Consider the following 115,343-nt stretch of genomic DNA (forward strand, 5'->3'; position numbering starts at 1 on the left):
GTCATCATCGGCCGCGCCGGTGATCAGTCCCGGTCCTAGCTTCGCGACCCATGAGTTGACTTCGGTAGGACGCTTTGATAACGGGTCAACATTGGTTTTCATAGCGGCTCGGTAACCTGGAAATGAAAAATGCCGGTGTCACTGTTCGGTCGTCGTGTCCTCTGGTCACTGCCGACATTCGTCCGGTCTCAACGCGTGTTTTGGTACTCACGAATCGTGACGAACGCAAAACCACGGATCCTGATGACACATCCTAATAGGCGTATTCGTATTCTTCATCGTCCGAACGGCAGAAGCGCCTGGTAGCTCCATCATAGACCCTGGCAAAGCCAGTTTGTCGGTGGACGCCGCTGCTATCGCGGTACTGTACGCAGCCGACGAAAAATACTAGATCTCGGTCATCGGTTGTCTCGCGACCGTCAAAATCATCCGGGCGTGTGATCGTCGCAAGGCCCGATTCGCCGGAACCGAGGGAATTTCCGTCGTAATCACATTTAATCAACGAACGATTTTCAAAGGACACATCGTCTCGCCTAGACCGAAATATGTGCGCCTCGATGCATTCAATCTCGGCGTCGGTCTCCCCGGTGTTGATGTAGTTAAATCTAATGCCGAAGGGAGTGCCAATCTCGTATGGGGTATCTAAATAGACATTCTTGACCATAATTTTTGGTCTATGTGTAGAAACAAATTCTCTTTGAGCAATCTCCTTTTGTGTTTCGGAAATTCTCGATTGTCGGTAGGCAATGAAAGCTTGAAAAACAAGAATCACTAAAGTCAACGGAGTAGATAAATCTGGCTCTTTTGAAAACTCAGTGGGGTGTGCCAAGAACGCGAGCATCAACTGACCGATGTTTGCGGAGCTTTACCAAAGATGAAGGAAGGCCCTTCGGAGTCGGCTTGCAGGAGCAGGCTTCAAACCGCCACAAGCTGCGTGGGTAAAGAGCCCTCGTGGTGAGCGTTGTTGGAAAAGGCAGGGATCTACTCTGTCAGGTAGGAATCAAAGAGACGAACGTAAGTGAACCGCTGATGACGTGTCGATAATTTCATGAACTGATGTCAAAACCGGAGAGCCCACTGAGTTATGGTCGAAAGTGGTGTTCGGGTGAGGCAGGGATTTGAAGGCGGTGGCGGTTTAGCTGAGAATGTTGCTTGTCTAGAGTAACAACCAGCCAAACCGAGATCCACCACCAATGAAGAAGGTTACAGAAGAAACAAGCGCGGGTAAATCGGAAGCACGGCCCAACGGACTTGACGATTTGATTCAACAGGGCGCGCGGCAGATCGTCCAGCAAGCAATCGAGGCAGAATTGGCGGCATTGCTAGAAAGATACGACAACGTGAAGACCCTTGATGGAAGGCGAACTGTGATTCGCAATGGCTACCTGCCTGAGCGCGAGGTTGTCACGGCGATTGGCCCGGTCACCGTGAAGGTGCCGAAGGTTCGCGATCGCTCGGGCTCGGGCGTGAAGTTCAATTCGAACATCGTGCCGCCCTACATTCGGAAGTCACCCCGCGTGTCAGCGGCGTTGCCTTGGCTGTATCTACGTGGCGTCTCGACCGGCGACATGGGCGAGGCGCTGAGCGTGCTGCTGGGCGAAGAGGCCAAAGGTCTTTCGCCCAACGTGGTCAGCCGTCTAAAGGCTCAGTGGGCCGACGAGCACGCTCTTTGGAATCAGCGTGATCTGTCAACCGCCCGCTGGGTCTATTGGTGGGCCGATGGCATCCACACGGGGCTGCGCAGCGACGATTCGGACGGCCAGTGCTTGTTGGTCATCATCGGCGTGAAGCCGGACGGAACGAAAGAGCGCGTGGCGATCGGCGATGGTTTCCGCGAGTCGAAGGATGCCTGGTGCGAGCTCTTGCTGGATCTGAAGGCACGAGGCCTACAAAGCGGTCCACTGCTCGCGGCCGGCGATGGGGCAATGGGGCTGTGGGCAGCATTGGCCGAAGTGTTCCCAAAGACTCGACACCAGCGCTGCTGGTTTCACAAGACTGGAAATGTACTCAACGCTTTGCCCAAATCGCAGCATGGTCGGGCCAAAGCTGGCCTGCAGGAGATCTGGCAAGCCGCCACACGCGAAGAAGCGCTCGCGGCCTTCAACCGCTTTATTGACGCTTATGCGGCCAAGTATCCGAAGGCGACGGAGAAACTCACAAAAGACAGTGATGAGTTGCTTGCCTTCTATGACTTTCCTGCCGAACACTGGCAGCACTTGCGAACGACCAATCCCATTGAGTCGACCTTCGCCACAGTTCGGCATCGAACAACTCGCACGCGCAATTGCGTTTCGCGTCCGACCTTCCTTGGCCTCGCATTCAAGCTGATTGAGTCGGCGGAAAAATCGTGGCGGCGCATTCGTGCGCCCGAAAAAGTCGCCTCACTGCTCGAAGGTGTTCCTTTCAAAGACGGACTACCGGTGACCGACAGCACACCGGCTCAGCAACCGCTTGCCGCCTGATCAGACCGAACTTCCCAAACACCACATTTGACTTTATCTCGAGCCCACTGGCTCCGGGACAAGATTGAGCGATGCCTGCTTACGGCCCAATCGGCATCCGGCATAAAGGCGGCGTGACTTTGATTCAGGCTTTGGTAAGGAACTTGGGAACCTGTCGTCCCGATGTGAAGGGAGAAATCCAAGCGGAAGGCCTCCGCAAGGATGAGAGTACCGATGCGGGGCACAGGGGCGGAGACGTCTGTAGTAGGGTTGAAGGTCCTGTAATGGGACTGGACCGAAGGGGCGTCATCGTCCGGCGTTATCACGTCGGCAACTTGAAAGAGGAGGACCGGAGTGAATAACGCAAAGCCGTTTTGCATTTCCAAGCGAGAGGTGTTGGAGGCGTATAAGCAGGTGAAGGCCAACCGCGGGGCGGCGGGTGTGGACAAGCAGTCGATGACGGAATTCGAGGCAGACCTGAAGGATAATCTGTATCGAATCTGGAATCGGATGTCGTCTGGCAGCTACCTTCCGCCTCCGGTCTTGCGGGTTGACATACCAAAAGACGGGGGTGCGGGGACGAGACCGTTGGGAATACCAACGATTTCAGATCGAATCGCCCAGACGGTGGTCAAGCGATATCTGGAACCGCTAGTGGAACCGGTGTTCCACAACGATTCATACGGGTATCGTCCAGGACGGTCAGCGCATCAGGCGCTCGATGTGGCCCGGCAGCGATGCTGGAACCATGACTGGGTGCTGGACCTCGACATCAAGAATTTCTTTGGCAGCATTGATTGGGAACTCATGATGCGGGCGGTGCGCTGCCATACGGACTGTGCGTGGGTGCTGCTGTATATCGAGCGCTGGCTCAAGGCGCCGGTGCACATGCCGGACGGGACCGTAGTGAAACCGGATAAGGGCACCCCGCAGGGTGGTGTCGTTAGTCCGGTGCTGGCGAATCTGTTTCTTCATTATGCGTTCGACCGGTGGATGAAAAAGTCTTATCCGGACGTGCCGTTCGAGCGTTACGCCGATGACGCCATTTGTCACTGCAAGAGCGAAGCGCAGGCTCGGCGGCTCAAGCAGGAACTGGAGGCGCGGCTTGCGGAGTGCAAGCTGGATCTGCATCCAGAAAAGACCAAAATCGTGTACTGCAAGCAGGCCAACAGGCGTGCCGACTATCCGATCTGTCAGTTCGACTTCCTGGGCTATACGTTCAGACCGCGAAGTGTCATGAACCGGATGGGTAAGCTGTCAGTCGGCTTCACTCCGGCCGTAAGCAACAAGGCAGCCCGAGCGATGCGTCAAGAGATGCGCCGCAAGGGGCTGTTGCGTCGATACGATCTGGATTTGAATGACCTGGCGGACCAAACACGCCCGATCCTGCGAGGTTGGATGCAGTACTACGGGCGGTTCACTCGCTCTGCGCTCGCCAAGGCACTGCGTGCGGTTGATGCTGCACTGGTGCACTGGGCGCGCCGGAAATACAAGTCTCTCCAGCGCCGTAAGGCACGGGCATGGGTCTGGCTAGCGGGGGTCAAATCTCGTCAGCCCGGCCTGTTCGTCCACTGGGGTATAGAGGCGACGGTTGGGCGATAGGAGCCGGATGAATCGAGAGATTCACGTCCGGATCTGTGAGAGCGTGAGGGTGCGATTCCCTTGCGCTACTCGACTAATGCGGCTCAGCGGGCATGCGCGTTGAACGCGGCGAAGTTAAGTTTTCCGGCAATGAGAAACAAGACCGTGCGCATGGTTTCAAAGCGTGCATATCCACGAGCCTTGCGCTTTGCTGCCTGAAACAGGCCGTTGATCGCCTCGATGAAACCGTTGGTCTGACGGGTCTGGGTCCAGGCAACGATTCCATCGAAATGTCTGCGAACCAAACGGACGACATCCTTCATGGGCTCGACCTTGGAGCGCATGACGTTGGTGCACCACTGGTGCAGCATCTCGGTGACGACGTTGATTTGTTTGCGCTCGAGAATGTCGCGCAATTGTTCTCGGTAAAGCCAGGCGCGCGCGGTGCGATTGGTTGTGTACTGACTGACCAACGCCTCAAGGTCAGTCAGTTGCGCGAGGTTCAGTTTGTCGGCGTCCTTGAGCAACGTCCAACGCATGCCTTTAAGCTGAGGGTCGAGTTTCTGCTGCTGCCGACGTACTTCGTCGAGCGCCTTGGACGCGTGGGCGACGACGTGGAACTTGTCAAAGGTAACTCGCGCTTCGGGGAGATGTTCATTGACGCCCTTGATGAAAGCCGGCGACATGTCGATGCTGACCGAGCTCACTTGCCCGGGCGAGCCGCCGTGCTCGCTCAGATAGGTGGCCAAGCGCTCTATCGTGCTGGCATCCTTGCCTGTGGTGACGAACACGACCCGCCGCGCCTGCATGTCGGCGACCAGCGTCAGATACTCATGACCGCGACGGTACGAGGTTTCGTCAATCGCCACCGCAGTCACATCCGACAGGTCGGGCGCCGAGAGTGCCAGCTCCACATACCGCGAACAGATGGCATGTACTCGATGCCACGACAGATTGACCGCGCGTGCAACGGCAGCGAACGGCATCTGCTGCGCGAGCATCAGCACGAGCGCCTCGAACAACAATGTGAAGCCGCTGAGCTGGCCCACCCAACCTGGCTCAACCAAACGCACTGAACCATCGGGCAGGCGCACCCTGGGCACCCGCACTTCGAGGAAGCACTCGTGCTGGAAGAAATTCAGATGCCGCAGGCGCTTGACTTGCGTGTCGTGCACGGGATGCTCGCCGGCAACTCCGGCATAGCCAAATCGGCTGCCTGCAACGAAGTCAACGGCGATGTTGAGCTGCCGCTGAGCAGCATCGAAGTCAACACTTCGGACATACCAAGGAGCCGTGATACCGAGGGCGGATTCGAACAATTGATTCGTCATAGCAGATTGGCTTTACATGGGTGATTCCCGCATTCTGCCGCAATCACCCATGACTCATCTTACAGGGTGACCGCGCCTCAAGGGTTCGCTGCGCCGGGCTCGCGCCCGCCCTTGACCCGCCAAACCCACCCACTCCAAATTCAAAAGAGGCATAAATCTTTTATATCCAATTTTTGCCTTCATTTTAATCGGTGTACAAAAAACCCTTCGAACGCAGATCGCTTGCGCGGGGGATGACAACGTGTTTTTACTTTCACGCAGAACGGCGAGGACAAATCCGGACTCGGACAAGGACCTTCATCGCTTGGCGCAGCGTAGAGACAAATGACGGTGCGCTCCCTGTCCGCAATGTACCGGGCACTCGCTGCATCTTTACTATTAGCCTGGCTCGAGATCCAACGACTGGAAGGTGAACCCACTGGACGCAATATTGCTGCCGGCTACCCTATAGCTTGCGATTAATGTCGCCGAAGGTCCGCTTTCCCTTCCGCATGATAAATGCGGCCGAACGGGTGCCTCGCGTCGCCTCCAAATGTTAGCCGCGAATCAGGCGCGATCGCTCAGCTCCGTGTCACCTTTATCGCGCCTGCCTTGGCCCAACGCAATGGTGCCGCTTGCCTGGGGACGCATCATCCTGGAGGGCGGTGCTCGCTATCAATCGCTTCTTCTTTCTGGCGAAACGTAACGGACGAAGAGGGTGTGGTGCACTATTTCGGGAGTAGATTGAGCAGCGCGCCCCCGATTCCCTTTATGGTTTCACCGGCACCTTTCGCGCCCCGCTGCGCGCCGACGCCAAGTGCTTTCGCGAAGCCCGCGCCGAGTTTTTCGCTCAGACTTTCGTTCAATGAAAACTTCGGATCACGCAGGTCGCCGTCCAGTTGAAACTTCAATTTGATTTCACCGTGGTGGTCTTTTAACGCCGCGACCGCAGCGTTGGTCGGTATCGAAAGGAATGTGTCGAGGGGATTGCCGTCTTCGCTTTCTTTGAGCTGCAGATGATGTAACGTGAATGTGCCGGGTGCACGGATGCGGTAGTTGCGTACCGTGGCGTCTAGCGAGAGATCGATCGTGCCACTTTTTACCGCTGCTTTCGTACCCGCTTGCTTCAGCAGATACGGATCGAGTTTAGAGATATCGACATTGCGCAGCGTCGTGTGCGTCTGCGAATCGCTGCTCGCGATTTTGATCCAGCCACCGAATGAAACGGTCCCCGTGTGCGACGGGCCCTTGATCGAGCCGGTCATATTCAGCGTCGTGGCGTCGGTAAGCTCAGGGAGGTTAAGGTGATCAACGGTCGCGCCCACATCCGTGATCAGGAGTCGGTAGGCCGGCTTCTGCACCGATTGATCGAAGAACTCGATTGTGCCGCGGGTCAACGTGACGTGATCAATGAACTTTTTGTCATTGGCTCGTTTGGCGGCTGCCGGGGCCTGCCCTTCGGCTTCGCGCGTTGCTTGGTTGAGATTGGGCAGCAGATGCATCCGACCATCGACCGAGCGCACAACGGAAAGGTAGTAGCTATCCACGGTGACGTTGCGAAAATGGACCTGCTTCGCCAACAGCGAGCGCAGGTCGAACTCGAGGGCGACTCGTTCGGCCCGGAAGGTGTCGCCCGCTGGCCAGTCTCGGGGAGCCCGCATACGCACATGCGTAAGCGTGACGTTGGAAAAGCCAATATCGATTTGCTCCACCATGCCGAGCGGCCCGAGCATTTCGAGCACACGCTGCTTCATTTCAGCGACGACGAGCCGCCAGCCGCCCAAACTCGCCAGCACGACTACCGCGACTATCACTCCGGCTAGGAGCGCCACGCGCTGCCCCGTCGATGCTGGCATTCACTCGTCTCCTCATCTGCGCCGCAAGGGGTAGCCATATGAGAGGATCTGCGCAATTTATACGCCTGCCGCCGTCGGCGAGCGGTGAGAGTGACGAACCATTGGTATTGGATGCAGATTGCGACGAGTCCCCGACAGAGACACCGCGCCGACCATGTCGCGTTCCCGAGCGGTTGTTTTTGCGAAGCCGACTGAGATGGCCGACGACCATGACCGGCCCTTGGGCGACTGGCGTCTCCCAGCCGGCCCGACCCCACCTGCGTTAGTCATCGGTCTGCTCCGCCGTGTCGAGCGCTTCATCAACTTCAACAGCCCGCTTATGACTGTCTCTGAGTACCGCGCGCGCCAGGAAGACAACGCGAAAACACGCTGAGGTAGGTGATCGGTTCGCAAATGCTGACAATCTAATTCGAGGACGTGCGCCGAATTGGTCACTTCCTATCGCGTTGGGGCAACAAACCATCCAACATTTGCGCGATCTCAACGGCACTGCCCACGAACGTGACCGGGCCGCCGAAGTCGATCGCGTTCTGTTGCATTCCTACTGGCTTCTGATACGGATCTAAAACCATCGTCAAACCACCAGCCGCATGTATCGCTGCGAGGCCACGGGAGCCATCATCGAGAGATCCCGATAGAACGATGCCTGCTGTTCTCTCTCCGATGTTCCGAGCCATCGACGCGAAAAGCGCATCGACGGTCCGGTTTCTCAACCGATCCTTTGTCCCGTCCACCAAAAACGCCGATCGATCACCGAGCAGCGTCAAAGGCCAGTCAGGACGCCCGATATAACAGCAGCCAGGAACGAGCACTTGTCCTTGGCGGGCTATTTCAACGCGCATTCTAGGACAGCGGGTCAATAGAACCTCTCGCAAACTGCTCCGCTCTTCGCTCGACCGATGAAGCACCACCATCAACACTGCGTGGGCGCGCTCTGGCCATGCGTTTAGCAGTTCAATGATATCTGCAAGACCCTCAGGTCCAGACGCACCCACGCCTACGCAGTACGGATGGTTGTTAGCGGTCAAAGCTTCCTTCATCGAGGTGAATGATCGTCTTTTTTACCGGCTCTCATATGTTCCAGCAGTTCTCTTTGAACACTGTCGAGCGAGGTGATAGAGCACCGATCCCCAATCTACCAGTGGAAGAAAGTGGTCGACGCGACATAGCATGTTCGCGCCTCTTCGTTTCTACATGGCGAGTAAATTGTCATTTCAAAATAGTGAACTTTTTAAGTCATCCAAAACGTCTGGACGACGTGTTGCGTCGCAGCATTTATCGGCCTATGCTTGGAGCAACGCGAGGTCGGCGAGACAGGCGAGACAGAATTCGGTCGCGCGCCTTTCACTGAGGCGAACATGAACGCACCATATGAATTTTGCGGCTTGACCCTTCACGTTTTTGAACAGGATGGTGGCTGGAACTGGGGACTCACAATCGAACGATTGCGAGGAACCGGAGAAAAGGTCGTTGCGTATAGCGATGCACCGTTCTTTTCAGAAGCGCTAGCACGTACGGACGGAATGCGGGCGTACGATGCTGCGCGCTCTGACGTTGAGGGCGTGTAAGAGCGCTCTATCTGAAGAAGCCGTTACGTCTTACCTGTGGACTGGCTCAGCAACCGATCTGTGCTTTGAAGCCGACGGTGTCGGGAACTGAGACCAGAAAACGAAGAAAAAACAGCACGACACGCTGCAGCGGGTCCCGAAATTGCGCTCTCACGAATCGGCATGAGGAAGCCGAGCCAAATTCGGCTCCCTTCTTCCTCTTTGCGATGCAACACTCCCATTGCTGAGTGGCAGCCTTTTCTAGATCAGACATATTTCCGACGTACAGCATTGATTCGGTACGTTCCATTCAGTGTGACGGGATATCTCTGTTAGATATCCAAATCAGGTAGTTAACCACGGAGTGCTTCATGACTTCCTCAGCTTTCTCCCCACCCCTCGCCGAACTTTCAAGGAACTGGTTGCGCGTCTTTACCGAAATTTGCGAAATGCTAAACGCGACCAGTCAGGTCGTTAAAGCTCGCACGGCCCGCATGGCAATGGCCGGGCCGCTACCGAATGAGCAAGACCGCATCGAATTCAGTCTGATGAGTCGCGAAAAAAGCGAGGCAGCGTCCGAATCGATCCAGGCGATGGGCTCGGGGTTCATAAACTTAGGGTTGGCGCTCGCGATGGAAACCAGTAAATATATCTGGGCTACCTCCACCGCGGCTTCGGCGTTGGCGTCAAGTCAATCGACCGCGCAATGGCTTGAACGCCAGGCGGCGCTTTTAAAGATTGCGGCACACTCCCCTGCAAACCCTTTGCAATTGGCCAGTTCGACGGCGTGCGTAGTGCAGGAAAGCCTTGCGCCCATTCACGGCCGCGCGACCGCAAATGCCGAACGTCTGGGTGCGATTTGACGGCCGCCGTGCTGGCGCCGCCGCTTCGCCGAGATGTTCTGCCGGTGAGCAATCACAACGGTGACGGATTGGCGAAGGTCACGTCCAAATTGGACGGCGTGTCGGAAACGATGCTGTGGACGCTCTACGATCGGGCATGCGAAGCGCGTCGTCCCGACGGCGTTCTAGTTGACCCCGACAGCGTGCGCATCTGCGATGCAATCGACTATGACTTCACGGGCCATTTCGGCGACTCCGTCGGTTCGTTCGCCGCACGGGCTGCAGAGATCGACCAGCTCTTGAGGCGCTGGCTCAAGCAGCATCCGGACGGCTTGATCGTGTCCCTGGGTGAAGGCCTGGAAACGCAGGCCCACCGCGTAGACAATGGTCGGATGCGTTGGCTCACGGTCGATCTGCCGGCTGCGATCGAACTGCGCAAGCACTTCCTTCCTTCGTCCAAGCGCTTTCGTCACGTGGCTGCAAGTGTGTTCGAGCCAGGCTGGATGGACGAGATTGAACCGTCCCCCGATGTATTCATCGTCATTCAAGGCCTCTTTATGTATCTTGAGCCTGAAGCGGTGAAACGCCTGTTTGTTCAGATCATCGAGCGCTTTCCAGGGGCCGAAATTGCATTCGACGTGATCCCGCGATGGTTCTCCCGATTGACCATGTGGGGCGTCATGCAAACGCCGCACTATCGCTTGCCGCCTATGCCATGGGGCATCGACGGCGATGAGATAACCACTCGCCTACACAGTTGGTCATCAGGCATCGCAGCGGTAAGCATGCTTGAGTACCGCATACCTCGTGGTTGGCCGAAAATAATGGAAGACCTTTTTCGTATGAACCCGCTGACAAAAAGTCATTTACCTTGCCTGGTGCATCTCAAGGTTAAGAAACGTTGACCGCCGAGTATGGCCATTGATCGCCAGCAATTTCGAACCTCTGCATTTGCGGGACCGCGGAACCCATACGGTTTGATTTCGTAACTGACAGCTGCACGGCCCGCTCTGCGTGAACGATACCGTCGAGTGCATTGTGTCCTTTGACCTCGTAGTTCCGTCCACCCGCAGTTTGACGTTCGCCATCCAAGAGGCCTGCGTATCGAATACTCCTCGGTCTGCTGCGGTCAACACGGTTCGGATTCGCTCACGTCTTGAACGTTCCTGGGGCGCTCCATCCACTCACTGCGTAACCGTGTGTCTATGCGGCAACGACCTTCGCATCTCTGCTTTGCTCGCATTGCCCCTACGCGAGTTCCTTTGTTCGCAGCAGTGGGTGCGCCGGCCATAAATTAACCTTTTCATCGAGTTCCGCGCTATGAAAGACAAGATTGTCACCGCTGACGAAGCGGTCGCGCTGATTCGCGACGGCGACAGCGTCTGCTGCTCGGGCTTTGTCGGCATCGGTACTCCAGACGAATTGATCATGGCACTGGAGCGGCGCTTCACCGGCGCGGGTGAACCGCGCAATCTGACTCTGGTGTTCGCCGCCGCGCCCGGTGACGGGCGGGACCGGGGGCTCAACCGCTTGGCACTGCCGGGACTGGTCAAGCGTGCGATCGGCGGGCATTGGGCGCTGTTGCCGAAGCTCGCTCGCATGGCGACTGACAATCTGATCGAGGCGTACAACCTTCCGTTGGGGACGATGTCGCATCTGTATCGGGACATCGCGGCGCATAGGCCCGGCACGCTTACGCAGGTCGGATTGGGCACCTTTGTCGATCCGCGTCACGGAGGCGGAAAGATCAATGCCAGCACGACCGAAGACCTGGTGAGCACAATCGACATCGACGGCAAGACCTGGCTTTTCTACAAGGTCTTTCCGCTTAACGTGACCCTGATTCGCGGCACCACGGCCGACCCCGAAGGCAACGTCACGATGGAACGCGAGGCGCTCGTGCTCGACGCCATGGAGGCCGCCATGGCCGCCCACAATTCAAACGGACTGGTGATCGTCCAGGTGGAACGGATCGCCGCGAGCGGGACACTCGATCCGCGGGCAGTGGTAGTACCGGGAATTTTTGTTGACCGTGTTGTAGTCGCCCGCCCTGAGACTCACGCCCAAACGTACGGTACGACATACAACCCTGCGTTCTCCGGCGAAATGAAGGTCCCGTTGGGGACGATGGAAAGCCCGGTGCTCGACGAACGAAAAGTGATCGCACGTCGATGTGCCTTCGAGCTACCGCTCGGTGGCGTAATTAATCTTGGTATCGGGGTTCCTGAAGTCGTCGCAGCCGTGGCCGCGGAAGAACGGCTGCTCAGCCACCTGACGTTGACCGCCGAACCCGGCTTGATCGGCGGCACGCCCCAGGGCGGCTTGAACTTCGGCGCCGCAATCAATATCGATGCCCTGCTTCATCAGAACCAGCAGTTCGACTTCTACGATGGTGGAGGGCTGGACCTCGCGTGTCTCGGCATGGCGGAGATCGATCGGTGTGGCAACGTCAACGTCAGCCGTTTTGGACCGCGCCTGGCCGGTGCCGGCGGGTTTATCAACATCAGTCAGAACGCCCGTAGCGTGGTATTCGCGGGAACATTCACGGCCGGCGGCCTCGATGTGATGGTCGAGAATGGACGTCTGCGTATCCTCTCGGAGGGTTCGAAGAAGAAACTCGTCGAGTCTGTCGAGCAGATCACATTTAATGGTTCGCTTGCGGCGGAACGCGGTCAGTCCGTGTTGTATGTGACCGAGCGGTGCGTCTTCCGGCGCGTGCCCGAAGGACTCGAACTGACGGAAATTGCACCCGGCATCGATATAGACCGCGACATTCTTGCCCACATGGACTTCGCTCCCATCGCGCGAAACGTGCGCTTGATGGACCCTCGAATTTTCTTGCCACAGATCATGGGCCTGGCGACGGTGCTACTCGATCTGCAGATGAGCGAGCGGCTCAGCTACGACGCCGGGCGGAACACGATGTTCGCGAATTTCGAAGGCATGGCGATCCGCTCGAACAACGACATCGAAAGCGTTCGGCGTGTGCTCGAGGCGTTCTGCGATCGCATCGGCCACAAGGTTTCGCTGCTGGTCAACTATGACGGATTTCGGCTGGACGAGTCGGAGGCCGATGCGTACTTCGAGATGGAGAGGCAGATGCAACTCAAGTACTACAGCTCGGCGACTCGCTTCACCGCCAGCGCGTTCATGCGCATGAAGCTGGGGGCCGCGTTTTGCGAACTCAATTCTGCATCACATGTTTGCGAAACACATTCCGAGGGAATCACTTTTGTGGAAAGCCAACGCTAGGACGTCGCTTATGGCCCGACTTTCGAGTTACTTCTGCGTCGCCGGCAGCCGTTCGCGAGACTTTCATGAGTTAAGCCGCGGCTGTGCCCTAAGTTGTCAGTTACATCGAGCCATAGCGACCAGCATCGTCAACCAAACCAACACCTTTTCACCGTCGATTCCGACCCACGTGCCGGCCGCCTTATTGCCTTCCATGGTCACATCGCCGCTGCCTCCAGGGACCCGCTTCGCCGGAACGGCAATCACAGACGAAGTCCGGGCAGGTGACAACTTGATGATTCAAACCACGATGGCAAGAGCCCGGCACATTCATTGACGCTATTCCAATCACCATCGACTGCGAATTGAAGAAACAAGGACACTATTTATGAAAGCTTCCGACTTGTTCGTCAAGGCACTGGAGAACGAAGGTGTCGATCGCATCTTCGCCGTGCCGGGCGAAGAAAATCTCGACGTCGTCGAGTCGCTGCGGCGCTCCAGCATCCAGCTGATTGTGACCCGCCATGAACAGTCTGCGGCCTTCATGGCAGCGACCCACGGTCGCCTGACGGGAAGGCCCGGCGTCTGCATGGCCACGCTCGGTCCCGGCGCGCTAAATCTGGTCACCGGCGCCGCCTACGCGCATCTTGGCGCCATGCCGATGGTGCTCATTACCGGGCAGAAACCCATCATGACGGCGCACCAGGCGCGCTTTCAGATAGTCGACATTGTCGCCACGATGAAACCACTGACCAAGGCGTCCCGGCAAATAGTCAGCGGGACCAGTATTCCGACTGTGGTGCGCGAAGCGTTCCGGCTCGCCGCGGACGAGCGGCCCGGCCCGGTTCATCTCGAGTTGCCTGAAGACGTGGCCGCCCAAGAGGTAAGCGATGACGTGACGCTCGTTCCGCTGCATCCCGTTGAACTCCCGGTGGCGCAAGAGGCTGCCATCGAACGGGCTGCGGCTTTGCTGATGAAGGCCGAGCGTCCGTTGGTCATGTTCGGTGCCGCCAGCAACCGGCCGCGACTCGCGGGTCAATCGACCGAGTTCATTCGGCGCACCGGTATCCCGTTCTTCAACACCCAGATGGGCAAGGGTACCGTTGCCGCCGTCGCCCACGACGAGGCCGCAGAGCTGTGGATGGGAACGACTGCACTCAGCGCGCGCGACTACTTGCACGAGGCGATCGACCGCGCCGATCTGATCCTCGCGATCGGGCATGACACCGTCGAAAAGCCGCCGTTCATCATGGGGCCCAAGGGACCTAAGGTCGTTCACGTGGGTTACACGCCGGCCAATGTCGAACAGGTGTTCTTCCCGCATGCCGAAGTAGTGGGCGACCTCGGCCTGAGTCTGGCGAGGCTTGCCGATCACGTTCAAGGCAAGCTTCCGAACGCGGCTGCGCTGGCGCCGCTGCGCGAAGGCATCTTGAGACGCACGCTGGACCGCGCACAGGAATCACGCTTCCCGCTGACGCCGCAGCGCATCGTCCACGACGTGCGCGAAGTCATGCCGGCCGACGGCATCGTCGCACTCGATAACGGCATGTACAAGATCTGGTTCGCGCGATGTTATCGGACACGCAGCGCCAACACGCTGCTGCTCGACAACGCATTGGCGACGATGGGGGCGGGCTTGCCGTCGGCCATGATGGCAGCGCTGCTCTACCCTGCCCGACGCGTGATGGCGGTATGCGGCGACGGTGGCTTCATGATGAACTCGCAGGAACTCGAGACTGCCGTCCGGCTGAAGCTGAACCTCGTCGTATTGATCATCCAGGACGATGCCTACGGCATGATCCGATGGAAACAGGCCGTCGACAACTTCCCGGACTGGGGTCTCACGTTCGGCAACCCCGATTTCGTCAAGTACGCGGATGCCTATGGCGCTAAAGGACGGCGCGTTGAGTCGGCCGACGCGCTGGCGCCGACGCTGGAAGCGGCGTTCCGCGAAGGCGGCGTGCAGTTGGTCATCGTTCCGGTCGACTACTCGGAGAACACCCGCGTACTCGTCGAGGAACTCAAAAACCGGGTTATGGAGGTCGCACAATGAAGATCAAGGCAGCAGTCCTGCAGGCGATGGGCGCAACGCCGCCCTACGCCGTCTCCCGCCCTTTGCATATCGAAGAGATTGACTTGGCACCGCCTGGCGCCGATGAAGTGCTGATCAAGATCGCCGCCGCCGGCCTGTGTCACTCCGACCTGTCCGTGATCAACGGCGACCGGCCACGTCCAATGCCTATGGCGCTCGGTCACGAAGCCGCGGGTGTTGTCGAGGAACTGGGGGCAGGCGTGACCGACCTCCAGGTTGGCGACCATGTTGTCGTGGTGTTCGTGCCGAGCTGTGGCCACTGTGCGCCCTGTGCCGAAGGCCGCCCGGCCTTGTGTGAGCCGGGCGCCGCGGCAAACGGTGCCGGTACGTTGCTGTCCGGTGCGCGTCGTCTCACGCGCGGTGGTGAGGCCTTGAACCATCATCTGGGTTGTTCGGTGTTTGCCGAATACGCGACCGTGTCGCGCCGCTCTGTCGTCAAGATAGATCCCAGGGTTCCGCTCGACGAAGCCGCGCTGTTCGGGTGCGCCGTGCTGACGGGTGTCGGCGCGGTAGTCAACACGGCGCAGGTCAGGGTCGGCGCATCCGTTGCGGTGGTCGGTCTCGGCGGTGTTGGCCTGGCGGCGCTCATTGGCGCGCAGGCGGCTGGCGCCCGGCAGATTGTCGCAATCGACTTGTCCGATGCCAAGCTCGAGCAGGCGCGCGCGCTGGGCGCCACGCACACGGTCAACGCCGGTCGGGCCGATGCGATCGAGCACGTCCGCGCGCTCAGTTCCGGTGGTGTCGAGTTCGCCTTTGAGTTCGCGGGCTCGATCAACGCGCTGGACCTGGCTTACCGCATTACGCGCCGAGGCGGTTCGACCGTCACAGCCGGGCTGCCCCCGTCAACCGCGCTTTGGCCGCTTCCCGCGGTCAGCCTTGTAGCAGAAGAACGCACCCTCAAGGGCAGCTATATCGGCACATGCGTGCCTTCGCGCGACATCCCGCGCTACATCGATTTGTATTTGCAGGGGCGTCTGCCGGTGAACAAGCTGCTCACGGGCCGCCTTAAACTCGATGAGATCAATCATGGCTTTGACATGCTGCACGAAGGCAAGGCGATTCGCCAAGTGGTGGTATTCGCATGAGGCGGTTCGTGGATCTGCAGCACCGACTACCAGGAGATCGGCGGGGACGGCCATGTCGAGGTTTTCGTCAGTGCCAAGTCTCAGGGTGTGCTCGGCGAGGGTATCGCCGACTGGCTGCGCAAGCGCCACTGATGTGCCCTCTTGACCAGGACGCGACGCGATGCAACCACAACTGAAGCACCTGTCCGTGCTCGGCCACGGTGGCTTTCGCAGGCTTGCCTATGCCGAATGGGGACCGCCAAGGGCGGCCCAAACGATAGTCTGTGTGCACGGGGTTTCTCGCACGGGACATGACTTTGACATGCTGGCAGCTGCGCTGGCTGCAGCAGGAGCGCGCGTCGTCGTGCCTGACCTTCCCGGGCGTGGGCGTAGCGAATGGCTCGAATCGCCTGCACACTACACCGACCGGGCCTATACCAGCGCGATGTCGACGTTGATTGCCCGGCTCGATGTCGATCAAGTGGAATGGGTAGGCACTTCACTTGGCGGTCATATCGGCATGCTGATAGCGTCAGAGTACGCGACGCCGGTGCGCCGGCTTGTGCTCAATGACTTCGGTGCGCGCATCTCGGCGGCGGCATTGCGCCGGATCGGCGGTTATTTGACTCGCTCCTGGCGGTTCGCCTCGATCGACGAGGTCGAAGCGCATCTGCGCGACGTTCACGCGCCGTTTGGCAAGCTAAGCGACGCGCAATGGCGTCATCTTGCTCAGCACAGCGCAGTGCCGGACGACGCGGGTGGCTTCCGTTTCCATTTCGATCCAGGCATTGGCCTGCGGTTCGCAATCCCCATCTGGCTGGACGTGGTTCTGTGGCACATCTGGGACAAAATAGACTGCCCGGTGCTCATTTTGCGCGGAGAAGACTCCGACTTGCTGACACGGAGCAGTCTGGACGCCATGCTCAAGCGCGGCCTGGCCTCTAGGGCCGGCAAGGTCACCACCTTCGAATTTCCCGACTGCGGCCACGCACCGGCACTGATGGATGATGCGCAAATCACTGTCATCAAAGACTACCTCTTAGCGGATTCATCTGACTTGCGCGACCGGAAAACGGCCCCAAGGTCACGCGCGACGCCGGTCGGAAGGCCCAACACGAGATCGCCATGATCGAAGACACGATCGTTACAGGCGACAAGGCCGTCGCGTATATCCCATGGCGATGCCGTCAGTTGCTCAGGCTTCGTCGGCATCGGCACGGCCGAGGAACTGATCACCGCTTTCGAGCAGCGTTTCATTGAAACTAAGGAGCGATGGAACCTGAGAAACCCATGGGCCTGGTTGCCGCGCTGCACGATCTGCAACTGACCGATCGTCAGCTATGAAGAAGACCGCAACGTCTTCTTTGCGGACCTCGACGGGATGGCGCCCAACCAAGTCAATCAATTAATTTATCGTGTAGGAGTCCTATAGACTCTCGGCGGAGCTATCAATTTCCATCTACGCCGTTACCGGAACTCATGTCGATACCTGACTGGCCGCGTGACATATGTCCCTGGGCGCTGGTGGATACGCTAAAGATTAGGTGGGTGGCCGACCCGAAGATCGCACCTGCAATTGATGTCTTGAAGGCCATATCCTCCGGCGATGAGGTTTTTTGTCTTTTGGCCGCGGTGACCCAAGATATCAACAAAGAAAGGTTATCTGTAAAGCTAGCCAGTAAAACCGCTTGCGATTCTTGCGCGGGCCTCACGCTCGCCATAATCGAGCGCCGCGTCGAGCGTCAAATGCACGTGTGCCTGAGCAATAACGTCGCAGAGGAAATGACCAACGACACCGCCGCCGTCCTTTCGACTGATAACTGCGGTGACTCGGTAACCCTCTATGGCCGTACTGGACGGCAACGGGCTGAGTACCTCAGACGCGGTGATAAGTATCTCGTACCCATCAACTTCCATTTTTCGCAGCATGAGCGTCTCCCTACAGCAGGAATCCTAGCATGAAGAAACCCCCTATTTTGCCAGTGACGCGATCGTGTGCTCACTACCCGACGCTCGCAACACGCAGACTGCCGCGCTAGGTTTCTGCGACCTATCGGTGCAGACGCGCAATTGCTTCCGCCACCGGCGCGTCCTACTCCAGCATGGTCGATTTCATGACGGCTGACCGTTTGTCTTGAGCACGCCGAACATTCACCGGTCGTGAGTCGCGGCCCCTCAAGAAATTACGGATTTTCCCATACTGTAAGGCCCCCTTCGCGCGTCGAACGCGTCAGGCCTCTGTCGACCCTTGCGCGGCCAGCAAGGCTCGCTGGTTTTACATGTGAGCTTAGCCGGCACTGCTAGCAGAGTTAGCGAACTTCAACAGTAGGACACGGCTGACCCAAACAGCAAAACCCTTATCCATCGACCCCGCAATCGCGGGCGAACCCCTACTTCAAGGGGTGGTACGGGCATTGCGCGGAGTTGAACGCTAACTACTTCCATCAGGAGATCGCCGTGACGAACGCCCCCATCGATGAAACGGAAAATTCAGAACAGACTCCGGAAAAATCACCCACCGACACTTCAAAACCTATCGGCTCCGCCATTCCCGCGCCAATTGAGCCTGGCTTGGATCAGCCACTTCCCGAGAAAAATCGAACGCAATCAAATGAGGACGAGTCCGCTGGCGACGAATCGAGCGAAAACCCCATAGGCGAAACAGAACCTCCGCCAGGCGTGCCGCCGCCCGGACCATCCGACTTCGCTTAGCTTTTGCCTGTCGTCCGCATCTACAGAGGCTGAAAAGCGGTCGATCAATGAAGTAAGGCGTTCCGGCACAGCTTCGTGGCTGCGGCTTTGTCGTATCGCCGGTCGATCCCCAACTCGCTGTCAGCGGCAACCGCGACCTTCTTTATTCAGCGCTCGGCAACCTTTTGCAAAACGCCTTCAAGTTCGCTCAACCTAATACCGATGTCTCACCGAACGCTTATGCCGTCGCATGAAGACCTGCTGATCTACCGGCGGTTTCTGGCCGACCCGCAGCCGGCATCGCGCTGGGTCATGACCGGTCGCAAAGTGGCGCGCGCGGATCCGCACTGGCGGCCGTTCGCGGGACAGCTCTCCCCCGCGAGCGAGCGACAGGCGTTTGTGATTCTGAAAACACTCTTCGCCTGGCTAGTCAACGCGGGCTATCTGGCGGGCAACCCCCTGTCCTTGTCGCGCCAACGGGCACGCAAGGCCAAGCCACGGGTAACGCGCTTTCTGGAGGACGATCTCTGGCAGGCCGTCAAAACGTCGATCGACTCGATGCCCCGTGACACTGCGCGTGAACAGGAACACTACGCACGCGTGCGCTGGCTCATATCGCTGTTGTATCTGATGGGTCTGCGCATCTCGGAAGTCGTGAGCAATCCGATGGGCGGCTTCTTCAGACGACGCGATCGCGAAGGCCAGGACCGATGGTGGCTAGCGATCACCGGCAAAGGCGACAAGGAACGTTTGCTGCCGGCGACGACCGAACTGATGGCGGAGCTGACCCGCTATCGCCGCCACTACGGTCTCGCGGCCCTCCCCTATGGTGGCGAAACGACACCGCTCTTGTTACCGATCGGTGGCACGCACCGGACGTTGACCCGCGGTGGTGTGCACCTGATCATCAAGCAGGTGTTCGACAATGCGATCGACCATCTGCAATCAACCGGCGAAGCGCACGAGCGCGCAACCGAGCGGTTGCGTCAGGCGTCTGCCCATTGGCTGCGGCACACAGCGGGTTCACACATGATGGATGGGCAAGTTGACCTGCGATACGTACGGGACAACCTGGGGCATGAATCGATCTCGACGACCAGCCGATACCTGCACGCGGACGACGACGATCGGCATCGGGCAACAGAGGTCGGGCTGAGACTGAATTGGTAGCAAGATGACTACCGGTCAAAGGTCGGCATAGCAGGTCTGTGACTGGTAGGCAACAAGCGGCCGCTGTTGAGCGCACGGAACGCCTCAAGTCGACCCGTTGGAGTCGGTCGTGATCGGCTGCTTTGGAAAACTCTAGCAGGCTGGTCTAAGTTGGCACCTACTCTTCGTCTTTGACATCGCCCTGTGCCGCCAACGTCCCTGCGGCGGTCGCTTTGCCTTTCAGAACCCACTCAAAGCCTACAGCGATGAGTGCGCCCGCCACGGGACCCACGACATAGATCCAGGTGGTACTGAAGTCGCCGCGGATCAGGTCGGGGGCGAACGAGCGCACCGGATTCATCGACGCGCCGCTGACCGGCGCCGCCCAAAGGCCGGCCAAAGCAATATAGCCGCCCACTGCGAGAGCTCCATTAGAACCGATATTGCGGGCGCCCGACGCGGTGCCAAGGATCGTGCTGACCAAACCGGTCGTCAACAAGACTTCCATCGCAAGCGCCTTAAAATCGCTCACGCCTTGACCGGGCGTCGTAGCGCCTAGCAGTCCTATAGTGCCGAACATCGCTCGCAGGAAGGATGCCGCTGCGATGCCCCCGATGAACTGCGCCCCGATATAGCCCGGCACCCGGCTCCATGGGAAATTGCGACGCACCGCGAAGGCGAACGTGACCGCCGGGTTTAAATGGGCCCCCCCGACAGCGCCCATGAAATAGATGATCGCCATGACCATCATGCCCGGTGCGACAACCTTCATACTCAGGGTTATCACGCCGCCACTCTGAGCACCAACAGCCCCGGCGCCCGCGGCAACGACGACAAGGAGGAATGTGCCCCAGGCTTCTGCGAACAGGCGCCGCCATTCATGGGCGGATTCCAAAAAATCGGGCGTTGCAGAACCGTGCAGCATAAGCTGCTCTTGCGTCGATTCAGTTCGGTCAGCGTGAGCGGACGTCATGATTGCTCCAATGGAAACAGCGTCTATCCGATCAGACAATCTTGCAGGGAATCATCGCGTCCTCATCGAATGAGTAGACCGCACATAGTCGGTGATAGCCGTCGGCAATAATCAGCTTGGCGCGATTTGTGTCCCGGAAGAGCAAGAGAGGGGACAGCTTTTCTCTAAGGATGATTCGTGCTCGATCTTTTTCTACGTGGCTATTGCTGACACCAAGCAGCGATACCCCGGACGCTCTGAAAATGTCCTTCGCTGGAATTAGCGTGATCTCGGCACTTTCCAATTTTTCGGCAGCGGTCCCTGCTGTCTGTGGCTCAAAAATCAGACTCAGGTAGGATTCAGCTGCTGGATAATCATGTTTCTGAGGATTTTTGAGCCATTTAACATTTGCCTTCTTCATGGCCGCACCTTCGCAGGTAATTTAAGTTTTTACACCACATAGCGTAGTTTGTTCTGCTTCGAATCATTTCTCGGGTACGGGTACGCCACCCCTAAAACGATTCCCGGAACCTCCTCGAAATGGTATTTCGGAAATCTGCTCAGCCTCTCGTCCTTCATTGTTCACGAGCGGCAGCTTTCGGGCAAGCATTTGCGACTCGCCGATGACGGATCTTGGCCGGCTGCTGCCTCATACGATCGCTCCGGCCTTTCCCTCATTGAAGCCACTTCCTCACGTCTTTCTCCCACTCAGGATCGCCGCAACCTTTCGGGTTCTCCGGTCCAAGTACGGTAATGTAGCCTTTGCTTTTCATACACGACTCGTACGCACGAACTCTCGAGCATTGATCCGGACCCGCCTTCTTCGAAACCGCTTTGCATTGTGCGATCGTCCTGTCCATCGGACCGAAGTCCATATCGCTCGCCTGATTAAGCATCGGCGCATCGGCATCCGACGCGGAAAACTCGACGGGGCTGGTCTGCGCGCAAGCGCTCAACAATAGACCAGCGAATGCGGTAATGAAGATAGGATGAACACGCGGTCCCATGGATTGGGCTCCTGCTCGAAAGAGGTTGACGAAGCATACCCCTAGGCGGATGCATATCGTGGGGACGGTTGCCATCCGACCCGCGCTCAACTGATACCGAGCAACGCATCGCAACGGCGGACCCCGGTGCTGATCGCCACGCGATGCGCGCCAATTGTGCGCGGCAACCCCACGAACATCGCGTACGCGCACATTTCCAACGCCCAGTTCGGCCGCTGCGCAATTGCCGGCGGGCTGTCTGGGTTCGACCCTCAACCGCCGTTCGATCCGATACGTCCTCAACGACGGCTTCCAAGGTCCAACGGCCATCCGTGTGCTCGCGGAGGCCGGCACAATCTCCGCCAAAGCAGTTAGCCGCACGACAAGCCTGCGATTTGTCGATTGAAAGCTACCCAGCGGACGCAGGCAGCCCTCAAGACCCGAACGTCAGTTACTTCGTCCGGTGTACGCGGACACCTTGGAGAGATAAGGCCAGCCATCAGGGAATCGACGTGCAGCTGTGCAATGCGCTACGTCTACCATGGGTTATGCAGTTGGCTAACCACCGCTGCGATAGCCGACGGTTCAAGTGTGAGCTGAATGTGCCCGACGTTCGGGATCAACGTGACCCGCCAATCCTGCCCTGCTTTGCGAACGATACGTTCGATCTGCTCGCTCCTAAATACTTCGTCGGCTAATCCAGCCATGACCGCGCAAGGTTGCCGTGCGCGTCGGATCGTGTCGATGTAGTCGCGCGGTGGGCGAAAGTTGCTCGCAAGGTTGAAGTCGTATTGCGGGGTGAGCGAGGCGCTGGCCTCGTCGCTTAGCGCGAAGCGGACGACGGTCATTGCGTTGGCGAGGCGAAATCCCAATGCGTTCAGCAGCATGATGGCGAAGATGCGCGGCAGACCTACTTCAGTCCATCCACCGTTGCGCGGGCGCTGCGTAGGCGCCTGATCGCCGATGAACGGCGCCAGCAGCAAGTAACGGTCGAAGAGCTTCTGATCGGCGCTGCCCGCGACGCGCAGTGCGAAACCAGCGCCCGCCGAAAAGCCGACGAGCATCGATGGCCGGAGCGGGCGTACCTCGCGCACGAATCCCTCCAGATCCAATTCCAGGCGGCCGATGCGGTCGATGTGCCCCCTTCGCCCGGATGCGCCATGTCCGCGCATGTCCAGCGCGTAGACCGCGAAACCGGCCGCGGCCATCGCTTTCGCGAGCAGGTGCATGCTGGCGCTGCCCGCCGATGAACCGTGGACGAGCAGGACACTGCCGCTGCCCGTATCCGAGCAGGGTCGATATTGCCGGTACGCCAGCGCCTGACCGTCCTCGGCCCGGAACGTCGACAGCTCCGGCAGATCGGAAAAGTCGACCTGCGCAAACGGCGCACTGATGCTGGACATCGGCGCCGGGCGCCGTGGACCGCCGAATACAAGCGCCAGCGCGATAGTGGCGAGAACAACGAGTAGGGCGACCGCGATGATGATCATGTCAGCGTCGCCTTGTCACGCAAGGGGCACGTAGATGTCGGTCTGCCATTGATCCTGCGGCGTGTCCGGATAGACGCTGAGGTAGTGGAAGAACAAGGGGTGATCGCGCAGTTCCTCCCCACTTGCGGGAAGCGAGTCGCTGTAGATCGGGTAGATCGTTTCGCCGATATGGTCGGTCGATCCCACGTGCCGGACCACCGCGCATCGGCCGCCCGGGATCACGAGTTCGCGAACCCAATCGGCATTCGACGCGACGGGCCCGTCGATCTCGCCGCAGATGTCGAAACGGAATTCGTCGGGCGGCGTTGTGTCTGGGTTGCTGCGCGGGATGCCGAAGGTCCGGCTCGACGACACTGGAGATTGCTCGCTTTGCATGCGCCAGCCGATGAACTTGCGCACGCTTGCGTTGATATGTCCGACCGGCCCACGGTGTTCGAGCGCGGCGACACGGGTTTCGGGAAAGGCGACGATTCTCAACTGCATGGTCAGTGTCCTTGAAAGGTACGGGGTGACGAACGAAGCGCTCCAGACTTGCCAGTTTGGCTGCCGTCGGAATGAACTCGGAGCTATGCCGAAGACGCGCTTGAACGCTCGGCTAAAAGCTTCCGGGCTGTCAAAGCCGGCGTCGAGCGCGGCGTCGAAGACCGAGCAGCCATTGCGTGACGCAAGGCGTCGGGCAGCCAGTCGCAGGCGCATCAGTTGCACATAACGAGCTACCGGAACGCCGGTGTAGGCAGCAAACTGCCGATGAAAATGGAACTTCGAGAAATGCGCGATGCGGCTCAGTAAGTCCACAGACAGATCGCCATCGAGGTTGGCATCGATGTAGGCGAGAACAGCGTCGAATCGCCTTGCGTAGGCGGCCGGAGCAACAGCGTCAGTTTGCATGGTCTGGATCGTGCGGATTTCCGTCATGGTCGCCCATCGTTGGACGGCATACCTAGCCGCGCTTGCTCGATTCTGCCATTGGAGCTTTCTATCGCCCTCTCTCGATTAACAATGCCTTCTGGCTTTTTTCAACAACAACAGCGGCCGGCCTGGGCCGGCCGCTAGGGTCAGACCGCATTGTGAGCGCGGCGTGATATGCGAAGATCGGAGTATTGCTATATCCGAATAGAGGTGGACGATGAATGCTCAGCCCGTCAGTCTCAGCGCAGCATTCATTTCTCGCGATGCTTCGTTGTGGTTTTCCGCCTATGGATTCGGCTGGGGCTACTGCGCCTTCACCATACCAATTGAGGCAGTTTGCGAATACCTCGGCGCGGCGAACGTTTCGACAAAGCAACTCATGCTCGCTTTTGAGTTGAACAGGAACCGGATCTCGAGGGTCGTCAAGCAATTTGAAATCCCCTTGATGGGCGAACGGGTCATCTTGGGCCATCTGGAGGCATAGACCGGCCATCCAGCGCCGATTGGCGCAATCGCACAAGCGCTTCGCCACTGCCGGCCGAAGTGGAACATGTCAACGATCACATCGCTGTCAAAAATAGGTGCCATGCTTGGGACTTCGCTCGCCCGAACGTATCGTATGAGTGCAGCCGGATGTGCTGCAGTCCGACAAAGTTCGGGTGTGCGCTCCCAAACTATTCGTCCCACATACGAAGATTTATCCGCTCCATCGAGCGTAATGCTGGACGATCCCCGTAATAAAAACGTCATGATGGCGATTTACGATCGACTGTTCGCATTCACGGCGCAGTTGCCCGACATCCGCGATTTTCGCTCCAAACCTATGGGAGCGCGGATGCTCGTTCACTTCACTCCGTCTTCGGCTATTGTCGTCGGCATGCTTGTGGTGTGCCTTGTCATGGTGCTCGTATTCGAAGCGACGAACGGGTTTCACGACACATCGAATGCCGTCGCCACGGTTATCTACGCGCAATCGCTCAAACCCGGGCAAGCCGTGGTCTGGTCTGCCTCCTAAACTTCGTCGGCGTGATGGTCGGCGGCATTGCAGTCGCCTAGCACCGTCAATCCGGCGGTCGTCATTCCCACGCACTTGGCGCGCACGTCCGAATCGTGGACTGTCGAACCACCAGGCCCTTGGTTTCCAAGGTCTTTAGCATGTGCGACACCTGCATCGGATGGACGTTGCCGAATCGCGCAAGTTCCGATTGAGTCACCGGCTCGCCAAAGCGACAAAGCCAGGCGGTCATCCCCAGCGTCATGAATTGGAGGTGGGTCAGATCAAGCGGAGCGCGCGCGGTCATCCGCCGCACCTTTCCAATCATTGTCATCGAGATCATCCGCAAACACCCTGCCTGAAAAACCAGCAGAATAGGTTGATTACCCGGCTCGATTTTCAGTCGGCACAATCCCTACAAGGGGCTCAGATTTCGGTCGGCGTAAACACATGTCAAGTTGTCATTTCGGTTCGGACAGCCGCTTAAACTCGCTCCATAGAGTCTTGAGCTTGCCATAGTCCTCTGCCATACGCGATGCTAAAAAGCCTCTTGCATATGCCGCGCCAACTGCTGCATCGGGTGCCGTCACAGCCAAGTCTCGAAGTAAGCCGTCGGCGACCGCCAAGTCATTGCGCCACCCTAAATCATCCTGCAGCTGCGTAAGCGTTGCGGCGTAATTCTGAAGCGTTTTTTTTTCATAAAGCGTGGCGAAAAATTCCATCGCGTACCGGAGCTTTTTCGCAGCTATCCGTGCGCGATGGCGTGTGTCGGGGTCAAGGTCCGGAAGATGCCGTCCCCGCTTCATTAGCTTACGGTGCCGTTCATGTAGTGCTTCGGCAGCGAACTCGCTTACCGGCATGCTCAGGGCATCGCGTCGCTCATCATCCAAGCCTTCGCGCCATTGGGATTGTTCAAACCAGCGCGTCAGTTCAATGACGAGACAGGCGTATCGGGTGGAATCCACCGAGGCTGCAGCCTCGGTACGATGTTGACGGGCGGTTTCTCCGGCAACCCGTAGCATCGCTTGCGCATCAAAGTCGCGGTGCGCATCGCCAAACGTTCCAGACAACGTTGAAGTGGCCAGGACTTCCCAATCACGTGCAGCACCCAGCTTGCCAGCTATCCATTTAAGCTCCGCTTCAAGGGAAACGGGAAAGACTAGAAGGGGTTCGACAAGGTCAATTGCTGAGCGCAGACGTCGAATGCCCACGCGCATTTGATGAACCGGTTCAGCGTCATCGCTTTTTATGACGCCGAGTTCGTTGCCCTGAATTTGAGTGAGGCAGTTCTGTACGATGCATTCAAACGCAGCCTCGACCGTATCTTTCTTTCTCAGCGTTAGTGGCTCCGCCCTCGTTGCGGAATAGGACATTGGGCGGATTAAGTTATAGCCGCGCTCGCCTTTGCTCAAACTACTGATGCGCATCGGGACCACTCTTAACAGGTCCAATGCGAGGTGATAAAGACGGTCTGGCTTGCCAGTCTTGAGCTCCAATTCGACTTCTTGAAAAACCTCGGTCAAGGAGCCACCTTCAATGACGCCATCATCAAGCGCGACCTCCACCTCATCTCCTTCCGGGAATTGGAGCGACAAGACGGTACGCTTGACCCGAGTCGTGAATTGCGGAGCGAGAGCCGTAGCTACGTCTGTCATCGCCAAGAGCTTGGCAACAGATGATTTTTTGGGCATGCAATCCCGGAGCGCACCAATGTCCGGCACGTTCGCCTCCACAGGCGTCTCATACTCTTCTCGGACATACATGCCTGCTTCGGTCGAGCCCTCGGTCTTGAGCGTTTGCACAAACGAATCGCCGACGGCTCTTACGCGTAGGGCGATACCTTCTTCGTGGAAGATTAGGTCGCGGGTATCGAAGTAAGTGCTGATTAGGCGTTCAGTTCTAGGTGGCCCGGCGAGCAACGGGACCAATACCGGCAGCGAGAGAATCTGCTTGAGTTGCTCTTTGTTTGCCTGAAGCTTGATTTCGCGTTCCATGTACGACGCTCCGTTTGTCGAGGCCCGCTGTGTTGTCGGTGGAATGTGAGGCATTTGCAACCGTCCGAGGTTTCCTGTAACGCCGAGCTTTGCGAACAGAATAACCGTTGGCCACCGTCTCGAACGAAAAGAAAAAACCGCACGTCCCATGCACGCTGGTAACTGCAGCGGCCGCGATTCCGGCGGTAACACAGGCGGAGCAACCCGGCCAATGGGTCGCTGCAACGGCTATGGCGGAAACGCCCTAAGCAGCATCCTGCTGCTTTCCGCAAGCTGACACCGATGGTACAGAGTTCGTATCGGTCGACGCGTTGTCAGCCCAATCGCGTCAAGGTCACCCTGATGTAGAGCTTTGATGCACCGAGGGGAGTCGACGCAGCAGCCCCGGCTGTATGGCGCAAGATTTGAGTCGCTAGTAGATCGTTTCACCAAAGACGTTACATATTAAGCGACGCCGAGGTCGACCTTGTTCCAGCGGAAGACAACGGGTGAGGCATTGAATTCCTCGATGCCCCTCAGAATGCGTTCCTTCAGTTCATCGATCGATTTGACTCGGATGTGGCGCAGGAAAGTGCGGGCCATCTTGGAGAAGACGCACTCGATCAGATTGAGCCAGGAGCCATGCTTGGGTGTGTGAACGTACTCGAAGCGCCCGGGGCGCGCGGCGAGATAGGCCATGGTCTCCTTGGAGATGTGGGCCGAATGGTTGTCCAGCACCACGCGAATGATGGCCTCGCTCGGATAGTACTCGTCCAGGCGCTTGAGCAGCGCGATGAACTCCACACTGCGGTGGCGCTCCTCGACGTTGGCGAATATCTGACCCGAGTGCAAGTCGATTCCGGCGAGGATCGATACAGTGCCCCGACGGACATACTCATAGTCTCGCCCGACGGTTGATGCCTTGCCCGGTACCGGAGGCAGATCCGGTGCGGTCAATCCGATCGCCTGAACACCCGGCTTCTCATCGACGCTGACGGTGTAGATGGGGTTGGGTCGCGCATCATGAACGGCGCTCTCCTGGTAGATCGAGACATCCCGGTAGACCATCAGGACTTCCTGCATCTTGCGGTCGAACTCGGGGTCCCGTTTTTCCAGGTAGTAGCGAATCTTGTGGGGCTTGATCTCGTTCTCGTTGAGGATGCGCCACACGGTGCTTTTGCCAGCGTTGGCCAGGCGAGCGAAGCCAGCGGCCTCGGCTCCTTCAGACACAAACCTCGCCAGTGCGGAGATGCTCCACAACTCGGCCGCCAAGCCATGATCCTTGGGCTTGGTGCACGCGATGCTCACCACCCAGGCTTTGGCTTCATCGGTAATCTCGGGTTCATGCGGGCGGTGGTACTTGTCTTTCAAACCCGTCTGCACACCTGCTGCCAGCGCCTTGTCAACGCTGCGATAGATCGTCGGACGACTGATCCCGAGCTGGCGTTGCAGCTCCGTGATCGAAGTGCCCGCGGCGTAGCCCAACAGCACCTTCGCCCGTTCGACTTCGCGCGCGGGCGCTGTCCTCGAGCCCGCAAGTTCCTTGAGCGTCGTCGTCTGCTCCGATGTAAGCACCAGCGCCGCACGTTCGGACTTCCTCGCCATCGTCACCTCCATCAAGAGTTGCGAACGAAACGAGACTATTATCGCTCATTTAGTAACTGTATTGATGGAACGAACTACTAGGTGAATGCACCAGGCGATGGCGGAAGTCAACGCTACTGTAGTCGGCGTCTTGCTCGCGGCGATGTATGTCCCTGTTGGGACAAACGCAGTTTTTGGAGTCGGTGACGTCCCGCTCGCATCCACGGCACTGTTGCGTTTGACTCAGTGGCACCTACCGTCTCGGGGGTAGTGATTCCCACTTCAGCGCCAACGTTGGCGCTGTTATGAAGAATAGAAATCATCAGACGACCGATTTAAATTAACAGAGCAGCCCAAAAATCGGATACCGAAAAAGTCGTCGTACGAGGGGGCGCAACAACCCGTAATCTTGGCGATGGGAGCCATGGGAACGTCTTCAATGCATGACCTCGCTCAGCGATGACGCCTCCAACGGATGCCCTCCTTATGAGGGATTGCCTTTCGGCAAGCGTTCGCTTTACTGTAGGTCATGCGCGCTTCTCGTCGCGCTTTCGGACTAACCCGTCCCCTGAGCAAAATTTGGTGCGGCGCTCCCGCATCGCTTTGCCGCCGCACGGTTTCCGCCATGCGTTTAGTTGAACGCCTTCAAAAAGCTCGGTACATAGCGCCAACCTGCGCGCTACGAGCCGACAACTACTCGCTCTACCTTGACGGACGGAATTTCGGTCTCGAGCTGCACGTCTCGATACCGTCATGGCCAGCCATTGGCAGCGCGATATTTCCAACCTTGCAAGTAACCGTAGACATCGTCACTTCGGTGTCTTGTGCAACAGTTAAGGAGTTTGAGATGAACTTGAAATTGACAATCGCAGTCAGCGTCGCAAGCCTGTTCGCCGCCGTAGGAACGACGTACGCACAAGACACTCCCGAAAGCACCCAGCAAAAGGCGCAGCAGAAAGCGGAAGCACCCCTGCCGGTGCCGTCGAGCGACGATGCTACATATGGCGGTGTGCCTTCGGGACGAAGCATGTCAGCCAGCGGGACTCGCCAAGCACGATGCAGCACTGGCCCCAACTGCGACATATTCTTCGGGCAGTAGGGAAAGACCTTCGAGGGCGGCGGCGCCAAGGTGTGTATTCGGCGCGCCACCTTTCATCCGGGACTGATGCATTCCGCACATAGCGGAACGGTCGACGTCGGAAAACGAGCTTTCACAGGGAGGGCACGATGTTGAACAAGCCAATCCGCGCAAGCACATGCATTGACGGAATATCGATGTCGGCCGAGTTCCATCGGGACACGGGGCGCCTCCGAATATTTGACGGTGCCGTCGTCATCGCAGAATGGTTTCCCCCTCACTCTTGGTTTGCTATAGCGTCCGTCGCCGGATACAGCACATGGGGAACGCGTCCTAATGAGCAGGACCTCGCTTTGGTGCTTGACGATTTTATCCTGCAACGAACGGGCACCCGGGGTCTCGTCCTCCGGTAGTTGGCGAACGCTTGAACATTGACCTAGCGCAAGGCATTTTTATGAAAGTCTGGAGCCGCTTTCGTGTTCGCAAAGAACGATTGACTTCCAAACTTCCCGTCATAGAATGGGTTACGCTGCATCGCAACAACGTCCCTTTTCTGCGGTGCGTGCTTACTTGGAGTGAGCAATGAATCTATTCGCACCCGGACAAAAGACCACCGCTCAGACAGAGCAGATTGATGGCGTTTTTGGCTTGGCCGCGAGCGCCTTCGCGAGCTGGGAGAAAATCGCCGAACTCAATATGCAGGCCCTTAAGTCGCTGGTCGGAGAAAGTCAGGAAGCGGCAACGAAATATCTTGCCGTCAAAGACCTGCAAGGCCTCTTGTCGCTCCAGGCAAGCTATGCACAACCGGCTTCGGAGAAAGCACAATCGTACTGGCGCCATGTTCACGAAATCGCAGTAACCACTCAGGAAGAAATGACGTCGGCATCACGACCGCTTTTCCAGCAGGCACAGTCGGACGCACAAGGGTCATTCGACCGATTTCTTCAAAGCGCGTTGCCCGGTGGTGAAGCCGCGCTGTTCGGATGGAAGTCAGTGTTTGGGATGAATAGCGCGACCATAGACGCGGCGTCGGAGGTAGTTCGAACGTCGGCCACTGAGGTGATAAGCGCGGCCCGGGTCGATGTCGATACCGTCGCAAGTCAGTCTGACGCGGCCACCCAACCGTTGGTCGTTGTCGAGAAGTCTGCACGCATCGAGACAAAGTAGGCTCGCGCCGGATCACGATTGTCCAGCTGCTAAGCACCGGAATGACCTCTTCACCGAGCAACCGTGCAGCAGACGACAAGCAAAACAGACCTACCGGAAATGGCCGGTAGCACGGGCCATTTCCACGCTCCGTCAAACGAACTGCGATAGGTTAGCCGCGAGAAAGCGCCGCTATTTGTAGACATAGCAACGTGACGTGTCCTTCGCATGACAGGGTCCCTTGCCAACGCTCACCTCGCAAGTATTCCTACACACTGTCCCCTGCCGAACTACTGAACGACTGGCTTTCCCGCAGCGTCTTTTACTTTCACGCGCCATTGCGCGCGGATTTCGCTTTCAACCGGTTCAGGCAGGGAAATGTAGTCAAGCTGCTGAGCAGCCTGGTCGCCATTTTTGAACGCCCAGTCGAAGAACTTAAGGGTCTCAGCGCCCTGGGAAGGTTTCGCCTGGACGGTATGGAGCAGCACGAAGGTCGCCCCAACTATTGGCCACGCGTCTTTTCCAGGTTCGTTGGTTAGAATTTGATAAAACGATTTTGACCATTCAGCGCCGGCCGCTGCAGCTTTAAAGGTTTCGGTTGAGGGTTTGACCACCGTACCCGCTGCGTTCTTCATCGCGGTGTACGTCATGTTGTTTTGCTTTGCATACGCCCATTCGACATAACGTACCGCCCCCGGCACGCGCTGAACAAAAGCTGCCACGCCATCGTTGCCCTTTCCACCGATGCCGAGAGGCCAGCTTACCGTCGCGCCTTCTCCGACCTTGCTCTTCCATTCCGGATTGACCTGAGACAAGTAGTGCGTCCAGATGAAGCTGGTGCCGGACCCATCGGCACGACGTACCACCGCGATGTCCGTATCCGGTAGTTTCAGGTTGGGATTTAATCCAGCAATTGCCGGGTCGTTCCACGTCTTAATCTTGCCAAGGTAGATGCTGCCGAGCACTTCGCCGGAGAGCGTCAAATCACCGGCCTTGATACCGGGGAGGTTGACAACCGGAATAACGCCGCCGACAACGGTCGGGAATTGGAACAACCCATCCTTCGCCACTTTGTCGTCTTTCATCGGTGCGTCTGAGCCTGCGAAGTCGACTGTATTCGCAATAATTTGCTTAATACCACCCGACGAACCGATACCTTGATAGTTCACCTTTACACCGCCCGACTTTTGGTAGGCATCGGCCCATTTGGTGTAGATGGGCGCCGCGAACGTACTTCCCGCCCCGGTGATATTGGCCGATTGAACGGCGAAAGGCATGAGCGTTCCCGCCACCCCAATCGCCACTAATTGTATGAATTTCATACGAGCTCCGATGTTGGCGAATTGTTGGGAAATTCAAACCCAACGTAGGCGCAGCTCATGACAACAGTGTGACCGATTGGTCGAACTACCGGTGGAAAGGCCTGGCCGAAAAGATAAGAGATGGTTCGTGGGCCCACCTCGACCTAATGCGTCGTCTGGTTGAAAATGGACGCCTCTCGCTTGCGTGCATGCCGTGACTCTGTCCCGCAAACGACGCAGCTATAAAGCTATTGTTCGATGATTCTATTGGGTACACACACCGCGCTCGTCGTTTCATTGGCCCCAATTTCTTCGAGCGACTGCGTCACATAACCGTCGCCGGATGCGCGTAGCTTCGCTTCATGTTGTAACTTCATTGCGCTGTCTATGCACTCCCTTTCCCAGCACGACACTCAGTTGCAAAACTCGCTCGCGCGCGAGACATGCAGGCGAACTTTCGCTGTTCGCCTCGACATGACCCTCAAACGCTCCAAGGTAACGTCAAGTCGAATCGCTCGGTCTCTAGGCGTGACAGAAGGCGTCGTTACCATGTGGCGCGCAGGTATCACTGTCCCCTGCGGGTTCCAATGTCGGCGGCTCGCTGAGTTGCTGAAGGTGGAAGCGGATTGGCTCTGCGTTGTGCGGGCATAGCCGATGTTGCAGCGGCAAGACCTGGTGGCGCAGTCGTGAATATCTTGGCTTATCGGGATACCTCAATAAGACCTGTCACATGCTCTCCATAAATTTTCTGCAATCCTACAAGGAGGGAAAACCGTGGCTATCGATATTCGCGCTTACTTGTCGCCGACGCTAGTGCTTCTGGCATTCAATTGGAACGAAGGGAAATCAAATCCTGATTTTCTGGGATTCGCGATTAAGCGCTCGCCGGGGTTCTGGTCCGCGGACGGCAAAACCCGGGATACGGAAAGCTGGCTGCCAAACCGCCTGACGTTCGACGGCCCAGTTCCCCCGAACAAGCCCGATGCTCCATCCAACATTGCGCCCATTCAAAAATTCATGTGGTGGGACGCAAAAATCGATGAACCGGACCGTGGGCAGACGTTCACATACACCGCCTACCCTGTCCTTGGGACTGCACACTCGCCAGTGTTGTCAGAGGCTGATGGCTCCACGCTGCAAGTGACACTTCCCGCACATGTCGAGGACGGTATTGGTACCTGGTTCAATCGTGCGGTCCTCAGTTCCCAGGCATTCTCCCGCAAGCTCGCTGCGATGGGTCTTGACCCGACTAAGGCACCACCGGCGGCCCAGGCGCTAGAGCTTCGCGCCTGGCTCGCAAACGACCTTGAGGACAGTTTCGAGTTCGTCTTTGATGGCGCCACACACGCGGCCTCGGCCGTCTATCACCTGACAGACGAACTGTGGGTCATTCCAAAGTTCGCTCAGTTCGCCAAAGCTAACGGGCCGACATCCTTAGCCGTCGTGTACGACGCGCACGCCGGCGTCGCTACCAAGTCCCATGCCAATACGCCGTCACCGAATCAACAGGCGGTCGATGAACTCGGAGCGATTGCCGAGTTGTTTCCGCGCAAGGCGACGAACATCATGCATGACAAGTTCATTGCTACCGATGCGCCGAGCGGAAAGCACGCACCTTCGCGGCTGCTCACCGGTTCAGCCAATTTCACGACTGAAGGCATCACACAGCAAGCGAACTTACTCCACTCATTTGATTCCGCCGAACTCGCGAAACTGTACAGCGAGCGTGCCGCCGCTATTTCCTCCGACCCGTCAATTGCTGCAACAGCAAAGTTACCGCACGGCTGGACAGACCCGGTCGCAGTCGGCGACGCATTGGTGCGCGTCTCTTTTTCTCCGGAACCTGCAACGGAACACACTCAAATCGACGCTATCGTCGACGCGGTGGCGAAAACCAAGCACTCGGTGCTCTTCTGTCTATTTTCCCCAACGGATGAAGCGTTACTCGATGCATGCTTCAAAGCCGGCGACAAAGGGCTGATGATGTTCGGCCTCGTCAACGCTATATCAGAACACGCGGCGCAAACCGCGGAGAATCAACAATCGCAAGGAGGGCATCTCAGCACGTCGGAGCTCGCGAGTATCGAGCTATACCATCGGAATCAACAAAACCGTGATGTAGTCGACGGTAAATATTTTTCGAGTGCGACAGTGCCTGACGGCTTCGACGTCGAAGTTCAACTGTTTCCGGGCGATAAGCGGCCACCCTATCCGCCTGTCATCATTCACCACAAGTTCGTGGTTGTCGACGCCGAAGGAGCCGACCCTGTAGTCTTCTCGGGTTCGGCAAACATGAGCAACAACTCAGAGCACAAAAACGACGAAAATTTGCTCGAAATCAGAGACAAACGAATTGCAGCCATCTATATCGCCGAGTTCCTGCGGCTGTACGAACACTATCGTGCCCGTGCCCTCGCGATAGCGAGCAAAACGAACCCAGGAAAGAAAGTCCACCTCGCCCTCCAGCCGACGCGCCGCTGGGCCGACAAATACTACGTTGACGGAAGTCCGGAAGCCAAGGCACGCGTCGCTCTTGCCGCGCCACCTGCTCAGTAGCCTTGCCTTGGTTGCGAGCTGCCGTTGTGAAGGTCGCGCGGTCGCCGACACGCCCGCTGCGGGATTCGCTTGGTGCATTGCGGACATCGGCGCCTGGGTTGCGGGCGGGAGCCAAGCTGGCGCTTTGCATTTGCAACGCACGATTCCGCGCAGACGCGAACACAACGAGTCCACGGCATTAGATTTGCTGGCATGACTGTGGAAAAGCCAAACCACCTGTCATGTCCGTACGTCCTCAACGCTAACGGAAGAGGTCACGAATGAACAACCGCGATGGTAGTCAAGCGCATTTGAATGCGTCGCTTCGGTCTGTCCCATCGTTGGCCGAGGGTTCAGCCGTTCCCTTGACGAAGCAAATGACAGTTCCACGCGCATTCTTCGCGCTGGCGGACCCTCTCGTCGAGCAAGTTACCGCTCGAGCGCGCGAGCTGGAGTCGGAAGGAGATGCTGAAACACTGCACAAACTTCGAGTGGCGCTGCGCCAACTGCGCGCATTGTGGTGGGCATTCGCGCCTCTTATGGACAGCGCACTACACTTGACCGAGACGAGTTCAAGCGATTCGCGGGAGCGGCAGGAGACACTCGGGACTGGGACGTTTTAGGTGGACTTCTCTCATCAGAAGACCAAGTTCGCGCTATGGTCCCAAGCGTCGCTCCAGCGATCGCCGTGCAGCGTCAGCTTGCCCTTTCGTCCAGTCGCGCCACCTTGAAGTGCACAGATATCGAGATCCTTATGCGAGGCGCACTTTTTGGAAGGCTGCGGCAGTTCGAGGAGCATGGCGACGAGCCCATTATCGGCCTTGTTGAGGCACGGGTGCGTAAAGCCGAGAAAGCGTTGAAGTCTCGCATTAAGCATGCAAATCGCCACAAGCGACCCGATTATGATGCGCTGCATGAAGTGCGAATCGCCGGCAAAAAGCTCAGGTATTTACTTGAGTTTTTTGCCCCTGTATTAAAAGGCCGTCACGAAAATGTCATCAAACGGCTGACGACGTTCCAGACCAAACCGGGCAATCTAAACGATTTGGTTGTCAGTGAGGTGAACTGCGTGAACGCCGCTCTCTGGAGTAGCCGAGAACCATTTGAAGCAAATGCTGAACTGGATGGTCGAACAGAAAAACGACATTTGCGCTCCGTACAGAGCATCTAGCCCGTATCAGGTGAGCGTTGAGACCTGTTGTACAGTGGCTTGCACGACGGCCTGTCGCACTGTCTGCCACCAACTCATTGCCGGGTCGGATGGACCAGTCAGGTTGTACAAGGGCTTAAACCGTATATACTCTTTTCAGACCATTTTTTGAGGAGAGTTTTTATGGTTGAGCCAACCACGAAAACACCGAGCAAGAAAGCGTTTTACTTCCCCAAGGCTGACAAGGGTGAAGCCCCGACAAAGGCCAGTAAGCGCAAGGCTGCGTCCGCAGCCGTCGAGGATGCGACCGAAGCGCCGGCGAGCACGGTCGAAACGCGCGCTCGTACAAAGGCCAATCTTGCCGCGCCCTCTACTGCGCCAGGAAAAAAATCAAAACAGGCAAAGAAAGAGAAAGTTGTCCGTGACAGCTTCACGATGCCAAAGTCTGACTACGAGAAAATCGCCGCCCTGAAGCTGAAGTGCGCTGACAGTGGCGTTGCCGTCAAAAAAAGCGAATTGCTGAGAGCGGGCCTGTTGATACTGGCGACGGCCACGGACGAACAATTGATAGCTGCCGTGGGCGCTGTTGAAACGGTCAAAACAGGACGACCTGAAAAGACTTAGTTTGTTAGGAGCACGACCGAGTTACCGCGCTCCCACGTATCCCTTTCGCCGCACGGTTCAGGCTTCAACAACCGGTCAGCCCAGCCCGTTTATTTTGCTCAGCGGAAAGCCACTGTATTGTTTGTCGAAAGCGTCCTGCATACGGGATAACAGAGCGATGTAGGCGCTTCCGACATCGGTACCGAGCGTTCGCACGGCCGCTGCGTTCACCTCGTCCCAAAACACCTCAAAGCGATCTCTTGCGGTTTCCCGTTCCCAATGATGAACGAGCATGCCGTCGAATTCCCTCTCAATCTGCTCGACCGCTCGAGGCTGTCCCGACGAGGCGCCGTGCATGGAAACCTCTGTTCTTAAGATTAGCTAGTCTAGAGCGACAATTGAAGCCGCTAGATTCTCCATCCAATCAACTCGTCGATCACGAAGCGTCGCTAATCGCGCTCCCAAGCCCATCCTTAATTTTAGCAAACTGCCAAGGAAAGCCGGTCGCGAAGAGCTGGCGTCGAGACCTCGTCGTCGGAACTCAAAGATACGGTCGGAACGTTGGGCCGAATTCACCAGCAATACACAACCCCACGGTTGACGTCAGGTATCCCTTTAGCGCCTTACCGGCCTTCGTTTTTGTGAGCGTTGCCGCCGCACTAAATCTGAAAGCACCCATCTTGCTACCGTCTCGGGACGGTTCATTTCGTAGTCAACAAATTTGATTTCTGATTCGAAGTAGACGATGACCGAGTGACCGACCACTCGGAACCGCCCTTGGTACCGCACACCATCCAATTCCACGTCGACGCTCTGCAACTCCTCGTAGCCGTCGGTCATTTCACTACTTCCTCGTGACTGTTCCATCTATCGGGACCGCGTCGATACGGCTTCCCAGGCATCAGCGCCCGAGTGTGAGCACCTTTGCCGCGGCTCTGCAGAGCGCGCGTGAAAGCCATGCCGGAACAAGCGGATTGAAGAGCGCGGCAGACAGTAGTGCGCTCGCAAATCGTCTCTGCAATCTCATATTAAACCCGCGACGCTTCCGATAGAGGCTTGCTCCACCGGTGTCAAAAGCGTGGGGCGACCTTGACCGCAGCTACTTGACGTACGTTTGGGAGCCCTCGCCAGCCAACGAAATCGTCCTGGGCACGATGTTTCGTGCGACAGTTTTCAGCGGCCAAAGGCAATCGCTCCGACCATGACGTTTCCACACTCCCGTCAGCGTTCATCATGCAAAACTGATTCATTATAGACAACCACTTCGGCAAAAAAACGAAAGCTCCTTGAGGCACGCTTCCCGTTTCTTGTTCGTTGCGCGCTTTGACTCAACCAACAGAGTTGCCGAAGTGCCTGCATGGTGAAGTTCTGGCACGTGCGGTGACAGGAAAGAAATGGAACAGATACTTCGTTTAAGGGGCTCAAATCAGGGAGGACGCACTTCCGCGCAACGCCGCAGCTGCGGTCCTCAGTCGTAATTTGGAAGGCCGCTCTTCGCTCGCATCGAACCCCACGCAGTCGCCCGTATCGAACCTGACATCTGTCGCATGAACCTGACTACGGACTGGCTCCACAACCCACGTGTACAGCGACTGGCCGTCGCCGGTCTTCGACTCCGCCGCCGGCGGTTACGCGAGCGCGTCGGACCAGCAGAATCTCACCACTTCGGTAGCCTGCGCCAGTCGAGACCAAAAGCGCGAAAAATTTGCGACGCTGTCGTGCATGCCAATCAACTTGGAAAACACATATGCTCCATGCGGTCGTGGCAACCCATGGGCAAGTTGATTCCATTCGTAGAAGACGCCGAGTCGATTGAGATTTTCGCAGTCACCTTCGTAGAAACAGCCTTATGCGATGGTCCACGACATCGTAACAAACGGGCGGACGGCGCGCGACTATCAACGCGTGACGTCCGCAGGGCGAACACCAGCAAAGCGCTCTCGTTACCGGATAGATTGATGTAGACAGAACGAGAACAACTTAGACGGTGAACATCTGCACGGCACTTCGCAGTTGCTCGGTTTGCGCCTCAAGCGCGCTCGCCGTGGCCGCGCCATCCTGAACGAGCGACGCGTTCTGCTGCGTCATACGGCCCATCATGGTCACCGCAGTGTTTATCTGGTCGATGCCGGCGCTCTGCTCTCGAGAAGCCGTTGCAATCGCATCGACAAGGTCGGCCACGCCTGTCACCGAAGCAAGGAGTTCCACAATTGTCCGGCCTGCGACTTGCACCGTCGCGCCGCTTGAATCCACTTCGCTTGTCACATCCTTAATCAAAGTAGCGATTTCTTTTGCAGCCGTGGAGCTACGCTCCGCGAGCGCTCGCACTTCCTGCGCTACCACTGCAAAACCTCGCCCTTGTGCACCCGCGCGCGCCGCTTCAACGGCGGCGTTCAACGCTAGCAAGTTCGTCTGAAACGCTATCCCCTCAATGACCGACGTTATCTCGCGGATTTGGGTTGAGCGCTGTGCCAGGTTGCGCATTCTCTGGACCGCGTCGGCAACTGCGCGGTCACCACACGCGCCTTATCTGAGGCAGACATGGCAAGCTCGCGCGCCTGCTGCGCATGGTCCGCATTTGCCTTAACGGTCGACGCCAGTTGTTCCATGCTGGCCGATGTTTGCTCAATGCTGGCCGCGTGTTCTTCGGTACGGCTAGACAGCGCGTTATTGCTAGCGGTGATGTCAAAGGTGGTGTGGGCAATAGTGTTAGATGTAGTCTGAATTCCACCAATCATTGACGCCAACCGTGTTTGCATCGCGCTCATCGCGTACATCATGCTTTCGGTGTCGTTACCCTTGAGCGGCACCATCACCGACAAATCGCCGTCCGAGACCCGACGAGCGATTGCGGCAGCGACAGAAGGCTCCCCACCCAACTGAGCAAACAATACGCGAGCCATCGAAGCGCATAACAGCGCAACCAAGGCAATGCCGGCCGCGATGCATGCGGCAACAAGCCATTGGACAAGATGGCTGATGCTCCTCGCATGGTCATATTCTTGTTGTGCTGCCACCAGTTGAAGTTGCCTAAGCTCCGTACCTTCGGCCTTGACCGCCTTGACCGCGGGCTCGATTTGCTGCGTCACAATCCATTGAGCTTCGGACAGGTTGTTTGCTTCGAGCAACTTGTATGCAGGTACGAACCCCTTGTCACGCAACGAGCGCCAATCAGACTCAAATCTTGTGGAAAGTTTGCGCTCTGCGCCATCGGATGGGTACCGCAGATAGTCCTGAAGCAGCGTGTCGATTTTGCCGATGCGCTGTCGCGTTGCATCCGTCACCGCCTGCGTCTTCTGCGCAGAAGGGTCGAGCACCGCGTCACTGACCGCGAAATGAGTTTCAGCGACTAGCTCATCAATCGTCGAGATATTTTGCAGCGCCTTCGCTCTCCCTTCATATATGTCACGTAACGCTTCGTTGCTTTGCGCCACGCCGAATAACCCAACCCCGCCAACGGAAACGAGCACACCAGCGACTGCGGCGGTGACGACTATTAGTCGGCTCTTGATCGTAAGTGTCGACATATTGATTCCAAAATCAAGTGAAACTCTCGGAGGCTGCGTGCAGGGACGCCCTCTAATTGAAGGGATGCCGTGCGGACTTCAACCGCGAATAAACAACGCCGCTTTCAAGCTCATTCGACGTCACAAGCCTCTGTTAACGGCCAGCCAGTCTCGCCATTCAATGAAGTTTTTGTGGCGATACGCACCGCCTGAGTGCAAGAGCCGATGCTGCACGCGCGTCGCGGGCTACTAGTACAACATCCCTTAAATAAGTTGAATATTTAACGGTCTGTTTTTATCATGGCGGGATGAGCCGAGGCCGTCATGCAACGCCAGTGAAGCTGGCGAAGAAAGAAAGACAGGAACTGCTATCACTGATCGGGCGCAAGACGGCCGCACAGCGAGATGTGATGCGGGCGCGCATCGCGTTACTGGCTCATGAGGGCCACTCTAATACGATGATTGCGCAGGAACTGGGCGTGTCCGTGCAAACGGTCAGCCTGTGGCGCAAGCGCATTGCGCGGCAAGGTGTGCAAGGTATTCGGGAAGGCGAGCGCAGTGGTCGTCCTGCGCGCATCACGCAGGAAACGCGGCTGCAATTGATCGCGCTGGCGTGTGAAGCGCAGGAAGCTGAGGGACGGGTCACGCCGACGCTCGATGAGATTGTGGTGCGCGCCGTGGAGCGTGGCGTTGTCGGGCATATCAGCCGCAGCCATGTGCAGCGTATTTTGCAGGCCGGCGATATTCGCCCGCACCGGGTCCAACAATGGCTGCACAGTCCGGATCCGGCCTTTCGCGAGAAGGTCAATGTAATTTGCAAACTGTATCGCCGCGCACCCAGGAACGCGGTAGTGCTGAGTATCGACGAGAAAACCGGCATTCAGGCCATCGAGCGCAAGTATCCGGGACGCGCGCCCGGGCCGCGACGGCTGCGTCGTCGTGAGTTTGAATATATCCGTCATGGCACCCAGGCGTTGATTGCCGCGCTCGATGTTCATACTGGACAGGTGCTGGGGAGCTGCCGAGAGCGGCGCACGCAGGACGATCTGGTGGCCTTCATGGAGAGCGTGGCGCACGCGTACCCTGGCAAACAGGTGCATGTCATCTGGGACAATCTGAATACGCATCGCGCACACGCCGTGTGGCAAGCGTTCAACGCGAGGCATGGTAAGCGGTTTCACTTCCACTTCACCCCTTTGCATGCGAGCTGGGTCAATCAGATCGAACTATGGTTTGCCCTCTACACCCGCCGGGTGCTGCGCCATGCCAGCCACACCAGCACCGCGCATCTGCGCGAGCGCAATCAGGCAGCGCGCCCCTTCAAATGGACCTTCCGGGGCTATCCGTTGCAAACTGGCGCATCTTGAACTGGAACTTGCCATGCCTACCTTAACCGCGAAACATCATGCAAGCGAACCCCTGCGTGCCAATATGAGATGCGACACCTGCCTTGGACCAATTAGAGTACAAAGGCAGGATGCAATTCATGGCCAATCCGATGAAATCTGTAGTGAAGCCCGTACCCCAGTGCGCTGAGCTGGAAGTCGCGTTGAAGGGAGCCCGCAGGGCGAGCGCAGACGCGACTTCCAGCGCGGCTCCGGCGCAGCCCGAGGTGGTGGCGATCGCCCGACGTCGGCAATTCTCTGCCAGCGAGAAACGACGCATCCTGGCCGAGGCTGACCGCTGTAGCGAGCCGGGGCAGATCGGCGCACTGCTGCGGCGCGAAGGCATCTATTCGTCCAATCTGGCAGCGTGGCGCAAACGTCGTGCCGCTGAGGGCAAGACCGGTCTCGATCCGCGCAAGCGGGGACACAAGGCCGATCCTGTGATCGCCGAGACCCGTCGAACGGCCGCGCTGACACGCGAGAACGATCGTCTGCGGCGACAGCTTATGCAGGCGCGGTTGATCATCGACGTTCAAAAAAAAGTTTCCTCCTTAATAGCCCTGCAAAACGAAGAGGACACGGATGGCAACTCCGCCTGGACGGAGTGAACCTCCTGGTGCCGGATGTCGGGGTGGCTCGTGCGTGCCGGGTCATGAACATCGATCGCTCACTCGTGTACCGACAGCGCGCCGCGGCGCGTCATCTGGTCGCGCAACCCGTTGCGCCCAGAGTTCGTCCCCGGCCTCCTCTGGCATTGAGCGACATCGAGCGCTGGTGCGTGCTCGATGCACTCAACAGCGAGCGCTTCGCCAATTGCTCACCGCGGCAAACCTACGCCACTCTGCTCGATGAGGGCGTCTATCTCAGTTCGGTACGGACCATGTACCGGTTGCTCGCCGGCGCCGACCAGGTACGTGAACGGCGCCGACAATTGACTCATCCGTCCTACACCCGGCCGGAGCTGTTAGCGGTGCAGCCCAATGAAGTGTGGTCCTGGGATATCACCAAGTTACGGGGTCCGGGCAAGTGGACGTACTTCCATCTGTACGTGATCCTCGATATCTTTAGCCGCTACGTGGTCGGCTGGATGATCGCTCCCCGCGAGACTGCTGAACTGGCCGAAATGCTGATTGCCGATACCGTCGCAGGACAAAACATCGAACCGGGTTGCCTCACACTGCACGCCGATCGCGGCACCAGCATGCGCTCGAAGACCGTCGCTGCCTTGCTCGTCGATCTGGAAGTGATCAAGACTCATAGTCGGCCTTATGTTTCCAATGACAACCCGTTCTCCGAATCGCACTTCAAGACGTTTAAATATCGTCCTGACTTCCTGGATCGCTTCGGCTGCATCGAGGACGCCCGGGCGCACTGCCAGACATTCTTTGCCTGGTACAACACCGAGCATCGTCATTCAGGGATCGCGCTCATGACCCCGCACACCGTTCATTACGGCCGCGCTCAAGAGCTCACCAGAACGCGCTGCGCCACCCTGGACGCCGCCTTTCTGGCCCACCCCGAGCGTTTCAAGCGTGTCGCGCCGCGACCACCTGAATTGCCCGTTGCCGCATGGATCAACCCACCCAAACAGAAGGAATCCCAAACCAGCATAAAACTTGACGCTTGCTCATTGAATGTAAACACCCAGGTGTCGCAAACTCATTGACACGCTCCGCTTCCAGCTCAGCGGACTGGGGTACGGGCTTCACTACAGATTTCATCGGATTGGCCATGAATTGCATCCTGCCTTTGTACTCTAATTGGTCCAAGGCAGGTGTCGCATCTCATATTGGCACGCAGGGCTGTCGGCGAGCCAGTTACGCGTCCTGTCTGTACAAGCGGGGCTTAAGGTACCAATCGAACTCGTCCAGGAGCTTCTCGAATCGTTCGATGACTGCCATCCGAGTGTCCCGGTCGGCGAGTATGCTGTGACACTCGCCCGGAAGCTGCACGCTCCACCACGAAGTGTGCTCGCGTTCTTGAGGGACGCTGGCCTCGTAGTTGAAGGCCCACCAGGGCCCGCCTCTGCGGCGCAGGAGACCTTGTTCTGACACGGCATAGTGCGCCCCCAATCAAACGAATTGAGGAGTCGACGACGGCTACCCTGGAACACCGCAAGCCGAATCGATAGTCGCGAAGCGCGCGCACGCTGTACTTGATGACATTCGTTCGCTAATGGAACAGCACGGGCTGCGACCACGGATATCGACGCTCACGCGAAAGGCAGACGGCTACCAACAAGGCAGTGGTAAAACCGGCGGCAAAGGGAGAAGCGAAAGCGGTAAGCGCGAGGGGCAAGTTACCGCCAAAGTACTGCGTCCGAAGGACTGGCGTCACATCGAGCGACCATGCCCGGCCCCTGCCTCGATTGCAAGCGTGAAGGACCGTTCTAAGGTTTTTGTTGATGACGTCGGCATGGCAAACAACGCGGGTGTTGCGAGCAAGGCGAAGCCTCCTGTATAGGTTGTTGCGTCTCGTTGAACGCCGACGGCACCATCTGCGCGACCGGGCGCACTGCGGTCAACTTCCGCCTGTCGGAAGTAGGCGGAAACACGTACCAACTGCCGTCATCGTGCCGAAAGAAGAACAACGCGCGCGACCCGACTGATAACGACGTTTCGACGCAAACATAGCGTCTCCGGCTAAAACCCGTGCGACTAAATTCCGTCACGTGAACCGGTGTCGCGGGGGCCGGTGCGAGCCATTTTTCGACCTGACAACGCAGGGACTGCTCACTCGTGCTTTTCATGTTCAGCTCCAGTAAGTTCGGAAAGAACCGGCGTTGGAACGAGCGCAGGTCGCGACGGAAGACGGATGGTTTCCGCCACCGGACCGTACCTTCCCGACCAGAAACATTGACGCGAGTCAGTCATGGGGCACTGCATCAGCACGTTATGTTCGCGTCGCATGTGCCAGCACCGGCTCATCATGAGCACGGCGCGGATGCGTCGCGTTCCAACTGGTTTGCGCCGACGCGGTGCCGGCGAATGGCATGGCCAGTGCTGCAATAGCGGCGAGTTTGTAGGCAACGTTTTGCATGTTCGTCTCCTATTCAGTTGAGGGGACGGCATCTCGCCGTTCATCTCCTCAACGTCGCGGACGACCACGATGTTGACCTTAGTTTTGTGAGTTCTGAAACCGGATATTTCGAGTTGGATGAATTTCGGAATTACGCAGAGATGGGTACGCAACGGCGTTGGTATGAGTCTCACGACCACGTGAATCGAGTGATGCCAAGGCAGTCCGGGACGGTAACGGCGTGTTACCAATCTCGCAGGCCGGTCTCACTTGTGAGCGCGAGCCACACATAGACTCCATTGACTGGACGACATCCGAGTTCGAACATCTTGTTGGCGCTGCGAATGAACACACGGATTGTGGTCGCTGCAGTATCGTCGCTGACGTTGCGCATGTCCTTCGGCTCGGCACACGCAGCGGGATGTCTAAAGGGCGCAGTGGTCGGCGGTGTGGCCAGTCATGTCCGCAGGCCACCATGCCGTAATCGGGGCGGTCGGCGATTGCATCATGGAAATCACGATGCCAAGGAAAAGGAGAAAGAGCTGGCGGTCGCCGCGAGCCAACGCTCTGTTGTCGCGCCGTCCTAATGACTGGAAGCAGGTAGAGCGCATCGAGCGCGCAGAAGAGCGCGTGGGACTTGGTCCAACAGAGGGGTTGCTTCGCTCCGACGTGCCTTGAATTGCGAGCGGTAGTGTCAGGCGTCGAGGCGGGCAACACCTCACTTCACTGGAGAGACCAATGTTGCGAACCTGTAGCCTTCGAGTTAACGCGCAGTTGGCTGACACGGAGATGTGCGCCGACTGCTGCGAGCAAACTGGTCGTCTTCGCATCCTTCAAGAGGGAGTTCTCGTGTGCGAGTGGTTTCCGCCAAATTCGTGGATGGCCATCGCGTCGGTCGCCGGTGCTCGCAACTGGGGAACACGACTCGACTCGGGCGAGCTTCGCGCATTGCTGGAGAACCAGATGTCGTCAATGCGTGCCGACTAGCCGGCACGAGTGCGAGTCATCGCACGGCCTAGCGCACGAGCAACCAGCCCCCGACGACGCACCGTGGGTTGACGAGCACAGGAGTCATCCCGTCGGTCGGCAGTCACTTTCCGACCTGAGTATGTAAAGACGTCGGGCCCGATGATCTGACGGAGCGCGTCACCGGAACCGCTCAACGGGACGCTTTTTGTCAGTCACGTCAACGTGAACCGGCGACGCCTTTCGTTTTTTTCTAAATGCTCTTCCGATTCAGAGCCACCAGTCGCGGCCGCGCGGAGCGCACTGCAGCGAGTGGCATGCTTGATTCTGGATAAGTGATGAACGAGTTGTCGCACCGTCATGCGCTTCATAATTTCCTCCAGCACCGCAACGAAAATCTAAGAAAGCGCTTTAACTTTAGGCCGTGAAAACGCGGAAGTGAAGGTTGTTGGAAAAATTGCGACATTGCGCTTGTGCATGACTGAATCGGTTCATGCCACGGCACATTTCGCGTGTTTCTAGCATTCACGGTAATCATATAGCCGGCCTCCTTCCGGTCGACTATATGATTATCAGAACGGATATCAACACCGTACGAGCGTGGCTCGGTCACGTCTCTATTGACACCACCAACATTTCCGCCGAAATTGATTTGGAGACAAAGGCAAACGCTCTGGCGAGGCTCAATATATCGAGCGATCGAAAAGCGAACAAGCGGTGGACCAAAGACCCCGTACTGATGGCGTTTCTCCGGTCCTTGTAGCGGGCTTTTATGTGGCGTTCAGCCGGTCTGATCCTGTCAGGATCCCGGCTCGGGCGCCGCAAGCCCACATTTGAGCCAACGCCACATATCGCAAAATGTGATCGAGCACATTTAGTAGGGGAAAACCGCACACCGGGTTCGGAGGGAGCCTCCAGTTTCTTGCAAAAACCGCACACGGACCATGAACCGGGGATCGTCTATCCTCAGATAACGCGTAGCGGTTCCTGGCAGCGTAGCTGAGGCCCCTCTGGTGCATCGGACAACTGTCCGATTGCCCGTGCGGGAGAATAGCTCCGGTCGCGCTCAGTCGCACATTCTGGTGAGCACTGCTTCCCGCTGGAGAGATTTGTTTTTCCTATGACGTGACCGGGCCAGGGCCACCGCGCGCATTGTGGTACCCAAATGCGGAGGTTCACCATGCTCGATCCGTTAGCCGCGTTCGTCGACATCGGCAGTGAGCACATGCATGTTTCGGTGGGCGGCAACCGGCCGGAAGTGTTCGGTACCGTTACGTCGCAGCTGCACGCGTTGCGCGACTGGCTGCTCGCACAAGGCGTGCATTCGGTGGCCATGGAAGCGACCGGCGTTTACTGGCTACCGTTGTTTGGTGTGCTGGAAAGCGCCGGTCTGGACGTGCGCATGGTCAATGGCAGACAGACTCGCAACCTGCCAGGCAGGAAAACCGATATGGCTGACAGCCAGTGGGGGGCCACGCTGCACATGCATGGTCTGCTGCACGCCGGCTTCGTGCCACCGGCTGACATCCGCCGGCTGCAGGACTACCTGCGCCTGCGCGCCGATCATGTGGCGGCGGCAGCGGGTTGTGTGCAACTGATGCAAAAGGCTTTCGAGCGCATGAACATCAAGCTGCATGATGTCATCTTGTCACTGGCCGGCGTCAGCGGCATGGCAGTGACGCGCGCGATCGTGGCCGGCGAGCGTTCCCCCGAAGCACTGGTCGCGCTGTGCGACGTGTAGATCCGGCGCAAAAAGGAACAGGCCGTCATCGAGGCCCTGCGGGGCACCTGGGCCGACGAGCACATCTTCGCGCTCGGCCAGGCACTGCAATCCTGGGACCACTACCACAGACTCATCGCCGATTGCGACGGGCGCATCGCCGCAGTGCTGCCGCCGCACGATGAGGCACAGCCGCCGCTGCCCAGGTCCACCCGACAGACCGGCGTCAACGCGCCGGAAATTTCCAGGCTGCGCGAGACCCTGGCCCAAATGTGCGGCGGACGGGATCTGACGAAGCTGCCCGCGCTGTCGTCCTATGGCGTGCTGCAACTGATCGGTGAGGTGGGTACCGACCTGAGCGTCTGGCCCACTGAAAAACACTTCACCGCCTGGACGGGACTCGCACCGGGCAGCAGCGATAGCGGCAAACGCAGGAAAGGCGTAAAGCGCGGTCGCAACCGGACCGGACAGCTGTTCTGCATGATGGCGCAAAGCCTGGTACGCAGCAGGGATATTGCGCTTGGTGGTTTCTACCGCCGTCTCGCGGCACGCCGCGGCGGCCTGGTGGCCACCAAGGCGCTCGCGCGCAAGCTCGCCGCCTGGTTCTGGCGCGTGATGGTCAAGGGCGACGACTACGTTGAAAAGGGACTCGCGCGCTATGAGGAACAGGTCCGTAAAAACAGGGAACACGCCCTCAACCGCTTAGCCAGGGAGTTGGGGCGCCAGCTTGTTCCCGTCCCCGCCGTCTCTCAGACAGCTTGAAAACGGCCCAACGCGGGAGGTTCATGGAGAGAGGGGACGGCTATCGCCGTTTCCTACCCCTATCCAATTGGCCTGTTCTTGCCCGTCGCGACATAATGAAATCGAGCCAAAGGCGACACCAGTGCGCCCGCAACTTGATACAACTGGTGAGGGGCCTGGCGGTTGAGCTCGCTTCCATCTCTGGATTCGCGGAGTCCGGCGAAAGCCAACGTCCACTGCGAATTCGAGCGACGCCTGCCACGCAGACGGCCTATGATGAAATCATCGAGGGGCGTCACTCGCACCTCCTAACCCGAAGGAGCGAGGACATGGCCAAGAAGAAGACCGAATCCGTATATCGTGTCACGGAAATCATCGGCACGAGCCCGGTTTCCTGGGAGGATGCGGCAAAAATGGCTGTGGAAACGGCCGCCAAGTCGCTGCGTGATTTGCGCGTCGCCGAAGTCAGCAAGCTCGACATGAAGGTCGATAGCGGCAAGGTCGTTGAATACCGAGCGCGAGTGTCTTTGTCGTTCAAGTACGAAGCCTGAACCGGTGACTCAGCGGGGTAAAGCGCCGCAGAATGGCTTGAGCATGCCGACAAGCGCGATGGGCGTCTGCTTCCGGCCCGTTGTACTGCTTGTGCACAGCGATCTTGCCTTGCTAATCCAAAGCGGTGCACTTTGACCGCGCTCTCGTTCAGACGCCGTACCTTGCTGGCGGTGCAGACGAGGCATTGCTCGGAACCCTGAGAACCGTGAGCGGCGACCTTTGCTGAAGGCATTCCCTTCGCACCGTCGCCTCGAAAGCAGCCACGTGCGTCTACATCGGACAAACCGAGCAAGATAGCAAAGCACAAAATGTCTCGTCGAAAATCAAATCGAGGAGACGCTCGACGCTATCAAAGCCGGCACGCATGTCAACGAACTTGCCGTCAAGCTCAACGAATATATGCAGTGCAGCATACTATTGCTGCGGAACCGGAGCCGTTCGCGAGTTACCCGGAACGCCTGGAGTAATACCTAGCAAGTCGTTGGGGGCGCCGGGGAGGTCCATAAGCGGGTCGCACCGGGCCGCCCTTAACGCGGGGCTCGCCAGGCCACGCATCGCTTCGTAGGCTTCACAAAGTGCATCGTTGAGCGCGCCGCGTCGCTGCGACTCCTCGGCTTCCTTAACGTGCGCGACAAAAATGTTAAAGGCAGCGGGGTCAGGATTGAAGCAGATGCCGTTTTTGTTGTACGAGTCAAGCCATTGAGAATATTCCGCTACCTTCCCGGCGAACGAGCCGGCAGCAGCTCCGTCAAGAAGTTCCAAGACCTTTTGAAGCCGGGCGAGAGCGTGTTCGAACGACCGGAGGCTCATGCTGCGCTCCTTGCTAGTGCAACAACATCCCGCGGGGCGGCCCTCGAGGCCGCCAATACGGATTATCTAAAAGTCTACGCGGTAGCCCGGCCGGCGGCAAGGAGTGCCCGCCTAGTCCCCGGGATGTCCATTATCAGCGGCATGCGCTCCGCCAGCGCGGACTGAATTGAATCGGCGCGTGCGGTGCTTTCCTTTCCGAGGTAGCCGACCTCGCTCGCCGGGCACAACTCGACAAGCACGGTCTTCTGGCCCTAGCCGGCGCCAATGTCTTGAGCTCGCTAGCAGGCCATCGTCGAGATGCGCTGTTGGGTGCGGCTGCAGCCGCACCCAACAAGCACCTGCTTCATGTCACGCAAAATATTTCCAACTATCCTTCGACTCTACCTTCGCGGAACCGGTCTTGCACAACGAAGAGTGAAACCTCCCCTGCAGAGGCCGGTTCGAACCCTCAAGCCAAAGCGTCAATCGCGTCGGACTAGCGTTCGAGGGTGAACAGTCGTCGAATTTCGCCAACCGGGTAGGCGGTCATCATAAGCGCCTTGGCGAGGAACGGAACGGTCTCGATCCTGCCAGGCTAAAGCGTGCTACAAGGGCTGATGGAGAAACTCTCTTCTAGCCCCTAGCGGCAGTTCGAACGGCTTTGCTGCCCTCAGCTCACCACACGCGTATTTAGGGTCTCCGTTGGCAACGATCGAGCGCAACTCAGCAAGATGGCGCTGGCAGCAAGGGCTGCGATGGGAAAACCGCAACTGACGGTGACTTCAGCGGTCCGGAGATTCTAGCCTGTGATACAGAGGGCATCGCGGCTTACGCGCCAAAACCATCGACCTCCGTGTCGAAAAAAAAGCTCTTCATGAAAGACGACTTCGTCTACATCGCGAAAGACGACTAAAACAAATGCCCAGCGGGCGAGCGGGCGATCTATCGGTTCCCAACTGTCGATCACAAATTGAATCTACGGGTGTACTGGACCAGCGCGTGTCCACGTTGTCCGCTGAAAGAGCAACGTTCGCCAAGTCCATATCGTCGCATTCGTCGATGGGAGCACGAGAATGTACTGGAAGTCATGCAACGCCACCTCGACCGTCGGCCCGACGCCATGACGGTCCGACGACGCACGGTTGACCACGAATTCGGTACGCTAAAGTACTGGATGGGATCGACCCACTTCTTGACTCGCACGCTAGAGCGGGTGAGCACCGAAATGAGCCTTCACGTACTTGCGTACAACCTGAAGAGAGTCATCAGGATACTCGGCGTCACCAAGATGCTAAAAGCAATGAGACTGGCCAGTGCTTGAAGCAGCGGAATGTGTTTTTATTTGATTCTGACGGGGCCCACCAATACGGCGCCTTAGGCCTGGTGAATTGCGCTAACCTGCCGCGATCGATGCGCAGTGCTGCAATGCACCCAAAGAACGCGTCTCCACACGCCCTCGGCAAGTCGCGGCCATCGATACACCTCCCGCATCGGCTCTTCAACGTCAGACATGAGCACCGCTGTCGCGACATCGCGTGGCTGCAACGGAGTTACTCTGAATGAGACCGCGCCGCGGGGAAAGCCATGATAAATCTTGCCCCCAGAACCACCTTCCGGGGGTTGCCCCTCACCGCAGAGCAGGCGTGCGCGGAAGTGAGACACGACATCAAGGTGCAGACGCAACGTGATGTGTCGTGGAACACACCGGAGCTAAGCGCGATGCTCAAGGACATGCTGCAGCCCCCAAGTGACGACATCGACGGATTCGACGCCCCGGCAGACGAAACTAAAGCGGCCGCCGAGCATGCAAAGGGTTCCGTTGACGAAGAGATGGATGCCATCGAGGTGAGCGAGTAGTGGAATGCTGCGATGGAGTCGGAAATTATGAAAGGGCCCAAGCTTTAGGGCATGCCGTACCGATTACGAAACCGACCTCATCGGTGCCATGCCCCGATAGCTACGCTTGAACGCTAGTCGTCGGCCCATCGAGACACGGGGCCGCGATATTTCCATTGAACACACGAGGGACTGAAGATGCGACTGATCGAACCGGATGAACACAAGGAGTTTCTCGCGACCTTGCAGCGCATTGGTCTGGCAAGAGATGATTTCGGTCTTCAGGAGACGGATACGACGGATCCAAAAGGCGACGAGAATTTCGGTCTACGGGGCTATGCCACCATTACCAAACTATCAACGCAGGTGACGAGGGAATACACGATCGGCGACGAAAGCGATTGGCTGCAGCATTTCAGGAAAGATCTCGAAGCGGGCGCTTTCGATAAACCGGAATGAAATCCCGCTTGCCATTGGAGCGAAGGTGAAAAATAGTTACCCGGGCGCGCCGGCGCTCAGCTCGCGCTTTGCTGGCTGCGGCGCTTCAGCTGAGCGGCCGAAGTTGCCGCCTACCGTCGTTCGCGGCGAGGAGCCGGCGACGTCGCATTCTGAACTCCGCAATTGGCATATCCCTTCAGTTCGAGCAACTGGTGACATTCATATTGTCGCAACGGTGACGTTTTTATCGCGGCCTACGGCGACGGGTAGCAAACTACGTGAGGCAACAGGTCAGCACGACTTGCAATTCTGATGAGTCAATGCGCGCGGGACTTAATTGACGTCTTGGCGCCATACTGCATGCGCCGCCTCGGATTTGTCGATTTTTCGTTAAGACAACGAGGCAAGCAGGATCGACAGCCTTCTGACATGAGCCCTGAACGCCTCGCTTGTTTCGCGGTCGCTTGTCGAACTCAAGTGTGACGTCTCGGCGATTTCGACCTGCTCATGGAAGTCGTTGGCGACCTTGCTCCTTATGTCCGGTGGCAACGATCGAACGATGGAGACTAGTAAAGCCTCCTCAGCGTGAATCATGCCCAGTATGGAATGGGTATCCATGCGAAGCTCCGTTGAAAGCGTGGTAGGAGCAATCTAGCACAATCCGCTGGTCCGTTTAGGTCGCCTTATCTGCCTTTATCTGGATCCGATGGCTCTGATGCGGTGGACGACTCGCTCGCCACGGCAAAAGGTATGTGCCAAAGGCAGTGGAGAAGTCGTGACTTCCACGACAGCCGCACGCGGATGGCCCATATCTCTTTCAGCTTCAACGGGACCTTCTGCCTGGTCAGCTTCCCCTTGTTCCAGGGCCCTCGGTGTGTGCTGTGTTCGATGAATTCCATGACCGTCCGATCCGTGAATGGAGATCCAGTCTGCGCTTTGAGAGCCGCACTCCCCGTCCCAACCCGGACATTCGCCCGCAGAATCCGATCGTCCGCTTGTCGGCCTTATAAAAAGCTTCTCATAAGGCCGAACTTCCGACATTCGCGACGCCTGTGCGATTGGTCGCGTCGGTTTGCGAAGGACGTTAGAGCATTGCTCGCGTTTCACAAATCGCTGTCAACGGGGTGAAGAAATTCGCAACTCTAAAGGCCGCCGCCGTCGGGTATATTTAACATTATTAGGCTTCTTAATTATTGAAGAAAAGAGAGTTTTGTCGAAAGACGAAGCATCCAACCACGGGTCAATACACAACGCGCTCCACCGTTCGCCATCGCGAAATCGGTATTTATATGGACAAGTCGGATTTTTGGTCAATCAATCATCGTTACAGTTGGTCAACTCAGCTTTGTCCCGGATCTTCTGCTGCCTCTCCAAGCTCGATCAGAAGCCGCCTGGCAGGCGTGGACCAACCGTCGCTCATAGCCAGCGCATCGCCTGGCCGATGCTGCTGGCCGACAGTTGCGGAATCATGCGCCCGCATTCGGCGGCCGTCAGGCTGGTGCCGTGGGCGAGGATTCCGCCGTAGACCATCAACAGCGTATTGGCGGAAGCAGCGGCAAGCTGATTGATCATGCAGCCGGGGTCGCGTGTCCGCTGTCGCCCTTAGTCCGCGCGTCGTCGTATTCCCGCGAGATGTCCTTGTTCGTGTAATCGCCTAGCCGCGAAGCGGCAATCAGGCTGACCACCGCGCACGCCAGGATATAACCCGCGATTGCATAGCCCGAGTGGTAGTAAGCGAAGAGCGCGGTCGCAATCAGCGGCGCAGGGCCGCCGGCAATGACCGAAGCCAACTGGTAGCCCAAGGACGCACCGCTGTAACGCAGCCGCCCCGTGAAGGATTCAGCGATCAAAGCGGCCTGGGGACCGTACATCATCGAATGCGGTACCAGCGAAAGCACAATGGCCGCGAAGATCCACATCGGATCCTTGGTGTCGACCATCGCAAAATAGAGGAAACCGAATACGCCGACGGCGGCGGCACCCATCATGTACATCCGCCGCCGCCCGATCAGATCGGACACATGGCCAAAGAGCGGGATGGTACCGAATTCCAGCACTGAAGCCGCCAGCACCGCCGTCAGCAAAAGGTTGCGTGTCACGCCCAGTGTCGAAACGCCATAGGTGAAGACAAAGGCCGTGAAAATATAGAAAGGTGCCTGTTCGGCCATGCGTGCAAAGGCCGAGAGAAGGATGTCTTTCGGCTGGCGGCGCAATACCTCGAGCATCGGCGTCTTCTCGATCTTGCGCTCAGCCAGGAGCCGCGCGAAGATTGGCGTCTCGAGAATATTCAAGCGGATGTAGAGGCCGATCGCGACCAGTACGATACTGAGGAAGAAAGGTACTCGCCAGCCCCATGTGAGGAAACCGCTGCCAGATATCTGACTCATGGCCAGCACTGCCAGGTTGGCCAGGAACAGTCCCGCCGGCACCCCGAACTGCGGCCAGGAGGCGACGAAGCCGCGATGCGCGTTGGTGCGTGCCCATTCCATCGACATCAAGACCGAGCCACCCCATTCGCCACCGACGCCCACACCCTGGATGAAGCGAAGCACCGTGAGCAAGACGGCGCCCCAGATGCCGATCACCGCGTAGGTAGGAACAAAGGCTACGGCAAACGTGGCGATTCCCATCAGCAATAGCGTTACGATCAGCGTGGCCTTGCGTCCTATGCGATCGCCGTAATGGCCGAAAATGGCCGCGCCAACTGGCCGTGCTATGAAGCCGACGGCATAGATCAGAAAAGCCTGCAATGTGCCGACTAGCGGGGCCGACTGCGGAAAATACAGCTTCGCGAAAACCAGGCCTGTCACCGTACTGTAGAGGAAGAAGTCGTACCATTCGATCGTGGTGCCGATCGTGCTTGCGATGACGGCGCGGTGCAACTGGCGCCGAGCGTCCTCATCGGAGAGGGGCATCGCCCCTGATTGCGTGGCGGCCATTTGGAAGCCTCCCCAAAAACAGCACGACATTACGTATAGACAATTTACGTGATGAGAGGTTCCAGTGGCGCCCGGTGCGACTGGCAAGCACGCGTCACGATCATTAGCATGGCGACTGACCTGGCAAACCGGGGTCCTCGCGGCGCGCTCATGCCCTTCGAGCATGTCGTTTCCATATTCATACGCAATGGTTAGCCGTCCAAGCCTGAAACTCGCGCGCCGCCTCGTCATGCATCCAAGGACCAAATCGTGCCCGATCCCTAACCAGGTGGCGCGCTCAAGTGGTTATTCGCAGGGAACAAAATCAGTTTCAAAGAGAACGCCGCTTTCTCGGGTGACGGGTAATGAAAGCCAGCCGTCTCTTGCGGTCGGCTGATGCCGACCCACATCTGCCGTTGGATGTCCCATCAGGTGATCGGCAGCTTTCGAGGTGCAACCGTCAGTCATTTGTCTGCGGCGACAGCCGGCAAGTCCCTAGACGTCCCGTACTTTCACTCGCACTAGAGTACTGCTTCGCCTGAATCAGGTAGACGCATTTGCGAAACGACGAGCGCTGCGATCGCCACATCTGAAGCGTGAGTTTCGTCGCCTGGCGCAGCTGGGACTGTGCGGCAAATTCCCTTGTGCTGGTGATGGGCAAAGGACCCTTGCTTGCCGACCCTCCCCGCGTTACTTTGGCAACCATCCGGCCTACCGATAGGAGATGGTGCGATGCAAAACCTCGTCCAGATCGCGTGCTCAGCCTGCCTCGTCGTGGCAACCGCTGCGACAGCGCAAACCCTACCCCCACAACCCTCTGCGGGCGGGACACCCGACAAGATGCCATTCGACATTCCCTATGTCTGGACACCGCGAAGAGGCTGCTCGCGATTGCGGAAGCCGAAGCGAAGAAACACGACTGGAAAATGAACATTGCTGTCGTCGACACGCATGGCGAACTCATCGCGTTCGAACGAATGGACGGTGCGCAGTTCGCGTCGATCGCGATATCGCCGAACAAAGCGCGCACGTCAGCAAGATTTCGTCGGGAAACCCGGGTCTTCTACAACCAGTTTGAGACCGGACACGCATACGTGAACACGCTGGATGCGCGGCTGGTCGCATCGCCGGGAGGGTTTCCGCTCGTAGAAGGAGGAAAGCTTGTCGGCGCCATCGGCTGTAGTGGCGGCACAGGCGATCAGGACGCGTCTGTGTGTAAGGCCGCCGCCGATACGATCAAATAGTGCGACGCCACTGTACGCAGCAGCCGACGACGACGCAAATGGCCGAACCCGGTCCGATGTCGAACAGCCGAAGTCGACCCTGTATAGATGGTCCGCTCGCTTTTCTCCGAACCGGTCATTACCCGTGAGCATCGTCCCCTCTGTGACTCCACGCTACGGGTCGCCTTCGAGCAGTAAAGCGCGAGACTATCTCGCCCTCCTGCCGTCTATCTCGGGGCCGCGACAATCAACGCACCGAACTCCACGTTGGCACATTGATGCCGTTCGGTTCTGGAGGCCCTCTCATGCCCACCTCCCCGAATATAGATAGTCCGTCCGATCTCGGCCACCTTCGTCCGATGATGTACTTCCGAGCTCGGCCAACAGCGAACCACGCATTCCGATTTCCTGCAAATAGACGTTGCCATTCGACGGATACCACATCGACGCGAAGCCCGGATTGGCCGGCGCGTGGACGGCATTGAGAAAGCGGATCGTCAGCCATCTGATGTCGCCGATGCGAGAGCGTCCGAACACGCGAGCACGGCTACTGTGCCATCTGCAGATCCGCAATCGTCGCAGCGAGAAAACGCGCCGCCTCACCGCCCGTGACGACCCGATGGTCGAATGTCAGACTCAGCGGCAAGATCCGATGCACGGCAGGAACGCCTGCTGCCGCCACGACCTGCTCGTGAATGCGCCCGGCTCCGAGAATCGCAACAGTGGGCGGCACAACCACGGGAGCCGCATATTTACCGGCGATCATGCCGAAGTTCGACAGTGTGATCGTATTGCCGCGCAGTTCTTCCGGGGGAATCTTGCGTGCCCGTATGTCGACACGCATCCGGTCGAGCCCGCCGCGCAGATCCGCTGGGTCGCGGAGCGCGACGTTGCGTAGCACCGGCACGAAGAGGCCATCCGGCAGATCGACGGCGATGCCAACATCGATCTTCGCCAGCACGTGGCGCCGTCCCGTATGTCCGTCGAACCATGTGTTGAGTCCCGGTTCGGCGCGGCATCCTGCCACCAGCGCGCGGATCAGCCGGATCGTGACATCGGTATGCGGCTCCCACGCATGAATGTCGGCGTCGTCGATGACGGTCGCCGCCGCCACTTCGCTGTGTGCGCGCGCCATGTTCTGCGCCATCGCGCGCCGCACGCCGCGCAGCACTTCAGGCGGCCCGAGCTCGGCGAGTATCTTCGCGGCGCGCTGCACGTCTGCCGCCGTGATGACACCCTCCGGCCCCGATGGCGTCACCATCGCCAGATCGACATCCAGCTTGCGCGCGAGCGCCCGCGCCGCCGGGATCGCCTTGATGACGCCGACACCCGCACCCATGCTGCCGCCAAGCGCCGCCGGCGCTTCCCGCACAACATGCTGGCCAACCTCCATATGGCCGACCACGGTGCCGGCGTCGGCTTCGTCGCCCGCTCCCTCGAATGCGACGAGCGGCTCACCCAGATGCACGATGTCGCCCGGCTGACCGAACAGCTTCGCGATGCGGCCGGATTGAGGCGACGGAATATCGACGATCGCCTTCGCCGTTTCGACCGACAACAGCGGTTGATCCGCGCGAATGTCTTCGCCGCTTTTGACGTGCCACTCGACGATCTCTGCTTCCTGCAAGCCTTCGCCGAGATCAGGCAGTTTAAAGATGTTCATGGCTTCACGACGCCTCCAGAGCCTGCCTGACCGCGGCAACGATGCGCTCCGTGCCCGGCATATATTGATTCTCAAGTCTGTACAGTGGCGCCACCACGTCATATCCGGTGACGCGCTGCACCGGCGCGAGCAGCGAGTAAAGTCCGCGCTCGCCGATGTTGGCGGCAATCTCCGCACCCACCCCTCCGGTACGCGAGCCCTCGTGCACGATCACGCAGCGTCCGGTTTTCGCCACCGACGCGAGAATGGTGTTCATGTCGAGCGGCTTGAGCGTCGCCACGTCGATCACCTCGGCCATCACGCCTTCCTGCGCGAGCAGATCGGCCGCGGCCTGCACGTCCTGCAATGCTCCCCCCCAGCTCACCAGGGTAACGTCTGACCCATCGCGCAACGTAAAGCAACTGTCGAGCGGCAGCGCTTCGCCGATATCCTCCACCGGCTGCCTGAAGAGCCGGTACAGTCGCGTCGGCTCGAAGAAGATCACCGGGTCCGGGTCGCGGATCGCCGCTAGCAGCAAGCCGTATGCGCGTGCAGGGGACGACGGCGTCACGACACGCAGTCCGGGGATGTGGGTGAACAACGCTTCGGGGCTCTCGGAATGATGCTCCGGTGCGTGAATACCTGCGCCACACGGCGCACGAATCACAAGCGGGCACGTCAGCCGTCCGCGCGTTCGATGCCGCAGACGCGACGCATGATTCAGAATGTGGTCGATGGTCGGATAGATGAACCCGCTGAATTGGATCTCCGCGACCGGCTTCAGGCCCATCGCCGCCATGCCGATCGCGGTGCCGGCGATCGCTGTTTCGGCTAACGGCGTGTCGATCACCCGCTGCGCTCCGAATCGAGCCTGTAACCCGACCGTCGCGCGAAACACGCCGCCGTTCACGCCGATATCCTCGCCGAGCAGCAGAACGGCTGGGTCGTGCGCCAGTTCGTAGGCGAGCGCGTGATTGAGCGCTTCGACCATGTTGAGCTCAGCCATGGCGGTTCCCCGTGGCAGGCGCGAAACGCTGTGCCATCGCCAGTTGCTCACGCATTGCCAACGGCAAAGTCTCGTACAGGTGATCGAACATGGCGGACGTGTCCGGCGGCGGTACCGCCAGATACGCGTCGACGGCCTGCTCGACCTGCGCAAGACACGCCTTGCCCAGTTGCTCGTCCTGCGCCTTGTCCCAGACGTTCATGCGCATCAGGTAAGTGCGCAAGCGCAGCAACGGTTCGTATTCCCATTGTTTGCTGAGAACCTCGGAGTCGCGATAGCGCGTCGCGTCATCGGCCGTCGTGTGATCGCCAAGGCGATAGCTGAGCGCTTCGATCAGCGTCGGGCCGTCGCCGCGGCGAGCCTTGGCGAGCGCTGCGTGGACAACCTGATGCACGGCGATCACGTCGTTGCCGTCAACCTGCAGCCCGTCGATTCCCGCAGCGATCGCTTTTTGCGCGAGCGTTTGCGCAGCGCTCTGGCGGCTGCGTGGCACCGAAATCGCCCACTGGTTGTTATTGACCACGAGGACAAGCGGCGCCTGCCAGACGCCTGCCATGTTCATCGCCTCGTAGAAGTCGCCCTTGGACGTGCCGCCGTCGCCGAAGATCGCCACCGCGACGCGCAGCTCGTGACGCAGAAGGAACGCGTAGGCCGCGCCGGCGGCATGACATACCTGTGTGCCAATCGGCACACAGTTCGGAAAATCGTGGCGGGGCACGCTGAAGTCGCTGCCGCGTTCGTCGCCGCCCCAATACAGCAGACTTTCCGTCATCGTGACGCCGCGCAGCAATTGCGCGGCGTGATCGCGATACGAAGGAAACAGCACGTCGTGGGGCTGCATCGCGCTGGCGACGCCGACGCCAATCGCCTCCTGGCCGACCGACGACGCGAAGGTGCCGAGCTTGCCAGTACGCTGCAGCGCGACCGCCTTCGTATCGAACGCCCGTGTCAGCACCATCGCGCGATAGAGCGGAATCAGCGCCATCGGGTCCTGTGCAAAGGCAGGTAACGGCTGAGCAGGCTCGCCGTCGGGGCCAAGGTATTGCGTGTAGCCGATATGAAAACTGGCAGCCGTGGTCATGACCGCTCTCCATGTTCATTCAGATATCGTATACGTGCAGGAGTTCACGCGCACGCGCGCTACCGCACTAACACTGCTGCGCTTGCGCACTCAAACCGCAGCGCGTGCAGAGTAGACTTTGGACAACGGAAGCGCGCACAAGGGACCAGTTCCCCGCTTCACCAATAACACGCAGCGAGGTAGCCGGGAATACGGATCGACCGCCCGATTGTCGCGATGCAGCAGCGGGTCGGCGGTTGCGCGGCATCGGATGTAGACTGAATTCGGACCTGCATTCCGACGGCCGTATTGAGTGCTCCGGCAATCTGTGGGTTCGCGCGATTCACCCTCATTGGAGACGCACATGGCGACTGCAATCATCACTCCACGCAACGATGGCCCCTATCACGTCAAGGGCGAGTTCAAGATTGCCACGCAAGGCGGCAAGCCTATCGACGTGGATAAGGACGAGGTCTGGCTATGTCGATGCGGTCACTCGAACAACAAACCGTTCTGCGACGGTTCGCATAAGAAAGCGGCGTTTGCCAGCGACCTCGACGAGAAGCCGCTGGGAGGCCAGACGCCTTGACGCGCCGGGCACGGCTACAGCATCGGCACGAGGTCCTGCAAGTAGGAGCGCAAATCCTCCATCAGCACGGTTTCGCATAGCCAGCATAAATGGCGATATGCAGCATCTGCATCAGGGACCACCCCGTCGCAGAGTCATCACGACGACTGTGATACAAAGTCCGCTGCCCACGCCGGGGCAATGCGGTGGGATAAGGCTGACAGGATTGGGGACTGTTAAAAAGCGTGGGGTTCCGCTTCTGCCGCACGCTGCAGGAACTCGCGAAAGCGGCTCACGTCCTCCGGTACTTCGTCGATGTGCGCTCTATAGGCCGCAAGCTTGGTTGCCAGATCACCATTGATCACCGCGCATCGCACCTGGGCAAGCAGATGGGCGCCACGTGGTGTCCAGCGCATTTGCTGACATTTGCACATGCGTGCATTGACCACTTGGTTCACCGCCGATTCCGCCATGGCCGTCGAAATCGGCTTGTGCTCACGATGGCGCTTCCCGTAGGCGATCGTCGAGCCGTGGTTGCTTTCCAGGTAAGCGAACAACTCGCCGAGGCGATAGTCGAGTTGCTCGAGGCTCCGCGCGAATCGCGGCGTCTGTGGCACAACGATGCGACAGAGCAGCGAGATCTGTCGCATTCGTTGCTCCGCTTTTGCAGCGTTCGCATGCCAGAAGCGCCAGCGTAATTTGTTGACGTAAGTTTGCAGCGCTTCCTTCGTGTACTGCTCGGTCTCGGACCGTGGCAGCAGACCCCTGACGATCTGCTCGAGATACCGCACCCGCATCGAGATGTGAAACCAGTCAAGGATCGGCGTGGCGCTAAACGGGAGCGGGCGATAGATGCTTTGGATCCCGCTGGCACCGTCTGTGATTACCGAGAGTCGTGGGTGAGAGGTCCCGGCGTGCGTCTGGACAATCGAAGCGAGCCGTTCGGTCAGATCCGGCAACTCGCTTCGCACACACGCGAAGACGCGCGGCTTCTTCCCCGGCACGGCAAGACGTCCGGTGAGAATTTCGAAGTTCCTGGTTCCTGGTTTCTGCCTTTCCCTTTCCGCGGACGAACCCTCCGTCGATCGCCAAGGTCCATTCGGTAGTGGGATTCCGCGGTTGCGCACCCGGCAGTTCGATGGCGTCAATGCGTGTGCCAACCCGCAACGTCCTGTTTCGCACCGTCACATGATTGATCTTTTCACTAACCGGGAGAAATTCGCGCATTATCTCGACCACGCGTCGATAGGTCATTTGCGCCGCGAGTTTCGCCTGCAGGGCCGACAGCTCAGGCGTTGCCCACTCCGGCACGATCGGCCATAGCGGGCAGAACGCTGTCTCCGAATACCAAGGCGGCTCACAGGCGCACGACACGACGCGTGGGCTGCGGAAGCTGACGGTCCCAAACACGGTATCGACTTTGCGTCGCCGGTAGTCCTTCAACGCCGTCCACTGATGGCATCGTCGACAGATCCACCGCAAGCAGCAGATGTCGTCCGCCTGGGCAGGGATCACCGCCTGTTGCAAGTTATGCAGCAGTTGCTTTCCGTCTGCCAATAACAGCCCGACAGATTTGGGATCGAGTGTTTGGCTTGGCCGGTCGATGCGGCCCACCTCGATCGTATTTACATCACCCCAGTCGGTAATCAGTTCGACGCGAACGACGATTTTCATCGCGGACCTCAACGTAGGCACTGGCGAGGTTTAATGCTAGCGCTGCCGCAAACCCCACGCTTTTTAACAGTCCCTGTGACGAGACCGCTGGCGAGGTTTGCGCTGCTGTTACTTTGCCTGCAGATCTCGCTCCGCGAGCTGCACAGTCACACCGTCGATGTTCCCAGCCAGACGGCAAGTGCGCGGCAGGGCATTGTAGGCGGGCATCGCAAGTCTCCTGACTACATGCGACAACGCAGGCGCGCGGTGCCCATGACCGCCCTCCGTGACGGTCCGCACCCGCGAGCGGTACTCTCATGCCCCAATCAGCACTCTCTCCGGGATTTCCCTCCTATACATCCACTCACAATCCCTATTAAATAAATCATGTTGATTTAATAATTATTCAGCAGATCCTTAGGAGGAGACCCGTGAGAAGCCCCCACATCGGACGTGGCAGCAATTCGGCAAACTTGCGCCTCTATCACGAGCGGCTTTTGCTACAGGCTCTGCGTCGCTCGCAACCTACTGCCAAGGCGGATCTCGCGCGCCAGGCCAACCTGACCAGCACGGCGGTCGGGAGCATTATTACGTCGCTGGACGAGGCCGGTCTGATTGAACACATTGGACGTCGGCTCGAAGGCCAGCGCGGCCAGCCCGCTTCGCTGATCCAGCTGAACCCGCGCGGCGCGTTTGGCATTGGCGTGAGAATCGACCGGACCAGCATCGAAACCGTGCTTGTGAATTTTTCTGGCGATGTCCTGGCGCGCAGCACGCTCGACCGCGTGCTCCCCCACCCCGACGAAGTCCTGAAAATCCTTCAACGCGACATCCAAAACATGCTGGCATTGCTTACCCCTAGCGAGCGCCAACGGCTGACAGGTATAGGTATCGCCCAGCCATTCCACCTGGGCAGTTGGGCACGCGAGCTTGGGCTTTCAGCTGAACGCTTTCGGGCGTGGGACGAGATCGATTTCTCCGCCGAGTTAAGCAAGCTGATGGACCTTCCCGTCTTTAGCGAAAACGATGGCAACGCGGCCGCTATCGCTGAACTGTTTTACGGTTGCGGACGCCAGTGTCATGACTTCGTCTATCTCTTCCTCGGTTCGGCGATCGGGGGCGGCATCGCGATCGATGGCGATTGCCTGCGCGGTGGCACTGGCAACGCGGGGGATATTGGCATCATGCCGGTGCCGCCAAGCCGCCTCGCTTCCGCCCCGCTACCCGCCGGGCAATGGGACATCCTGTTGTCGCGCGCGTCGCTGAATGCGCTCGCGCGCCATCTGCGATATAGCGGCGAGTCAATTCAAAATCGCTTCGATCTCAGCACCTGCATCCAGCGCAAACTGCCTGCGGTGGACGAGTGGATCAACGATTGCGTGGAGGCACTGGCCCCGGCGCTGCACGCAACGTTGTGCGTGGTGGACGTGCCGACAATCGTGCTCGACGCGGATGTTGACAGCGGACTCCTCGACACGCTGCTCGAACGCTTGCAGACCGCAATGACGGCCACGGTGCCGGAAGCGCGCAGCGTTCCGGCACTTCTTCGGGGGTCGTTTGGATCGGATGCGGGCGCCATCGGTGCGGCCACGCTACCTATGTTCTTCAACTTTTCGCCTAACGCCGGGTTGCTCCAGAGCGCCAGCGCGAAATCGAAAGAGGTCAATCATGCCCATGCCTGAGTTCATTTCTGAATCCAAGCCCCCCATCCTCGCCATGCGCGGCATCAGTAAAACCTTTCCCGGTGTACGCGCGCTCGACAACGTGTCGCTGACCGTCTATCCGGGTGAAGTGCACTCGCTGATGGGCGAAAACGGCGCCGGCAAATCCACGTTGATGAAGGTGCTCTCGGGCGCCTACCAGGCGGATCCCGGCGGAGAGATTCTGGTCGATGGAAAAGTGACCAGCATCGACGGCCCGCTCGCAGCGAAAGCAATCGGCATTGCCGTGATCTATCAGGAGTTAAGCCTCGCGCCCAATCTTTCAGTTGCCGAGAATATCCATGCCGGCCGCGAATTGCGCAAGGGCGGCCGCTTCGGGCTGGTGGACCGGGCGGGCATGGAGCGCGGCTGCGAGGACGTGCTCAAGAGGCTGGGCGCGAGCTTTCGGCCGCAGACGCTCGTCGGCGATCTGTCGATAGCGGAGCAACAACTGGTCGAGATCGCGCGGGCGGTTCACGCCAACGCGCGGATCCTTGTGATGGATGAGCCGACCACGCCCCTGTCATCGCGTGAAACCGACCGGCTGTTCGAGTTGATCCGGACATTGCGTGCCGAAGGACTGGCGATCATCTACATCAGCCACCGGATGGCCGAGATCTACGAATTGTCGGATCGTGTGTCCGTACTGCGCGATGGCGCCTACGTCGGCACGCTCGATCGCGCGGATCTGTCCGCCGAGAGCCTCGTCAAAATGATGGTCGGCCGAGATATTTCCGGCTTCTATAAAAAGCAGCATGCTCCCTACGACCCGGGCAAGGTCGTGCTTTCGGTCCGCGATGTCGCCGATGGCCGCCGCGTCAAAGGTTGCAGCTTCGAACTTCACGCGGGCGAAGTGCTTGGAATTGCAGGGCTGGTCGGCGCGGGCCGCACCGAACTGGCCCGGCTGATCTTCGGCGCCGAGCCGCGTATTCGAGGAGATATTACCGTCAATGGCAAGACGCTCGCCATGCGCTCGCCGCGCGACGCGATCGATGCAGGCGTGGTCTATCTGACTGAAGACCGCAAGCGCCAAGGCCTGTTCCTCGACATGAGCGTGCGGGACAACATCAATGTTGCCGTGTGCGGTCGCGATGCCCGTCTTGGGGTGCTCGACCTTGCCCGAGGTGCGGTGCGAGCGCGCGACGCGATCTCCGCGCTCTCCATTCGCGTGGCAAGCGCGAAAGTCAACGCGGGCTCCTTATCCGGTGGCAACCAGCAGAAGGTGCTGCTGTCCCGCCTGCTGGAAACGAAACCGCGCGTCCTCATCCTCGATGAACCCACGCGCGGCGTCGACATCGGCGCCAAGTCCGAGATCTATCGAATCATCAACGAGCTGGCTCGATCCGGCGTTGGCATCATCGTCATTTCGAGCGAATTACCGGAAGTCATCGGCGTCGCCGACCGCGTGCTCGTCATGCGCGAAGGCGAACTCGCCGGCCAGCTCGGCGGCCATACCGGCACGCCGATCACACAGGAAGCCATCATCGAACTGGCAACGGGCTCCCGCCCGCCGGTCGACCAGGCAGCTTGATCCGTACACCGAACCAATCAGACGTCACGAATATCTGGAGGACGACATGAGCAATTCACTCAAGCCGCAGGAAGCCGGCACAACCCCTGTAGAGGGCGCGACCAATCCGGTCCAGCGACAAGCGAAAATCTTGCGGCACGAGCGCATGCAGGCGCTGATGCGAACTGCGGGCATGCTGCCAATCCTGATTCTGCTTTGCATCGGCTTCGGGATTACGACGGGCAATTTCTTCAGCCTGCAAAACCTGTCGATCGTCACGCAGCAGGCGTCGATCAACGTGGTGCTGGCTGCGGGCATGACCTTCGTGATCCTGACCGGAGGTATCGACCTGTCGGTGGGATCCGTGCTGTCGGCCGCGGCGGTGGCGGCCTTGCTGGCATCGAACATTCCGGGCTTCGGCGGCCTCGCCGTGCCGGTCGCGCTCGCGGTCGGAGCGGGCTTCGGACTGATCAACGGCGCACTGATTTCTCTCCTCAGACTGCCGCCGTTCATTGTGACGCTGGGCTCGCTGACGGCGGTGCGCGGCATCGCCCGGTTGATGGGACATGACACCACGATCTTCAACCCGCAACTGTCGTTTGCGTTCATCGGCAACGAATCGCTCTTTGGCATTCCCTGGCTGGTCATCATCGCCATCGCGGTCGTGGCAATCTCGTGGTTCATCCTGCGCCGGACGGTCCTGGGATTGCGGATCTATTCCGTCGGCGGTAACCCTGAAGCGGCACGCCTTTCAGGTATCCGGGTGTGGGGCATCGAGATGTTCGTGTACGTCATCTCCGGCTTGCTCGCAGGTCTCGGCGCGGTGATGTCGGCGGCCCGCTTGTATGCAGCGAATGGTTTGCAGATGGGGCAATCGTACGAACTCGACGCCATAGCCGCAGTGATCCTGGGCGGCACTAGTTTCGTGGGCGGCGTGGGATCGATCATCGGTACGCTGGTGGGCGCGCTGATCATCGCGGTCCTGACCAACGGTCTCGTGCTGCTCGGCGTGTCGGACGTGTGGCAGTACATCATCAAAGGTCTGGTGATCATCGGCGCAGTTACGCTCGACCGATTCCGCCAGCGTGGTTCAGCGCGCACTTGACGTATCGATCGAATCTTGCCTTATAGAAGGTAGAGGACGGACGCGAAAACGGTCCCTTCGCGCCCGAAAAATACACCGGACCCCCTTGGAGACAACGAAATGTTGAAACAAAAAATCGCGGCCGCGAGCATTGCATTGGCGCTCGGCTTCAGCCTCACTGCCTCGGCACACGCTGCCGACAAGCAACTCAAGTCGATCGGCATCACGGTCGGATCGCTCGGCAACCCCTACTTCGTCACGATCGTGAAAGGTGCGGAGGCCAAGGCCAAGCAGATCAACCCAGCCGCGACCGTGACGGCTGTATCGGCCGACTACGACATGAGCAAACAGTTCACGCAGATCGATAACTTCATCGCCGCGCACGTCGACATGATCCTGTTGAACGCAGCGGACCCGAAGGCCATCGAGCCGGCAGTGAAGAAAGCGCAGGCCGCAGGGATTGTGGTTATTGCAGTCGACGTGGCCGCCGCCGGCGCCGATGCCACCGTTCAGACGAATAACGTCCAGGCCGGCGAACTGTCGTGCGGGTTTATCGTGAAGAAGCTCAACGGCAAGGGCGACGTCGTGATTGAAAATGGACCGCCTGTTTCGGCTGTGCTAGATCGCGTGAAGGGCTGTAAATCGGTGCTGGCCAAGAGCCCGGGCATCAAGATCCTGTCCGATGACCAGGACGCCAAGGGATCGCGCGAAGGCGGAATGGCTGCGATGCAGGGCTATCTGACGCGCTTCCCGAAGGTGGATGCAGTATTCGCGATCAACGACCCGCAGGCGGTCGGCAGCGATCTTGCCGCGAAGCAGTTGCATCGGAAGGAACTCTTCATTACGTCAGTGGATGGCGCGCCGGACATTGAGACGGCGCTCAAGAGTGACACGCTGGTTCAGGCATCGGCCAGCCAGGATCCCTGGACGATGGCACAGAACGCCGTGACCATTGGCTACGACATCATGAACGGCAAGAAGCCGGCCAACCCGCTTATTTTGATGCCGTCGACGCTCGTGACGCGCGACAACATAGCCAGTTACAAGGGCTGGACCGCGCCCCATTGAACGTAGCCGGGCGAGCGGTGTTGGCGCGGCCGCTCGCCGGTTTTCTGTCGTTGAACTCAATTCACGACCCGGCAATATAAGCAATCGTTCGCAGAGCGATCTAAGTTTCTCCCTGGCTCCTTGCCTCGACAAACCCTTCGCAAGCCTTTGTATCGATTGCTATCACTGAATGCCATGACGAAAACTTCCACCAGCAGGCCGGATCATCCTGCATTCGCCTTCGTCCTGTTCGGCGGAACGGGTGATCTGGCGATGCGCAAGATTTTGCCCGCACTGTGTGCGGCGCACCGCGACGGTATGCTCGCGCCAGATGGCAAAATCGTTGCAGTCGCGCTGACATCACTAGACACCAGCAGCTACCTGCGATGGGTCGACGAGCACGTGAAGCCACACGTCCCGGCAACAGCGATCGACGATTCAGCGTGGCAAAGTTTTCTCGAGCGCATTGCATACGTCGCGCTCGACGCCAGTCAGCCCGAAGCATTCTCCTTGCTGGCTGATACGCTAGCTGCAATACGCGGCAGACGCATTTTTTATCTGGCAACCGGGCCTGCGCTGTTCGTGCCGATCTGCCGCGCCCTGGCGTCGGCCGGGCTCACCGAAGGCTCCCGCGTCGTTCTGGAGAAACCGCTCGGCTATGATCTGGAATCGTCCAATGCGATCAACGATGCAGTCGGCCAGATATTCAAGGAAGACCAGATCTACCGGATCGACCACTACCTCGGCAAGGAAGCGGTTCAGAACCTGCTCGCGCTGCGCTTCGGCAATTCGTTGTTCGAACCGTTGTGGCGCCGAGAATGGGTCGAGAGCGTTCAGATCACCGTAGCCGAGGAATTGGGTGTTGAAGGCCGCGGCAACTTCTACGACCAGACGGGTGCGTTGCGCGATATGGTGCAGAACCACCTGCTGCAACTGCTGTCCATCATTGCGATGGAACCGCCGCAGTCGATGGACGCGGATGCGGTGCGCGACGAGAAGCTGCGCGTACTGCGCGCGCTCAAACCGTTGCTTAGCGACGAGATCGGACGGAGTGTGGTCCGCGGCCAATATCACGCCGGCGCAATCAAGGACAAAACGGTATCCGCTTATCACGAGGAGCCCGGTGTCAGCCAGGGCAGCCCGACCGAGACTTTCGTCGCGTTGAAAGTCGAGGTGGAAAACTGGCGTTGGGCGGGTGTACCGTTTTTTCTGCGCACCGGCAAGCGCCTCGCGGGCCGCATTGCCGAGATTGTCGTCAACTTCCGGCCGGTGCCGCACTCCGCGTTGGGGCCGGTGGCCTTGCGTCCTGGTTCGAATCGGCTGACGATCCGTTTGCAGCCGAACGAATCGATCCGGCTCAGTGCGCTCGCCAAGCAGCCGGGCATGGGAATGACCTTGCAAGGCGTGCACCTCGATCTGGCCTTCGATCAATTCTTTAAGCAGAACCGGATGGAGGCTTATCAGCGTCTGTTGCTCGACGTGATCGCGGGGCGGCTCGCGCTCTTCGTGCGGCGCGACGAACAGGAGGCTGCATGGCGCTGGGTCGCGCCGATCATCGAAGATTGGGCCACGCAGGGAAGCCTTCCGAAACCCTACGCGTCCGGTACATGGGGGCCGGCGGCAGCCAGCGCTCTGCTCGCGCGGCACAACACCTGCTGGCAGGAAGAAGAAAACTGAGTGCGGGGCGGACGTTTCGTGGCCGAAGCCGCTCGAGCGCACTCAGGCTACCGTCACTCAATCGACCTGATCATGGCGTGCTTTTCCGGTAGCACGCGCTATACGGAATCACCCGGCTCTCTCACTCTAACAACGAAGTACGGCTGGCCCTACGGGGACGCTTCGTCCCCAAGCGAGTCCAGACCTATACGCTCAATGCAATTCCATCTCGTGCAAGCCAACGTCTGCCGAGGAAATCAAGTTGTCGATGTCCACGAGGATGAGCATCCGTTCATGCCCGTCGCCGGGTACCGAACCGATACCCGTGATGAAGCTAACATCGGCTGCGGAGCTAAGTTCCGGAACGGGGCTGATCTGGCCGCTATCCAGCGCCAGTACGTCGCTGACTGAATCCACCACGACCCCAACGACACGCTTGCCGATATTCACCACAATGACGACGGTGAGCTCGTCGTATTTCACCGACTTGAGGCTAAATTTGATCCTCAGATCCAGGATCGGTGTAATAACGCCCCGTAGATTGATCACCCCTTTGATAAAAGCAGGCGCGTTTGCGATGCTGGTCGGGCGATCATACGAGCGAATTTCCTGAACGTGCTGGATATCGATGCCGTATTCTTCGGCCCCCAAGTTAAAAATCAGGAACTCGCCACCCGCTTGCGACACAACCACCCGCGGTTGTTCCCCCGCTTGCGCGGAGGACGCTGGCAACACGGTTGCGGCGCGAGCGCCCTCTTGAATCGGTTCCATGATCAAATCCTCCGTGTGCGCAATGTGAACCGGGTTCAAAACGTTTCCCACGCGGCCGTCTCAGGCGCGGTTTGCCCGGCAAGAGCGAGGCCAGCAGGTGCCGTGGGCCGCTTGGTTGCGATCGAGCTGCGCTTGCCGCACCGCGGGGTTGGGCGCTTGGCTGACGCGGTGCGTGCCGGTGCGCTCACGACGCGATCCGTCCCGTGCCCGAGCGACGCTGCGTCAAGACGAAAGAACGCAATCGATTCGTTTAACTGCCGACCCTGATCTTCCAGGGATTGCGAGGCGGCCGCCGCTTCTTCCACGAGCGCCGCATTTTGTTGCGTCACTTCGTCCATCTGCGTGATGGCCTGATTGACCTGCTCGATCCCGCGACTTTGTTCTCCGGAAGCGGCTGCGATCTCTTGCATGATGTCGGTCACACGTGCGACTGCCTGCGTGACTTCGGCCATCGTCTTGCCGGCGTCCTCGGCCAGCACCGAGCCATCCCGAACCTTTTGCCCCGACGTCGCGATCAAGTCCTTGATTTCTTTGGCGGCACTCGACGAACGTTGTGCGAGGCTGCGTACTTCGCTCGCCACGACAGCGAAACCCCGTCCCTGCTCGCCGGCGCGTGCCGCTTCTACCGCCGCGTTCAATGCCAGGATGTTGGTTTGAAAGGCGATCCCTTCGATGAGCCCGGTGATATCCGCAATCTTGGTCGAGCTTTGGCTAATGTCTTGCATCGTAGCAACCACCTGGCTGACGACCGCGTTGCCTTTCTGCGCCACGCTCGATGCGGTAGCGGCCAGTCCACTCGCCTGTTGCGCGCTTGCGGAATTCTGCTTCACAGTTGAAGTAAGCTCTTCCATGCTGGCTGCCGTTTCTTCCAGCGACGCCGCTTGTTCTTCGGTGCGCGAGGACAAATCCACGTTGCCTGCCGCGATCTGGCTCGACCCGCTTGCAATGCTCTCAGCGGCACTGCGAACCTGACCGATCAGCTTGACCAAACTGCCTTGCATCTCGCCCATGGACGCCAGCACGCTGCCTGAAGGTGCTTGATGCGCGCCCGGCACCGGACTCAAGTCGCCGCTGGCGACGCGTTTCGTCACCTCACTCAACACATCGGGCTCGGCTCCCAACGCACGCATCAACGTGCGCAGAAGCAGTACGCCCAAGAAACCACTCAGCACTACCGCGATCGCAATGCATGAAACCATCAGCCAGACAGCGTTTGAGCTGGCTGCATTGTTTGCTTCGCGGATATCGTGGCTGAGCTTGTCGTTGTACTCATTGTGAAGAGCGAAGCCTGCCGTGAGGGTTTGGGCTGCCGTGTCCAATGCGCCGCCGTTGAACAATATAGCCTTGGCGCCGTCCTGATCGTCCGCCCTGGATTTCTCCAAAAAGCTTTGTCGAGCCGACCGGTAGGCCACAGTATTTGCCTTGTCAGCCTCCAGGAACTTGCGATCTGTGTCGTCCGCGATATCCTCCCGCTCGTACGTCGCAAGATGCCGGTCCACACTCTTGTCCAGGTCAGCGATATCTTTCTCGACCAAGGCTTTGGCACCGCTATCGGTACTAAGCAGGTGTCGATAAGATAACCGTCGGAGGTTGCTGACATCATTCTTGGCGTCGTCAAGCTCTTTGATGCTGGGGATAATATTGACTTGGACAAAATCGAAGCGCTGCTGCGCCTGACTGAGCCGCCAAAGACCGAAGCCCCCCACCACAATCAAAGCGAGCAGCGCGACACCCAGCGTGAAGATGAGCCGTTTTCTGATAGTCATAAGTAATCCGAAATTGTGAATATTTTAATAGTAGCCATCATCTGAACATGTTTTCTAGCCAGTGGCGGCTGCAATGGCCCTGGACGCAAGCGACGCAATTAAGTGACCCCCGGCAAAGCCCTCAGGATTACCCACAAATCTGCGTTGAAGCGCAGGGAATTCGCTTGTAAACGAGGAACAGCAATGTTAACTTTGGTGCGTCCTGTTTGTAACGACATTCGACATTGGCGAGCGAAGACGATATCGACGATTGGGCAAGCACCGAGTTCAGCGGAGCCAATCTGGGTGACGCGCGCTTGGTGCGGCGTCTTGTAGCCTTGGCGCGTCGGCTCGCCTGCAGCCCGCAGGGCTCGTTTCCGCAATCGCTCAAATCCGCTGAACTCAAGGCTGCGTATCGATTCTTCGACAATACGCGGATCGATACGGACGGAGTCCTGGCGCCACACATTGAACAAACGTTGGATCGCATGAGGCAGGTACCTGTTGTGCTGGCTGTGCAGGACACGACCGAATTCAACCTGTCGCATCTGCTTGCGACCACAGGCTTGGGTTACGGTTCGGGCCGCCACGAGCGCGGTTTCCTGATGCACAGTTTGCTGGCCGTTACGCCTGAAGGTTTGCCATTGGGTGTGCTGGGCATGAAGACCTGGGCGCGTCCGGTGGAGGCATTCGGCAAGAAGCATCAACGCAAAGCTCGCCCGATCACCGAGAAAGAAAGCATCAAATGGATTGAAGGCATCGAGCATCTTGGCGCACTGAAGGCACGTTGTGCCGAAACCCGACTTGTAGGCGTGGGCGACCGTGAGAGCGACCTCTACGAACTGTTTGCCACCGAACGCCCTGATGGCGTGGATTGGCTGATTCGTGCGGCTCGCAATCGCTGTGTCCGTCATCCTCAGGAGTACCTTTGGGAAACTGTGCAAGCCACCGCACCTCTGGGCAATACTGACCTGCTGGTGCCCGCCAGAGGTAACATGCCGCAGCGTACGGCACGCCTGACATTGCGTTGCTCGGCGGTGCGACTGCGGCCACCGAGGGCGCGCGCGAGCCGCCTGACCGAAATCGACGTGTTTGCGGTTCACGCAATCGAAGATGCGCCCCCGGACGGGGTTGAACCTCTCGAGTGGATGCTGCTGAGTTCCGTGCCAACGACTACGCTTGAAGAGGTCCTTGAGCGACTGGCCTGGTATGCACGACGATGGACGATTGAATCGTGGCATCGGGTCCTGAAGAGCGGTTGCCAGATCGAGGCACGCCAGTTCGGCACACTCGAACGCTTCGTGAGGGCCACAGCCCTGTTTGCAGTCATCGCCTGGCGGATTCTGTACGCGACCTTGCTGGCACGAATCGACACGGATCTCTCCTGCGAAGTATTGCTGCAACCCGTCGAATGGCAAGCGCTGTATTGCCACACGCACCGCACCACCCAGTTGCCAAAGCACACACCCTCGCTCCAGCAGACGGTATTGTGGATCGCGATGCTGGGCGGCTATCTGAATCGCAAGCATGACCGGCCACCGGGCCCAACCGTCATGTGGCGTGGGTTCCTTGTATTGCACGAAGTCACAAAGATGTATCGGCTCTTCAGGCAGAACGAATAGCATGATCAGTCAACTTGTGGGTAATCCTGAGGGCAGAGCCGGGGGCTTACCTCACTGAGTTAAAATTCGAAAAATGCAAGTAATCGTTGAATTTGTCCTTGAAAAAAACGTAGGCTTTTACTTCCCAGACAAGGTTTCATCTCAACTTGATAGATATTAGCTTGCTGTTCTCGTGAGTGCCGAGTTCTCGCTTGTTTTTCTTGGACCCGGGCTTGCTCTGGTCTCGGTGCTCCCCATCCTGAACGCTGATCCATTTTCCGGTGATGCGATCCGGCATGGCCGGTTCCCTTCGTGCACCAGATTCATCGTCAGGCGGAGTGATCACACTCACGTCGCTCCACTCCTCACTCAATGCCTTGATGCTCTCGTAGTTGACTATCTGGGGCTCACATCGCTCAGCACGTCGCTCGCGATGGACTCAGTTCGGATCTTCCTGTCCCGCGTATCGCTCATCGGTCAGTATGCCTTGAACTGGTTCGTGGGGCCCTGTACTGGCGAGTGAGTGAACCCACGCGCATTTCATCTATCGCGGCGAGCATCACGTTGATCGTCTTGATTGGTCTTTCAATTTGAAGAAGCCGTTTGTGCCTTCAAACCGCATATTTATGCAATACTTTGGAGTACAAAGTAATATAAGGGATAATGATGACGCTCTGGACGGCCTGGTGGGACGCGATCTGGCTGCTGCGCCCCGCGTTCTCTCGCCTGCGCAGCTTCATGTGGTTCGCAACTGTCGTGGCTGGCTTGACGGTACGCACCGAGTTGCTGGGCGTGACCAGCATCGTGCGTGCGCTCAAACTGCGACCGGCTCTGTACAACAAGCTGCGTGACAGCCTGCACAGCGACGCCGTGCAGCTCGATCGGCTCTCGGTGCTGTGGACTCAGGCGGTGCTGCGCCTGTTCCCCGACCCGCTACGCGTCAATGGCCGGCGTGTCCTGGTCGGAGACGGCATCAAGGTGGCCAAGAGCGGCAGGAAGATGCCCGGCGTCAAGCTGCTCCATCAACAGTCGGACTCCAACACCAAGCCCGAGTACATCATGGGACACTCCATGCAGGCCGTCAGCATACTCGTACGGGCTGCTCAGAGCGTCTTCGCCGTCCCGCTGGCCGTGCGCATTCACGAAGGCCTGGTGTGGTCGAACCGCGATCGGCGTACCTTGCTCGACAAGATGATCTCGTTGCTGGGGATCGTCTCGGTCAACGAGCGGTTCTACTTCGTCGCCGATGCCTACTACGCTGCTGGCAAAATCGTCAAAGGCCTGCGGGATCAGGACAACCACCTGGTCACACGCGTGAAGTCCAATGCAGTCGCCTATGCCCCGTACGTGCAGCAAGGAGCCCGCAAACGGGGCCGCCCCAGGCTCTACGGTGCCAAGATCAAACTCAAATCGCTGCTGTCTGATCCACAGTCCTCACAATCAGCTCCCAGTCCAGTCTATGGTGAGCATAACGTCACCATCCAATACCGTGTCTGCGATCTACTGTGGCTGGCGGGTGGACGGCTCGTTCGCTTCGTGGCAGTGACTCACCCCAGCAGGGGTTCGTGCCTGCTCATGTGCACCGACCTCGGTCTGGATGCCGTCGAGATCATTCGCCTGTATGGATTGCGCTTCAAGATCGAGTACAGCTTCAAACAGGCGGTGCATCGGATCGGCACATTCGCGTACCACTTCTGGATGCAGGACATGAAGCCGCTCGCCCGCCGAAATGGCGATCAATACCTTCATCGCGAGTCACTCGAGTACCGTAACGCCGTCAAGCGCAAGATCCACGCCTACCACGTTTTTATGCATGCTGGCATCGTCTGTCAGGGACTGCTTCACTACCTGGCAGCGGTGTTCCCGTCTCAGGTCTGGAGTTCCTTTGGATCCTGGCTGCGCACCATCCGCCCCGGCATCCCGCCATCGGAGTTGGTCGTCGCCAACGCATTACGCCAATGCTTGCCCGAATTTCTCGTGAATAGCGCCAAAACCCATTTCTTCGCAAAATTCATCGCAGAAAGGCAGGACCCCGACACCTTCGAGATGTTCCGCCTCGGCACATAGCCGAAAAACCGCGCCTGAAGTCGGCACTCTCGAGAATTCAATTTCTTCATTGTTTTTTCAAGCCGATAGCTCAGATGAGAGCTTTTGGAAGTACTTGAGCGGATTGCCTGGTATGCGCGTCGATGGACCATCGTATCGTGGCATCGCGTTCTGAAAGGCGGTTGCCGTATCGACGCTCGTCAGTTTGGAAACCTCAATCGGTTCGAGTGCGCCACAGCCCTGTTTGCCGTCATCAGTTGGCGCATCCTGTGCGTGACCCTTCTGGCTCGAATTTACATGGATTTGCCTTGCGACGTCCTGTTGCAGCCGCTCGAATGGCAGGCGTTGCATCGCCACGCGAACAAAACGACCAAACTGCCGAAGCGTACGCCGTCGTTGCAACGATCTGTCTTGTGGATCGCAATGCTAGGCGGATACCAGAATCGCAAGCACGACTGGCCACCTGGTCTAACAGTCATCTGGCGCAGATTTCTTCTTTTGCACGATATTGTGACGATATATCGACTCTGCAGGCAAACGAATAGCTTGACCGGGCAATTAGTTTGTAATCCTACGTATTACGTGATAGGACAGCCCACATCTCAAGGTATTTCAGAGATCTAACGAAGACCCACACGCACGTGAACAATGCGCGGAGGCAAATCCGGCACGTTTGCGCAGCAACGCTCAGGCAACATCCCCAACCATGGACTGGCGGCAGCCTGTCGCACCGCAGCGGCAGGCATGCAACCGGTGGTCGTTCAGCAGCCCCGATACATTGATGCCGCAGCGACCTGCACTAATAATGCGTGCGGCGCCGTGAACGTTCATGCCGCCTTCTTCCGCGCAAGTGTGCGGGGCGGAGATCGGCCGTATGTCGAAGGTGTGCCTCAGCGCCGCCGTCGGTACTTGAAGACATGACCTTCCCGGCGTCGTTTCGGTCCGGGAAATTACCGCCCGGATTGATCCCAATTATTACGGACAGAAGCTTCTTCATCATGGCATTGATTACTCCCCATTCAGAGCTTGGCAAGATCAATCGGGCGTTGTGTCGCGTTCGTACGATGCTGCAGGTTTGTGGTCGATTCAGACGCTGCTTAACCGCGCCAGTTCGGTGTCGACCAGCAGCTTCTTCAGTTCCGGCACGCAGGACCCGCAGTTTCCGCCGGCTTTCACGCACGCGGTAATCTCCGCAGCGGTCTTTAGCCCCTGCTCGCGAATCGCCGCGCAGATCGTGTTGCGCCCGACACCGAAGCACGAGCAGACTATGGGTCCCGTATCGGCGCCCTTGCCGATCGGCTGGCCGAGCAACAGACCGACGCGGTCCTCCTCGTCGAGCTTGTACTTTGCAAACAGGCTCGCGAGCCACGCACGCGCCGGCAACTCTGGACGCGCTGATACGAAGACGCAGTTTTCGATACGATCGCCGACCAAGTGCACGGCGCGATAGATACCCGCCGTGCGGTCCTCATACTCGAGCCAGTCGGCGTGCGGATCATCAATGCTGAACAGCGCGCGCGCCCAACTGCCATGATCCTCGTCTGCGTTGAGCGGGTTGCGACCCGCGAGCTCGTAGCGCACGAACTGCGCGCCATAAACACGGGTCCAGTACGTGACACCGTCCAGTACCGGGGCGTGGCGGCTCAGCGAGAACCCGTGCCAGGAGACGTGAAACTTGTCAACGCGAACCGGCGTATGTTTGAACTCGGGCTCCCCGGAGACCGGATCGACCGCCGGATTCACCACTGCACCGACGCGAGCGTCGGAGGCGACCTGATCGTTCCAGTGAATCGGCACAAACACGCTGCCGCGCGACATGCCGCCACCATGCTGCACGCGTGCGACCATCGCACCCCAGCGGCTCGATACGCATGCCAGTTCACCTTCACGCACACCGCACGACAGTGCATCCTGTGGATGCATGTCGACAAACGCTTCCGTCACATGACCTGCCAGCTTTTCCGACTTACCCGTGCGGGTCATTGTGTGCCATTGGTCACGTATCCGGCCAGTGTTCAACGTCAGCGGATATTCGTCATCCGGTGCGTTGGCCGGAGTGCGTGGCGGCGTCGCGACGAAACGCGCCTTGCCATCAGCGTGGCTATAGCGGCGATCGCCGAACAGCCGCGCTGTGCCATGCACGGCCGCGTCTTTCGTCGCGAGAACTGGCCACTGGACGGGCTGCAACGCGTCGTAACGTTCGCGACCGAGGCCGACGAGGCCAGCCAAGTTGAACGCGCGGCGCACGCTGCCCTCGATCAGCTCGTCGCCAATTCCGTTAGCGATCTGGCCACCCTCGTTGCGCCAGGCGCTCAGCCGCGCGTGCTCATCGAAAATCTCGTGCGGGCCAGAGAAATCGAAGCCCGCATAGCCCATCCGCTGCGCAACGTCGCAGATGATCCTCCAGTCAGCGCGTGCTTCTCCGGGCGCCGGAAGGAACGAACGCTGGCGCGAGATCCTGCGCTCGGAGTTGGTGACGGTGCCGTCCTTTTCTCCCCAGCCGAGCGCCGGCAGCAGGATATGGGCAAACGCATTGGTGTCGGTGTTCTCAACAATGTCGGAACTGACAACGAGTTCGCAGCGCGCGAGCGCGCGCTTTGCCTGGTCGCCGTCGGGCAGGCTCACGACTGGGTTCGTGCCCATGATCCAGACCGCCTTGATCCTGCCTTGCTCGATCGCCTCGAAGAGTTCGACTGCCTTGAGTCCCGGCCGCGAGGCGATGGCAGGTGCTCCCCAGAATATCTGGACCAGTTCGCGATGCCCAGGGTTGTCGAGTTCCAGATGTGCGGCCAGCATGTTCGCGAGACCGCCAACCTCACGCCCACCCATCGCGTTTGGCTGTCCGGTGACCGAGAACGGCCCCATCCCTGGTTTGCCGATACGGCCGGTCAGCAGATGGCAATTGATAATGCTGTTGACCTTGTCTGTGCCAGAGGTGGACTGGTTCACGCCTTGTGAATACACCGTCACCACCCGCTCGGTCCGCGCGAAGAGTCGATAGAACTCGAGGAGATCGTGCGTGTCGACTTTGCAGGCCTTGGCGCACTGCCCAAGGTCAAAGCCATTCGCTGCGCCGGCTGACGCGGCATCGAGCGCCTGCGCATAGCCGGTCGTGTGTGCGTCGACGAAACCGGCAGCGCTCGCGCCATGTTCCGCGAGAAAACTGAGCAAGCCGTTGAACAGCCAGACGTCGGTGCCCGCCTTCAGCGGCAGGTGCAGGTCAGCCATTTCACAGGTCGCGGTATAGCGCGGGTCGATCACGACCACCTTCATATTGGGCCGCGTTTCCTTCATCTTGATGATTCGCTGGAAGAGGATCGGATGGCACCACGCCGTATTCGACCCGACCAGCACAACGAGGTCCGCCAGTTCGAGGTCCTCGTAGCACACCGGCACCAGGTCCTCACCGAACGCTCGCTTGTGCCCAGCGACCGACGATGACATGCACAAGCGCGAATTGGTATCGATGTTCGCGCTGCCGACATAGCCCTTCATCAGCTTGTTTGCGACGTAGTAGTCCTCGGTCAACAACTGCCCTGAGACGTAGAGCGCGACGGCATCCGGGCCGTGCTGATCGATGACCCGGCGAAAGCCGCCAGCGACCGCATCGAGCGCATCGCTCCAAGACACGTCGCGCAATGCGCCGCTGGCCGGCTCGCGCAGCTTCGGATGCAGCAGGCGTCCGTCGAGCCCGATTGTTTCGCCGAGCGCCGAGCCTTTCACACACAGCCGGCCGTAGTTCGCTGGGTGGAGTTCGTCGCCGGCAATGTCAAGCTGGCCATCCGGGCGCGCAGTCGCGCGAACGCCGCAGCCGACGCCGCAGTACGGACAGGTGGTGCGCACAGCGTCGCGGTTCCCTTCTGGCGCCCTGGAAATGACAATGGGGAAATTCACGTTCGGTTCCGGTTCATGCGGGCTGAGCCTCGCATAGTGCCTTGCCGAACAGCAGCTGGCTGCGCAGTGCAGAAATGTCGGTCCGGTTCTGGATCAGCTCGAAGTACCATGCTCCGTCCTTGACATCCCCGTAAAGGACTGCGCCGATCACGCGGCTACCCTCGATCACCAGACGCTTGTAGACGCCGCGGCGCGGATCTCGCAGCACCAGGTCTTCACTACCTGGGCCACCGATGAAGTCGCCAGCGGAGTACAGGTCGACCCCGGTGACCTTCAGCTTGGTCGCGGTAGCGCTCTGCACGAAACGGCGGTGGCCCGCGCCCGCCAAGTGCGCCCCGCACACGCGTGCCTGGTCCCAGATCGGTGCTACCAGGCCGAAAGTCGCCATCCGGTGTTGCACGCATTCGCCGACAGCGTAGATGCGCGGATCGTAGGTCTGCATCGTGTCATCGACGACAACCGCACGCTCGCAGTGCAGACCAGCCTGTTGAGCGAGCTCAATGTTCGGGCGCACCCCGGCCGTCATCACAACGAGGTCAGCAGGAATCTCAGTGCCATCGTCAAAGCGCACCGCGGTGACGCGATCCGACCCGACGATCTCCGTCGTGCGGGCGCTCAGCAGGAAACGTAGCCCCTTGCGCTCCAGCGCCTGTTGCAGCAGGGCCGAAGCGCTCCTGTCGAGCTGCCGCTCCATCAGGCTGTCCATGACGTGTACAACGGTCACTGACATGCCTTGGCGCAGGAGTCCGTTCGCCGCCTCCAGGCCGAGCAGGCCGCCGCCGATGATCACCGCATGACGATGATGACGCGCCGCGGTGAGCATCGTTTCGACATCCTGGATATCGCGAAAGGCGATCACCCCGGGCAATTCATGACCCGGCACCGGAATCAGGAACGGCTTCGAGCCGGTCGCGAGCAGCAGCCGGTCATAGCCCACCTCGACGCCGCCTCGCGAGCGTACGACTCGGCGCGTGCGGTCGATCGCGACCACAGGATCGCCCGCATGCAGTCGGATACCGTTATCTTCGTACCAGTCACGCGTGTTGAGGATAATGTCATCGACACTCTTCTCGCCCGCGAGCACTGGCGAAAGCAGGATGCGGTTGTAGTTGCCGTACGGCTCGGCGCCGAATACGGTGATGTCATAGAGGTCCGGCGCAAGCTCGAGCAGTTCCTCGACAGTGCGCATGCCAGCCATGCCATTGCCGACGACAACGAGACGCGGGCGCGGGTGGGAAGGCGCGGTGAACGATGCGCCTCCTGAGGTCTGCGCGGCGTATTCGCGCCTCATGCAGCGACCCATACCTTGCCGCTCTCGACGCGCACCGGATAGGCGCTGACCGAATGCTCGGGCGCCTCGAGGCACTCGCCGGTGCGCAGATCGAAATGTTGCTTGTAGATTGGCGAGGCAACCACGATGCGCTCACCGAGGTTGCCGATCAACCCGCGCGAAAGCACCGCTGCCTGCGAACACGGATCGTAGTTCTGGATCGCGTACACGCTGCCCTCGCCGCCCGCGACATGGAACACCGCCACCTGTGCGCCGTTCACGAGCGCGCACACGCCGGTATTGGGCACGATGTCGCCGAGCGCGCACACCTTCACCCAGGATTGCGTGATTCGATCGTTGTTCATGATGAGTTCCTCGAGGTAAGTGGCTGGATGTTCAAACGGTCTCGACGACCACGGGAACGGGGAACTGTTTCGCTTGCCGCTCGGAAGGCGTGGCGGGACGGATCTGGCCGCGCTCCTCGACAAAGGTCACGTTCTCGTCGACCTTGTCGCTGTTGACGAAATGGCGGAAGCGCTTGCGGGTCTCGGGATCGGTCACGGCTTTCTTCCACTCGCACTCGTAGGTACTGACCACGTGCTGCATCTCCACTTCCAACTCCGCGGCGAGTCCCAGCTTGTCGTGCACCACGACGTCGATCAGATATTCGAGGCCGCCCTCGAGATTGTCGCGCCAGACGCTCGTGCGCTGCAGACGGTCGGCCGTGCGTACATAGAACATCAGAAAGCGGTCGATGTAGCGCACCAGCGTCTCGCGATCAAGATCCGCTGCGAGCATTTCGGCGTGGCGCGGCTTCATCCCGCCGTTGCCGCACACATAAAGATTCCAGCCCTTTTCGGTGGCGATGATGCCGACGTCCTTGCCTTGGGCTTCAGCGCATTCGCGGGTGCAGCCTGACACGCCGAACTTGAGCTTGTGCGGCGAACGCAGGCCCTTGTAGCGGTTTTCCAGGACCACGGCGAGCCCAACCGAGTCACCGACGCCGTAGCGGCACCACGTCGAGCCTACACACGACTTCACGGTGCGCAGCGATTTGCCGTACGCATGACCCGATTCGAAGCCGGCCGCGATCAGTTCTTCCCAGATCAGCGGCAACTGATCCACCCGCGCGCCGAACAGGTCGACGCGCTGGCCGCCGGTGATCTTTGTATAGAGCCCGTATTTCTTCGCCACCTGGCCGACTGCGATGAGGCCTTCGGGCGTGACCTCGCCGCCGGGCATGCGTGGCACGACCGAGTAGGTGCCGTCGCGCTGGATGTTGGCGAGGTAGTAGTCGTTCGAGTCCTGCAAGCCTGCATGTTCCTTCTTCAGCACGAACTCGTTCCAGCACGAAGCGAGAATCCCGGCGACGGCGGGCTTGCAGACGTCGCAGCCCAGGCCGTGCCCATGCTTTTCCAGAAGCGCGCTAAAGGCCTTGATACGCTCGACGCGCACAATGTGATACAGCTCCTGGCGCGAGTACGGAAAGTGCTCGCACAGGTGGTTGTTGACCGCGAGCCCCTGCTTCTTCATCTCGGCCTTCATCACCTGCGTGACGAGCGGCACGCAGCCGCCGCACGAAGTGCCGGCGCACGTCGCGCTCTTCACTGCACCGATACTGGTCGCGCCCGTACATACCGCTGCGCAGATTTCGCCTTTGGAGACGTTGTTGCATGAGCAGATCTGCGCGGTCTCGGGCAGCGCATCGACCCCGAGCCCCGGCTTGGCCTTGCCGTCGCTTTGCGGCAGGATCAGGAATTCAGGCGCGTCGGGCAACTCGATGCGGTTGAGCATCATCTGCAGCAGCGTGCCGTATTCGGCCGCGTCGCCCACCATCACGGCGCCGAGCAGTTGCTTGCCGCACTCCGACACCACCAGCTTCTTGTAGACCTGTTTGCGCTCGTCACTGAACTGGTATGTGCGGCTGCCCGGCGTCTTGCCGTGCGCATCACCGATGCTCGCGACATCCACGCCCATCAGCTTGAGCTTGGTGCTCATGTCCGCACCGCCAAAACCGGCCTGATCGCCCAGCAAGTGCTTCGCTGTGACGCGGGCCATCTCATAGCCAGGCGCGACGAGCCCATACACCATGCCGTTCCAGGCCGCGCATTCGCCGATTGCGTAGATGTCGGAGTCGCTCGTGCGGCAGGTATCGTCGATCGCGATGCCGCCGCGCGGACCCAGTTCGAGGCCGCAGGTGCGCGCGATCTCATCGCGTGGACGAATGCCCGCGGAGAACACGATCATGTCGGTGTCGAGGTGCGTGCCGTCGGCGAACTGCATGCGGTGCGTGCCCGACTCGCCGTCGACAATCTCGAGCGTCTGCTTGCTGGTGTGGACCTGCACACCCAGTTCCTCGATCTTGCCGCGCAGCACCCGTGCGCCGCCATCGTCGACCTGCACCGCCATCAGGCGCGGCGCAAACTCGACGACGTGCGCCGTGAGTCCCATGTCGTGCAGCGCCTTCGCGCATTCGAGCCCAAGCAAGCCGCCGCCCACCACCACGCCCGTCTTGGCCCGCACACCGCAAGCCTGCATCGCTTCGAGATCTTCGATGGTACGGTAGACGAAGCAGTCCTTACGGTCGTTGCCCGTGATGGGCGGCACGAATGGCGAGGAGCCGGTGGCGAGTACCAGTTTGTCGTAGGAAAGCGTCTCGCCGCTTGAGATCCTCACGGTGCGAGCCGCGCGGTCGATCGACACGGCCTTCGCGTTGAGCTTGAGCAGCACGTTCTCGCGCTCGAAGAAGCCGGGCTTGACGAGCGACAGATCCTGCGCAGACTTGCCCGCGAAGAATTCGGACAGGTGCACGCGGTCATACGCGGGTCGGGGCTCCTCGCACAGCACAGTAACGTGCAGCGTCGACCTCGCGTCGTCGACAAGGCATTCAAGAAGCTTGTGACCCACCATCCCGTGGCCAATGACGACAACGTTCACGAGAGGGGTTTCATTCATTTCCAACGCGGTTCGCGACATGATTTTCGTCCGGCAAATAAAAAACGTCCCGCGGATCCAGTCGTCAAGCGACTGAATTCGGGGGACGTCATTGTCCAAAAGCCCGTTAGCTAAAGAGGTGACTTTTGCTGCATGCTGGCCGGACCGTCGTTGGTCTGCCACGCATAATTATGCAAAGGGCGTGCCATGCGGCTCAGCGGCCCTAACCACGGGCGTTGCACGATATTGGCGCACGTTAGGACGCTGCAGGACGATGCATTTTGATGCGGCCGGGCACAAGGGCGGTGCAGTGCAGCACATGATCCGTGCAACATGTCCAATGAAGGTGGCTGGTTTTGGCCGTGATCCTGAGCAAACCTTAGTGAGCGGCCTGGAGTCTTCTTGCATGAGGCGTCGCGGGTCGTTGTGGCGACTTCCTCGCAAGTGCGCGGTCTGGTGGAGACCGCCGCGCCCTGCGCGCGTTCGTGCCGTCGTGTCGAGTCATTGCATTACGTCCTGGTCAGACGCAATCTGGCGTGGATATTGCCTCCGTCTGCATGCGCGGCAACGATGCCGGCGCACAGAAGCAAGCTGCATGTGGCGCGTGATTCGCCCACGCGCAGCACAAGCAGACAAGTTCAGGACAACGGCGTCCCCTCGTTCAACGCGACGAGCGGACGCCTTTTTCATTGGGCGGTGCGCTCGTCTAACAAGCCGCATCAGGACGTATATGGACATCACCACAGCCACGGGCAAGGTCACTTTACTTAGCGCGGGTCCGGGCGACCTCGATTTGCTCACGATCCGGGCAGCGAAGCTGCTGGCAACCGCCGATGTGGTGCTGCTCGACGATCTCGTCAATCCCGAGATCGTTTCGCTGGCACCGCAGGCACGCGTCATCAAGGTCGGCAAGCGCGGCGGATGCAAGTCGACCCCGCAGGCGTTCATTCAGCGCCTGATGTTGCGCTACGCGCGCGCGGGCCGTCACGTGGTGCGTGTGAAAGGCGGAGACGCCCTGCTGTTTGGACGCGCTGGCGAAGAGCTGGCGGAATTGCGGCGCGCACAGATTCCGTACGAAATCGTCAATGGAATTTCGTCTGGGTTTGCCGCGGCGGCAGGCCTCGGTATTTCGCTGACGCATCGCGATCACTGTCAGGGTGTGACGTTCATCACCGCGCATCTGCGCGACGGCAGCGAACCCGACTGGGCCGTGCTTGCCGCCGCCGGCACGACGCTCGCAATTTATATGGGCATGAGCCGCATCGAGAGCCTGTGTGCTTCACTCATGTCGACCCTGCCGGGCAGCACGCCCGCTGCGGTGGTTCAATCGGCGGGCGGCACCGCCGAGCGGCGCGCGCTCGCGACACTCGACTCTCTTGCCGCGAGCGCGCGTGCCGCCGGTCTTGGCAGCCCGGCCGTTATCCTTGTTGGCAACGCGATCGGCGCGGCGATGGCGTGCACTCTACACGAGTCAAGCGCGGGCCAGATCGATGCATTGCCGCTCTCTTCCCATGCGCGGTGCGGCGCGCACGATGCGGCTTTGCGCAGCGCCTGATCTAAACGCTAAAAGCACCAAACGTTAGACGGCTTTGGCCCGCGTCGTCTGACGCGCGCCATTGTTCATTCAACCTGTGCGGTCCTTCTTGCAAATGCAGGTGCAGAGGATTCCGACCAAGCCTGTTCGAAGTGCGCGCTGAATGCACGCGCCGGCCTGAAACCAGCGCGCACGACCACACACCTCCCTCCAGATCACGCACCGCTATCAGCGCGCGCCCCCGCAGCCTGAATCGGGTTCGCAACGACCAGGCTCTCTGCAGGCAACGCCCACGTGAGCCAGCGTGCGCGATGCAAGGCGACCAGCGCGAAGGCAAGCGCCGAGATGACGCCAAAGGTCGCAAAACCCATCTGATAGCTGCCGGTGCTTTCCTTGGCCATCCCCATGACGACTGGCAGATAGAATCCCCCGATCCCGCCTGCTGCGCCGATGATGCCGGACATCAACCCGGTCTTACCCTTCCAGCGTTGCGGCACCAGTTGGAACGTCGCACCATTGCCGAGCCCGAAACACAGGTAGGTGACCACCAGCAGCACAATCCCGGCCGGCAGCGGTGGCATCCACGCGGCGAACGTAAAGTCGCACGCAGAGATTCCGGCGAGCAGCAGGACAAGCGCGCGCACACCCGAAATCCGGTCCGCGATTAGACCGCCGATCGGGCGCACGAGCGCACCAGTGAAAGCGAGCAGCGACATGAACAGACCCGCCTCCAGCTTCGGCAATTGATACAGCGACACCAGCAGCGTGGTCACGTAGGACGACATGCCGACGAAGCCGCCAAACGTGATGCTATAGACCAGCATCACCACCCACGTATCCCCTTCTACCAGCACGCTGCGGTAATGCTTCGGCAATACCCCGATGGCCAGTAGCGCACCCAGCACCGGCAGCAGCAACACGCCCGTTTTGCCCGCGCCGAAGACACCCGCGTGTACAGCCAGCACGAGCGCGATCAGTCCGGCGAGCGTAATGCAGAAACTGCCGAACGCGCGCGACGCGCTACCCGACTTGGGTCCCAGATCCTTCGCCCAAACGAATAGCGCTGACGCTGCCAATGCCAACAACGGCAACGCAGCGCCCGTCGCTTTCGCCCAGCCGAAATGCTCTGCGAGGTCCGGGAACATGAATCCGTCGAGCACCGCGCCGATGTTGCCCGCGGCGGCGAGCCCGAGCACGAGGCCCTGCACCTTGGGTGGATAGTTGCTTCCGGCCATCGGCAGCGCGACGGCGAAGCTTGCACCACCGACGCCGAGAAACACGCCGAGCACGAGCAGCAACGTATAGGACGGAGCAGACGGCGACAGCAGCAGGATGACAGAAGGCAAAGCCGACAGCGCGATACCCATCAACGCAATGCGCCGGCCGTTGTGGGCCTGATACAGGTTGCCGAGCGTCACTCGCAGGATGGCCGCGCCAAGCACCGGAACCGCAACCAGGAAGCCCAGTTCGGCGGGAGACATCGCTATATCTTTGTGGATGAACGGCGCGAGTGGCCCGAACATCACCCACACGGTGAAACCGGTATCGAAGTAGAGGAAACACGCAAGCAACGCGCGCCAGTTACCGCTCGATAGCGAATTCAGCAGGTTTTTCATGGGTCTCTCTCTGGGGGCGAAGGCTATTGAAAAGCGCGATCAGCACGGATGTGCTGATCTTGCGGACGAACGCTGCTTCGAGGCGACGCCTCGTCGGCGCTATGCGTGTTGACGACGCTATGGATCAACTGGTCCATCTCCTTGATGATGTCGGCGAGTACCGTGGTGATCACCGCGAATTCCCGGCCGAATTGCCCCGCACGCGCGGCGGCGATGCGCGCATTGAGGGCCACGATATTGGACTGCGTGGAGATGTTTCCGAGCCGCTCTGCGATGTCGCTCTGACGCTTGAGCGAAGCGGTCTCGACGCTGCGCATCTTCTGTTGATAGGCGAGCGTTATTTCCTGCAGGAGTTCGAGCAGCGGCGTCGCTTGAACAACGAGTGCATCAGTCTTCTCGCGACCGTCGGTCGTGCCCGACTCGAGACACGACACAGCGTGATGCGCTTGCGCGATAAATCGCTGGATCCTTTCGTCTGCGCCTTGAGTGCCGAAATAGAGCTGATGCAGGGCTTCCGAAAATACGCCCGTCAACGGACCATCGCCGCTTACGAGGTCGGCGTGCGTTTGCGCAAACGTGGTCAGGCAGTCCTTGACCACTGTCAGTGCGGCGCCATCGCCGTGTGATGCGAGCAGCACATGCAGAACGATGCGCTGCGAGAGCATCCGCTGCCTTCCTGACAGATTGATGAGCTGTCCGATGGTCCGCGCTGAGATTTCTTCGCGGCTTGATTTTGTCCACTGCTTCATGAGTGAGGCCGATATTCCGAGACCGTTGACCCGATCACAAAGCGTGAACCAGGACGAGACTCGTGATGGTTGATCGAGCGCACAAAAAAAAGCGTCCCGAGCAGCAACCGCGCCCCGATTGCTCGGTCGCACAGTTGACGCTCGGGACGCCGTTGTCCCTGGTGGCCGCTCTACATGAGCGGCCGGAGAAGATTCGATACGCTGAGGCCTCCGTTGGCCCCGGTCCGAATCAATGCAATAGCCGTGCCAAAATCCGCGTGGCGCGGATCATCCGTACTCTCATCGGCACGTTCCAACGTTGCGCCAATCGGCTATTGGTAAGCCCAGCGGGGCTCGGCAATTCAATGATGTATCACCCGATCGTCGAATTTAATGAAAATCGGCAGGTTCATCGCACTGCACGTGATAGTTTGTCGCTCACTGCGAAACACGGATTTGCGACCTGAGTTGGTGCGATGCGATGATGCACCGCACTATGACTGTGCGCCACGTGGACCCAGGCTGCAACGTCACAGTCAGCCGGTGGACCATCGAGCAGCGTGACGACGTGCAGTCGCACACCACTAGCGCATCGCGCTCCAGTCACGGCCCATCATCCGGACCGATAGCGCTGTCGGCAGTGAACGCGACGCCTGAGGTTCGCCTCATGTTCTTGGCTCGGGGGGATGCATCGACCTAGTCGGCACACAAAAAAAAGCACCCCGAGGGTGCCTTAAATGAACCTTATTATTGTTGTTGGTCTCTCTCGCACGGATCCCAAATGCCGAAGGCGCCTCAGTAAGTGAATTGAAACCACTACAGTGGTGACTTGGAGATGCTCCGATACGTGAGGGTACTAACGGCACGAATCGGTCAAACTTGAGGGATTTGGGAAATCTACTAATCGCAACGAAATAGGCAAAAATCGAAATTAACCCCTCCCATCCGTGAGTAGTGCGAGAAACATGAAGGGCGAACCCTCACATACCGGCGATATTAATGTGTCTGGACAAAGCAGTCCTGATCATCGATCAATGGAGCCAACAATCTCTTCAGGCCACCTCGAAGAGAACCCCGCACGACACGCGGTCCAGCAGCAAGGCATGGTTTTCCCCGGTCCACCAGCGCGCAAAAAAACCTTCCGGATGATGCCCGATGACAATCAAGTCGATCTTCAAAGAATTGGCGAGGCGCGGAATCTGATCGACGGGATTGCCCGTCGCAAAATGGCCCGTTGCAATGACGTCCCACTCGCGGAGCTTGTCCACGCCCTCCTGGAGAATCTCACGGGCAGCCTGTTCGTCGAGGTCGAAGTCGACCGCGGACAAGACATCAAACCCGCGTGACCAATACGAGCAGTCGAGAATCGAAAGCAGGTGGGTCTCGGCGTGCAGTTGCTTCGCAAGCATTGCGCCGTAGCGTAACGCAGTCCTGCCCTCCGGCGATGCGTCGTAACACAGCAGAATCCGATTGAACGGGGACATCATCGTTTCCTTTACGGAAGCGCCGGCAGGTATCCAGCCAAAGCTTGCCCGTCTCGACGGCGATGTTGATCAGCCCCGGCCGGGCGTCCAGCGTGGTTCCGTGTGACTCTCCGGAAGCTCTCCTCCGGAAGCTCTCCTCCGGAAGCTCTCCTCCGGAAGCTCTCCTCCGGAAGCTCTCCTCCGGCAACCACCCCTCCGGATCCTGCCTTCCTCAGTTTAATTATATGTCATACTGTGAGATATAAAAAGCGGCAATTTACGCGGTAACCTGGGAGGCGCGTTCCAGCCTTGCACCGAGCATAGGAGAGTGCCATGTCGATTCAACACAAAATGCTGTACTCCGACAATAGCGTTGTGAGCGCTTTGTGGCGACCCGTTTGCGATCTCCTGGGTTGCACGTGGCCGATCGTGCTGGCTGGGATGGGTGGGGTTGCGCGCGCAGACCTTGTGACCGCAGTCACGCTGGCCGGAGGCTTTGGCTTTCTTGGGATGGTGCGTGAACCGACAGAATTGATCCGCGACGAGGTCCGGCAAATACGCACACGCACCGATCGCAAGTTCGGCGTCAACTTGATCCCGGCCGCCACTGCCGCCGACCTGCTAGACGCGCAAATCACCACCTGCATTGAACTCGGCGTCCCAGTCGTCGGGTTGTTCTGGGACGTCGTACCTGCTGTCATCCGGCGGCTACGCGATGCGGGGATCCTGGTGATCTACCAGGTCGGTTCGATCGAGGACGCGCGGGCCGCTGAAGCGGCCGGCGCGCAGGTACTGATTGCCCAAGGACAAGAGGCTGGCGGCCATGTCCGCGGCGACCGACCGCTCGGACTGCTGCTGCGCGAGATCGTGGCGGCCACGAGCCTTCCCGTCCTCGCGGCAGGCGGCATCGCAGACGGGGTCGATGTTGCGACCGCCCTCTCCTTCGGTGCCCAGGGAGTCGTGCTCGGCACCGCATTCATCGCCACCGACGAATCCTTCGCTCATACGTATCACAAACAACGCATCGTCGATGCCGCCGAAGATGAAACGCTTCTGACGAACGCGTTCCACATCAACTGGCCGGAAGGCGCACGGGTACGCGTGCTCCCCAACAGCGTCACGCGTGGTCATCGGGGCAATCCATTCTGCACTGTCAAAACCGTAATCGGAGAAGAACAAGGTCGGCCGATCTATCTGTTCAGCACCGACTCACCGCTGTGTTCGATGACGGGCGATTTCGAGGCGATGGCCCTCTACGCCGGTACAGGAGCAGGAAGAGTCAACGCGATTACCGGAGCGGCTGAGCGTCTGCATCGCATCGTGACGGATGCAGCCGCGCTGGTTGGAAGCGGCTCCGAACCTGCGCACGAATCTGTGGCACTGGCCTCCCCCGTGTGCTTTGCCGACGAGATGGACGAGGTACAGATGGGATACGCGAGCCGGGATGAGCTACTCGCGGCCCTGAACGAATTGTTGGAGGCCGAGCGCGCGGGCGCGCAGGTGACGTCGCAAACGGCGGCGGCGATGACCGATTCGCCTGTCAAAGCACTCGTGACGAGCATTTGCCGAGACGAAGCGCGTTGGTGCAATGTACTGACAAGAGCAATTCTGTCGCTACATGGCACGCCCACCCGGCGTACCGGCGCGTTCTATGAAAAGGCGATGGCCATCGGAGATTTGCCGCAACGCATGGCGTTTCTTAATCGCGGGCAGGAGTGGGTGGTGCGCAAGCTACAAACGCTGCTGCCGGGAATCCGCGACGAACATATCCAGAACGATTTTGCCGCCATGCTTGCTTCGCATGAGGCGAACATCAGGCGCGTCCAATCGAATCTTTCCGCACCGGGCGACCGTGAACCGCCGAAGGGCTGACAATCACAATAAGAAAACAACCCTATTCTTCACCCACCGACCTGGACATATCGATGCGCTGGGAAAAAAACTGGCGCAGTGGGCCGCCAACATACGTGCACGTGCGGACACGCCTGCACGCCTCGCCCTGTGGGACTGACATTCTATGAGCTTGGAACGTTCGAACAGCCCGCTGTCATGCTCCGCGTGAAATAGGTCGCAGCCAATCGGCTGTTGCTGGACCCAAGCCTCGACAATCTCGGCAAGGCCTGCGTCCAGGAATCGATCTGGAAGGCGAGCCGACCGATATCATCGATATCGGCTACGCCCTCCCTCGCGCGTCAATGGGCGCCTCGACAACTGTAATTGAGTAATTCTTATCAAGTCGCCGCTCCACGAAACTGGCAAGACGGCGACGATGTGATCATCCGGTTCGCGTTTGATGGTCAATCGAGCATACCCGAACCAAACACTTCCGTATGAACGCGCGGCGCATCGACCTCAAGACGCTCGAGCGCTTGCTTCTGCGCAAGCATGAACGGCATCGGTCCGCATACATAAAAGTCCGCGGTCGCGACAAGTTCATCGTCGACAAGCAAGGACAGGTCGACCCTCCCTGCTGCATCGTAGTCGACGTCGCGAACATCGCCTTCGCCAACCGCTTCGTAATAGATATGCTTCGTTAGATTGCCGTGCGTCGCAACGCGTTGATTGACCCAATCCTTGAACGCATGAACGCTGGCGTCGCGGCACGCGTGTACGAAGACAATTCGGCGCGCTTGCTGGTTCTGGGTGAGCGAGGCTAGCATCGAAATCATCGGCGTGATCCCGACACCGCCGCTGACCAATACCACGGGCGTGCGTTTATCCATTTCGAGCGTAAACACCCCCGCCGGTGCACTGACCTCGACTAGATCGCCGACGCTGACACCGTCATGCAGTACGTTGGAGATGACACCGGGCGAAGCGTCCGCGTTGCCTGATTCGCGTTTCACCGAGATGCGCAGATAGTCGCCGTGCGGCGCATCCGACATGCTGTATTGGCGCGGTTGATCGTAGCCGAGTGCATCAATGTAACGCTTCACACTCACATACTGACCCGGTTTGAAGCTGCCAAGCGGCTCGCCGTCGGCCGGCTGTAGGTAAAACGATGTGATCTCGTCGCTCTCGTGAACCTTGCGGGCGACGTTGAAACGACGAAACCCTTTCCAGTCGGCGCCGTCGTACAGTTTCTTTTCAGCACCGATCATCAGACCTGCCAATTGTGCATACGCAGCCGTCCAGGCATCGACAGTCTCGGTATCCAACGCATCGCCGAGCACTTCGACGATCGACGCCAGCAGATGCTCGCCAACGATGTCATATTGAGCTGGCTCAATATTCAGGCTGACATGCTTGTTCGTGATGTGTGCGACAGCGGGCCCGAGCGCGCCGAGGTCGTCGATATGCGCCGCATAGGCCCATACGGCGCGCGCCAGCGTTTCGGCCTGGTTACCGCTTTTTTGATTCGTTTGATTGAAAACATTCTTCAATTCAGGATGATGCTTAAACATCCGCTGATAGAAATGTCTTGTGATCGTCGCGCCGTGCTGAGCCAGGACGGGAGCCGTGGATTTAACCTTCTGTACCTGTGTCGGGGTGAGTTGCATTAGAAATCCTGTTGTTTAAAGATTCATTTATAGTACATCAATAAGTCTGAAAACGAGGCAGGCGATTTGTCGCAGTAGATGGAAACGGTTGATCAATCAGCGAGCAAACGCCATGAGATCAATGATCGTAGAGCGTGGATCACTACCGTTTTGGGAACAACGATTGATCGCACAAAGATATAATCTGCAGACAAGTTATTGGATCCCCATGCGCCTCACAGACTTTACAGACTACAGCTTGCGGGTGTTGATCTACGCCGCAGTGCACACGGACGAACTCGTCACGATTCAGGAAATCTCGGACGCATTCGGTATTCCGCGCAACCATTTAATGAAGATCGTTCACTTGCTCGGACGGGCTGGATATCTCACCACGTCGAGAGGTCGTAGAGGCGGCCTGCGACTAGGCCGGCCTGCGACGAAGATCATCATCGGTGAAGTGGTGCGCACGATGGAGCCCGACTTTCAGATGGTTGAATGCTTCAATACCGAGGGCAACGGCTGCGTGATCACCGCGGCGTGCGGGCTGCGAGGCGTGCTTGGCAGTGCGCTGCGTGCGTACTTCGACGTGCTCGACAAGTACACGTTGGCAGACCTCGTAGCCGAACGAAGCATGTTGACGCGGTTGCTCAAAGGCGGCCCCGCGGTTCACCCGCTCGTGCACCACCACCGTAAATGAACCGCGATCGTGCATGCGGGTGCATGCACCACCCGATACCAGTGCCGCAACGCCATATCAGACGGCATGACGCGGCCCAGGGAGGGCATTACGACCTAGCGCTTACGAAACCATCGATAAGCGGAGATCGGCGAAAACTCAACGATGTGGTCCAGAATGTTTTGCGCTTAACGACGGATTCCTTGGCGCAAACTTGGCGCAAACCTGTCACCAACGCCAGCGAGCGCAACCGACCCATATACGGTCCAAAACGTTTGTCGAACGGTCAACGCTGCCGGCTTGCATTGTCGCTCGACGAGCGAAAACGATTGACGATCGTCATCAAGTGTTGCCGACGCCATCTGGCACCAATCGAACCTGAAGCGCGAAGGATTTTTCCCCTTCGCAATCAAATACACACTAAGATGTATTATCAAAGAATGTTTTACAGGGGCTTCAATGAAAGTCACCGAACCGGTCGCCGATCCACCACGCCAAGAAGCATCTGACTTGCCAGTCCTTCGACTCGGATTTCGACCATTCTATCTTGGCGGTGCCTTCTTCGGCTCGCTTGCTATCGCGTTCTGGCTGTTCGCCCTTCAGGGCTATCCCGTCGCAGGTCGCTCTGCAGCCCTGAGTGGTCTCCTCTGGCATGCTCACGAAATGATCTTCGGCTTTGTCGCCGCGATCGTGGTGGGTTTTCTGCTCACAGCCGTGCGCGCGTGGACTTTGCTCGACACTCCACGAGGCTTATCGCTCGCGTGGCTCTGGCTCCTTTGGGCGGCTGGGCGTGTACTTGTCTGGACCGGCCCGGAGCCCGTCGCAGCAGTCGTGGATTCCGCCTTCCTGCCGATTGTTGCCGTCGTGTTGTTGCGGGTGCTGATCGCCGCGAACAATCGTCGCAACTTATTCTTGCCTGTAGCGTTGGCGCTCTTCGGGGCACTAAACGCGCTTTTCCATTGGTGGGCGTGGCAAGGCCATGGCGACCTCGCATTGCGCGACGCATACGCCGCGATCGGACTCGTAGTTATGTTCGTGACGGTGATCGCGGGGCGCGTGGTACCGATGTTCACGGTGAATGCCATTCCCGGTTTTTCAATAAAACGCTGGAAACTGATCGAGACCCTCTCCGCACCGGTTGTCATAGTCACCTTTCTCGCGGATGCGCTCCAGACGCCACCCTTGCTGATCGCGGCATGCGCTTGCGCTGCGGCGGTGGTTCATGGCGTCAGGGTTGCGGGATGGCGCTCGTGGCGAGTCGGAATGCGGCCCATTCTCTTGATTCTGCATGTCGCCTATGCGTGGATCCCGGCAGGATTCGTCATGCTCGCGCTGGCAGCCATGGGCGCCGTGCCGCACACGCTTGCGCTCCACGCGTTCAGCGTCGGTGCAATTGGCTGCGCCATCATCGCGATGATCACCCGCACCGCGCTCGGACATACCGGCCGTCCGCTTGTTGCGGGCTGGATGGAGATCGGGAGCTACGGATTAATCATCGCGGCAGGTCTTCTGCGCGTCTTCGGACCGTGGCTAGGGGGCGGTGCGTCGCAAGTCTGGCTCGATGCAGCGGGGCTATGCTGGTTCGCGGCACTGGTTATTTATTTGCTGAAATATGCGCCCTATCTAACTGCGCCAAGGGCAGACGGCAAGCCTGGTTAGCAAAAACCACTAGCCAGAAAGAACTATTTTACGTTGAATCACGTTGTGACATATTCTAATCTATAGTAGATTTCCGGCATTTTCGGCGCATAGACGAGCCAGTCCTGTTCGCCCGGGACGATTGACGACAGCGTGTCCGCCAAACGCTGACGGGTTTCGGTGACGTTTGTTTAAAACCACCAGCCAAGGGAGGCATCGTCCTCACCGACCGGAACGTCAGCACCATGAGCGTATCCATCCCGATGCCGTATGACCACCACGGCTGGCGTCGCTGGCAGCTTGCGACCCATCACAGGGATATCGGCACGCTGCACATATTGGTCGCATTCATCAGTTTCCTTTTCAAGGGCGTTACGCGGATGATGCTCAGAGCAGAACTGTTTGAACCGGGACTGCAGATAATGCGGTCCGAGTTTTTCAATCAACACTTGTCGTTGAACACACCTTCGACAACGGATCAGCACCGACTTGACTTAGGTCAAACGAACATGCCCGGTGTGGCGCGAAGCTACGACCATCGATGAGACACAACCCGCTTCGCGAGGCAAGGAGACACATCCATGGAAGCGAAGCAGAGGCAACTCATATTGGAGATCATCGAATCAGGCCGTGATCTCTCTCTGGCAACACTGCGTGAGGACGGCTACCCTCAAGCCAACGCGATAGGCTACGCCAGCGATGGGCTGACTCTCTTCTTCGGCACGGCACGCACCAGTCAAAAAATCAAAAATATTCTGCGATGCAGCAAAGTATCGCTGACCATCAACATGGCATACAACGATTGGGAACAGATCAGAGGTCTTTCCATGGCTGCGACCGCACACGTGCTGGCAGATGATTCGCCAGAACGTGCGCATGCGATGGACCGGTTGCTCGTGCGTTTCCCAACAGCATGGGACATGTCACCTCCCGCCGAGCCAGGCCAGGTTGTCTTCGTCAAGCTCGTGCCAATCGTCGTCAGTGTGATCGACTACGCGCGAGGTTTTGGTTACAGCGAACTTGTCGAAATATGCGCAGGTGACCTGCCTGGCAAAGCGCCCGAATCTGGAGCGTGCGTGAACTGAAGCAGGATCCTTTTCGCAATACGAACCAAAAATGCATTACTGAAGAAGCACAAAACGTCACCCTCCTTTTTAGGCACCTTTTCCCGTAGTCCCTTCAAACGGGGCTATTGGCACCATAAAGATTCACAAGATATGCATATTTTCTGCATAAACGTCACGCAAATCGAACGTTAGGAGTAGATCGGATGAGCCATTTTGTTGATCGCCTGAAATACTTCTCCACGTCGAGGCCGACCTTCTCAGAAGGTCATGGAATGACGACCCAGGAAGATCGCGGGTGGGAAGACGCCTACCGGCAGCGCTGGCAGCATGACAAGATCGTTCGCTCCACCCACGGCGTTAATTGCACAGGTTCGTGTTCCTGGAAGATCTATGTCAAAAGCGGGATCGTCACCTGGGAAACCCAGCAAACCGATTATCCGCGCACCCGCCCTGATATGCCGAATCACGAACCGCGTGGCTGTGCGCGCGGCGCGTCGTATTCCTGGTACCTCTACAGCGCGAACCGCCTTAAATATCCGCTGATTCGCAGCGCACTGCTCAGGCAGTGGCGCGAAAAACGACTAACGCTAGAACCGGTACAAGCATGGAGCGCCATTGTCGATGACCAGCAAGCCCGTGCCTCGTATACACGTCGCCGTGGCCTGGGTGGCTTCGTCCGTTCAAACTGGGATGAAGTCAACGAGATCATCGCGGCGGCGAACATCCACACGATTAAACGGCATGGTCCGGACCGGATAGTTGGCTTTTCGCCGATACCGGCCATGTCGATGGTGTCCTACGCCGCAGGCAGTCGCTATCTCTCACTGATTGGGGGCGTCAACCTGAGCTTCTACGATTGGTACTGCGACTTGCCGCCCGCCTCGCCGCAAACCTGGGGCGAGCAGACCGACGTTCCCGAATCAGCCGACTGGTACAACTCGACCTTCATCATGATGTGGGGGTCCAACGTACCGCAAACACGTACCCCCGACGCGCACTTCATGACCGAAGTGCGGTATCGCGGCACCAAAGTGGTGTCGATCTTCCCGGACTATGCCGAAGGCGCCAAGTTTGGCGACATCTGGCTGCACCCGAAGCAAGGCACCGATGCCGCGCTTGGTCTTGCCATGGGCCATGTCGTGCTCACCGAGTTCCACGTTGCGGGCAAGAGTGCCTATTTCGCGGACTACTGCCGACGCTTTACCGACATGCCGCTCCTCGTGCGCATCGTTAAACAGGGCGAGCACTTTGTGCCGGAGCGCCTGCTGAGATCAGACGAGTTCGAAGACGCATTGGGTCAAGATAGCAACGCCGCATGGAAAACAGTGGCCATCGACGAATTGAGCGGAAAGCTCGTGACACCAGTGGGATCGATCGGGTTTCGCTGGGGCCAAAAGGAAGGTGGCGATGCCGGCAAATGGAATCTGAAAGAAGAGGACGCACAAGGCGCACCAATTCGCCCGGTGATGTCGTTTGTCGAGGATCACCATGAGGTGATCGAGGTCGCCTTCCCGTATTTCGGCAATGTAGAACATACGCACTTTACGCATACAGGCCATGCCAGCGTATTGCCGCGCCGCGTCGGTGTACGTAAGGTTGCGACCCGCGACGGCGACGTGCTCGTCGCCACGGTATATGACCTGTTCATCGCCAACTATGGTGTGGACCAGGGCCTGGGCGGCGCCAATGTGGCGGCCAGTTTCGACGACGACGTACCCTATACCCCAGCCTGGCAGGAGAAAATTACGGGCGTCAAGCGCAATGAGGTCATCGCCGTTGCGCGCGAATTCGCCGACAACGCCCACAAGACCGAGGGCAAATCGATGGTGATCCTCGGCGCTGGCTTGAACCACTGGTTCAACATGGACATGAGCTACCGTTCGATCATTAACCTGCTCGTCATGTGCGGGTGCGTCGGCAAATCGGGTGGTGGCTGGTCTCACTATGTTGGCCAGGAAAAGCTTCGTCCGCAAACGGGATGGTTGCCGCTTGCGTTCGCCACCGACTGGCACCGACCGCCGCGCTTTATGAACGGGACCTCATTTTTCTACGCGCATACGGACCAGTGGCGCTATGAAACCATGAGGGTTACCGAGTTGCTGTCGCCGCTGGTCGATGGCAGCCAGTTTGCCGAGAGTCCGATCGATTACAACGTCCGTGCCGAGCGCATGGGCTGGTTGCCTTCCGCGCCGCAGTTCAAGACCAATCCGCTTAAAGTCGGCCGGGCGGCAGCCGGATCGGATGCCGCTGCCTACGTCGCGAAGGGACTCAAGGACGGCTCGCTTGAGATGTCATGCGTGGACCCCGACGCACCGGAAAACTTCCCGAGAAACCTGTTTGTCTGGCGCTCGAACCTGCTCGGCTCGTCGGGTAAAGGGCACGAGTATTTCCTCAAACATTTGCTCGGCGCCGAGCACGGCGTGCAGGGAAAAGACCTGGGAGCCACCGCCGGCATCTTGCCCAAAGAAGTGAAATGGCACGATCAAGCGCCGCAGGGCAAGCTTGACCTGGTCGTGACACTCGATTTCAGAATGTCGACCACGTGCCTCTATTCGGACATCGTTCTGCCGACTGCGACCTGGTACGAAAAGGACGACATGAACACGTCAGACATGCATCCGTTCATCCATCCGCTGTCCGCTGCCGTCGATCCTGCGTGGCAGTCCAAGAGCGATTGGGAAATCTACAAGGGCATCGCGCAGAAATTCTCTGAATTGACCGTTGGTCATCTGGGCATAGAACACGATGTGGTGCTCTCGCCGCTTCAGCATGACAGCCCTGGGGAAATCGCACAAACCGATGGGGTCGCCGACTGGGGTCACAACGAATGCGAGCCCATTCCAGGCAAGACCATGGCGAGCGTCGTGACCGTCGAGCGGGATTATCCCAATACCTATCGAAAATTCACGTCGGTCGGGCCGCTGCTTGATTCACTCGGCAACGGCGGCAAGGGCATCACATGGCAAACCGGCGAAGAGATCGAACAGCTTCGCGCACTGAATTATCCTGTCACTGACGAAGGCGTGTCACACGGACGTCCCCAGATTCTTTCGGCCATCAATGCTGCTGAGGTGATCCTGTCGCTCGCTCCCGAAACCAATGGCGCGGTCGCGGTCAAGGCCTGGCAGGCTCTGTCGGCACTCACCGGCACCGACCACACTCATCTCGCGCGCGCACGCGAAGACGAGAAAATTCGCTTTCGTGATATTCAGGCGCAGCCGCGCAAAATCATTTCGTCGCCGACGTGGAGCGGGATCGAATCCGAGCATGTCTCATACAGCGCAAGCTATACGAACGTGCATGAACTGATTCCTTGGCGCACCCTTTCGGGACGTCAACAGCTCTATCAGGATCACGTGTGGATGCGCGATTTTGGTGAGTCGCTGTGCGTGTACAAACCACCGATCGATACACGCAGTACGGTGGGGATGGAGGGTAGCCGATCGAACGGGAACCTCGAAATTGCACTCAACTTTCTGACACCTCATCAGAAATGGGGCATTCATAGCACCTACACCGACAATCTGTTGATGCTGACGCTCTCGCGCGGTGGCCCCATCGTCTGGATCTCCGAGATCGATGCCAGAAAAATTGGCGTGGTCGATAACGACTGGATCGAAGCCTTCAATTTGAACGGAGCGCTGACAGCCCGCGCAGTCGTGAGCCAGCGTATTCCCGTGGGCGCCGTCATGATGTATCACGCGCAGGAAAAGATCATCAACACGCCTGGGTCCGAAGTCACCGGCGTACGCGGGATTCACAATTCGGTCACGCGCATCATGCCGAAGCCGACCCATATGATCGGCGGTTATGCGCAGCTTTCCTACGGTTTCAATTATTACGGCACGGTCGGCTCCAATCGCGACGAATTTGTGATCGTACGCAAAATGAACACAGTCGACTGGAAGGATGAGTCGACGCCGTCGTCGGTGCTGTCGTCGGCAGAGGCTGCCCGTCACCAACACACGCTCGCCCATGGCGCCCCCACGCTTGCGATGGCCGACGATGAGTCAGGAGATAAAAAATGAAAATCCGCGCTCAGATCGGCATGGTCATGAATCTGGACAAATGCATCGGCTGCCATACGTGTTCGGTCACTTGCAAAAACGTCTGGACCTCGCGCGAGGGGATGGAATATGCCTGGTTCAACAATGTCGAGACCAAGCCCGGCATTGGTTACCCCAAGGATTGGGAAAACCAGGATCGCTGGAACGGTGGATGGAAGCGCAAGACGAACGGCAAGATCGAGCTTCGCGCCGGTAGCAAGTGGCGTGTGCTCGCGACTATTTTCGGCAACCCGAACCTGCCGGAAATAGACGACTACTATGAGCCGTTCACCTTCGACTACGCGCATTTGCACGACGCGCCGGACGTCAAGGTTGGACCGGTTGCCCGGCCCCGATCGCTGATCACCGGCGAGCGGATGGAGAAAATCGAGTGGGGCCCGAACTGGGAAGAAATCCTCGGTGGTGAATTCGAAAAGCGTAAGCAGGACTACAACTTTGACCAGGTGCAAACGGACATCTACGGGGAGTTCGAGAACACCTTCATGATGTATCTGCCGCGACTCTGCGAGCACTGCCTGAACCCTGCCTGCGTCGCGTCCTGCCCTTCCGGCGCGATTTACAAGCGCGAGGAAGACGGCATCGTCCTGATCGATCAGGACAAGTGCCGAGGCTGGCGCATGTGCGTGTCGGGATGTCCATACAAGAAAATCTACTACAACTGGCAAAGCGGCAAGTCAGAGAAGTGCATCTTCTGCTATCCGCGCATTGAGGCAGGCCAGCCAACGGTATGCTCGGAAACCTGCGTCGGGCGAATTCGCTATCTTGGCGTCTTGCTGTACGACGCCGACCGGATCCAGGAAGCTGCGTCGGTCGAAGACCCACAGGATCTGTACGAAGCACAGCTTTCCATCTTCCTCGATCCAAACGATCCGGCAGTGCGTGAGCAGGCCGCTCGGGATGGCGTGCCGGACAACTGGCTTGAAGCAGCGCGTCATTCACCGGTGTACAAAATGGCGATGGAGTGGAAGATCGCCTTCCCGCTGCACCCCGAATACCGGACCTTGCCGATGGTCTGGTATGTCCCTCCCCTGTCGCCCATCAACTCAGCGACCAACGACGGCCGCCTCGGCATGAAGGGACTGCTCCCCGATGTCGATTCGTTGCGCATCCCCCTGCGTTACCTGGCCAACTTGCTGACGGCGGGACGCGAAGCGCCCGTGCGCCTCGCACTCAAGCGAATGCTCGCCATGCGCGCATTCATGCGCGAGCGCCACGTAGAGCGTCGTGAAAGTCCGGAACTGCTCGCTGAGGTCGATCTGAGCACCGCGCAAGTTGACGAGATGTATCGCTATCTTGCGATCGCCAATTACGAGGACCGCTTTGTCATTCCGACGGCACATCGTGAATATGCTGAAGATGCTTTCGACCTGCGCGCATCGTGCGGTTTCTCGTTCGGCAATGGGTGTTCAGATGGCACGACTGAAACCAGCCTGTTTGGCGGCCGCAAGGGCATCGGCAAGGACCGAAAGACGATTCCGATCCGCGCGGCGGGTGAGTAATGGACAACAACGGACCGATTTTTAGCATGTTGAGCGCGCTGCTCGACTATCCGGATGAATCTCTCGTTGAGGGACTGGCCGAGATTCGTACGTCAATGGCACGGCATCGGGCCTTTGCACCCGCCACACGTGACGCTTTGATCGCGCTGGTCGACCAGTTGGCGTCGCGACCCCTGCTGGACCTGCAGGAAGACTATGTTGAAACGTTTGATCGAGGCCGGGCAATGTCCCTTTACTTGTTCGAGCATGTCCATGGCGAGTCACGCGAGCGGGGACAAGCCATGGTCGATTTGCTTGCGATGTACGAAGCAAAAGGGCTGTTTCTCGGCGGAGGCGAGTTGCCTGACTATCTGCCCGTCTTCCTGGAATTTCTCGCACACGAAACACCCGCAAAGGCGCGGTCGCTGCTAGCTGAAATCGCCGACATCAACCGGCAAATTGCGACGAAGCTCGCCGAGCGCGGTAGCGCTTACTTCGCGGTAGTGGCCGCCTTGCTGCCGCTGGCAGGCGAGGCGCCGCTGGACGTCACGGCGCCCGCGCACGTAGCGGACTCGGAGATCGATGGCGAAGCGCTCGATCGCGAGTGGCAGGACACACCCGTCAGTTTCCTGGGCGCGCAAGCCCCTGTTTCAACGCAACCTCAGCCTATCCAGTTTCATGAAAAACGACCACCGCGGTAGTCCCGCAAAGCGGGACACCGTGTTCAAAAGCATGTTTCTCGTTGGAGATGCCTCATGAGTCAGCACTTCATCAATTCGCTTTTGTTTGGCATTTATCCCTATGTCTGTCTCGCGATCTGGCTGCTTGGCAGCCTGATCCGCTTCGATCGGGAACAGTACACCTGGAAGAGCGATTCCTCGCAACTGCTCAGACGCCGGCAACTACGCCTGGGGAGCAATCTGTTTCACATCGGTGTACTGATCGTCATTGCCGGCCACTTCGCAGGCTTTCTGGCGCCGCACTGGATGGTGTCGCCATTTCTGAACGCCTCACAACATCAATTCATTGCAATGGCTGGAGGCGGTAGTGCCGGCATTGTTGCAATCATCGGCTTAACGATTCTGCTGTATCGACGGCTATCGGACCCGCGAATTCGCATCAATAGCGCGCACGCGGATATTCTGGTCCTGGTCATATTGTGGTTGCAGCTTGCGCTCGGACTTTCCACCGTCCCGCTTTCATTGGCCCACATGGACGGGGTCATGTTCGAAACGCTGAGCACCTATGTCAAGGGAATCGTCACGTTCCAATCCGTCGCCGATCTCATTGCCCCGGTGCCGCTCGTCTACAAAATTCATATTGTGCTGGGCTTCACGATCTTCCTCATTTCTCCATTCACGCGTCTTGTTCATATATGGAGTGGCATGGCAACCGTAGCCTATTTGTTTCGGCCGCACCAGATCGTGCGTAAGCGCTAACGCGAGGAAAATCACATGTCTTCAAACACGATTGACACATCGGCGGTATCAGACCTGGTTGAGCTCAGTGTCAACGGCGTCCTGATCGATGCAGCCGCAATTGATACCGAATCTGCGTCCCACCTGAATGAAGCCGATCCAGACAGGGCCGCACGTCTGGCATTGGTGGTGCGTGAGTTGCTCACACAGCGAGCCGTGACGATGGGTTTGCTTGTGGCGCACGCCGAACTCGATGATCAGGTCACTGACCGCCTGCTGGAACTGGAATGTGCGACTCCCGTGCCATCCGATGAGGAATGTCTGCGCTACTACGCGGCAAATTCGCAGAAGTTTCGCAGTCCCGACCTGGTCTTTGCGCGCCACATCCTCTTTGCGCTGACAGACAAGTCCGCCATGACCCAGGTTCGCGCCCGCGCGGAAGAGGCGCATCGAGAACTCGTTCAGCATCCCGATCGGTTCGAGGCGCTCGCCAACACCCTGTCAAACTGCCCGTCCGGTCAGGTCGGTGGAAATCTCGGCCAGTTGACCCGCGGTGAGAGCGTGCCCGAATTCGAGAAGGCAATTTTCGACAGCAAACAGGTCGGCCTGCTGACGGGGCTCGTCAACACGCGCTATGGCTTTCATATCGTGTTGGTGGAGCGCCGGATCGAGGGACTCGCGCTGCCATACGAAGCAGTACGAGAAACCATCGGACGCTATCTTCTTGAGCATGTTCGGCATAAGTCGATTCAGCAATATTTGACGCTGCTGGCCGCAAACGCCGATCTGCGTGGCATCACATTGGATGTACGCCCCGGTTTGTTGTTGCAATAGTGATTTGCGGTGGGGTTTACAGCGAATCAGCATCCGCATTTGATACGCGCCCATCGCCCCTACCTTGATCGATGACGTCCACTTGTAGCCATCATCGTTATCGTCCTGCTCTGGAGCAGTTATGAGTTCACGAAAAAGTCCAATGTTGGTGTTAAGTGTCACGACTTTGGCATTTTTGGTCTGCTTCGTCGTCTGGATGATGTTCGGCGTGCTCGGCATCGAGCTACGAACCGAGCTTGAGCTGAACAGCACGGAGTTCGGATTGCTCACGGCCACGCCGGTTCTGACCGGCGCACTATTGCGCGTGCCGTTGGGGATTTGGACGGACCGTTTTGGCGGTCGCGTGGTGATGACGCTATTGCTGGTCCTCTGCGCCGTCCCTGTGTTCCTGATCGCATACGCGACGGCGTTCTGGCAATTCCTTGCAATCGGCCTGTGTCTTGGCGCGGTCGGCGCATCGTTTGCGGTAGGGACGCCCTATGTCGCGCGGTTCTTCCCGCCCGAAAAACGTGGCTTTGCGATGGGATTCTTTGGCGCCGGCACGGCCGGCGCCGCGGTAAATTTATTCATCACGCCTTCGCTGCAGGCGGCCTACGGCTGGCGCGCTGTCCCGAAGATCTATGCGCTCGCGCTCCTCGTCACGGCGCTGATCTTCTGGCTGGGCTCCGCGACCGACCCGGGCGCAGGGAAATCGTCCGGGCCATGGTACAAGCAGTTCGAGGTTCTGAAGAATCCAAAGATATGGAAGTACTGCCAGTACTACTCGATCTGCTTCGGTGGGTTCACCGCGCTGTCACTGTGGGTCCCGCAATATCTGAAGGGTGAATTCGGCTTTTCGGTTGTCACCGCCGCGGCGTTAGCCGCCGGTTTTTCGCTGCCGGGATCGGTATTGCGCGCGCTGGGTGGCACCTTGTCCGACCGCTTTGGTGCGCATCAGGTGACGTGGTGGGGCTTGTGGGTCGCGTGGGTATGTCTGTTCCTGTTGTCGTACCCGGATACCTCTTTCGTGGTGAGCACGCTCGGCGGCCCGCGCAGCTTTCATATCCATCTGGGTGTCCCGGTCTTCATCGGACTTCTTTTCATTCTTGGCGCGGTCTTCGCGTTCGGTATGGCCTCGACGTTCAAGTACGTCGCCGACGACTTTCCGGAGCAAATGGGTGTCGTCACCGGCATCGTTGGACTGGCTGGTGGATTGGGTGGCTTCCTGCTGCCAATCCTTTTCGGTGTGGTTCTTGATTGGCTCGGCGTTCGCTCGAGTTGCTTCATGTTTCTGTACGGCATCGTCTGGGTGTCGCTGATTCTGCTGTATCAATCCAGCGTCCGACAGGTCCGCATCGACGGAACAGTTCCGCAGTGACTGTAAAAGAGCCAACGTACTGCGCCCTACCGACACGACACCACATGGACCACTGATGATGAGTATTTCAAGTTTTGATGAGCTGATTCGCGTCGCGCGGCAACAACCTGAACCTCAGCGTTTGCTATTCGTATTTACCACAGCTGAGTTGCCTGGGGACTCTACGCCCGAACAGCGGGCCCGCTTCGAAGCTGGTGAGGGTGGCGCGCTGACGCCACTGATGTGCGTGGACAAAACGCTCGAAGAACTCGGCACGTTTAGCGACCTGGTCGAAGAATCGCGACAGGTTCTCCAGGAATGGGCAATCGTCTTCGTCGCCGCTCTCTCCGGTAAAAACGGGCGTGTGCCGCAGGCTGAGGATGCCGAAGCGCCGTTGAACAGGATGGTGGAATCTATCAAAGCGGGAACTGTCGGCATGTTTATTCCATTCGATACACATGGTCAGGCAGTGCTACTTGCTCCACCCTGAACAGATCTCTCATTGACTGCAATGGCCTCGACGATGACACGTTCCCCATGAAGAGGATCAGAACGCAAAGAAACGATTGCTTGAGCTACACGGTGACGGAATCGCGCGACACCCGGCAAACTGACAGGCATCAAGCCGTGCCCGAGAAGTCACGAAACAGCCGGCTTTCGATGCCAGGAGCAGGTAAGGAATGAGCATGAACGAGAAGCCGACTAACGATTGGGACCCGAGGTCCGAGGCCGTCACGCACGATCAGGTTGCGGCGTATGATGAAATGCGGCACCGTTGTCCCGTCGCGCACAGTGACTACCTGAACTTATCCCTATTCCGCCATGACGATGTCATGCGCGTGCTCAACGATCCTGAAACGTTCAGTAGTGCGGTCTCGAGCTATCTCTCCGTGCCCAATGGCATGGATCCTCCTGAGCACACCCAGTACAGAACCATTGTCGAGCCTTATTTCAGCCCGCAGCGGATGGCGGTCTTTGAGCCGGTGTGCCGGGACATTGCCGCCACTCTGGTAAATGGACTTTCGAGAGGCCGCGAGCTCGAATTTAACGCTCAGTTTGCACAAGACTTTGCGATGAACATCCAGTGCGCTTTTCTGGGTTGGCCACAGGAACTACGCGCGCCACTGCTTCACTGGATTCGCAAAAATCGTGAAGCCACACTAACGGGTGACAGAATCGCTCTCGACCGGGTGGCCGTCGAATTTGACACCTACATCAAGGGCTTGCTTGCGCAACGGCGGCAATCGGGCGCGGAAGCACAAGACGACATCACGACCAGCCTGCTACGTGAGCGGATCGGGGACCGGCTGCTGCACGACGACGAAATTGTCAGCGTCCTGCGCAACTGGACCGTCGGCGAACTTGGGACGATTGCGGCGTGTATCGGAATTCTCGCTCATTACCTTGCCGAACATCCCGATGTCCAGCAGCGGTTGCGGGAGCAGCCATCGGTATTGCCAAAGGCCATCGACGAAATACTCCGGATCCGGGCACCACTCATCGCCAACCGCCGCATCAGTACCAAGTCGGTGAAAATCGGCGGTCACGAGGTACCCGTCGGCCAGCGAATCACGCTCATCTGGGCATCATCGAACCGGGACGAGACGGTTTTTGGTGACCCCGACGAGTTCCGGCTTGACCGCGATCCGGCCAGTAACCTCCTATACGGATCCGGCATCCATGTTTGTCCGGGTGCGCCGCTCGCGCGGCTAGAACTGCGTGTTGGCATGGAAGAACTGCTTGAGCGCACCAACTGGATTGCGCTCGTGCCGGGCAGCCCCCTCACGAAAGCCGTGTATCCGGCTGCTGGTTTTTCTGCATTGCCATTGCGCATCGAGTGAGTACCCTAGTGCTCGACCACGCGGGCACTCAAAGTCCCATCGCCCCCTTGAAACGATCAGGAGTGACATCATGGAAGAAACGCCCGCGCTTGCTGAATGGATAATCGAACAGACGGCTGACGCCGTTATCTATGCCGACCCTGCCGGTACCATCGTGCGCTGGAACCGTGCTGCCACGGCGCTGTTCGGCTACAGTGCCGCGGAGGCGCTAGGCCAGAACCTTGATCTGATCATCCCGGAACATCTGCGGGCCGCACACTGGCGCGGCTTCGAAGCGGCGATGACAAGTGGTCGTACAAGGCTGCATGGTCGCGCGACGTTGACCCGTGCGATCAGCAAGACAGGTCAGAAGCTTTACGTCGAAATGACGTTCGCGATGGTGAACAATCAGGAGGGTGAAGTGCTTGGCTCGGTTGCAATCGCCCGGGACGTCACCGCGCGGGTTGAACATGAAAAATCTGTCTCTAGCCACAACGGCGTAATGTAGTACGGCATGACTTCATTGCGCCGGTCACTTCGGATGCGGTCGCTATATCAAGCGGTAGCCGACCCTTTATGAGCATTCTCAAGAAGCCGCGATATTTGCCAATTTTGGCGGCCCCAGTCACATGTTACGTTACCGCGCACGTCCGTTTTGACAGGTTCAGATGCGCTCGAGTCCGCCCCGGTCGACAATGTTTATCTGCTTGCCGCGCACCTCGATCAAGCTCGCCTTCAGGAACTTTGAAAAAGAGCGGCTAACCGTTTCAAGCTGTAAGCCCAGGTAGCTGCCCATTTCGTCACGTGTCATACGAAGATGGAATTTCGCCGGCGAATAGCCGACGCGCTGCAGCCGCGCAGAGATGTTCAGGCGCGCACGCCCTGGTTGACGAGCGCACGGGAAAAAGCGTCCCCAGTCGATGGCCGGATTGCGGTGCGGCTGGTCGGCGGCGAGCAGGTATTTGTCTTCGATGAAGAGCAGCGAGTCGCGCACGAGCGGCGGCACGGCTTCGAAGCTCTCGTAGGCGCGCTGCGGGTAGCGCGTATGGAACAGCGTCGCACCGTTCGCGCCGCGCAGCACGATGCCCGTCTGGGCCTTTTCCTCATAAGGGAGGAAAAGGCCGTCATCGGCGAGTGAAATCATGCGCGCCGAATCGCGCGCCTGCGCAGCAATGGCAAAGCGCGCTTTTCGAGCCGCTCGGTGAACGCAGGGAGCTCCGCATAGCCGAGCCGCACGTCGTAAGGACCATTCGTCGCGGGAAAGCGGTACTGTGGCTCGCCCCGGCTCGACCGCGAAGCCGATATCGCGCGTGAGCTCGGAGAGATAGCGCGCCTGCAGTCGCAAGGTGTCGATTTCGATCTGGACGATGCGCACCACGATGGCGATGGCCGCCAGAATCACGACGACGAAACTCCACTTGATCCACCGCCAGACTGAACCGGCATGGGTGGCAGGAAGATGAGAGCTGACCGACGGGCGGTTCATGGTTATTCTGCCTGAGATCGCGTCAGAATCGCGAAGTACACGTCGGAGATAGTCTATCTCGCCTGGTCGGTTCGTGCGGGGCCGTGTCGTACGACGGCGGTGACCGGGGCGATGCAGTTGCGCTCACCGGCGCACGCAGGCGGCACCGAATCGCCGATCACCAGTTCGTCAAATGCGCGGTTGTGCGGGAGTTTATCGCCGATGCACTTCCCTTCACTTTTAAAAGAAGGAGGTGCCAGGCGTATCGGTGAGCGTGGTGTTGTGGAGATCGGAGAAGCCAAAGGACGGCGACACCGCGCGCCTTGCGGGGGAATGCCCGTCAAGCCATTCGTTCCATGCGCGCCACAACGAGCCTTCGCGCTGCCGGACGGGCGCGGCCCACTCGTCGGGGCCGATGCTTATACCGCCTTTGCGGCCCTGCGTGACCCTGACGACCAAATGCAGGCCGTTCAGCACGACCTCGATACAGCCCTCATGAATCCAGCGTTGCGTATACCGGTTGCGTATTCCACGCAAAGTGAACAGCCATTCCAGGGCAAAGTGAATCGTGATTCCACGGCAAAGTGAACAAGGATTCCACGCCATCGCGAACAAGCGGAGCGTAGCGACGCGGGACCTTTACCTTTTTACTCGGACTGCGGCTTTGCGGTCAATCGACTGCGCGTCTTGCGTAGCGATTCGCCCGCGAGCGTGATGCGATGAGCGTTGTGCACGAGTCGGTCAAGGATCGCGTCGGCGACGGTGGGTTCGCCGATTGCCTCATGCCAGTGCTCCACTGGAATTTGGCTGGTGGCCAGCGTGGATCGGTGTCCGTGCCGGTCATCGAGCACCTCCAGCAGGTCGCGCCGCGCGGAATCGGTCAGCGGCGCCATTGCCAGATCGTCGAGAATCACGAGATCCGTCTTGGCAAGTTGTGCGAGCCATCGCGCATAGCGCCCGCTGCCGTGTGCAATCGCCAGTTCGTCGTTTAGTTTCGGCACGCGCAGATAGCAGGCGGAGAACCCCTGGCGGCACGCCTGGATGGCGAAGGCGCAGCCCAACCAACTCTTGCCGAGACCAGTCGGACCAACCAGGATAAGGTTCTGCCTCTCCCGAAGCCACTCACCGGTCAGCAGCCGGGCGGTGAGCGCCCGGTCCAGGCCGCGAGGGGTGCGATAGTCGATGTCCTCGGGCGACGCGTCGGGGACCTTCAGTCTGGCCCGACGCAGCCGGGCCGCCGTTTGTCGCGAGTCACGTTCACTGGATTCACGCTCGACCAGCAGCCCCAGACGTTCTTCAAAGCCCAGCCGGTCAATGCCGTCCTGGGACTGTTGCTCGGCAAGCGCCGCCGCCATGCCGGGCAGGCGCAGCGCGTGTAGTTTGTCGACAGTGGGATGATGCAGCATATAGACTCCCTTTCAGCTTCAGTGATAGTACGAAGGCCCGCGCACATTGGCATGCACAAGCGGCAGGTCGGCCTGCACGGTAGTGGGTTCGGGCTCCCGGTCCAGGCCGTTCTTTAGCGTCGAGTCAATGAACTTGTAGTTCGGCGCTTTCAGATCGATGGCGCGGCGGCAAGCAGCTTCGAGCCGGTCGCGCCCGTAGTCCTTGCCCATGCGCAGCACACCCAGGCAGGTGCGATACGACTGCTGGGGATGCTTGCGGGCACCCAGCAGGTGCTGGATGACGGCTGCCGTATGCGGGCCGATGTCGGCGGCCCAGTTGCGCAGCCGCTCCGGATCCCAGCCCTTGGCAACAGCCAAGTGCTCCGGCGGCATGTGCGCGTCGATCGTGGTGTGGTAACGACGGCGAGCGCTTTTGCCGTGAGCGGCAATGCGTTGGCCGCGATGGAAGATCTCGACGGTGTTGATCGTGTGGCGCACGTCAACCTGTTCGCGCGCGTAGCGATACGGCACCGAGTAATAGTGCTGATTTAGCTCGACGTGATAGTCCGGGCCGATACGCGCGACCTTCCACTCCGCGTACTGATAGGGCTGCTCGGGCAACGGCCTGAGTGCCGGGCGATCGATTTCGTCGAAGACGCTACGGCGTGAGCCAGGCAGCTTCTTGAAGGGCCGGTTGTTCAGATCACTCAGCAACGCGGCGATCGCCCGGTTAGCCTCGCCCAGGCTGAAGAAGCGCTGGTTGCGCAGGCGGGCGAGGACCCATCTCTGCACCAGGAGGACGGACAGCTCCGCTTTCGGCTTGTCCCTCGGTTTTTTACTGCGAGCCGGGATGACGGCCACGGAGTAATGCCTAGCCATTTCCTGGTAGGTTGGATTGATGTCCGGATCGTAAAACCCCGGCTTGTGCACGCCCGATTTTAGATTGTCAGGGACCAGTATCTCGACCAGACCGTTATAGAACGCGAAGGCGCGCACGTGCGAGCCGATCCAGTCTGGCAACTGCTGGGTCCACGTGAGTTCCGCGAAGGTGAAGCCGGACACGCCGAGCGCAGCGACAAACAACTCGGCCTCGCGGATTTCACCGGTGTCCGGGTTGATGATGCCCAGCTTCTTGCCCGAGTAGTCGACGAACAGCTTCTGGCCCGGCACGTGCGTTTGCCGCATCGTGACCGGAAGCCGCTGTGCCCATTCCTGGTAAGCCTTGCAGAACCAACTGTAGCCGCAGCCGTCCGGATGCTGCGCCTTGTATTCCTGCCACAGCAGATCGAGCGTGACGCCTTTCCTGCCGATCTCGCGATGCACCGTCGGCCAGTCCGGCATGCCGCGCGTTGGCTCGCGCCGCGCCGGCGGCGGATACAGCCTTGCCTCGAGCGCCGCGTCGTCTGTCAGCAGTTCCGGTGGCAGCGGCCAGCTCAGCCCTGCCAGCCGCGTGCGGCGCAGGTAATGCCACACCGTCGTCGTCGAGGCACCCACCGCGTCGGCGATTTCCCTCTGATTGCGGTCACACTCGAAATGCAACCGCAGCACTTCCCTGATTTTGCGCATGGTCAACCTGACATTTGCCATTCGGCACTCCCGACAAAACTGTCGATCGTGCCACCGTTGACCCGCGTCGCCGCCACCTCAAATTCCTGTTCGCGATGGCGTGGAAACCCTGTTCTTTTTGCCGTGGAATCGGCATTAACTTTGCCGTGGAATTCGTGTTCTTTTTGCCGTGGAATCCCTGTTCACTTTGGCGTGGAATATTCAACCGGTAACCCGGCTCCCACGGCGGAAACTCATACGGCATCAAATACAAGGAGGTGCACCCGCGCACGCGATCCAGCGCAACGCATTGGCGACCGACTCACCGGCTATCTGTCCAGCGCGCCGGTGCTGAGCACCCCGTGCGGCTCGCGTGCTGGCGACAACCGCCGCGCCCCCGATGAGCAGCACTTCCTTGAGGGCCTCAAGCGCAAGCGCAGGCCCTCAAGGAACTCGCGTTCCACGACGAGCTGTTTCCGCGTGAGGCCTTTCTCTGGAGGCGAAAGCAGCTCGAGGCACGACTGACGCAGCACCATGCCTGCAAGGCGATTATTGGGTTGCTTGAGCTCGCCGCGGTCGATGACGTCCTGGCCGCGCATTTGAGAGCGTTGTTGATGGACGGCAGGTTGCCCGATCTGAAGGCGCCGCGAGGAATTTGCGCCGCGCCAGGTCGATCGCCCCGTGGTCAATGTGGAGACTCCCCCGGCCAGACAGCGGAGTCGGCAACCGTCAACGAAGATTTGATCTATCTCAATGCCTCGCCAGGCAGCGAAACTACCCTAAATAGAAGCGGCGCGCTGCCGTTAGCGACCCGATGAACACGGACGAGCACAGGGTCACACGATCCGCGTGATTCGAGAATGAATGTGAGCGAGACCTGCGGCAAACGGACTGTCCTTGTCCCGACGTCTGCCGGCGCGTCTATTGCATTGCCGTTAAGTCAACAAAAATTGATTGTGCCTGGCATCGCATTGACGCTACGTTGCGATGGTTGCATTTTTGCCATGTTCGGGGCACGCGAGGCTCCGGCGCCGTGCATGATGAACCGTTCTAAGCGACAGACGTTGCAGTGAACAGGAGTGACGGCCGGGCGACGTCGTATCAGTCCCACTTGTGCCGCACCGCCCAGTTGCACATTTCGCGTTTGGCCGCTCAGTGCCATGACGTGCAAGAAGTTACGGGCAAACGCTTTATCGTCCGTGATTCAATCTCAACGGAGCTGATGATGGCAGCCTCACTCGCCGTATGGCATGCAGAGCACGTCAATTTCGCGCGCCTCCTCGATGTCCTGGAAGAACAGGTCGCTGAATTCCATCAGGGAGAGCGCCCGGACTACGCGCTTATGTCCGATATCCTCTACTACATGCAGAATTTTGCCGATCGCGTTCACCATCCCCCCGAGGATGTTGCTTACGCGCGGCTGGCCGAACGGGATCCGGGGGTCCAATTGCTGGTGAACCGGCTTCTCCAGGAGCATCGCGTTATCGCGACGGCTGGCGAGGAGCTACTGAATTGCCTTAAGGAAATTGCGGAAGATGTGTTGGCCCCACGGTCGCATCTGGAGGCCGCCACAGCGACGTACCTTGTGTACTATCGTCACCATCTTGCCACCGAGGAGCGCGTTGTAATGCCTCGTGCGGCACAGGTGTTGACGGAAGAGGACTGGACTGCGGTAGCTGCCGCAGTGCCGGTCTATCCCGATCCGCTATTCGGCGACAACACGCTGGAGCGCTTCGAGGTACTGCGCAGGCAGATCGATCGTGTGGCGCAGGCTTCCAGCCAGGACGGGACATGATAAAGGTCCGTACTTTGCATCCTGGTCCCGGATACTCTCCAGGACTACCTTTTCATGCGCGAAACGGGGTACTTTCTGACTAACCGTGGCCGTGAAGTCTTCGAGGGGCAACCCTCATCGTTGTGAATTGTCCAAACCAGCGAGATGCCCGTTGGGGCCATTCATGCTGGCGTCGTCGATGGTGCGGCGCAAACCGGTTAGACGGCGCGGAGAACATGCGTCTCCTGCTTCCAGATGAAATCGTGCGCTTCGAGCAGTGCTCCAGTTGTGAACGCCACGTCGACAGCGAAGCGCCGCCACCTTCAAAGTCCTGCCCTGCCCGAGGGCTCAGGGCTCTGGCGCACGGGTTAGCCCACCATTCGCAGACGGCATTGCGCTGCGCCCAGCCATCCGCATAGCATTTCAACTCGATCCGGAGGACCTGTCAGGCGTCACATAGCGCGAAAGCCCGCAAACCGGGCTTCGCCGCTGCTTACCTGGGCCAGAAATTCTGCTCGATGCCTCCACAAGCGCGGGCGTGGCGATCGATTCCGCGGCACCCGGGCGGCTGCCATGACATCACGCTACCGGCTCGATATGACGCTGGAAGTACTTCGTCGCCAGGTACGATACGCACCGGTCAGGAACGTGAACGCGAAGAGCGCAAGCGCCCCCGCGCTCGCGAGTCCGCCCGCCTGGCGCAACCCGAACGCTCCGTTCAAGCCACCGGCCACTCGCACCAGGAGTGCGACGTGCAGCGCTGCGAGGGGCACATAGAAGCTTGGTGGTACGCCAGGCGCGCCCGCCACGAGGGCCGGCTGGATGAGAGGCGCGTGGCCGAGGAGCATCGAGAACACGACGCCCAGTGTGATCGTGCGCAGCGCAGTGTCCCGCCATGCATGCCCGGGCGCCAAGGCGCCGCTGAGACCCAACAGCGCGCCGACGGCCGGCCATAGCCCGACAAAAGACACACGGCGATGAAGCGCACCAATCCTGTCTGTCGCACGGTGTGGCGGCCGACGTCATGGCGTGCGAGCCACGCGGCCAGCGCCAGCAGCCCGCCGGCGAAAACGCACAGGGAGCCCTCGGGCCGCCACAGTGCACAGGCCGCGCTGGCAAGGATGACCACTACTATGATCCCGAATTGCCAGGTGCCCATCGTGGCGCGGGCAGCAGACGCGTCAGTTCGAGGCGTTCGCCTGCAATGGTCAGGATCAGGAACGACCGCCACCACGGCACCGCGGCCGATACATCGCCGACGATCAGTCACACGCCATTGCCGACCGCCCAGCAAACTGCAGCGCCCGTCAGGACGACCAGGAACAGCATGGTTTGACGCCACGCCAGCTTGATGCTGGCAGTTACCAGGATACCGGCAGCGATCACAAGCAATGCCTGCACGAGCGGCACTGGCGCACCGGCCAGCAGCGCAAAGCTAGCAACCACCGTGCGCTTCGACGCGAGATAAGGCGCCACCCGCTGCATGGCCACCGCCCGCTCCAGGCTGATAACGGTGCCGAAAAACACCGGAATCATCAGCACGCCGTGCCAAGCTGCGCGTGTCAGCGCGGACGCCGACACCATCACGCCCAGGCGCGCCAAACCGGGTAGGCACCGCGCAGACGAGCAGCGGGACTGCGACGATGCCTGTGGCGGCCGCTGCGAATCGCAGAAAAAGCAGTGGTACGCACGGTCGCTGCAGTCAATCGAGCGCCGTCGCTGGCTTGCCAATCAGCACGCGCCACAGGTTGAGGTGGCCCTTTTCGCGCCGCCACCAGAACCCGTCCGGCAGTTCGGCAACAAACTCTTCGAGCAACGGTTCGGGATTGTGATCCGACACGAGTTCGAGTGCCTGGCCGGGAGCCAGTCCCGCAAACGTGTCGAAAACCATTGAATGGCGCTCGCGCGGATCAACAGTACCAACGTCGACGACGATCACAGCGGGAGAGATTGCGATGGTAGACATATTCGTACTCCAGAATGAAACAACAAACACAATGAGATGGACAAAAAGCGTCAATGTCCAGGCCGATGAAGCACCTCGCGAGCGGCCTCGGCGCGACTCCCCGAGCCAGGGCCAGAACTTCATCGCCGGCTGATGCGATCCTGCGGACGACTATCGCCCGCTGAAAGCGTTTTCGTATTCATGGTGGTCTTCCAACCTGTGGAAAGTCACGTTCATCGACCCAGATGAAGGACGGCGCTAGCTCCCGACGAATGAGCCGTCTTCACGGAGGCGAAGCGGTCGTAAATGCACTTGCGGGCCCGGACGGGGCAGCCTGCCCAGGACGGTGCTGCTACGCGCAACTGCTCGCGAATTGGGCGCATCATCGAGCGCACGCTCCAAAACAGACAGGGCAGCGCGGGAAGCCTCGACAGATAGGCATGTGGCATGAGCCATTGACATGCACGTTGGGTCGTCAATCGCATGACACGCTCCTTTCGAGGCCGTCGAGAAGCTCGGCCCGACGCTACGCCTGCCGGGCGAATAAAATGTATTTTCAATATATCTTTTAGCACAGAGCCGAGCTCACGAGTTCAATCTGGGTCAATTGGTCGCACTATGAGAAACACTAACCGTCGACGGTCTGGAGCGTTCTGCACAGGCGCTTAAAATTGTTCTGACACCCAGGTTTATTTCTCAATGGCCAATCGAACCAATCTGTCGATGACATTGTGAATCCAGTGCAAATGATGTACTGTAAATATATGTTAAGTGCTGGCCCATGTTGAACGGGCTCGCACTCGGGCTCAACCGGGCCGCTTCAAGGAAGGATCCACCATGCACCTCATCGTCTACACCGATTACACGATTCCGGTGATGATGTATCTCGCTCTGAAGTACCCGGATGGTGGCGTTGCGACGATCGACGAAATCGCGGGGGCCTATGGGATCTCGCGCAATCACCTGACGAAAATCATTCACGAGCTCAGCCAGGTCGGCCTCATCGAGACGACGCGCGGCCGAGCCGGAGGCACCCATCTGGCGCAGTTCGGCCATCTGAACGTCCTGTTTTACGCATGGGTGTTGTAGGGACGAGCCGATCTGGCATTGCGCTCTGCTGACGCAGCCGTCGGACTGCTGGTGACGCTCGTCACCATCATCGCGGGTCGCGTCACACCGATGTTCACGGCTAACGCTGTACCCGGCTATGCATTCAGGCGCTGGTCGGCAATCAAAGCGCTGGCCGTGCCGTTGCCGCTGCTAGCGTTTGCATACAATGCGCTGGGCG

General features: G+C 59.0%; 93 protein-coding genes and 7 pseudogenes (2 of these 100 running past the window's edge). 55 read left to right on the forward strand and 45 right to left on the reverse strand.

Going from position 1 to position 115,343, the window contains the following annotated elements:
- Together SBC1_RS35525 and SBC1_RS35530 are read right to left on the reverse strand one after the other, a co-directional pair.
- Positions 1-102, reverse strand: partial view of an NRAMP family divalent metal transporter gene (locus SBC1_RS35525; protein ID WP_165105752.1) — the beginning only. The gene continues 1,185 nt to the left of window position 1, outside the view; 102 of the gene's 1,287 nt are visible here — the first part of the coding sequence; its start codon is at positions 100-102; its stop codon lies off the left edge, out of view.
- Between the two features lie 151 nt (positions 103-253).
- Positions 254-841, reverse strand: coding sequence for a hypothetical protein (locus SBC1_RS35530; protein WP_165105749.1), 588 nt, complete (start codon positions 839-841; stop codon positions 254-256).
- A gap of 352 nt (positions 842-1,193) precedes the next feature.
- Here SBC1_RS35530 and SBC1_RS35535 point away from each other — a divergent pair, with 352 nt between their 5' ends.
- A complete protein-coding gene (locus SBC1_RS35535; protein ID WP_165989158.1) occupies positions 1,194-2,462 on the forward strand; it encodes an IS256 family transposase in 1,269 nt (422 codons plus the stop codon).
- Between the two features lie 393 nt (positions 2,463-2,855).
- Entirely contained in the window at positions 2,856-4,043 is a 1,188-nt protein-coding gene (gene ltrA / locus SBC1_RS35540) for a group II intron reverse transcriptase/maturase (RefSeq protein ID WP_371826766.1), read from the forward strand.
- A gap of 83 nt (positions 4,044-4,126) precedes the next feature.
- Here the strand turns inward: ltrA and SBC1_RS35545 are convergent, their stop codons facing one another.
- The 3 genes from SBC1_RS35545 to SBC1_RS35555 all read right to left on the reverse strand — a co-directional run bounded on the left by SBC1_RS35545 (position 4,127) and on the right by SBC1_RS35555 (position 8,228).
- Positions 4,127-5,353, reverse strand: a complete 1,227-nt coding sequence (locus SBC1_RS35545) for an ISL3 family transposase (protein ID WP_165105734.1) — start codon at positions 5,351-5,353, stop codon at positions 4,127-4,129.
- A gap of 707 nt (positions 5,354-6,060) precedes the next feature.
- Positions 6,061-7,188 (reverse strand): DUF748 domain-containing protein, encoded by a 1,128-nt coding sequence (locus SBC1_RS35550; protein ID WP_165989160.1) that lies wholly within the window; start codon positions 7,186-7,188, stop codon positions 6,061-6,063.
- 431 nt (positions 7,189-7,619) lie between these two features.
- The gene (locus SBC1_RS35555) at positions 7,620-8,228 is read right to left on the reverse strand and encodes a chemotaxis protein CheB (protein WP_165105728.1); all 609 of its coding nucleotides are present in this window, start codon (positions 8,226-8,228) and stop codon (positions 7,620-7,622) included.
- An 878-nt stretch (positions 8,229-9,106) separates the two neighbouring features.
- Here SBC1_RS35555 and SBC1_RS35560 point away from each other — a divergent pair.
- The 10 genes and pseudogenes from SBC1_RS35560 (at position 9,107) to SBC1_RS35600 (ending at position 19,825) form a co-directional block, all read left to right on the forward strand.
- Positions 9,107-9,598 (forward strand): polyhydroxyalkanoate granule-associated phasin, encoded by a 492-nt coding sequence (locus tag SBC1_RS35560; protein WP_241202500.1) that lies wholly within the window; start codon positions 9,107-9,109, stop codon positions 9,596-9,598.
- Entirely contained in the window at positions 9,595-10,482 is an 888-nt protein-coding gene (locus tag SBC1_RS35565; protein ID WP_241202499.1) for a class I SAM-dependent methyltransferase, read from the forward strand. Before SBC1_RS35560 ends, SBC1_RS35565 begins: the two co-directional genes overlap by 4 nt.
- Positions 10,483-10,897: 415 nt before the next feature.
- A complete protein-coding gene (locus tag SBC1_RS35570; protein ID WP_165105725.1) occupies positions 10,898-12,829 on the forward strand; it encodes an acyl CoA:acetate/3-ketoacid CoA transferase in 1,932 nt (643 codons plus the stop codon).
- A gap of 367 nt (positions 12,830-13,196) precedes the next feature.
- Positions 13,197-14,861: an acetolactate synthase large subunit gene (locus SBC1_RS35575; RefSeq protein WP_165105722.1), complete on the forward strand. Its 1,665-nt coding sequence runs from the start codon at positions 13,197-13,199 to the stop codon at positions 14,859-14,861.
- Complete coding sequence (locus tag SBC1_RS35580; RefSeq protein ID WP_165105720.1) at positions 14,858-15,985, forward strand: zinc-dependent alcohol dehydrogenase family protein; 1,128 nt, start codon at positions 14,858-14,860, stop codon at positions 15,983-15,985. Before SBC1_RS35575 ends, SBC1_RS35580 begins: the two co-directional genes overlap by 4 nt.
- A 160-nt stretch (positions 15,986-16,145) precedes the next feature.
- Positions 16,146-17,093, forward strand: a complete 948-nt coding sequence (locus tag SBC1_RS35585; RefSeq protein WP_165105717.1) for an alpha/beta fold hydrolase — start codon at positions 16,146-16,148, stop codon at positions 17,091-17,093.
- 419 nt (positions 17,094-17,512) lie between these two features.
- Complete coding sequence (locus SBC1_RS35590) at positions 17,513-17,926, forward strand: hypothetical protein (protein WP_165105714.1); 414 nt, start codon at positions 17,513-17,515, stop codon at positions 17,924-17,926.
- Positions 17,927-18,421: 495 nt separating this feature from the next.
- A complete protein-coding gene (locus SBC1_RS35595) occupies positions 18,422-18,676 on the forward strand; it encodes a hypothetical protein (RefSeq protein WP_165105712.1) in 255 nt (84 codons plus the stop codon).
- Between the two features lie 65 nt (positions 18,677-18,741).
- Positions 18,742-18,906, forward strand: a pseudogene (locus SBC1_RS40735) (sensor histidine kinase); the annotation flags it as partial.
- Positions 18,896-19,825, forward strand: coding sequence for a tyrosine-type recombinase/integrase (locus tag SBC1_RS35600; protein WP_241202498.1), 930 nt, complete (start codon positions 18,896-18,898; stop codon positions 19,823-19,825). The pseudogene SBC1_RS40735 and the gene SBC1_RS35600, both read left to right, overlap by 11 nt.
- A 157-nt stretch (positions 19,826-19,982) precedes the next feature.
- Here SBC1_RS35600 and SBC1_RS35605 read toward each other — a convergent pair whose 3' ends face one another.
- The 5 genes from SBC1_RS35605 to SBC1_RS35625 all read right to left on the reverse strand — a co-directional run bounded on the left by SBC1_RS35605 (position 19,983) and on the right by SBC1_RS35625 (position 24,147).
- On the reverse strand, positions 19,983-20,777 hold the full coding sequence (locus SBC1_RS35605; protein ID WP_165105707.1) for an MIP/aquaporin family protein: 795 nt from the start codon (positions 20,775-20,777) through the stop codon (positions 19,983-19,985).
- A gap of 31 nt (positions 20,778-20,808) precedes the next feature.
- Positions 20,809-21,177 carry a hypothetical protein gene (locus tag SBC1_RS35610; RefSeq protein ID WP_165105704.1) on the reverse strand — a complete coding sequence of 123 codons (369 nt, stop codon included), beginning with the start codon at positions 21,175-21,177 and terminating at the stop codon, positions 20,809-20,811.
- Between the two features lie 253 nt (positions 21,178-21,430).
- The gene (locus SBC1_RS35615) at positions 21,431-21,763 is read right to left on the reverse strand and encodes a hypothetical protein (protein ID WP_165105701.1); all 333 of its coding nucleotides are present in this window, start codon (positions 21,761-21,763) and stop codon (positions 21,431-21,433) included.
- Between the two features lie 515 nt (positions 21,764-22,278).
- Positions 22,279-23,232, reverse strand: a complete 954-nt coding sequence (locus SBC1_RS35620) for an alpha/beta hydrolase (protein WP_165105699.1) — start codon at positions 23,230-23,232, stop codon at positions 22,279-22,281.
- A 15-nt stretch (positions 23,233-23,247) separates the two neighbouring features.
- A complete protein-coding gene (locus tag SBC1_RS35625; protein ID WP_241202497.1) occupies positions 23,248-24,147 on the reverse strand; it encodes a GyrI-like domain-containing protein in 900 nt (299 codons plus the stop codon).
- Between the two features lie 211 nt (positions 24,148-24,358).
- Here SBC1_RS35625 and SBC1_RS35630 point away from each other — a divergent pair, with 211 nt between their 5' ends.
- Complete coding sequence (locus SBC1_RS35630) at positions 24,359-24,625, forward strand: hypothetical protein (RefSeq protein ID WP_165105696.1); 267 nt, start codon at positions 24,359-24,361, stop codon at positions 24,623-24,625.
- Positions 24,626-24,859: 234 nt separating this feature from the next.
- Positions 24,860-25,156, forward strand: coding sequence for a hypothetical protein (locus SBC1_RS39680; protein ID WP_206366201.1), 297 nt, complete (start codon positions 24,860-24,862; stop codon positions 25,154-25,156).
- Between the two features lie 61 nt (positions 25,157-25,217).
- Here SBC1_RS39680 and SBC1_RS35640 read toward each other — a convergent pair whose 3' ends face one another.
- From SBC1_RS35640 to SBC1_RS35650, 3 genes are all read right to left on the reverse strand, one after another.
- Positions 25,218-25,469, reverse strand: a complete 252-nt coding sequence (locus tag SBC1_RS35640; protein ID WP_241202496.1) for a MarR family transcriptional regulator — start codon at positions 25,467-25,469, stop codon at positions 25,218-25,220.
- A 127-nt stretch (positions 25,470-25,596) separates the two neighbouring features.
- Positions 25,597-27,129, reverse strand: a complete 1,533-nt coding sequence (locus SBC1_RS35645) for a CYTH and CHAD domain-containing protein (protein WP_165105694.1) — start codon at positions 27,127-27,129, stop codon at positions 25,597-25,599.
- Between the two features lie 444 nt (positions 27,130-27,573).
- Complete coding sequence (locus tag SBC1_RS35650; RefSeq protein ID WP_165105692.1) at positions 27,574-28,713, reverse strand: IS630 family transposase; 1,140 nt, start codon at positions 28,711-28,713, stop codon at positions 27,574-27,576.
- 1,639 nt (positions 28,714-30,352) lie between these two features.
- On the opposite strand from SBC1_RS35650, the gene SBC1_RS35655 reads away from it, so the two are divergent.
- Positions 30,353-30,937 carry a phasin family protein gene (locus tag SBC1_RS35655; protein ID WP_165105689.1) on the forward strand — a complete coding sequence of 195 codons (585 nt, stop codon included), beginning with the start codon at positions 30,353-30,355 and terminating at the stop codon, positions 30,935-30,937.
- 269 nt (positions 30,938-31,206) lie between these two features.
- On the opposite strand, the gene pstS is transcribed toward SBC1_RS35655, so the two are convergent.
- The gene (pstS, locus tag SBC1_RS35660) at positions 31,207-32,238 is read right to left on the reverse strand and encodes a phosphate ABC transporter substrate-binding protein PstS (RefSeq protein WP_165105687.1); all 1,032 of its coding nucleotides are present in this window, start codon (positions 32,236-32,238) and stop codon (positions 31,207-31,209) included.
- A gap of 753 nt (positions 32,239-32,991) precedes the next feature.
- Here pstS and SBC1_RS35665 point away from each other — a divergent pair.
- From SBC1_RS35665 to SBC1_RS35680, 4 genes are all read left to right on the forward strand, one after another.
- A complete protein-coding gene (locus tag SBC1_RS35665) occupies positions 32,992-34,773 on the forward strand; it encodes a phospholipase D-like domain-containing protein (protein ID WP_165105685.1) in 1,782 nt (593 codons plus the stop codon).
- A gap of 356 nt (positions 34,774-35,129) precedes the next feature.
- Complete coding sequence (locus tag SBC1_RS40740; protein ID WP_165105682.1) at positions 35,130-35,375, forward strand: CHAD domain-containing protein; 246 nt, start codon at positions 35,130-35,132, stop codon at positions 35,373-35,375.
- A complete protein-coding gene (locus SBC1_RS35675; protein ID WP_165105680.1) occupies positions 35,273-35,923 on the forward strand; it encodes a CHAD domain-containing protein in 651 nt (216 codons plus the stop codon). Before SBC1_RS40740 ends, SBC1_RS35675 begins: the two co-directional genes overlap by 103 nt.
- Before the next feature lie 162 nt (positions 35,924-36,085).
- Positions 36,086-36,526: a hypothetical protein gene (locus SBC1_RS35680; RefSeq protein ID WP_165105678.1), complete on the forward strand. Its 441-nt coding sequence runs from the start codon at positions 36,086-36,088 to the stop codon at positions 36,524-36,526.
- A 75-nt stretch (positions 36,527-36,601) separates the two neighbouring features.
- On the opposite strand, the gene SBC1_RS35685 is transcribed toward SBC1_RS35680, so the two are convergent.
- From SBC1_RS35685 to SBC1_RS35700, 4 genes are all read right to left on the reverse strand, one after another.
- Positions 36,602-36,862, reverse strand: coding sequence for a hypothetical protein (locus SBC1_RS35685; RefSeq protein WP_165105676.1), 261 nt, complete (start codon positions 36,860-36,862; stop codon positions 36,602-36,604).
- 258 nt (positions 36,863-37,120) lie between these two features.
- Positions 37,121-37,345, reverse strand: coding sequence for a hypothetical protein (locus tag SBC1_RS35690; protein ID WP_165105674.1), 225 nt, complete (start codon positions 37,343-37,345; stop codon positions 37,121-37,123).
- Positions 37,346-38,485: 1,140 nt separating this feature from the next.
- On the reverse strand, positions 38,486-38,980 hold the full coding sequence (locus SBC1_RS35695; protein WP_371826771.1) for a methyl-accepting chemotaxis protein: 495 nt from the start codon (positions 38,978-38,980) through the stop codon (positions 38,486-38,488).
- Positions 38,947-40,032 (reverse strand): Tar ligand binding domain-containing protein, encoded by a 1,086-nt coding sequence (locus SBC1_RS35700; RefSeq protein WP_165989164.1) that lies wholly within the window; start codon positions 40,030-40,032, stop codon positions 38,947-38,949. The genes SBC1_RS35695 and SBC1_RS35700 overlap by 34 nt, the downstream gene beginning before the upstream one ends.
- 287 nt (positions 40,033-40,319) lie before the next feature.
- On the opposite strand from SBC1_RS35700, the gene SBC1_RS35705 reads away from it, so the two are divergent.
- Both SBC1_RS35705 and SBC1_RS35715 read left to right on the forward strand, forming a co-directional pair.
- Positions 40,320-41,378, forward strand: coding sequence for an IS630 family transposase (locus SBC1_RS35705; RefSeq protein WP_165989166.1), 1,059 nt, complete (start codon positions 40,320-40,322; stop codon positions 41,376-41,378).
- A 182-nt stretch (positions 41,379-41,560) separates the two neighbouring features.
- Positions 41,561-43,062 (forward strand): IS3 family transposase gene (locus SBC1_RS35715; RefSeq protein ID WP_371826772.1). Its coding sequence is split into 2 segments (ribosomal slippage): positions 41,561-41,989 and positions 41,992-43,062, totalling 1,500 coding nucleotides; the frame shifts between segments, so codons are not numbered across the junction.
- 849 nt (positions 43,063-43,911) lie between these two features.
- Here SBC1_RS35715 and SBC1_RS40260 read toward each other — a convergent pair.
- Positions 43,912-44,145: pseudogene (locus SBC1_RS40260) on the reverse strand (hypothetical protein); the annotation flags it as partial.
- A 143-nt stretch (positions 44,146-44,288) separates the two neighbouring features.
- Positions 44,289-44,435 (reverse strand): hypothetical protein, encoded by a 147-nt coding sequence (locus SBC1_RS35720; protein WP_165105515.1) that lies wholly within the window; start codon positions 44,433-44,435, stop codon positions 44,289-44,291.
- Positions 44,436-46,560: 2,125 nt separating this feature from the next.
- Between SBC1_RS35720 and SBC1_RS35725 the strand changes: the two genes are divergently transcribed.
- From SBC1_RS35725 to SBC1_RS35735, 3 genes are all read left to right on the forward strand, one after another.
- Positions 46,561-47,121 (forward strand): transposase, encoded by a 561-nt coding sequence (locus SBC1_RS35725; protein ID WP_165989168.1) that lies wholly within the window; start codon positions 46,561-46,563, stop codon positions 47,119-47,121.
- 144 nt (positions 47,122-47,265) lie between these two features.
- Positions 47,266-47,862: a transposase gene (locus tag SBC1_RS35730; RefSeq protein WP_165989169.1), complete on the forward strand. Its 597-nt coding sequence runs from the start codon at positions 47,266-47,268 to the stop codon at positions 47,860-47,862.
- A gap of 308 nt (positions 47,863-48,170) precedes the next feature.
- The gene (locus SBC1_RS35735; RefSeq protein ID WP_165105510.1) at positions 48,171-48,392 is read left to right on the forward strand and encodes a dodecin family protein; all 222 of its coding nucleotides are present in this window, start codon (positions 48,171-48,173) and stop codon (positions 48,390-48,392) included.
- A 415-nt stretch (positions 48,393-48,807) separates the two neighbouring features.
- On the opposite strand, the gene SBC1_RS35740 is transcribed toward SBC1_RS35735, so the two are convergent.
- A complete protein-coding gene (locus SBC1_RS35740) occupies positions 48,808-49,203 on the reverse strand; it encodes a hypothetical protein (RefSeq protein ID WP_165989171.1) in 396 nt (131 codons plus the stop codon).
- 677 nt (positions 49,204-49,880) lie between these two features.
- Between SBC1_RS35740 and SBC1_RS35745 the strand changes: the two are divergent.
- From SBC1_RS35745 to SBC1_RS35755, 3 genes and pseudogenes are all read left to right on the forward strand, one after another.
- Positions 49,881-50,503 (forward strand): annotated as a pseudogene (locus tag SBC1_RS35745) (transposase); the annotation flags it as partial.
- A 263-nt stretch (positions 50,504-50,766) separates the two neighbouring features.
- Positions 50,767-51,039 carry a hypothetical protein gene (locus SBC1_RS35750; RefSeq protein ID WP_165989173.1) on the forward strand — a complete coding sequence of 91 codons (273 nt, stop codon included), beginning with the start codon at positions 50,767-50,769 and terminating at the stop codon, positions 51,037-51,039.
- 177 nt (positions 51,040-51,216) lie between these two features.
- A complete protein-coding gene (locus tag SBC1_RS35755) occupies positions 51,217-51,477 on the forward strand; it encodes a transcriptional regulator (protein ID WP_165105501.1) in 261 nt (86 codons plus the stop codon).
- A gap of 369 nt (positions 51,478-51,846) precedes the next feature.
- Here the strand turns inward: SBC1_RS35755 and SBC1_RS35760 are convergent, their stop codons facing one another.
- The 4 genes and pseudogenes from SBC1_RS35760 to SBC1_RS35770 form a co-directional block, all read right to left on the reverse strand.
- Positions 51,847-52,074, reverse strand: a complete 228-nt coding sequence (locus SBC1_RS35760; RefSeq protein WP_165105499.1) for a hypothetical protein — start codon at positions 52,072-52,074, stop codon at positions 51,847-51,849.
- Positions 52,075-52,244: 170 nt separating this feature from the next.
- Positions 52,245-52,355, reverse strand: a pseudogene (locus SBC1_RS40265) (integrase); the annotation flags it as partial.
- Between the two features lie 517 nt (positions 52,356-52,872).
- A complete protein-coding gene (locus SBC1_RS35765) occupies positions 52,873-53,028 on the reverse strand; it encodes a hypothetical protein (RefSeq protein ID WP_206366213.1) in 156 nt (51 codons plus the stop codon).
- Positions 53,025-54,395 carry an MFS transporter gene (locus SBC1_RS35770; RefSeq protein ID WP_165105496.1) on the reverse strand — a complete coding sequence of 457 codons (1,371 nt, stop codon included), beginning with the start codon at positions 54,393-54,395 and terminating at the stop codon, positions 53,025-53,027. Before SBC1_RS35770 ends, SBC1_RS35765 begins: the two co-directional genes overlap by 4 nt.
- Positions 54,396-55,027: 632 nt before the next feature.
- On the opposite strand from SBC1_RS35770, the gene SBC1_RS35775 reads away from it, so the two are divergent.
- Positions 55,028-55,618 carry a heme-binding protein gene (locus tag SBC1_RS35775; protein WP_241202508.1) on the forward strand — a complete coding sequence of 197 codons (591 nt, stop codon included), beginning with the start codon at positions 55,028-55,030 and terminating at the stop codon, positions 55,616-55,618.
- A 526-nt stretch (positions 55,619-56,144) separates the two neighbouring features.
- Here the strand turns inward: SBC1_RS35775 and SBC1_RS35780 are convergent.
- Genes SBC1_RS35780 through pdhA form a run of 3 tightly spaced genes read right to left on the reverse strand, consistent with a single transcriptional unit; the run spans position 56,145 to position 59,326 of the window.
- Positions 56,145-57,260 (reverse strand): dihydrolipoamide acetyltransferase family protein, encoded by a 1,116-nt coding sequence (locus tag SBC1_RS35780; RefSeq protein WP_165105493.1) that lies wholly within the window; start codon positions 57,258-57,260, stop codon positions 56,145-56,147.
- Between the two features lie 4 nt (positions 57,261-57,264).
- A complete protein-coding gene (locus SBC1_RS35785) occupies positions 57,265-58,245 on the reverse strand; it encodes an alpha-ketoacid dehydrogenase subunit beta (protein WP_165105490.1) in 981 nt (326 codons plus the stop codon).
- Positions 58,238-59,326 (reverse strand): pyruvate dehydrogenase (acetyl-transferring) E1 component subunit alpha, encoded by a 1,089-nt coding sequence (gene pdhA, locus SBC1_RS35790; RefSeq protein ID WP_165105487.1) that lies wholly within the window; start codon positions 59,324-59,326, stop codon positions 58,238-58,240. Before pdhA ends, SBC1_RS35785 begins: the two co-directional genes overlap by 8 nt.
- Before the next feature lie 343 nt (positions 59,327-59,669).
- Between pdhA and SBC1_RS35795 the strand changes: the two genes are divergently transcribed.
- On the forward strand, positions 59,670-59,894 hold the full coding sequence (locus SBC1_RS35795; protein WP_165105476.1) for a CDGSH iron-sulfur domain-containing protein: 225 nt from the start codon (positions 59,670-59,672) through the stop codon (positions 59,892-59,894).
- 215 nt (positions 59,895-60,109) lie between these two features.
- On the opposite strand, the gene SBC1_RS35800 is transcribed toward SBC1_RS35795, so the two are convergent.
- Positions 60,110-60,877 (reverse strand): hypothetical protein, encoded by a 768-nt coding sequence (locus tag SBC1_RS35800; RefSeq protein ID WP_165105473.1) that lies wholly within the window; start codon positions 60,875-60,877, stop codon positions 60,110-60,112.
- Between the two features lie 1,080 nt (positions 60,878-61,957).
- Here SBC1_RS35800 and SBC1_RS35805 point away from each other — a divergent pair.
- The 5 genes from SBC1_RS35805 to zwf all read left to right on the forward strand — a co-directional run bounded on the left by SBC1_RS35805 (position 61,958) and on the right by zwf (position 68,544).
- Positions 61,958-63,208, forward strand: a complete 1,251-nt coding sequence (locus SBC1_RS35805) for an ROK family transcriptional regulator (protein ID WP_165105470.1) — start codon at positions 61,958-61,960, stop codon at positions 63,206-63,208.
- A complete protein-coding gene (locus SBC1_RS35810; RefSeq protein WP_241202507.1) occupies positions 63,201-64,757 on the forward strand; it encodes a sugar ABC transporter ATP-binding protein in 1,557 nt (518 codons plus the stop codon). Before SBC1_RS35805 ends, SBC1_RS35810 begins: the two co-directional genes overlap by 8 nt.
- Positions 64,758-64,803: 46 nt before the next feature.
- Positions 64,804-65,841, forward strand: coding sequence for a ribose ABC transporter permease (locus SBC1_RS35815; RefSeq protein ID WP_165105467.1), 1,038 nt, complete (start codon positions 64,804-64,806; stop codon positions 65,839-65,841).
- 99 nt (positions 65,842-65,940) lie between these two features.
- Positions 65,941-66,888: an ABC transporter substrate-binding protein gene (locus SBC1_RS35820; protein WP_165105464.1), complete on the forward strand. Its 948-nt coding sequence runs from the start codon at positions 65,941-65,943 to the stop codon at positions 66,886-66,888.
- A 174-nt stretch (positions 66,889-67,062) separates the two neighbouring features.
- Positions 67,063-68,544 (forward strand): glucose-6-phosphate dehydrogenase, encoded by a 1,482-nt coding sequence (gene zwf, locus SBC1_RS35825; protein ID WP_165105461.1) that lies wholly within the window; start codon positions 67,063-67,065, stop codon positions 68,542-68,544.
- Positions 68,545-68,736: 192 nt separating this feature from the next.
- Here zwf and SBC1_RS35830 read toward each other — a convergent pair whose 3' ends face one another.
- On the reverse strand, positions 68,737-69,294 hold the full coding sequence (locus tag SBC1_RS35830) for a chemotaxis protein CheW (protein ID WP_165105449.1): 558 nt from the start codon (positions 69,292-69,294) through the stop codon (positions 68,737-68,739).
- Between the two features lie 35 nt (positions 69,295-69,329).
- Complete coding sequence (locus tag SBC1_RS40470) at positions 69,330-71,060, reverse strand: methyl-accepting chemotaxis protein (RefSeq protein ID WP_165989175.1); 1,731 nt, start codon at positions 71,058-71,060, stop codon at positions 69,330-69,332.
- A 224-nt stretch (positions 71,061-71,284) separates the two neighbouring features.
- On the opposite strand from SBC1_RS40470, the gene SBC1_RS35840 reads away from it, so the two are divergent.
- The 3 genes from SBC1_RS35840 to SBC1_RS35850 all read left to right on the forward strand — a co-directional run bounded on the left by SBC1_RS35840 (position 71,285) and on the right by SBC1_RS35850 (position 75,310).
- Entirely contained in the window at positions 71,285-72,661 is a 1,377-nt protein-coding gene (locus SBC1_RS35840; RefSeq protein WP_075358900.1) for an IS4 family transposase, read from the forward strand.
- 645 nt (positions 72,662-73,306) lie between these two features.
- Positions 73,307-74,707 (forward strand): transposase, encoded by a 1,401-nt coding sequence (locus SBC1_RS35845; protein ID WP_370469610.1) that lies wholly within the window; start codon positions 73,307-73,309, stop codon positions 74,705-74,707.
- Between the two features lie 84 nt (positions 74,708-74,791).
- Positions 74,792-75,310, forward strand: coding sequence for an IS4 family transposase (locus SBC1_RS35850; protein ID WP_165105444.1), 519 nt, complete (start codon positions 74,792-74,794; stop codon positions 75,308-75,310).
- Between the two features lie 462 nt (positions 75,311-75,772).
- Here the strand turns inward: SBC1_RS35850 and SBC1_RS35855 are convergent, their stop codons facing one another.
- From SBC1_RS35855 to nirB, 4 genes are read right to left on the reverse strand one after another with little or no spacing between them, the layout of a single operon-like run.
- Positions 75,773-78,580, reverse strand: coding sequence for a nitrate reductase (locus SBC1_RS35855; protein WP_165105441.1), 2,808 nt, complete (start codon positions 78,578-78,580; stop codon positions 75,773-75,775).
- A 13-nt stretch (positions 78,581-78,593) separates the two neighbouring features.
- Entirely contained in the window at positions 78,594-79,871 is a 1,278-nt protein-coding gene (locus SBC1_RS35860; RefSeq protein ID WP_165105439.1) for an NAD(P)/FAD-dependent oxidoreductase, read from the reverse strand.
- On the reverse strand, positions 79,868-80,215 hold the full coding sequence (gene nirD / locus SBC1_RS35865; protein ID WP_165105436.1) for a nitrite reductase small subunit NirD: 348 nt from the start codon (positions 80,213-80,215) through the stop codon (positions 79,868-79,870). Before nirD ends, SBC1_RS35860 begins: the two co-directional genes overlap by 4 nt.
- 31 nt (positions 80,216-80,246) lie before the next feature.
- Entirely contained in the window at positions 80,247-82,787 is a 2,541-nt protein-coding gene (gene nirB, locus SBC1_RS35870; RefSeq protein WP_165106540.1) for a nitrite reductase large subunit NirB, read from the reverse strand.
- A gap of 727 nt (positions 82,788-83,514) precedes the next feature.
- Between nirB and cobA the strand changes: the two genes are divergently transcribed.
- Positions 83,515-84,339, forward strand: a complete 825-nt coding sequence (gene cobA / locus SBC1_RS35875) for a uroporphyrinogen-III C-methyltransferase (protein ID WP_165105433.1) — start codon at positions 83,515-83,517, stop codon at positions 84,337-84,339.
- Positions 84,340-84,533: 194 nt separating this feature from the next.
- Here the strand turns inward: cobA and SBC1_RS35880 are convergent, their stop codons facing one another.
- From SBC1_RS35880 to SBC1_RS35890, 3 genes are all read right to left on the reverse strand, one after another.
- On the reverse strand, positions 84,534-85,934 hold the full coding sequence (locus SBC1_RS35880; protein WP_165105431.1) for an MFS transporter: 1,401 nt from the start codon (positions 85,932-85,934) through the stop codon (positions 84,534-84,536).
- 23 nt (positions 85,935-85,957) lie between these two features.
- Positions 85,958-86,599: a methyl-accepting chemotaxis protein gene (locus SBC1_RS35885; protein WP_370469732.1), complete on the reverse strand. Its 642-nt coding sequence runs from the start codon at positions 86,597-86,599 to the stop codon at positions 85,958-85,960.
- 1,115 nt (positions 86,600-87,714) lie between these two features.
- Entirely contained in the window at positions 87,715-88,146 is a 432-nt protein-coding gene (locus tag SBC1_RS35890) for a universal stress protein (RefSeq protein WP_165106537.1), read from the reverse strand.
- Between the two features lie 312 nt (positions 88,147-88,458).
- On the opposite strand from SBC1_RS35890, the gene SBC1_RS35895 reads away from it, so the two are divergent.
- Entirely contained in the window at positions 88,459-89,997 is a 1,539-nt protein-coding gene (locus SBC1_RS35895; protein ID WP_165105425.1) for a nitronate monooxygenase, read from the forward strand.
- Between the two features lie 425 nt (positions 89,998-90,422).
- Here the strand turns inward: SBC1_RS35895 and hmpA are convergent, their stop codons facing one another.
- Positions 90,423-91,625, reverse strand: a complete 1,203-nt coding sequence (gene hmpA / locus SBC1_RS35900) for an NO-inducible flavohemoprotein (protein ID WP_165105423.1) — start codon at positions 91,623-91,625, stop codon at positions 90,423-90,425.
- Positions 91,626-91,833: 208 nt separating this feature from the next.
- On the opposite strand from hmpA, the gene SBC1_RS35905 reads away from it, so the two are divergent.
- The 13 genes and pseudogenes from SBC1_RS35905 (at position 91,834) to SBC1_RS35965 (ending at position 106,449) form a co-directional block, all read left to right on the forward strand.
- The gene (locus SBC1_RS35905; RefSeq protein ID WP_165105420.1) at positions 91,834-92,304 is read left to right on the forward strand and encodes an Rrf2 family transcriptional regulator; all 471 of its coding nucleotides are present in this window, start codon (positions 91,834-91,836) and stop codon (positions 92,302-92,304) included.
- Between the two features lie 438 nt (positions 92,305-92,742).
- Complete coding sequence (locus SBC1_RS35910) at positions 92,743-93,942, forward strand: NnrS family protein (protein ID WP_165989177.1); 1,200 nt, start codon at positions 92,743-92,745, stop codon at positions 93,940-93,942.
- Positions 93,943-94,166: 224 nt separating this feature from the next.
- Positions 94,167-94,367, forward strand: a pseudogene (locus tag SBC1_RS35915) (cytochrome c oxidase subunit I); the annotation flags it as partial.
- Positions 94,368-94,502: 135 nt separating this feature from the next.
- Positions 94,503-95,006 (forward strand): pyridoxamine 5'-phosphate oxidase family protein, encoded by a 504-nt coding sequence (locus SBC1_RS35920; protein ID WP_165105412.1) that lies wholly within the window; start codon positions 94,503-94,505, stop codon positions 95,004-95,006.
- A 185-nt stretch (positions 95,007-95,191) separates the two neighbouring features.
- Positions 95,192-99,016, forward strand: a complete 3,825-nt coding sequence (locus SBC1_RS35925; protein ID WP_165105409.1) for a nitrate reductase subunit alpha — start codon at positions 95,192-95,194, stop codon at positions 99,014-99,016.
- Entirely contained in the window at positions 99,013-100,554 is a 1,542-nt protein-coding gene (gene narH / locus SBC1_RS35930; RefSeq protein WP_165105399.1) for a nitrate reductase subunit beta, read from the forward strand. Before SBC1_RS35925 ends, narH begins: the two co-directional genes overlap by 4 nt.
- Positions 100,554-101,234 carry a nitrate reductase molybdenum cofactor assembly chaperone gene (narJ, locus tag SBC1_RS35935; RefSeq protein WP_165105388.1) on the forward strand — a complete coding sequence of 227 codons (681 nt, stop codon included), beginning with the start codon at positions 100,554-100,556 and terminating at the stop codon, positions 101,232-101,234. The genes narH and narJ overlap by 1 nt, the downstream gene beginning before the upstream one ends.
- Positions 101,235-101,288: 54 nt before the next feature.
- The gene (narI, locus tag SBC1_RS35940) at positions 101,289-101,972 is read left to right on the forward strand and encodes a respiratory nitrate reductase subunit gamma (protein ID WP_165105383.1); all 684 of its coding nucleotides are present in this window, start codon (positions 101,289-101,291) and stop codon (positions 101,970-101,972) included.
- A gap of 15 nt (positions 101,973-101,987) precedes the next feature.
- A complete protein-coding gene (locus SBC1_RS35945; RefSeq protein ID WP_165105372.1) occupies positions 101,988-102,785 on the forward strand; it encodes a peptidylprolyl isomerase in 798 nt (265 codons plus the stop codon).
- Between the two features lie 142 nt (positions 102,786-102,927).
- Positions 102,928-104,142: a nitrate/nitrite transporter gene (locus SBC1_RS35950; RefSeq protein WP_165105368.1), complete on the forward strand. Its 1,215-nt coding sequence runs from the start codon at positions 102,928-102,930 to the stop codon at positions 104,140-104,142.
- Between the two features lie 58 nt (positions 104,143-104,200).
- Positions 104,201-104,611, forward strand: a complete 411-nt coding sequence (locus SBC1_RS35955; RefSeq protein WP_165106534.1) for a ribonucleotide reductase subunit alpha — start codon at positions 104,201-104,203, stop codon at positions 104,609-104,611.
- A 190-nt stretch (positions 104,612-104,801) separates the two neighbouring features.
- Positions 104,802-105,962, forward strand: a complete 1,161-nt coding sequence (locus tag SBC1_RS35960) for a cytochrome P450 (RefSeq protein WP_370469730.1) — start codon at positions 104,802-104,804, stop codon at positions 105,960-105,962.
- Positions 105,963-106,032: 70 nt separating this feature from the next.
- On the forward strand, positions 106,033-106,449 hold the full coding sequence (locus SBC1_RS35965; RefSeq protein ID WP_165105363.1) for a PAS domain S-box protein: 417 nt from the start codon (positions 106,033-106,035) through the stop codon (positions 106,447-106,449).
- 156 nt (positions 106,450-106,605) lie between these two features.
- Here the strand turns inward: SBC1_RS35965 and SBC1_RS39685 are convergent, their stop codons facing one another.
- The 4 genes from SBC1_RS39685 to istA all read right to left on the reverse strand — a co-directional run bounded on the left by SBC1_RS39685 (position 106,606) and on the right by istA (position 110,378).
- Positions 106,606-107,427 (reverse strand): helix-turn-helix domain-containing protein, encoded by an 822-nt coding sequence (locus SBC1_RS39685; protein WP_165105360.1) that lies wholly within the window; start codon positions 107,425-107,427, stop codon positions 106,606-106,608.
- Positions 107,428-107,646: 219 nt separating this feature from the next.
- On the reverse strand, positions 107,647-107,943 hold the full coding sequence (locus SBC1_RS35975; protein WP_165989179.1) for a hypothetical protein: 297 nt from the start codon (positions 107,941-107,943) through the stop codon (positions 107,647-107,649).
- Between the two features lie 110 nt (positions 107,944-108,053).
- Positions 108,054-108,812, reverse strand: coding sequence for an IS21-like element helper ATPase IstB (gene istB / locus SBC1_RS35980; RefSeq protein ID WP_165987049.1), 759 nt, complete (start codon positions 108,810-108,812; stop codon positions 108,054-108,056).
- An 18-nt stretch (positions 108,813-108,830) separates the two neighbouring features.
- Positions 108,831-110,378 (reverse strand): IS21 family transposase, encoded by a 1,548-nt coding sequence (gene istA / locus SBC1_RS35985; RefSeq protein ID WP_165987047.1) that lies wholly within the window; start codon positions 110,376-110,378, stop codon positions 108,831-108,833.
- 1,183 nt (positions 110,379-111,561) lie between these two features.
- Here istA and SBC1_RS35990 point away from each other — a divergent pair.
- Complete coding sequence (locus SBC1_RS35990) at positions 111,562-112,131, forward strand: hemerythrin domain-containing protein (protein WP_165106532.1); 570 nt, start codon at positions 111,562-111,564, stop codon at positions 112,129-112,131.
- A gap of 563 nt (positions 112,132-112,694) precedes the next feature.
- Here SBC1_RS35990 and SBC1_RS40745 read toward each other — a convergent pair.
- Both SBC1_RS40745 and SBC1_RS36005 read right to left on the reverse strand, forming a co-directional pair.
- Positions 112,695-113,812, reverse strand: a pseudogene (locus tag SBC1_RS40745) (hypothetical protein).
- On the reverse strand, positions 113,813-114,076 hold the full coding sequence (locus SBC1_RS36005) for a DUF2249 domain-containing protein (RefSeq protein ID WP_165105350.1): 264 nt from the start codon (positions 114,074-114,076) through the stop codon (positions 113,813-113,815).
- Positions 114,077-114,892: 816 nt separating this feature from the next.
- Here SBC1_RS36005 and SBC1_RS36010 point away from each other — a divergent pair.
- A complete protein-coding gene (locus SBC1_RS36010; RefSeq protein WP_243830330.1) occupies positions 114,893-115,144 on the forward strand; it encodes an Rrf2 family transcriptional regulator in 252 nt (83 codons plus the stop codon).
- Positions 115,145-115,195: 51 nt separating this feature from the next.
- A pseudogene (locus tag SBC1_RS36015) lies at positions 115,196-115,343 on the forward strand (NnrS family protein) (it continues 483 nt past the right edge of the window).

Source organism: Caballeronia sp. SBC1 (genome assembly GCF_011493005.1).
Classification (GTDB): domain Bacteria; phylum Pseudomonadota; class Gammaproteobacteria; order Burkholderiales; family Burkholderiaceae; genus Caballeronia.

Excerpts from the sequence above, each read along its gene's own strand:
- SBC1_RS35530 (WP_165105749.1), bottom strand. The coding sequence starts at position 841 with ATGCTCGCGTTCTTGGCACACCCCACTGAGTTTTCAAAAGAGCCAGAT.
- SBC1_RS35535 (WP_165989158.1), top strand. The coding sequence starts at position 1,194 with ATGAAGAAGGTTACAGAAGAAACAAGCGCGGGTAAATCGGAAGCACGG.
- SBC1_RS35545 (WP_165105734.1), bottom strand. The coding sequence starts at position 5,353 with ATGACGAATCAATTGTTCGAATCCGCCCTCGGTATCACGGCTCCTTGG.
- SBC1_RS35550 (WP_165989160.1), bottom strand. The coding sequence starts at position 7,188 with ATGCCAGCATCGACGGGGCAGCGCGTGGCGCTCCTAGCCGGAGTGATA.
- SBC1_RS35555 (WP_165105728.1), bottom strand. The coding sequence starts at position 8,228 with ATGAAGGAAGCTTTGACCGCTAACAACCATCCGTACTGCGTAGGCGTG.
- SBC1_RS35560 (WP_241202500.1), top strand. The coding sequence starts at position 9,107 with ATGACTTCCTCAGCTTTCTCCCCACCCCTCGCCGAACTTTCAAGGAAC.
- SBC1_RS35570 (WP_165105725.1), top strand. The coding sequence starts at position 10,898 with ATGAAAGACAAGATTGTCACCGCTGACGAAGCGGTCGCGCTGATTCGC.
- SBC1_RS35575 (WP_165105722.1), top strand. The coding sequence starts at position 13,197 with ATGAAAGCTTCCGACTTGTTCGTCAAGGCACTGGAGAACGAAGGTGTC.
- SBC1_RS35580 (WP_165105720.1), top strand. The coding sequence starts at position 14,858 with ATGAAGATCAAGGCAGCAGTCCTGCAGGCGATGGGCGCAACGCCGCCC.
- SBC1_RS35585 (WP_165105717.1), top strand. The coding sequence starts at position 16,146 with ATGCAACCACAACTGAAGCACCTGTCCGTGCTCGGCCACGGTGGCTTT.
- SBC1_RS35600 (WP_241202498.1), top strand. The coding sequence starts at position 18,896 with ATGCCGTCGCATGAAGACCTGCTGATCTACCGGCGGTTTCTGGCCGAC.
- SBC1_RS35605 (WP_165105707.1), bottom strand. The coding sequence starts at position 20,777 with ATGACGTCCGCTCACGCTGACCGAACTGAATCGACGCAAGAGCAGCTT.
- SBC1_RS35610 (WP_165105704.1), bottom strand. The coding sequence starts at position 21,177 with ATGAAGAAGGCAAATGTTAAATGGCTCAAAAATCCTCAGAAACATGAT.
- SBC1_RS35615 (WP_165105701.1), bottom strand. The coding sequence starts at position 21,763 with ATGGGACCGCGTGTTCATCCTATCTTCATTACCGCATTCGCTGGTCTA.
- SBC1_RS35620 (WP_165105699.1), bottom strand. The coding sequence starts at position 23,232 with ATGATCATCATCGCGGTCGCCCTACTCGTTGTTCTCGCCACTATCGCG.
- SBC1_RS35625 (WP_241202497.1), bottom strand. The coding sequence starts at position 24,147 with ATGACGGAAATCCGCACGATCCAGACCATGCAAACTGACGCTGTTGCT.
- SBC1_RS35630 (WP_165105696.1), top strand. The coding sequence starts at position 24,359 with ATGAATGCTCAGCCCGTCAGTCTCAGCGCAGCATTCATTTCTCGCGAT.
- SBC1_RS39680 (WP_206366201.1), top strand. The coding sequence starts at position 24,860 with ATGCTGGACGATCCCCGTAATAAAAACGTCATGATGGCGATTTACGAT.
- SBC1_RS35640 (WP_241202496.1), bottom strand. The coding sequence starts at position 25,469 with ATGACAATGATTGGAAAGGTGCGGCGGATGACCGCGCGCGCTCCGCTT.
- SBC1_RS35645 (WP_165105694.1), bottom strand. The coding sequence starts at position 27,129 with ATGGAACGCGAAATCAAGCTTCAGGCAAACAAAGAGCAACTCAAGCAG.
- SBC1_RS35650 (WP_165105692.1), bottom strand. The coding sequence starts at position 28,713 with ATGGCGAGGAAGTCCGAACGTGCGGCGCTGGTGCTTACATCGGAGCAG.
- SBC1_RS35655 (WP_165105689.1), top strand. The coding sequence starts at position 30,353 with ATGAATCTATTCGCACCCGGACAAAAGACCACCGCTCAGACAGAGCAG.
- pstS (WP_165105687.1), bottom strand. The coding sequence starts at position 32,238 with ATGAAATTCATACAATTAGTGGCGATTGGGGTGGCGGGAACGCTCATG.
- SBC1_RS40740 (WP_165105682.1), top strand. The coding sequence starts at position 35,130 with ATGACAGTTCCACGCGCATTCTTCGCGCTGGCGGACCCTCTCGTCGAG.
- SBC1_RS35680 (WP_165105678.1), top strand. The coding sequence starts at position 36,086 with ATGGTTGAGCCAACCACGAAAACACCGAGCAAGAAAGCGTTTTACTTC.
- SBC1_RS35685 (WP_165105676.1), bottom strand. The coding sequence starts at position 36,862 with ATGCACGGCGCCTCGTCGGGACAGCCTCGAGCGGTCGAGCAGATTGAG.
- SBC1_RS35690 (WP_165105674.1), bottom strand. The coding sequence starts at position 37,345 with ATGACCGACGGCTACGAGGAGTTGCAGAGCGTCGACGTGGAATTGGAT.
- SBC1_RS35700 (WP_165989164.1), bottom strand. The coding sequence starts at position 40,032 with ATGTCGACACTTACGATCAAGAGCCGACTAATAGTCGTCACCGCCGCA.
- SBC1_RS35705 (WP_165989166.1), top strand. The coding sequence starts at position 40,320 with ATGAGCCGAGGCCGTCATGCAACGCCAGTGAAGCTGGCGAAGAAAGAA.
- SBC1_RS35720 (WP_165105515.1), bottom strand. The coding sequence starts at position 44,435 with ATGCAAAACGTTGCCTACAAACTCGCCGCTATTGCAGCACTGGCCATG.
- SBC1_RS35725 (WP_165989168.1), top strand. The coding sequence starts at position 46,561 with ATGCTCGATCCGTTAGCCGCGTTCGTCGACATCGGCAGTGAGCACATG.
- SBC1_RS35735 (WP_165105510.1), top strand. The coding sequence starts at position 48,171 with ATGGCCAAGAAGAAGACCGAATCCGTATATCGTGTCACGGAAATCATC.
- SBC1_RS35740 (WP_165989171.1), bottom strand. The coding sequence starts at position 49,203 with ATGAGCCTCCGGTCGTTCGAACACGCTCTCGCCCGGCTTCAAAAGGTC.
- SBC1_RS35750 (WP_165989173.1), top strand. The coding sequence starts at position 50,767 with ATGATAAATCTTGCCCCCAGAACCACCTTCCGGGGGTTGCCCCTCACC.
- SBC1_RS35755 (WP_165105501.1), top strand. The coding sequence starts at position 51,217 with ATGCGACTGATCGAACCGGATGAACACAAGGAGTTTCTCGCGACCTTG.
- SBC1_RS35760 (WP_165105499.1), bottom strand. The coding sequence starts at position 52,074 with ATGGATACCCATTCCATACTGGGCATGATTCACGCTGAGGAGGCTTTA.
- SBC1_RS35765 (WP_206366213.1), bottom strand. The coding sequence starts at position 53,028 with ATGATCAATCAGCTTGCCGCTGCTTCCGCCAATACGCTGTTGATGGTC.
- SBC1_RS35770 (WP_165105496.1), bottom strand. The coding sequence starts at position 54,395 with ATGGCCGCCACGCAATCAGGGGCGATGCCCCTCTCCGATGAGGACGCT.
- SBC1_RS35775 (WP_241202508.1), top strand. The coding sequence starts at position 55,028 with ATGGGCAAAGGACCCTTGCTTGCCGACCCTCCCCGCGTTACTTTGGCA.
- SBC1_RS35780 (WP_165105493.1), bottom strand. The coding sequence starts at position 57,260 with ATGAACATCTTTAAACTGCCTGATCTCGGCGAAGGCTTGCAGGAAGCA.
- SBC1_RS35785 (WP_165105490.1), bottom strand. The coding sequence starts at position 58,245 with ATGGCTGAGCTCAACATGGTCGAAGCGCTCAATCACGCGCTCGCCTAC.
- pdhA (WP_165105487.1), bottom strand. The coding sequence starts at position 59,326 with ATGACCACGGCTGCCAGTTTTCATATCGGCTACACGCAATACCTTGGC.
- SBC1_RS35795 (WP_165105476.1), top strand. The coding sequence starts at position 59,670 with ATGGCGACTGCAATCATCACTCCACGCAACGATGGCCCCTATCACGTC.
- SBC1_RS35810 (WP_241202507.1), top strand. The coding sequence starts at position 63,201 with ATGCCTGAGTTCATTTCTGAATCCAAGCCCCCCATCCTCGCCATGCGC.
- SBC1_RS35815 (WP_165105467.1), top strand. The coding sequence starts at position 64,804 with ATGAGCAATTCACTCAAGCCGCAGGAAGCCGGCACAACCCCTGTAGAG.
- SBC1_RS35820 (WP_165105464.1), top strand. The coding sequence starts at position 65,941 with ATGTTGAAACAAAAAATCGCGGCCGCGAGCATTGCATTGGCGCTCGGC.
- zwf (WP_165105461.1), top strand. The coding sequence starts at position 67,063 with ATGACGAAAACTTCCACCAGCAGGCCGGATCATCCTGCATTCGCCTTC.
- SBC1_RS35830 (WP_165105449.1), bottom strand. The coding sequence starts at position 69,294 with ATGGAACCGATTCAAGAGGGCGCTCGCGCCGCAACCGTGTTGCCAGCG.
- SBC1_RS40470 (WP_165989175.1), bottom strand. The coding sequence starts at position 71,060 with ATGACTATCAGAAAACGGCTCATCTTCACGCTGGGTGTCGCGCTGCTC.
- SBC1_RS35845 (WP_370469610.1), top strand. The coding sequence starts at position 73,307 with ATGACGCTCTGGACGGCCTGGTGGGACGCGATCTGGCTGCTGCGCCCC.
- SBC1_RS35860 (WP_165105439.1), bottom strand. The coding sequence starts at position 79,871 with ATGAGGCGCGAATACGCCGCGCAGACCTCAGGAGGCGCATCGTTCACC.
- nirD (WP_165105436.1), bottom strand. The coding sequence starts at position 80,215 with ATGAACAACGATCGAATCACGCAATCCTGGGTGAAGGTGTGCGCGCTC.
- cobA (WP_165105433.1), top strand. The coding sequence starts at position 83,515 with ATGGACATCACCACAGCCACGGGCAAGGTCACTTTACTTAGCGCGGGT.
- SBC1_RS35880 (WP_165105431.1), bottom strand. The coding sequence starts at position 85,934 with ATGAAAAACCTGCTGAATTCGCTATCGAGCGGTAACTGGCGCGCGTTG.
- SBC1_RS35885 (WP_370469732.1), bottom strand. The coding sequence starts at position 86,599 with ATGCTCTCGCAGCGCATCGTTCTGCATGTGCTGCTCGCATCACACGGC.
- SBC1_RS35890 (WP_165106537.1), bottom strand. The coding sequence starts at position 88,146 with ATGTCCCCGTTCAATCGGATTCTGCTGTGTTACGACGCATCGCCGGAG.
- SBC1_RS35895 (WP_165105425.1), top strand. The coding sequence starts at position 88,459 with ATGTCGATTCAACACAAAATGCTGTACTCCGACAATAGCGTTGTGAGC.
- hmpA (WP_165105423.1), bottom strand. The coding sequence starts at position 91,625 with ATGCAACTCACCCCGACACAGGTACAGAAGGTTAAATCCACGGCTCCC.
- SBC1_RS35905 (WP_165105420.1), top strand. The coding sequence starts at position 91,834 with ATGCGCCTCACAGACTTTACAGACTACAGCTTGCGGGTGTTGATCTAC.
- SBC1_RS35910 (WP_165989177.1), top strand. The coding sequence starts at position 92,743 with ATGAAAGTCACCGAACCGGTCGCCGATCCACCACGCCAAGAAGCATCT.
- SBC1_RS35920 (WP_165105412.1), top strand. The coding sequence starts at position 94,503 with ATGGAAGCGAAGCAGAGGCAACTCATATTGGAGATCATCGAATCAGGC.
- SBC1_RS35925 (WP_165105409.1), top strand. The coding sequence starts at position 95,192 with ATGAGCCATTTTGTTGATCGCCTGAAATACTTCTCCACGTCGAGGCCG.
- narH (WP_165105399.1), top strand. The coding sequence starts at position 99,013 with ATGAAAATCCGCGCTCAGATCGGCATGGTCATGAATCTGGACAAATGC.
- narJ (WP_165105388.1), top strand. The coding sequence starts at position 100,554 with ATGGACAACAACGGACCGATTTTTAGCATGTTGAGCGCGCTGCTCGAC.
- narI (WP_165105383.1), top strand. The coding sequence starts at position 101,289 with ATGAGTCAGCACTTCATCAATTCGCTTTTGTTTGGCATTTATCCCTAT.
- SBC1_RS35945 (WP_165105372.1), top strand. The coding sequence starts at position 101,988 with ATGTCTTCAAACACGATTGACACATCGGCGGTATCAGACCTGGTTGAG.
- SBC1_RS35950 (WP_165105368.1), top strand. The coding sequence starts at position 102,928 with ATGTTGGTGTTAAGTGTCACGACTTTGGCATTTTTGGTCTGCTTCGTC.
- SBC1_RS35955 (WP_165106534.1), top strand. The coding sequence starts at position 104,201 with ATGAGTATTTCAAGTTTTGATGAGCTGATTCGCGTCGCGCGGCAACAA.
- SBC1_RS35960 (WP_370469730.1), top strand. The coding sequence starts at position 104,802 with ATGAGCATGAACGAGAAGCCGACTAACGATTGGGACCCGAGGTCCGAG.
- SBC1_RS35965 (WP_165105363.1), top strand. The coding sequence starts at position 106,033 with ATGGAAGAAACGCCCGCGCTTGCTGAATGGATAATCGAACAGACGGCT.
- SBC1_RS39685 (WP_165105360.1), bottom strand. The coding sequence starts at position 107,427 with ATGAACCGCCCGTCGGTCAGCTCTCATCTTCCTGCCACCCATGCCGGT.
- istB (WP_165987049.1), bottom strand. The coding sequence starts at position 108,812 with ATGCTGCATCATCCCACTGTCGACAAACTACACGCGCTGCGCCTGCCC.
- istA (WP_165987047.1), bottom strand. The coding sequence starts at position 110,378 with ATGGCAAATGTCAGGTTGACCATGCGCAAAATCAGGGAAGTGCTGCGG.
- SBC1_RS35990 (WP_165106532.1), top strand. The coding sequence starts at position 111,562 with ATGGCAGCCTCACTCGCCGTATGGCATGCAGAGCACGTCAATTTCGCG.
- SBC1_RS36005 (WP_165105350.1), bottom strand. The coding sequence starts at position 114,076 with ATGTCTACCATCGCAATCTCTCCCGCTGTGATCGTCGTCGACGTTGGT.
- SBC1_RS36010 (WP_243830330.1), top strand. The coding sequence starts at position 114,893 with ATGCACCTCATCGTCTACACCGATTACACGATTCCGGTGATGATGTAT.